This is a genomic window from Candidatus Accumulibacter sp. ACC003 (genome assembly GCF_907163085.1).
Classification (GTDB): Bacteria; Pseudomonadota; Gammaproteobacteria; order Burkholderiales; family Rhodocyclaceae; genus Accumulibacter.
The window spans coordinates 114386-228297 of sequence record NZ_CAJQTX010000006.1 but is presented as its reverse complement, the minus strand read 5'-3'; the positions used below and the strand labels follow the sequence as shown (position 1 = coordinate 228297).

Sequence of the window (113912 nt, the reverse complement as noted above, 5' to 3'; positions counted from 1 at the left end):
GCGCGTCTTTCTCGAAATCGCGCATACCGGCGAGGCGGTCTGTCCGTACTGCAGCGCCCACTACGTCCTCAAGGGCGGACTGCCGAAAGGGCACCACTGAGGGCCGGCGGCTAGCCGCCCCGGCCAGCCCGGGCCAGCCAGCTCGATCGCCGCCGATGAAAGCTCTGATTGTCGCCCCGTCGTGGATCGGCGACACCGTTCTCGCGCAGCCGCTGTTCATGCGCCTGCATCAACGCACACCCGACCTGCAGCTCGACGCCCTGGCACCACGCTGGGTGGCGCCGGTTCTCGAACGGATGCCGGAGATCGCGCAAGTTGTCGACAGCCCGTTCACGCACGGCGAGCTGTCGCTGAAAGCGCGTCACCGGCTCGCCCGTGAGCTCGCGCAGCGCGGCTACCAGCGCGCCTACGTGCTGCCCAATTCGCTCAAGTCGGCGCTGATCCCCTTCTTTGCCGACATTCCCGAACGCATCGGCTTCATCGGCGAGAAGCGCTACGGACTGATCAACCAACGCCATGTACTCGACAAGCTGCTGGTGCCGCAAATGGCCGAGCGCTTCGCGCAGCTCGCTGAAGCGCCCGGCGAGCCGCTGCCGCGACCGCTGCCACTGCCGCGTCTGACTTCGAGCAGCGAGCAAGCGGCGGCGACGCTGGCGGCGATCGGCGGCGATCGGCCTGAAAAACTGGCGATTTTCTGCCCCGGCGCCGAGTACGGCCCGGCCAAGCGCTGGCCGGCGCGACACTTCGTGACGCTGGCCGACGCGCTGGCCGAGCGCGCTTACGCGGTGTGGCTGCTCGGCTCGGCGAAAGACCGGCCGATCGCCGAGCAGATCGTCAGCCAGGCACGCCCGGCGACGGCGCCGCGCAACCTCTGTGGCGAGACCTCGCTGGCGCAGGCGATCGACGTACTGGCCGCCGCGTCGTTCGTGGTCTGCAATGATTCGGGCCTGATGCACGTCGCCGCGGCGCTCGGCAGACCGCTGATCGCCGTCTATGGCTCGTCGTCGCCAGGCTTCACGCCACCGCTGTCGCCGCGGGCGCAGGTGATCAGCCTGCAGCTCTCCTGCAGCCCCTGTTTCAAGCGCGAATGTCCGCTGCAGCATCTCGACTGCCTGAACAAGCTCGAACCGCAGCGCGTGCTTGACGCCTGCCTCTCCGAAAGCCGCGCATGAGCACCGTCTTCGCCAGCCCGCAGGAAGTCGAAGCGGCTTTCTACGACGCCATTGCGCGCGCCGATCTGCTGGCCCTGATGAGCGTCTGGGCCGACGACGAAGAGATCGTCTGCATTCACCCGACCGGCCAGCGCCTGAACGGTCCGGCGGCGATCCGTGACAGCTGGCGCAGCATTTTCGCCAACAACCCGCGCCTCAAGGTTCGCCTGTCGCGCGTCGTGCGCTGGAACAGCATGCTGCTGGCGGTGCACAACGTCGTCGAAACGCTGTACATCGGCGACGAGGAAAAAGCCCACGGACCGATGCTGGCGACCAACGTCTTTCAGCGTGGCAGCAATGGCTGGCGCTTGCTCGCGCACCATTCATCGACCGCCGCCGACCGCGCTCTGGCCGACAAACGGGCCGCCGGCGAACGCGATGAGAATTCCTCACGGACGCTGCATTGACCGGCTACCGTGCGCCGAACTGGCTAGCCGGTGGGCACGCCCAGACCATCTACCCGCTGCTGATCAAACCCGCTCCCCTGCCCTACCGCCGCGAACGCTGGCCGACACCCGACGGTGACTTCATCGATCTCGACTGGGCTGATCCGCCGGCAGCGGCCAGCGGCACCGGCTCGACGCCGCTGCTGGTTCTCTTTCACGGGCTTGAAGGCAGTTCGCACAGCCATTACGCGCGCAGCCTGATGGCCGCCTGCCAGGCCCTCGGCTGGACCGGTGTGGTAGTCCATTTCCGCGGCTGTTCGGGTGAAATCAATCGCCTGCCACGCGCTTACCATTCCGGCGACAGCGCCGAGATCGACTGGATCCTGCGGCGTCTGCAGCAGCGCTGGCCGGCGCGGCCGACCTACGCGGTCGGCGTTTCTCTGGGCGGCAACGCGCTGCTCAAATGGCTGGGTGAACGCGAAGCGGCGGCCGCCACCTGCCTGCGCGCCGCGGCAGCGATCAGTGCGCCGGTCGATCTCCGCGCCTCTGGCGAGCAGCTCGCGCGGGGTTTCAACCGCGTCTATACGCGGCACTTCCTGTACACCCTCAAGCGCAAGGCCGCGGAAAAACTGCGCCGCCACCCCGGCGTGTTCGACGAAGGAACGATGCGTTCGGCGCGCACACTTTACGACTTCGACGACGTCGTGACCGCGCCCCTGCACGGCTTCAGCAGCGCCGCCGACTACTGGCGACGCGCTTCGAGCAAGCCCTGGCTGCGCGGCATCCGGCTGCCGACGCTAGTGCTCAACGCGCTGAACGACCCTTTTCTGCCGGCGTCGGCGCTGCCGACAGCCAGCCAGGTGGCCAGCGCTGTGCAGCTCGACTTCCCCGACGCGGGCGGCCACGTCGGCTTCGTCAGCGGGCCCCTGCCGGGTCGGCTCGACTGGCTGCCACAGCGCATTCTTCATTATTTTCAGAACGAGGTTTGAAATGTCCGAGAACAAGCTCCCCCTCCCCAGCGAAATTTTCAAGGCCTACGATATTCGCGGCATCGTCGGCCAGACGCTGACCGCCGAGATCGTCCGCCGCATCGGCCACGGCCTCGGCTCGCTGGCCGCCGAACGCGGCCAGCGGGCGATTGCCGTCGGTCGCGACGGGCGCCTGTCGGGGCCCGAGCTGGCGGCGGCGTTGATGGAGGGAATCCGCCTGGCCGGCATCGACACCATCGACGTCGGCTGCGTGCCGACGCCGGTGGTCTACTTCGCCGCCCACCACCTCGGCTGCGACAGTTGCGTGGCGGTCACCGGCAGCCACAACCCGCCCGACTACAATGGCCTGAAAATGGTCGTCGGCGGCGAGACGCTCGCCGGCGAGACGATTCAGGGAATTCGCCGGCGCGTCGACGCCGGCGACCTGCGCCACGGCACCGGCCAGGCCAGCAGCGCCGACGTCGGACCGGCGTACCTGGCGCGCATCGTCGCCGACGTCCGCCTGGCGCGGCCGCTGAAACTGGTCATCGACTGCGGCAACGGCGTCGCCGGCGGCATCGCTCCCGAGCTCTTCCGCGCCCTCGGCTGCGAGCTCGTCGAGCTCTTCTGCGAGGTCGACGGCAATTTCCCGAACCATCATCCCGACCCCTCCAAACCCGAGAATCTGCAAGACGTGATGGTCGCGCTGCGCTACAGCGACGCTGAAATCGGGCTGGCTTTCGACGGCGATGGCGACCGCCTCGGCGTCGTCACCAAAGACGGCCAGATCATCTACCCGGACCGCCAGCTGATGCTTTTTGCCGCCGACGTCCTCAGCCGCAATCCCGGCCAGCAGATCATCTACGACGTCAAATGCACGCGTCTGCTGGCGCCCTGGATTCGCCAGCATGGTGGCCAGCCGCTGATGTGGAAGACCGGGCACGCGCTGGTCAAGGCCAAGCTCAAGGAGACCGGCGCGCCGCTGGCCGGCGAGATGAGCGGCCACGTATTCTTCAAGGAACGCTGGTTCGGCTTCGACGACGGCCTCTACGCCGGCGCCCGGCTGCTCGAAATCGTCTCGCGGGCGGTCGACGCCAACGCGCTCCTGGAAGCGCTGCCCGACAGCAGTTCGACGCCCGAGCTGAACATTGCCATGGCCGAAGGCGAGCCGCTGGCGCTGATCGACGAGTTGCGCCGTGACGCCCACTTCGAGGGCGCCCGCGAAATCATCACCATCGACGGCCTGCGCGTCGAGTATGCCGACGGCTTCGGTCTGGCGCGGCCATCGAATACCACGCCAGTCGTCGTGCTGCGCTTCGAGGCCGACAACGACGCCGCGCTCGAACGTATCCAGGACGATTTTCGGCGCGTCTTCAACAGCGCCCGCCCGGGGCTTCTGCTGCCGTTCTGAGACCCGGTGAGCTTGACCCTGTGGCGTCGGATCGAACGCCGGATGGCGGCCAAGCCCAAGCACCTCGGTACGCTGCACGATTACCTGCAGGTGGTCGATGCGACGCCGATGGAACTTGAGAAACTGTGCAAGGACATCCTGATTTCGGTAACGGCGTTCTTTCGCGACAGAGAGGCCTTTGCCCGGCTCGACAAGGTGCTCGCCAACATCCTTGCCGGCAAGCCGCCCGGCGACGATATTCGGGTCTGGATCGCTGGCTATGCAAGCGGCGAAGAGGCTCGCTGGCCGTCGTGTTCGCCGAACGCCTGGGTGCCGCCCTCGACCAGTAGCGCCTGCAGACGGTGCTCGACGAACTCGAGACGTCGAGCGAGGAAATGCAGATCAGGACCGCCGAAACGCAGGAACTCAACGACGGCCTGGAGAGCATCCAGAACAGCGTCGACTAGCGCTTCCGGGCGCTTGTTCAAGCTCGGCACGGGACGAATCGGGCGAGATCTGCGCGACCTGCCGCTGGCGCCGGACGCTTTCTACCACTGGGGCAACAGCCGCTCGGGCGATGCCGGCGCCGCTCCTCAGCTGGTGTGCTGCCCCTGGCGAGCGGCATCGGCCGTGACAGCGGCTTCATCGAGCAAGCGTCGCTCGATACTTTCGATCAGCCCATTGGCCGCATCTTCGACCATGTCGAGAACCAGGTCGAAGCCATGCCCCAGACCATAGTAGGGATCCGGAACTTCGTCGTCGTCAAAGTTCTTGGAATAACTCATGAACAGCGCCAGACGGTCGTGCTTTTCGGGCGGGCAGATGCGTTGCAGGACCGAGAGGTTGCTGTGGTCCATGGCCAGAATCATGTCGAAATAGTCGAGATCCTGCGCCGCCACCTTGCGCGCGCGCATGTCGCTCAGGTCATAGCGCCGACTGGCGGCGGCACGCTGGGTGCGCTGATCGGGCGCCTCGCCGACGTGATAGCCATGCGTCCCCGCCGAATCGACTTCGACCTTGTCGGCCAGACCTTTCTGGCAAAGCATCTGGCGAACGACGCCCTCTGCCGTCGGTGAGCGGCAGATATTGCCCATACAAACAAATAGAACCTTGATCACCTTCCATCTTCCAGATTGGTTTCATTCCCGGGCCAATTCACGCTCGTCGAACTCGGCAAGCAGACAGCAAACAGGCCTCATCATCCGTTGAAACGAGGGTCAGCGCAACCTGAGCGCCGGCATTGTACAGATTCAGCGACAAAATCACACGGCTGCCGTCACCCTGAAGGTGCTGATGGAGGTGCTTCCCGGCAACTCTGCGCCGCGGCGCGCCTGGCCGGCCTGACCGACTGTTCGCGGCGATCCCACGACGCCGATCAGCGAGCGCCAGACGGCCTTCGCGGTTTGCCGGCAGGCTTTGCCGATCCGGGTCTCGCTGGCGCTGCCGCTGCGGGCTTGCCGAAGGCCCGGTGCTCGCGCCGCTTGACCTGCGGCGCCACCTTGTCGGCAAACGGGTTGGTGGAAACGTTGAACTGAATCCGCAACGGCGTTCCCTGCAGCTTGAAGACGTCGCGGAAGAGACGCTCGAGGTAACGGCGATACGATTCCGGGATTTTGTCGAGGGCGTTACCGTGAATCACGATCAGCGGCGGATTGCGGCCGCCCTGGTGCGCGTAGCGCAGCTTCGGCCGAAACAGGCCATTGCGCGGCGGCGCCTGCCTGGCGACGGCATCGATCAGGGTGCGCGTCAATTGTGGCGTCGGCAGATCGGCAGTGGCCGCTTTGTAGGCCGCATCGACCGAGCGGAACAGCGCCTCGAGGCCCTGCCCGCGGAGCGCCGAGACGTAGTGGAAGCGGGCAAAGTCGATGAACGCCAGCTGACCTTCGAGGGCCACCTTGATCTGCTCGCGGACGTAGGAGTCGAGACTGTCCCACTTGTTCACGGCGACCACCAGCGCGCGCCCCGATTCGAGGATAAAGGCGGCGATATGCGCGTCCTGGTCGGAGATGTCTTGGCGCGCGTCGACTACCAGAAGCACTACGTTGGCGTTCTCGATCGCTTGCAGCGTCTTGATCACCGAGAACTTCTCGATGGTCTCGAAAACCTTGCCGCGGCGCCGCAGGCCAGCGGTGTCGATCAGCGTGTACTGCTTGCCGGCACGCTCGAAATCGACCTCGATAGCGTCGCGGGTCGTTCCCGGCTGGTCGAAAGCGATCATCCGCTCTTCGCCGAGCAGCGCGTTGATCATCGTACTCTTGCCGACGTTCGGCCGCCCGACGATGGCCACCTTGACGGTGTCGCCTGCAGGCTCGTCGGCCGCCGGCTCGGGAAAACCCTCGAGCGCCAGATCGATCAGCGCGCGCACGCCTTCGCCGTGCGCCGCCGATATCGGCAGCGGCTGACCCAGCCCGAGTTCGTGGAAATCGGCGGCGACCACCCCGTGACTCATTCCTTCCGCCTTATTGACGGCGACGAGGACCGGGCGCCCGGACTGGCGCAGGCGATTGGCAATTTCCTTGTCCAGCGCGCTGATCCCGGCGCGACCATCGACGACCAGCACGACGACGTCGGCTTCGTCGATCGCCTGTTCGGCCTGGCGCGCCATCTGGTGCATGATGCCGTCCTTGGCAAGCGGCTCGAAGCCGCCGGTGTCGATCACCAGATAGGGCTTGCTGCCGAGCCGGCCGTGACCGAAGTGACGATCACGCGTGAGACCCGGAATATCGGCGACCAGCGCGTCGCGGCTCCTGGTCAGCCGGTTGAACAGCGTCGACTTGCCGACATTCGGACGGCCGACCAGAACGATGCTCGGCTTCATCGTGAACCACCATGCCCGGGGGTCGCCGCGGAACTGCCGTCAGGCCGGCTCATTGCGCGTCGATGGCGAACAAGCCACCGCTGCGAGTCTGCACCAGCAGATTGTTACCGAGGCGCTGCAGCGGCGCGACCACCGCGCTGCCGTCGGTGCTCAGACGAGCCGCGAACGAGCCGTCGTCGCGACTCAGCAGGTGCACCACGCCTTCGGCGTCGGCGACGGCAACCAGCACACCGCTGGCCAGCGGCGCGGTAAGACGTCGCATGAACAGCTTGTCCTGCTTCCAGATGCTCGCCCCGCTGGCTTTGTCGAGGGCATGCACGGCACCGTGATCGTCGGAGACATAGACGTAACGGCTGTCGATCGACAAGCCCGCCGCGCTGGAAATGTCACGCGCCCACATCAGATTGCCGTTGCCGAGGTCGAAACACGCCACGCGGCCCTGGAAGGCGACCGCGCAGATCATTCGCCCGTCGATTACCGGCACGCTGCTGACGTCGGCAATGCGGTCGAGCTCGGTGGCGCCTTTCGGCAAGGCTACGGTTCCTTCCCACATCGGCGCTCCATTATCGAGGTTAACGGCAATCAGCTTGCCGCCCGGAAAGCCGCTAAAGACGTACTTGTCGACCACCACCGGCGCGGCGGTCACGCGCACCGACAGCGCCGGCATCGGCCGCTGGTAGATCCACTTGCGGCTACCGTCGGCCGCGTCATAAGCAGCCAGACGATGATCGCCACTGCGCACAACGACCATTCCGCCGGCCACCGCCGGTGGCGCCAGCACCTCGCTGCTGGCCTTGGCCTCCCACAGCAGTTTGCCGTCGGCGGTGGCGAAGGCCAGCAGATCGCCCTTGCGCGAGCCGACGACGAGCATCCGTTCATCGGCGCCGACGCCGCCCGAGAGCGGCTTCTCGGTCTGCACGCTCCACACCCGACGACCCTCGTCGAAGCGAGCGATGCTGCCGTCGCGGTCCGCCGCGTAGACCGACGAACCAACGACGGCGGGAACGAAGGTGTACGGGTCACCCTTGCCGACGCTCTGCTGCCAGACCAGACGCGCCTGCGCGGTGCTCTGAATCGGCTGCAGCTCAGCCATCTTCGGGCCACTGCTGGAGAACGGATTCAGCGAATCGAGCGACGAACAGCCGGCCAGCAAGGCCGGCAGCAGTGCTACGAGCAGAGCGCGCTTCATCAGCGGCTCTCGCCAAGCGCGTCGAGCTTCAGCTGCAGCAGCTCGCGGTAAGCGGCATCGGTTTGCGACGCCTGCAAGGTGCCCTGCTCGAGCTTGCTCAGCGCCGCCTGGTAAGCACTACGCGCGTCGGCCTTCTTGCCCTGAATACTGAAGACGTCGCCACGGCTGTCAAGAAAGCGAACGGCAAAGCCGGCACCGACGTTGCCATCGAGTTGCTTTAGCGCTTCGTCGTAGGCCTGTTCGTCGAGCAACAAGGCCGCCAGACGCAAACGCGCCAGGTCGCGCAGCTCATCGCGCCCGTTGTCGACCACCCAGCGCAGCTGCAAGCTGGCGGTTTTAGGATCGCCGGCGTCAACCATCAAGCGGGCGGCCGTCAGGGCGGCCAGCGGCGCGTACGTGGTGCCCGCGAATTTCTCGAGCAGTTCGCCAGTCGCCGCCTTGACGCCCTGCGAATTGTTATCGACAACCGCCTTCTGCAGGCTGCCGTACACCATCGCCGCCTTGGCCGTCTGACCGCGCTGGTAGTAGTTCCAGCCTTGCCAGGCGAGAACGCTGAGCGCCGCAGCGGTCACGATGCCGGTGATCAGATTGCCGTGCTGCTTCCACCAGGCCTTGATCTCGGCGATCTGCTCCTGTTCTTCGAGGTCATAGGTAGCCATTACGATTCTTCCCAATCCACTATGGAATTCATGATTTCATCGGCGACGCGATCGACGCTGACGCGCTTCTGCTGGTTCGGCTGTTCGCCGACCGCTCGCAAGTGCTTGAGGGTCACCTCGCCAGCCGTCGCCTCATCGTCGCCGATGATTACGGCAAAGGCCGCTCCGGAAGCGTCGGCTTTCTTCATCTGCGACTTGAAGCTACCTCCACCACAATGAAACAAGACATCGATGCCCTGGTCGCGCAGGCCTTCGGCGACGCGCGCCGCCAGACGCGAAGCGTCCGCGCCCTGATGAACGAGGTACACATCGACCGCCGGCGCGGTGGTCTCGCCGCCGGCCTCGGCAATCAGCGCGATTAGCCGCTCGACTCCCATCGCGAAACCGCAGGCGGGTGCCGGTTTGCCGCCCAACTGCTCGACCAGACCGTCGTAACGACCGCCGGCACAGACCGTTCCCTGCGCGCCAAGGCGGTCGGTCACCCACTCGAAAACGGTCAGGTTATAGTAGTCGAGGCCACGCACCAGGCGCGGATTGATCGTGAACGGCTGGCCGGCGTCGCGCAGCACCTGCTGAACACCATCGAAATGCGCCAGCGACTCGGCGCCCAGGTGATCGATCAGCTGCGGTGCGCCAAGGATCACCTCCTGCAGTTCCGGGTTCTTGCTGTCGAGGATGCGCAGCGGATTGCTGTGCAGCCGCCGCCTGGCGTCGTCATCGAGGCGTTCGCTGTGGCGCTCGAAATAAGCGATCAATTCGGCGCGATGGCCGGCGCGCTCGGCCGACTGTCCGAGGGTGTTGAGCTGCAGGCTGATGCCGCCCAGCCCGAGGTCGCCCCACAGCCGGGCACCCATCAGGATCTGCTCGGCGTCGATGTCCGGACCGTCGAAGCCCAGCGCTTCGACGCCGACCTGGTGAAACTGGCGGTAGCGCCCTTTCTGTGGTCGCTCGTGGCGAAACATCGGCCCCATGTAGTACAGCCGCTGCGCCTGCTGGGCAATCAGACTGTGCTGGATCACCGCGCGCACGCAACCGGCAGTGCCCTCGGGACGCAAGGTCAGCGGCTCGCCGTTGAGGCTATCGACAAACGAGTACATCTCCTTCTCGACGATGTCGGTCACTTCGCCGATGGCGCGCTTGAACAGCGGCGTCGGCTCGACGATCGGCAGACGCAGCGGCCGGTAACCGTAGCTCTTCAGCCACGAGCGGATGGTCTCCTCGAAGAGGTCCCAGAATTCGGCCTGATCGGGCAGGACGTCGTTCATCCCGCGAACGGACTGGATCTTCGGAGTACTCATCAAGCCGTATACTTTCGCTGATAGTGACGCGCCACGTAAGCATCGACGATGGCGGTGAATTCCTCGGCAATATGATCACCGCGCAGGGTGACGGTTTTGGCGCCATCCTCGAACACCGGCGCGGCCGGCGTTTCGCCGGTTCCGGGCAGGCTGATGCCAATATTGGCATGCTTGCTCTCGCCAGGCCCATTGACCACGCAACCCATCACCGCCAGAGTCATGTTCTCGACGCCGTCGTACTCGCCGCGCCATTGCGGCATCCGTTCGCGGACGTGTGCCTGGATCGACTGCGCCAATTCCTGAAAGAAGCTACTGGTCGTCCGGCCGCAACCCGGACACGCGACGACCATCGGCGTAAAGGCTCGCAGACCCATGGTCTGCAACATCTCCTGCGCGACGACAACCTCTTGCGTCCGCTTGCCGCCCGGTTCGGGGGTCAGGGAGACGCGGATGGTATCACCGATACCCTCCTGCAAGACGACGGCCATCGCCGCGGTCGACGCGACGATGCCCTTGGAGCCCATGCCGGCTTCGGTCAGGCCGAGGTGCAAGGGATAATCGCAGCGACGCGACAGCTCGCGATAGATGGCGATCAGATCCTGGACTCCCGACACCTTGCACGACAGGATGATCCGGTCGCCGGGCAGGCCGATTTCCTCGGCGCGCGCCGCCGACTCGAGCGCCGAAGCGACCATCGCTTCGCGCATCACCTCGATCGCGTCTCTGGGCTCGGCGCGGCGGGCGTTTTGATCCATGATGCGCGCCAGCAGCTCCTGATCGAGGCTGCCCCAGTTCACGCCGATGCGTACCGGCTTGTCGTGGCGACACGCCGTTTCGATCATCTGCGAGAACTGCTCGTCACGCTTTCTGCCGTGGCCGACGTTGCCCGGATTGATCCGGTACTTGGCCAGCACGGCGGCGCATTCCGGATGCTCAGCGAGCAGCCGGTGGCCGTTATAGTGGAAATCGCCGATCAGCGGTACATCGACGCCCATGCGGTCGAGCTGCTTGCGAATCGCCGGCACCGCCGCCGCCGCCGCTGGCGTGTTGACCGTGATCCGCACCAGCTCCGAGCCGGCGCCCGCCAGTTCGGCGCACTGGATCGCCGTCCGGACGGCGTCGACGGTATCGGTATTGGTCATCGACTGGACGACCACCGGCGCCTCACCACCGACGGTGACCTGGCCAATTTTGACGGCGCGCGTCGGCCGACGGCGCGCGCCGGGCAGCGAGGGCGTCACGATTTGCTGTCCACCGGTAGCGAGATCCTCATTTGACGGTGAGCCGCGCCACGCCCTTGCTGGTATGCGGCTCGAGGTCGATGGTCTTGCCCTGGTACTCGGCAGTAACGTATCGCGCATTGCCAAGAACCAGCGAGAACGGCGGCTCCCCGGTGATTTCCAGTTGACTGTCTGCCGGTTTGAAACCCGTTGCGACAACCTGCCCACGAGCGTCGATCACCTCGATCCAGGACGGCTGCGCGAAGCGAAGCTTGAGTCCGTTGGCGGCGGCTGCTTCCAGCTTGACTTCAGGCTTGGCTGCCGGCTTGGCCGGACTGGCAGCCGCCGCCGCGACTTCGGTGCGCGCCGACGGAGTCTGCGACGCGGACCCCGCCGGGTTCGCCGCGGCGACTGCCAACGCGCTGGCAGTCGCCGTCGCCGGCGGCGAGTCGACCGCGGCGGCTGTCGGCGCCGTCGCGTCGGCCACGGTTGGCGCAGCTGCTTCGCCGCTAGCTTGCTGGCTGCTACTGCCAGTCAGCGCCGCCAGCTGTTCCTCCCAGAAGCCCGGCGCAATGTACATATACGCCAGCACCGCCAAGGCCAGCAGCAGTAGGCCACCAATGATCGCCAAATAGTCGCGGCGCTCGGCGCGGTTGCCGGTCTGCGGCAAGCTGGCACTGGTGCCGGCCGAGACGTGCAGGTGCAGGGTTCGCTGCATTTGCTCCGCGTCTAGCCCGCGCATCAGGGCATCGGCGTCCAGATTGAGCAGGCGTGCGTAATTGCGGACGAAACCGCGAATCATCGTATTGCCGGGTAATGACGACCAGTCCTCACTCTCCAGGGCGACGACCTGCTTGGGCCCAAGCTTCAAGGACTGCGCGGCATCGGCGACGCTGAGGTTTCGCGCTTCACGGGCCGCGCGCAGTTGCTGACCGACGGTGGCGACCTGCGGCAACGTCGGCGCGGCCGCCGTCGGCTCGCGGGGCTGCTCGGCAGGCGTTGAGAAAAGGGATTGTTCACTCATTCGAAGTTGCCTTTCAGCAGTTCCTGAGCCTCAGGCGAGAGCGGGAAGTTTCGCTTCAACTGGGCGGCATAGCGGGCTTCGGCGAGACGATCGCCGAGCTTTCGTTTGACACGCACCATCAGCCACAGCGCCTCGGCATTTGGCTTGGCCTTGCGGGTCAGGTCTGCGAGCTGCCGACTGGCGCCATCCAGATCACCGCGCCGGTAGTTGATGTCGGCGAGCTGCAGCAGCGCCTGCGGGTTATTTGGGACGATCCGCAGGCTGTGCTCGATCAAGCCCTCGGCGGTTTCAAGATCACCGAGCTTGATGTAGCAGGCACCGGCATTCAGATAGGCGCGCTCGGGCGTCTCGTACAAGCGGTTCTTCATGGCCCGCTGCAACATCGGCAGCGCCTCCTTCTCTCTGCCAATCTGGCAAAGGAACCAGCCGTAGTTGTTCTGCAGCTCGGGGTCGTTGGCGTCCAGACTCGAGGCACGCTGAAAATCGCCGTCGGCGAGTTGCGTTTCGCCGATGTAGAACAGCACCAGACCACGCGTCCCGTACGCTTTTGCATAGTCCGGGTCGACGACGATGGCCATCGTCAGTTCTTCCAGCGCCACCGAGTAATTCTTGTTCTGCAGGTACAGCGAGCCGAGATCGGTATGCAACTTGGCGCGCGTGCGGTTGTCGCGGGGCGGTGTCGGCCGCCGCGAGTCGGTTTCTTCCTCGGCGGGCTTGGTCGTCTGACGGCCTGAAGAGAAGAGTCCGGACGAGCAGGCGCTGACACTCAGCAAGGCGACAAGCGCGCAGGCGGCCTTGTTCATCGGCCGGCCTCGCCGGCTTGCAGGTGGATGGCGAAGCTTCGGCGCGAAGTACGCTGAGTCCGGTCGAGAACCTGCCCGGCGAGCTGCCCACACGCCGCGTCGATGTCGTCGCCACGCGTCTTGCGCGTCGTCGTGACCACCCCGGCGGCCAGTAGAATCTCGGCAAAACGCCGAATACGCAACTGTGGCGAGCGGCGATAAGGCGAGCCCGGAAACGGGTTGAAGGGGATCAGGTTGAACTTGCACGGCACATCGCGGGTCAGCGCCAGCAACTCGTGCGCCTGCGCGTCGGAGTCATTGACCCCGTCGAGCATGACGTATTCGAAAGTGACGAAATCGCGTGGCGCCTTGTCGAGATAGCGGCGGCACGCCGCCAGCAGCTGCGACAGCGGGTATTTCCGATTGATCGGCACCAGTTCGTCGCGCAAGCCGTCGTTGGGCGCGTGCAGCGAAACCGCCAGGGCGACGGGACACTCATCGCGCAGACGGTCCATCGCCGGCACCAGGCCCGAGGTGGAAACGGTGACCCGACGGCGGGAAAGGCCATAAGCGTTGTCGTCAAGCATCAGGCGCAGCGCCATGACCGTGTTGTCGAGGTTGGCCAAGGGTTCGCCCATCCCCATCAGGACGACGTTGCTGATCAGCCGCTCGGGCGTTTGCGTTGTACCGCACTGGTAAGCGCCGAGCGCATGCCCGGCCTGCCACAACTGGCCAATGATTTCGGCGACCGTCAGGTTGCGGTTGAAGCCCTGCTTGCCGGTCGAACAAAATGAGCAATCGAGCGCGCAACCGGCCTGCGTCGAGATGCACAGCGTTCCCCGATCGTCCTCCGGAATGAACACCGACTCGACGGCGTTGCCGCCGCCGACGTCGAACAGGAACTTGCGCGTCCCGTCGTCGGAGAGGCGGTCGGCGACGACCGTCGGTGGCCGCACCAGCGCGATCTCATGAAGCTTCTCGCGCAGACTCCTGGCCAGATCGGTCATCGCGTCGAAATCACTCTGCCCGAAGCGATGCATCCAGCGCAGCAGCTGCCGGGCACGGAAAGGCTTCTGACCGTGCCCGGCAAGAAAAGCTGTCAGGCTGGCGGCGTCGAGGTCGAGCAGGTTGATCGCCATCAAAAGCGGTTCTTCGACCTAGCGACCGGAGTAGACGCTCATCGCCGGGAAGAAGAAAGCGATTTCATTATTCGCCGTCTCCTCGCCGTCGGAACCATGGACGGCATTGGCGTCGATCGACTCGGCGAAGTCGGCACGAATCGTTCCTGCTTCGGCCTTCTTCGGATCGGTAGCGCCCATCAGCTCACGGTTCTTGGCGATCGCGCTCTCGCCTTCGAGCACCTGCACCATCACCGGCCCGGAAATCATGAAGGACACCAGGTCATTGAAAAAGGGGCGTTCCTTGTGCACGGCGTAGAAGGCGCCAGCTTCCTGCGGTGACAACCACGCCAGCTTGGCGGCAATCACCTTCAGGCCGTTGCTCTCGAAACGGGAGTAGATCTTGCCGATCACGTTCTTGGCAACGGCATCGGGTTTGATGATGGAAAGCGTACGTTCAATGGCCATGAGTTATTCTCCAAACGGCAGGTGGTCAAGAAAAACAACGAGAAATCATATCGCTAGAAACACAACCTAACATTATACCAACACTGGGGCGCAAATCGGCTACTGCCGGGCGACGAAAAAAGGCGCGCGCACGGGCTTCCCCGTACGCGCGCCCGACCGCGCGAACCTTGCCGTGGCGGCTACATCATGCCCATCCTGGTCGGCAGCCAGGTCGAAATGATCGGCACGTAGGTGATGAGCACCAGGTAGGCGAGCATCGACAGCAACCAGGGCCAGACGGCCACGGTCAGCTCGGTAATCCCCATCTTGGTAATCCCGGAGGCGACATAGAGGTTGAGGCCGACCGGCGGATGGCACATACCCACTTCCATGTTCACCACCATCAGAATGCCGAAGTGTACCGGATCGATCCCCAGCTTCATCGCTACCGGGAAAAGGATTGGCGCGAAGATCAGAACGATCGACGACGGCTCCATGAAGTTACCGGCGAGCAGCAGGATCACGTTAACCGCCAGCAGGAAGGCGATCAAGCCCAGCCCGTGCCCCAGCATCCAGTCAGCCAATGCTTGCGGGATGTTCTCGTTGGTCATGATGAACGAGAACAGCACGGCGTTGGTGATGATGTACAGCAGCATCGCCGACATGTTTGCCGAGTTGAGCAGCACCCGCGGCACGTCGCTGAGCGACAGGTCCTTGTAGACGAAGACGGCAACGATGAACGCATAGACGGCGCTCATCGCCGCGGCCTCGGTCGGCGTAAATATGCCGCTGTAGATACCGCCCATGACGATCACGATCAACAGCAGGCCCCAGGCCGATTCACGAAAAGCCTTGAAACGCTCGGCTCCCGACGACTTGGCCATGCGCGGGTAGTTGTTCGACCTGGCGCGATACCAGGTCACGCCACCGAGCACCATCGCCAGGCCAATTCCGGGAATGACGCCGGCCATGAACAGTGCGCCGACCGAGGTGTTGGTCGCCACCGAGTACATGACCATCACGATCGACGGCGGAATCAGGATACCGAGAGCTCCCGAGGTGGTGATGACGCCAGCGCCGAAGCGATTCGGGAAGCCGGCCTTGAGCATCGCCGGCATCAGGATCGAGCCAATCGCGACGACCGTCGCCGGTGACGATCCAGAGACGGCGGCAAACAGCGCACAGGCGAGCACCCCGGCCAAGCCGAGGCCACCGTACCAGTGCCCGACCATACTGGTTGCAAACCTGATCATCCGTCTCGCGACACCGCCGTGAGTCAGAAAGTTGCCCGCCAGAATAAAGAACGGAATGGCCATGATCTCGAACTTTTCGATGCCGGTGAACAGTTTGAGGGCTACCGCTTCCAGCGGCACCTGAGTAAACAGAAAGAGGAAGCTGAGCACCGTCAGGCCGAGTGAGATCGAGATCGGCATACCCGTCAGCATCAGGCACAGCAACATCGTGAATATGATCATTGCGTTCATGGCTGCTTATCTCCGTTGCCCGAGCGATCTTCCGGATGACGCTTGTCGTACGTCCGGTCATGGGGATGCAGGTTGTCCTCCATCCTGTAGGGCTCGGCTATATCCGGAACACCTTCCTCGTCGAGTCCATCAACGTGACCGTGATCGTGGTGCGGCAACTCGCCGGTCTTGAGGAAACCCACCGTGACCTGCAGAAAGCGGAAACACATCAACGAGGAACCGAGTGGAATGGCGCTATAGACCACCCAGGTCGGCCACTCGAGGTCGGGTGTCGTTGGCCCCGAGAACATGTCGCTGGTGTCCATGCCGAGAAACTGGAAGATTGCGTAATGGGCGCCGTTATCCCAAACGAATAGCCCGCCCAAGGTACCGACGACGCCGGTAAACAAGGCGCCAGCGAGCATGCCGATAACGACGAACTTGCTACGATTGCGGTCGCTCAAGCTGTTGATCATCACGTCAACGCCGACGTGAATACCGGTTCGCACGCCGTACGCCGCGCCGAACTTCGCCATCCAGACGAACATGATGATGCATAGTTCCTGCGCCCAACCGAAGTTCAGTGACAGCAGCCAATCCTGCACGATCGGGATCGGATAGCCAGCCGCGTAACGATGCGCGACCGAAGCAAAGATGATCGTCGTCGCAGCCCCCATGAGGAAGGTAATCAGCCATTCCTCCAGGTGATCAAGTATTTTCATTCGGAAGTCCCCCGACTGCCTGAAAAAAAACCCGTTGGGCCAGGCGTCCCAACGGGCTGTTCACCAAGTTCCTGCCGCGCTCAGAGCTTGCTCGGATCGAAGCCGGTCTCCTTGTACACCGACTGCAGCAGATCCTTGCCGATGCGCGACGCCATTTCTTCATGCACGGGGATCAGTGCCTTCTTGAAAGCCGTGCGCTGTTCCGGGGTCAGCACATGGATCGCCGTCTTGCCGCTTTTCTTCACACCTTCCAGATCCTTGTCGTTCTGCTCTTTGGCGATCTTGTTGGCGTGCACCGTCGTCTCCTTCATCGCCGTTTCAAGCTGGCCACGAACGTCGGCCGGCAAGCCGTCCCAGAACTTCTTGTTGACGATCACGGCGTAACCCAGATAGCCGTGCTCGGTCAGCGCCAGGTGCTTCTGCACTTCAAAAAACTTCTGGGTGAACAGGTTGGAAATCGGGTTCTCGGTACCGTCGACAACGCCGGTCTGCAACGCCTGGTAGACCTCGGAGAAGGCCATTACCTGCGGAATCGCCTTGAGCGCCCGTATCTGTGCTTCGAGAACCTTGGACGACTGAATGCGCATCTTCTTGCCCTTGAGGTCCTCGGGCACCAGAATCGGGGTGTTCGCCGAGAACGACTTGAAGCCGTTATCCCAGAAGGCCAGACCCGTCACGCCCTTGGGCTCCAGTTTCTTCAGCAGACCGGCTCCGATCGCACCCTGCGTTACCTTGTGCAGATCGGCATAGTTGTCGAAGATGTACGGCAGGTCGAAGACTTCGAACTCCTTGACGCCAAGCGGGCCAAACTTGGCCAGCGACGGCGCGAGCATCTGGACGGCACCGAGCTGCAGCGCTTCCAACTCCTCCTTGTCTTTGTACAGCGTCGAGTTACCGTACACCTCGACCTTGACCTTGCCCTTGGTCAGCTCACCAGCGCGCTTGGCGAAGAACTCGGCAGCCAGGCCCTTGGGCGTGTCGTTGGCCACGACGTGGCTGAACTTGATGACGATCGGCGCTTCCGCCAGGGCCGTCAAGGGCGCTGCGGAGAGCGCGCAAGCAAGCAGTCCGAACAACAAATTTGAAACGTTCATGGCATCTCCTCCAAATGGCAACTGGTTTTGCAAGACAACTATTAGGGACTTGCGGAGGCAGATCATACAGATGCCGACCTCGGCGAATATTGTGGGAAACACGTAATTCTGGACAATTCTGGGCACCTTAAACGAAACATGTAAACCACTGACTCCATACACAATTTACGACAATTATGCGGACAGACTTCGGTCATATTTCAGTAAGCCTTGTGTAAGATAGGACGCCATGAAAAATGCCCCCATCCCTGGCCATAATGGCCATCGCCGACCCCCTTCTCTGAATTGGTCACAGTGGTACCTATCGGTCCTCAAGGTCGCTGTCGGTCTGCTACTGATCCTGCTGATCACACTGCTCTGGCTGCTGCGGCAGAACGAGATTGATGAACAACGCTCAACCTTGATTGCCGATGTGTTGTGGCTGGAGCAGAGCGTGCGCTTTCATCTCGAGGGAAACTCGGAGCAACTGCGGCAACTCGCCATTGACCTCGGCCGGGCCATAGATCGGCCGGCTCTTTTCGCCCTGCGCACGCGCTACATCCTGGCGAACAGTCCAGAACTACAACAGATTCTGTGGCTGGACGAGTCGCACGCCGCGGTGCACGGCATGCCGACGCGAAGCCTGCCGCAACACCTGCTAGACGCTTCGGGCGAAAAATCCGTCCGCCGCTCGATCGAAATGGCCCGCCTCGGCAAGGCGGTCTACAGTGACGCGTATCCGACGGCAGAGGGAATGCAGTTGGACATCTACGTTCCGATATTCGACGACGGACACTATCGGGGCACGCTGCTCGGCGTCTATTCGATTGATGGTCTGCTCAAGAACCAGGTTCCCTGGTGGTTCGCCGAAAAATATCAGGTCCAGATCGCCGACAGCAGCGGCGCTCTGCTGGCCAGAAAGTCGAAGATTGATGCCGCGGCGACCGCCCTGAGCTACCCGGTCATTCTCGATCCGCCAGGCTATGGCATGGTGCTGCAGGTCACCGCTTACCGAGCGGCGGACAATCTGGCGCAGACCCTGATTACCGCCCTGATCATTGTTCTTGCGGCGGCGGTCTTCTGGAGTCTGTGGGCGGTACGTGGACTGATCCAGAGACGCCTCGACGCCGAGCAGGCTCTGCGCTCGGAGTACGCGTTCCGCAAGGCCATGGAGGACTCGCTGATGGTCGGGATGCGCGCCCGCGACCTCGACGGTCGGGTCAGCTACGTCAACCCCGCTTTCCTGCAGATGGTCGGCTTCAGCGCCGAAGAACTGATTGGCCGCGAACCACCGATGCCCTACTGGGCGCCGGAAGAAATGGAGAGAACACTGCAACTGCACGACGACGTACTGGAGGGCAAAGCGCCGCAAGAAGGCTTCGAGATTCGCCTGATGCGCAAGGACGGCAGCCGTTTCGACGCACTCGTCTATGAGGCGCCACTGATTGATGCCGATGGTCGGCAAACCGGCTGGATGGCATCGATCATCGACGTTACGGCGCGCAAGCACGCCGAGGAACTCGCCCAGCAGCAGCAGGAAAAACTGCAGGTCACCGCGCGCCTGGTGACCATGGGCGAGATGGCGTCAACACTGGCGCACGAGCTCAACCAGCCGCTGGCGGCAATCACCAGCTACAACACCGGCTGCCTCAACAAGCTCGAGTCGGGTAACTTCAGCACCGAGCAGTTGAAAGACGCACTCGGCAAGCTGGCGATCCAGGCGCAGCGTGCCGGACACATCATCCGCCGCGTACACGACTTCGTGCGCAAGAGCGAACCCAAGCGCGTCTCGTGCGATCTCGCCGAGGTCATTGACGACAGTGTCGGCTTCATCGAGGGCGCGGCCAAAGCCCGCGGCGTCCGTATCGTTCGCGAGATCCAGGGCATGCGCCCCGAACTGCTGGCCGATCCGGTGATGCTCGAACAGGTGCTGCTGAACCTGATGCGCAACGGTATCGAGGCGATGCGCCACACCCCATCCGAGTACCGGCGCTTGACGATCAAGCTCAGCCAGCTCGACAACAATCAGATGGAGATCCGGGTGATCGATCGTGGCCCGGGAATCCCGCCCGAGGTTGAAGAGAAGCTGTTCACGCCTCTGTTTTCGACCAAGGCCGAAGGCATGGGCATGGGACTGAACATCTGCCGCTCGATCATCGAATTCCACCACGGCCGGCTGTGGGTCGAGGCCAACCCGCAAGGCGGTTCGGTCTTTATCATCACGCTGCCGATTGCCCTGCCATGAGCGCGCACGTCTATCTGGTCGACGACGACGACGCCATCCGCGACTCGCTCGGCTGGCTGCTCGAGTCACGCGGTGTCGTCTGCCTGAGCTACCCCTCGGCGGAAGACTTCCTGGCCACCTGGAACCTCTCGCTGAGCGGCTGCATCGTCCTCGATATTCGCATGGACGGGATGAGCGGCCCCGAGCTTTTTGACATCCTGCGCGGGCGCGGCTGCAAACTGCCGGTGATCTTTCTGACCGGTCACGGCGACGTGCCGATGGCCGTCTCTGCCTTGAAGCAAGGGGCTTTCGATTTCGTCGAAAAACCTTGTAACGACAACGAGCTCGTCAATCGGGTCATCGAAGCACTGCAGCTCGACGAAAACCGGCGCCTGGCGGCGTCAGACGCCGACACCGTACATGCCCTGAGCACCCGGCTGACGACGCGCGAGCGGCAGGTCATGGAACGGGTGCTGGCCGGCACGCTGAACAAGGTGATCGCCGACGAACTGCAGATCAGCATGCGCACGGTGGAAGTGCATCGCGCCAATGTCTTCGAAAAAATGGGCGTCAGGACGGCCGTCGAACTGGCGCAACTGCTGGCCGGAAAACGCTGACCAAGGTCGAGCGTCGCGACGCCTCCGACCGCCGCCTACTCAAGTGGCGGTCGGAGGAGGACCGACAGCCGACCGAGCATCGCTCTTCTGCCACACCGGCAATAGCCCTTCCTCACCCGGCGGACACGCGAAGGCGACGTCGACGCCAAGGCCGCCAACCCACGCCAAGCGCTCACCGCACCACAGCAAGGGCAGGCGAGCTCGTTCCCACGGCGGCACCGCAGCCTCCTGCAGCAAGTTCCGCAAACTTCGTCCCGGACGACGCGGATCGGGCTGCAAACGCTCACCGCCCTGCCTGGCCCTGAGACAGACGCCGGCGCCGGCGAGCAGGCGGCTGCTGATGCCGGCCCCGCTGCGGCGCAGCATCAGCAGCCGATCAGCGCCCCACGGCAGGACCGCCTCGTCATGCCAGGGCACGGCAAGTTGTGGCACCGGCAGACGCCGCACGACAAGGTGTAATTCGCCGCGGTAAGCATGCAGCTCGCCATCCGGTGTCGCGACGCACATCAGCGAATGGGCACCGACAGTCGCCAACTGCCGCAGCGCCTCGTCGAGCCAGCGCGCGTCGGGGGCGCGGAAACCGGCAGCGCGCAGCTCGAAGCGCAACAGATTGCGCGCTCGCGGTGGGCTCAGTGCATTGAAACACGTCAGTTCGAGGCGTCCCGACGCGCCGGCAACGGCTGCCCTGTCGGCTCGCGCCAGATCTTCGAGCAATTCCGCCGCCTCGGAAAAATGGCGCGCCGCGCGCGCCAACGCCTGCGTGGCGTCGGGAAAGTGCTCGGCGATTCGCGGCAGCACGTGGCGTCGCAAGTGGTTGCGACGGTAACGGCAATCGGCGTTGCTTTCATCTTCAATCCACGCCAGCGAATGCGCTTCGGCGTAGCGCGCAATCTGCCAACGCGCGACCTCGAGCAGCGGACGGATCAGACGCGGGCCGGCAAGCTGCGAGCGTTCGGCGGGCATCCCCGCTGCCCCGGCGACGCCGGCGCCACGGAGCAGCCTGAACAGGACGGTTTCGGCCTGATCGTCGCGGTGATGCGCCAATGCCAGCCAGTCCGCTGCGCAGCCGGCAAACACCGCGTGTCGCAAGTGCCGTGCCGCGGCCTCCAGGCCCTCACCGCCAGCACGCGGCACCTCGACGCGAAGCACCGTCAACGGCACGCCGAGGCGCTCGCAAAAGTCGGCACAAAAAACCGCCCAGGCGTCGGCGTTGGCGCTCAGACCATGGTGCACGTGCACCGCCGCGAGATCGAATGTGTAACCCGCGTGGCCCGCTCGCCGCAGTCCAGCGAGCGCGTGCAGCAGCACGACCGAGTCCAGACCACCAGAAAGGCCGACGCACAAACGCGCGCCGGGCAACAGCCGCGCCTCGAGAAAAGCCGCCAGCGTCTGCGGAATCAGCTCGGCCGACCGCGCCTCATTGAAGTCAGCGCCGTGCCGGTTCTTTGACCCGGCCATAGGCCATCAAGCGCTCAAGGCGCCTCTTGAGGAGCTCGCGGGTCGGCATCTGGGCAAGCTTGTGCAAGGATTCCTGCAGCGCCTGTTCGAGGCTTTTGGCCATCGCCGGATAATCGCGATGGGCGCCGCCGGTCGGCTCGTTGACGAGCTTGTCGATCAAACCCAGCGACAGCAGGCGCGGCGCGGTAATGCCCATGATCTCGGCGGCTTCGCTGGCCTTTTCGGCGCTTTTCCAGAGGATAGTCGCGCAACCCTCGGGGGAAATCACCGAATAAGTTGAGTATTGCAGCATTTGCACGACGTCGCCGACGCCGATCGCCAGCGCGCCACCCGAACCGCCCTCGCCGATGACGGTGACGATGATCGGCACCTTCAATTCGGCCATCACGTAGAGATTGCGACCAATCGCTTCTGATTGACCGCGCTCCTCGGCGTCGATACCGGGATAGGCCCCGGGCGTGTCGATGAAGGTCAACACCGGGATCGCGAACTTCTCGGCCAGGCGCATCAGGCGCAAGGCCTTGCGATAACCCTCGGGGCGAGGCATGCCGAAGTTCCGGAAAATCTTGTCCTTGGTGTCACGCCCCTTCTGGTGGCCGATCACCATCACTGCCTGACCGTTGAAGCGAGCCAGGCCGCCGACGATGGCATGATCGTCGGCAAAACCGCGGTCGCCGTGCAGTTCTTCGAAGTCGCGAAAGATCAATGACAGGTAGTCGAGCGTATAGGGCCGTTGCGGATGGCGCGCGACCTGTGAAACCTGCCACGCCGTCAGCCGCGCGTAGGTCTCCCTGGTCAAGCTCTGGCCTTTCTGCTCAAGACGGCCAATCTCTTCGGAAATATCGACCGCAGAGTCGTCTTGCGCAAAACGCAAGGCTTCAATCTTGCCTTCCAGATCGGCGATCGGTTGTTCGAAATCGAGGAAACTGGTTTTCATCTCGCCCAAGCCTGTTTGAAAGCACGCTGATTTTTGGAAACCCGCCATTCTAACCCGAAAGAACGGGCACCGGCTGTGCCGACCGCGACCTGCAGTGGCTCTCAGTATTCGACGGGAAGCGGGTCAAGGCTGCGCCACAGATACCAGGTCGCCACCGAACGCCACGGACGCCAGCGTTCACCGTGCGCCGCCAGCAGCGCACGTAGCGGACGCTCTCCCTGACAGTAGTGCCGGGCCACGGCCTTCTGCAGACCAATGTCGTCGAGCGGAAAAACATCGGGGCGCAACTGGTTGAAAATCAGAAACATCTCGGCGGTCCACACGCCGACCCCGTAAGTATTCGGCCAACCCGTAGCGCGCCAGCGCCATTGCCGAGGCGGGTTAGCGGCAGAGGACTGATCGGAAGGATCGGTGAAGGGGATAGAGCCAGATATCCTTGATCGGGAGGATCGACTTGCGGGTGGGGCACTTCTTGCCTCGGCCGGCGGTTTGGCCGACCTTGATCCAGTTGGCGGCCTGGTAGCAGGTGCCGCGATGGCGGGGCGTCTCGACGAAGGTTTCGAGTAGTACGGGGCGGTAGCCGTAGCGCGCCAGCCAGTCCTTGGGCAATTGCCGCTGCATAAGCGAGAGGATCTTGGAGGCCAGGCCCTTGCACTGGATCCAGGGCAGGATCAGAAAGCGGGCATTGTTCACCACCAGTTGCAGGTTCCTTTGTCGCTGCTCATCGTGCCAACCGATGAATTGCTCGCGCGCGGCGAGTTTCCAGGCGCTGGCGCCGAAGCTGAGCAAGGCGACCAGGGTCTCGCCGGCGAAGACGAAGTAGCGGCTCTGACTGCCCGCCATGGGCGTGTGGCCGAGATAGTGGTAGCGGGCGATGTACTCGTTCCACAGACGCGAGTTCGCCGAACCGACGACCTGATGCAGACGCAGCGGCGGCAGTTCATGCACCGGCTGGGTGAGCAACGGTTGTGGATCGGTGGCGTGAGTAGGCAGATACTCGGGTTGGCGAGGAGCGGCCCGTCGTGCCGCCGGCAGGGTGAGCAGGCCGTCGGCCTGCATACGCAGCATGGCCACCCGGCAGGTCATATCCTTCAGCTCGCCATTGGGCTTACGCCAGTCGAAGAGCTCACACACCTGGCGCGACAGTTGCGCGCGGCTGCTGCCAGGATGGGCTTCGATCAGGCGGCAGAGGGCCTGCAGTTCGTCGTCGGTAAAGTGACGCCCGCAATAAGGCTTCACGAGCTATCGATGGGACGGCTCTGATCGACCGGGATGCCACGCATCTGAGCCAGTCGATCGGTCGCCATCGCCCAGGGCAGAAAGGCACTCAAGTCCGTCGGCGGCAGGTTGCCGTTGGCGGCGCAGGCCTCCAGATACGCCGTCAGCCAGGTGCGCGGGTTGATTCCCCACAAGCGCAGCGTCAGCAGCAAGCTGAACATCGTCGCGGCGAGTGCGCCGGACCAGAGACTGCCCGACCCATAGAAGTTCTTGCGTGCGACCACCGGCGTGCGCTGTGCGCGCTCGGCGGCATTATTGTCCATCGCCACCTCGGGGCGGTCGACAAAGACGGTCAGGCCGGACCAATGTTTGCGCATGCTTCGCAGCACCTTGCTCGCCGGCATTTTGAGCGCCGGGTTCGCCAGTTCGCTTTCCCGTTGACTGGCCATTTGCGTGATCGCCTGCCGCAAGGCGCGGTCGCGTTCGGCCCACTGTACTGGGTCGCTACGGACTTCCAGGCGCCGTCCATTCAAGTGGTAGAGCTGAGCGATCTGCTCGACCCAGGCCAGTGCCCAGTCCGCGAGCTCCGGATGGGCGTTGGCCAGTTCCAGGAAATCACGCCGCTGATGTGCCCAGCAGAAAGCCAGAATGAAGTGGTCAAGAACTCGCGCGAGCTTCTTGTAGGCCGAATAGCGATCACAGATGATGACTCCTCCGGCGCTACCGGAGAGCTCCCGGATCGGCACCGCCGCCGAGCGGCTCGGGTCGAGCACGAAGTGGATGACCGATGGGCCGTGGAACACCCAGAAATACCAGCGATGTCCGACCTTCCCTTCGGTCTCGGCAAAGACCCGCCAGCGGGTCTCGTCTGCGTGCCACTGTTTCTCGCTGCGTAGTTGGCCAAGCAGTGCTTCTTCAAGCGGCTCGAACAGCGGTGCCAAGGCACGCAGTCCGCCGGCCACCGTTCCTGCCGAGAGCGTCAGTCCGTGGTCGGACAAGTCTCGCAGAAGCCGATGCGTCGGCTGGCCGTACAAGAACTTCGACAGCAGCAGGTGCACCCAGATCGACACGCCGTACTTTCCACGCGGGATCAATCGTGCCGGCGGTGGCGCGGTCAGAATACCCCGCGCGCCCGAACACTGACAGGTCCGCCGGTAGCGCCGCCGGCAGATCTTCCGGCGGTAGGCCTTGACCTCGATCTCGAGGACTTCACTGTCTTCCGTGCCGGGAAAGTCGACGTAGCCCAGACCACAGTCCGGGCAATGCGGGCAGTCGATGTCGATGACCTCGATCTGCGTCGGCAAGTGACTTTCCGGGTTCCGCCCGTGACCCGCTGCTCCCGGTTGCTGACCTCGAGCTCGCGACGATTTTTGGTCCGCCGCCGGGTTCTTCTCGGCTCCCGAAGAGCGTTCTGACTTGCGACCAAACAGGCGTTTTTGCAGATCGCGGATCTTGCCCTTGGCCTGCTCCAGTTCGCTGCGCAAGGCCGCCTCGCGCGCCGCCGCTTGCGCCATTTCCACCCGATGAGCGGCCTCCGATTGCGCCAACCGAACCAGCGCTTGTCGATGTTGGCTCCGCCAGAAGCTGGCCTCCCAGCGGAGCTTGATTTCCTGCTCCTTGGTCAACGTCACCAACACCTCGGCGAACGGCGCCACTTGGCGGTGACTTGCCGCCGATCCTCCGCCAATGATGTCCGCACCCGTGTCCATGCGCCGCATGGTGCCGGATTTCCGCTGCTGTGTCCAGTCCAGATTTCCGGTCTACCCGCCAATCGCTGACTGAACCACGCCGACCAAAAAAGCGGGGGCTACGGGTTCACCGAATACTTACCCGACCCCGCGCACGGCGGTCAACTCGTCGACAATTTCCTGGTCGCTCATCGCCGCCCAGTGATCGACGTCGATCTGCCCCTGGTCGAAGCGCCGGGCCAGATCCTGAACGTATTCGACCTTGCGCAGCGACAAGCCGCAGGCACGCAAAGTCGCCGCGTCACGCGCCAGCACGGCGGCTGGCGTGAGCACCGGCAGCGCCTCCATAAAGCGCGCCCAGACCGCGTCGGCGGCCTTCACCGAGATCTGCTGCCCGACGATCGAACGTAGCAGCGTTACGAAGGGCTCGCCGCGCGAGACCAGGGCGCTGCCGGCAAAGCGCTCGACCAGCGTCGCCAGCACGGCATCGCCAAGCGCCAGTTCTGCGGAAGCTTGTTGCCAATAGAAAGGAGTCATGCGCCGATTGTAGCGCTCGCCACGACAGCCATGCGAAACGAGGTGGCAGGCGATCAGCGATCGCTGCCCAGCACGGCCGGGAAACAGCAGCCAGCCCAGGCAGCTTGCCGAAAAAAAAACCGCCGCCGACCTTGGTGGTGGTCGGCGGCGGCAGACAACTCGATGCAGGCGGTGCGAAACCGCCTGAATACCTACTTGATTACCAGTTCTGGTCCCATGAGGGCGTACGGCAAAGCCGTAGAAAGCCAGGGCATATAGGTAACCATGACCAGGAAGATCATCAAGACACCGACAAACGGCATCGCCGCCTTGACCACCGTCGCCAGGCTCATATTGGTAATTCCCGAGGTGACGAACAGATTCAGCCCGATCGGCGGCGTAATCATGCCGATCTCCATGTTAACCACCATGATGATGCCCAGATGGATTGGGTCGACGCCGAGTTCCATGGCGATCGGAAAGACCACCGGCGCAACGATCACCAGCAAACCCGATGGCTCCATGAACTGGCCACCGATCAGCAACAGGATGTTCACCGCAATCAGGAAGGTGAACCAGGTGAAGCCGGCTTGCAACATCCACGCGGTGATGTCCTGTGGAATTTGTTCGGCCGACAGGGTATGCGCAAACAGCATGGCGTTGGCGATGATGAACATCAACATCACCGTCGTGCGCGTCGCGTGCAGGATGGTCGCCCGTGACTCGGCGCCAACCAGCGCCGGGAAAAAGCTCTTGGCCAGCAAGACCAGGTTTCGACGCCAAACAGCCATGCCACCCATGAAGCACTTCATGACCGATCCATGCGCACCACCAACCTTGAGCAGATAGCCGACGAAGATCGCCGAGGACATCCCCAAGCCCCAATAAGCGCGGATCGTGCCGGTTGCCTCCATGCCGTCGGTGGCGAAGAAAGACAGGATCATCCAGACCATGAAGAACGATACGGCGTAGACACCGGCGTTGAAACCGACGCGAGCGGCCTGGCTATCCGTAGACGCTACCCAGGGCGTTTCCTTCAGAGGACCCATGTCGCGGTAAACAAAGAGCGCGACCAGAATCGAGTAAACGGCGGCGACAACGGCGGCTTCGGTCGGCGTAAACACGCCGCCGTAAATACCCCCCATGATGATCACCACCAGAAACAGACCCCAGCCAGCTTCCTTGGCGCCGTCCAAAATGGCGCCGAAACCCCGCCACTCTTCTTTCGGCAAGCCCTTGACCCGGGCCACCACGTAGATCGCCAGCATCAGCATCATACCGGCGACCAGACCCGGGATGACGCCGGCCAGGAACATCCGGCCAACGGAAACGTCGGTTGCTGCGGCGTAAACCACCATCACGATCGACGGAGGAATCAGGATACCGAGCGTACCCGCGTTACAGATGATGCCGGCGGCGAACTCCTTCGAATAACCCACCTGCCGCATGCCGGCGATGGCGATGGTGCCGATCGCCACGACCGTCGCTGGCGATGAACCCGACAAGGCCGCAAACATCATGCACGCCAGCACCGACGCCATCGCCAGACCACCCTGGAAATGCCCGACGGCGGCGATCGCGAAGTTGATCAGTCGCTTCGCCACGCCACCCGTTGACATGAAAGCCGAGGCCAGGATGAAGAACGGAATAGCCAGCAGAGTATAGTTCTGCCCTGCCCCGAAGAGCTGAATGGCCACCGAAGAGAGCGAGTCGTGCGAGAAGAAGGTGACAAAAAGAATCGACGACAAGCCCAGCGAGACGCCGACCGGAACACCGATAAACAGCAGCCCAAGAACCATTGCAAAAAGAAAAAGAGAGTCCATCTTTGGTTCCTTAGTCGTTTAATCTTTCAAGATGTGCTTGTTCTCTTCGACCATGTCTTCCGCTTCATGGCCACTGATGAGAAGCTTACGGCGGCCGGTCGCTATATCGACAAAAGCCTGCAAGGAGCGAAAGGACATCAGCGCCAGACCAAGTGGCAAAATAAGCAGGAGCAGCCAGCGGTGAATACGCTCCTGAATACCAAAGGTATTTTGAACAAATTCCGGGTAGTGCAACTCCTCCGAGCCAATGCCGATCTTGTACATTTTCAGCCAATATTCGATGGCCCCCCCCTTGGTATCGACTCCGAGCAGGGCAACCCACGTTGAATCGAGCAGGACCAGGCCGTAGAGCGCGCAACACGCAGCGCCGAACAGTGATAGCGCCTTGGTCATTGGCGGTGGCACCGCTTTGATGATGATGTCAACACCCAGGTGCAGGCTGGTCCGCAGGCCATAACCCATGCCCAGAATGATCAGCCAGGAAAAGGCTGTGGTATTGAATTCGAGTGCCGCCGACCAGCCGGTATTGAAGCCGTAGCGGGCGATCACCTGAAAAAAAGACACGAGCATGATCGAGGTAATTACTGCGACGAGAAGCCCCTCCTCGGCGCTGGACATCGCCTTCGGAAATTTCTTTTCCAGCGCCCAGAGGACAGCCAAGAAAATTATTATGACGCCGTGAAACCAGTAAGCTCCCATGGCAAACACCCCAGGGCCTCCGCACTCGGCTGTCATAGCGGTGTGAGGCCCAGCATCGTCATCCGGACATCGTCATCCCAAGCAGCTCCTTTGCGCTTCAAGCGTAAGCTGGCTTTAGTCTTGTCGGTCGTATCCAGACGAATCAGGTTGAGAACGATTTTCTTCAAGAGGGAGAGGTTCTGTGGGGCGTTGTCCTTGCGTACAGTGCTGGCATCTTCACGAAAGCTGACGTCGAGCACCCAGTGAAGGCGGTTTTCTACGCCCCAATGGCCTCGCACCGCGGCCGCCAGCTCTTCGGCGGTCAAGGCACGAGAACTGATGTAGTAGCGTCGCTCGAAGTTCGATTCCTTGTCGCCAACCTTGCGCAGGGAGTCGACCAGGCCGATCGTCTGGCACTTCGGCCAATCGGCCAGATCAACGAGTCCTTGCGCAGGCAAGACCGAGGCGATCTGTCCGACGATTCGACCATGGGACTTGCGGGCCTGACGGTGGCGATCAACGGCCTCGGATTGATACTGGTCGATGAACTCGGTCTCGATGGCTTCCAGCAACGTCGGCTGGTTGCCTTTGACCGCCAGCAGGTAGTCACCGCCTTGATCCGTGATCTGCCGAGCAATAGTTTTCTGGCAGCCCATGGCGTCGATGGTGACCAGCAACCCATTGATATACAGTGCCTTGAGGAGTTCCGGGATGGCGGTGATCTCATTACTCTTGCTGGCGACCTTTTCCTGGCCGAGGACAATACCCAATTCCGTAGCGAAGGCGCTGACCATGTGAATCGCGGTTTCGCCACCACTGCCGGAACCTCGCACCGTCTTGCCATCGAACGCGACGCTGCCTCGCAAGGCGCCGACCACCCCGGCCACCCAGCGGCGAAACGCGACCTCAAATTGCTTCGGGTCAAGCGCTCGGAACACCCGCAGAAACGTCTCCGTGGAGGGAACCCCGTTCTTGAGCACCAGGAATTCACGCAGCCATTTTTCTTTCCGGCGCCCCCAGTAGGCGATGTCTTCGATGGTGTCACAATCCGAGAGTACCCCTGCCATGGCAATCACCAAAATCTCCTGGAAGTCATGCAGCGTCCCGTTGCTGGGTCTGCGCGGGTCGTCCACTTCCCTCAAGCAGCACATCAGGCTCACTCCCGTCGTCACAGTCATTTCGTTCGTCCAAAAGACGAGAGTAGACCTGATTTCAACAGGGTTTACAAGTGGTTGTCATAAGCCCATGAATGTTAACGATTTTCCGCTGATCGAGTATGACAACAAGCACTATGCTATCCGAGTGCGGAGGCCCTGGCAAACACCCCCAGTCCTATTCAAAAAAAACATCAATCGACACCAGGCGCGCCTGTTGTGCCGCGCACTGCCAATAGAAAAATCGGCGACCCGGCTCAATCAATCGATGATGATCGCTTCGCCGGGTCGATAAAAAGGGCCAGCAGCTGGCCCTTTTTAATCTGGCGACTTATGAGCCAGCCGCAGCCTTGATGGTATCAGGGCCAATCTCTTTCTCGAATTGCTTCCACACCGGCGTCATGGCGTCGACCCACTTCTTGCGTTGCTCGGGTGTCAGCTTGTTGATTTTCCCGCCAGCCTTGAGAATATTTTCGCGATTGTGGGCTTCTTCCTTCTTGACGTTTTCGTTGGTTTCGTCGGACACCTCGTCAACGATCTTCAGGAACTGATCACGGACGGCGGGTTTCAGGCTGTTGAGCCAGTCGGCCGAGGTGAGCAACATATAGGCCAGCAACTGATGGTTGGTCTCCGTCGTGCTGTTCTGGACCTCGAAGAACTTTTGGGTATAGATGTTCGACCAGGTGTTCTCCTGACCATCGACAACGCCAGTCTGCAGCGCGCCATAGACTTCGGCAAAGGCCATCGGCTGCGGTGACGCACCCATCGCGGCAATCATCGCCTTGGCCACGTCGGAGGTCTGCACGCGGAACTTCATCCCCTTCGCATCGGTGGGCAGGATCAAGGGCTTGTTGGCCGAGAAGTACTTCATGCCCGACATCCAGTAACCGAGGCCGACAAAACCGACGCCTTCCATCGATTTGAGCAGCTTCTTGCCCTCGGGCGAGTGGGTGAAGCGGATCGCCTGGTCAATATCAACAAAGATGAAGGGCAGATCGAAGACGCCCAGTTTAGGGGTGTAGGAACCGAACTTGGACAGCGAGGGCGCCAGCAACTGCACATCGCCGACCAGCAGCGCCTCCAGCTCCTTGCTATCGCCGTACAGCGTGCTGTTCGGATAAACCTCGATGCACAACTTGCCCTTCATCTCCTTGTTGACCCGTTCTGCCAGGCGATTGGAACCGACCACCTTGGGATGCGTGGAGCCACCGGTCACGTGACTGAGCTTGGCGATAACTTCGCCCTTCTCACATTTTGCCGAGGCGGATGTGGCGGCAAAGGCCAGAGCCAGAGCGGTCAGGGCAACGCTGATCTTGTTCATGTGCTTCATGGAATCTCCTATCCAGAATAAATACCACATATGAATATATCGTCTTATTGGTACTACAAGGCGGCTGCCTTGTGCCGTGAAAAATAACAATTTCGCACCCAAGAGCGCAAGCAACGGCGAGCTTTTTCCCCCTTGATACGGTCGTTCGCGCTGGCAAGGCAGCAAGCGCCAAAAAAAACGCCGTACCGCGACAGCTGGCGCTGATGGCCTGCGACCTCCAGTTCGACCGAGATTCTGACCGATCGCCTGGCGACGGACCATTGTGGTTTTCCGCAGGAAAGCGGACGGCGGGGGGCCGCGCAGCGCGCATCTTCGACAGCCGCAAACAGCCGAAAAGCGCTTCTGTGTCAGCTGCCTGGCTAGCGGAGCGCAGGGGCCTCGGGGCAACAGACGGCGCCGCGTGACGACCATCTGGCAGCAATTTGGAAGCGCCAGGCAGGCGCCCTCAGGCGGCTTCTTTTCGAACACTTTTGCGGAGCTGTCATAGCCGAAGCGGGGCCCGCGCTGACGATCTGCTGGCGACCGACGGCGACCTTATATCAGCACCTTGACCGACGACCAGACGTGCCACCGGCAAGCGGATGAGGGCTTGCACGCCGACCGCCTCAAGCGCTGCAAATGACGGACGATGGCGCCGCGCAAGCGCCTGCCTTCGTCGTCGCCGCAGACCGTCCAGGCAACCACTAGCGGCGGCGGCCCGCTCGGCCAAAGCCGGACGGGGTCTCTTTGAAAACTAGTCCTGCATGGCCATCAGTTCCTTGTCCGAGTAGCGCAAGCGCAGCGCCAGCACCTTGGCAACGGCCTCGACCAGCTCGCACGCCAAGCGCTTGTGCTCCTCCCTGAGTTTCGCGAACTGGTCGCGCTGCAGGACAAAGAGCTCGGTGTCTTCAAGCGCGATGGCGTCATTGAAGCGCGACATCTCCGACAGAAACGCCATCCCCCCGAAAAAGTCGCCGCGGCCGTAGGTCAACGCGTGATGGCCCGGGAGCTCGCCAGGAGCCGGCAGCGTGATGCGCACCGCACCCTTGCGAATCAGGAACAACTCGTTACCGGGGTCACCGAAGGAGTACACCTTGCAGTTCTTGACGACCGAACGTCGCGTGAAACACGCTTCGAGGTCAACCAGGGTCTCGTCCTTGTGGTCGCTGAAGATCTCGATATCGGTAAGCTCCAGCGGCGGCACCTCGACCTCGTTCTCGGGATCCGTGTCGAGGATCAGGTCTTCAATCCACTCCAGCGCGTCGTCAAGCTGGCCAAAGACCTTGACGTGCTCGGTCATCTTGGTCAGTCCCATCTGCTCGAAGAGTTCGCCGATATTCCGACCATTGGGCAGCGTGTGCGAGACGTCGCTGAAGATCAGAAAAGCCTTGCGTTCGATCAAGGAGTCCCTGATCTGCTCGAGCAGATGTACCGCCGTGACGTCGACCGACTGGACGCGGCGCATGTCGAGAACGAGGTACTTGCGCGTGCTGATTTCCCGTTCGAGTGCTTGATACAACTGATCTTTGGTGCCGAAGAACAAGCTACCCTGCAATTCCAGGATCGCCGTCTGTCCCCCCTCTTTTTCGAGTACTTCCATGTCCTGCTGCAAGCGTACCCGGTTTGAAAAACGGTTGCTGCCGTCGAGCTTGCGCCGGATCACGGTACTGCCCAGTTGTTCGCGGATGAACAGGAACATGGCCAGGACAATGCCGACTCCCGACGCGGCGATCAGGCTGTAGGTGAGTGCCACGGCCACCACCGTGGCGACGACGAAGAAGTCGAAGCGCGTCCATGGCGACTCCAGCAGATGCAGACTATGCCGGTCGATCATCCGAATGCCGACGATGATCAGGATCCCCGCCAGAGAAGCGACCGGAATCCAGGCGATGAACGTTCCCAGCGCGAGAAAGGTGATCAGCGACAACACGCCTTCGATGACCCCGGAAACACGCGTCTGGCCGCCGCTGGTCAGGTTGACCAGCGTCGCGCCCATCTGTCCGGCTCCCGGCATGCCACCGACGCACGCTGAAGCGATGTTTCCGGAACCTTGCGCGATCAATTCGCGGTTCGAATCGTGCCGGCTGCGCGTCAAGGTATCGAGAACGACACAGGTCTTCAGCGTGTCGATCGACAGCAGCACGCCCAGCGTCAGCGCCGTTCCGAGCAAGGCGCCGATCTGGCTGAGCTTGAGCTCGCCGATTTCCTGCCAGCGACCGGTGATCGCCTGCAGCAGGCTCGAAGCCGTGCCACCAAGCGGGCCAATGATCAGCCGGTTACCCTCCATCACCAGCAAGGAGTCATCGACGGTATAGGCGATCGCGAAATAGGTGATCACGCCGCCCAGCAAAGCGAGAATCGCCGCCGGTACCAGCCGCGTGACGCGCTGCGCGCCGAGCATCACGACGATCGTCACGATGCCGATCAGCGCACTCTGCCATTGCCACAGATCGGGCGCGGCCAACACCCGCCACCACGACAGGCCGTCCATCACGCCCATGAATTTCGGGATCTGACTGCCGATGATGATCAGCCCAACGCCGCTGAGGTAACCGCTGACGACCGGGAAGGGGATGTACTTGATCAGGCCGCCGACGCCCAGGAAGCCCAGGAGCAGCTGCACGATCCCGCAGACCAGGCCGAGGGCGGTCAACATCAGGACAATGAATGCCGCCGGCACTCCGTGCTGCACGAGTTCGATGGCAAAGGCCGAGCACACTGCCGCCGCTGGCGCACACGGCGCGGTGATCAGCCGATTGGTGCCACCGAGAGTCGGTGCAACCAGGCCCAGCGCGGTTGTCCCGAGAATCCCGGCGAGTGCACCGAGGCCCGCGTACTCGGGACCAATCGCGGCGTAGATGGTGACGCCGAAGGCGATTGCCGAGGGCAGCGCGACGAGCATCGACGCCAGACCGCCCCAGAAATCGCCGATCAGCTTGTCGTTCTTGATATTCAATGTCAGATCCACGGCCACAGACCTCCCGTCCGGCAAGTAAAAAATGGCCGTGCTGCAGATCAATGATCCGCGGCACGGCCAGGAAGACGCAGTCTAAGGCAATTGCCTCAGCGGCGTCGGGTGCTCGTACACACTGTCGGTCGTCAGCGCCCGGCCAATGTAGCCGGAGGCCTTACTTCCGAAAGAAGAAACTTGAGCGCAGCGGCTTACCCTGGACAAGGGCCGGCTTTCGACAATTAGCGACAATCGCTGCGCCTGCAACGTGTTGACCAAGCCGGGCGGCTACCCCCGGAGATCCCACTCTACGACTTCTGCGCATCGTCCGCGACGCCGCCGAATTCTCCGACCCGTCGCGCGACGCGCAATTGTACTGCCCGTTCTAGTGCATCGCTCTTGAAGATCTGTTTGCGCATTCTCATCGATCGCCGCTCGTCCTGGCGCGCGGCCAGCTGGCGTCGGTCAGTCGCTCAATCATGTCGGGGAAACACTTCGCCTGGATCATCGCTGGCAGGCATCACCATTGCCATACGGAACGTGCTCGTGGCCGCCGCGCGGGTGCGCCGCGCGACGCCAGGGCCCTGGCCAGCATTTCCGCCAGCTCACGCAAGGACGCGCCAGGCTGGGCGTTGGTCATGCAGAAACTGAGCGTCTGGCCGTCCATATCTCGGCGCAGCAGCAGCTGCCAGTAGTCAGCCGACGCCGACTTGCCATCCCAGACCCATACCCGCTGTGTCAGGTAGTCGGCCCGCCGCTTGCGTTTGCCGCCATCGCTGATCGACAGTCGGCACCATTGCCCTGACGGGCAAGCCGACATCCAGGCGATCGCCGACGTGGCTGTGGGTCGGCTACGCAACCTGAGCGACGCTCGAACCAGCGTCGAGCGGCCAGCCGCTTCCTCGGCCACTTGCGGCAGCGGGTCGTCGAGATAGATGGCGTGATCGGCATGCATCTCGGCGACGAAGGTTGCCCCCGCGCCGTCGAGTTCCTGGAGGAGCAGATGCCCGTAGCCACCATCGCACGCTACAAAAGCGAACGGCAAGCCGTCGTGCCGCGAGCGCCGCAGCAACGCCAGCGCGAGCTCGCGCTGCCGAGAGATCGCTGCAGGTGCCTCCCGAGCAACCCCGGCAAGGTCACCGCGCTCACTCTCCTCGGCGCCACCAGGCCACTGCCAAACGACCGCAGTGGACGGCTCAGTCGTTCTGGCAATACCCCGGTCGTCAAGGGACAGCTCGCCTGCGTAGCTCAAATGGCAATTGGCAAGCGCGACTGCTGGCCGCGGCAGCGCCTGCTGACCCCGCTCGGCTTCGCTCAGCATGCAACGCCACTTTCGCCAAACGCTAGCCGCCGAGCGATTGCCGCCAGGCACGCCGGCAGGCGGCTGGCGGACACGCCCTTGGCGGTCCGCCAAAGCCGACAGCCGCTGGCAGGAGCAGCGGCGCGGGGCGAGCCCCACGCCTGCCTTGTTACGGCCAGCCGCTCACCCCGCCCGGGCATCCGAGCCGACGCCAGCCGACGCCCATTGCCGCTTCGCGTGGCGACGACTTGCTTCATTTCATCTTGGCGACGTAGGCGTCCATCACCAGATCGAGGTCTTTCTGGATCTCCTTGTTGTACGGCTTGTTGAGGGCAGTCTTGGCCTTCAGTTTCCAGTCGGGCGAGGCGTCGGCAAGCGCCTGAATCAGTTCCCAACGGTAAGTGAAGGTCCTGCCACTCAGCGTACGCAAGGCCGCCAGGCGCTCGGCTTGGATCACATTCAGTTTTTCCAGAGCCTTGAATTGGGCTGGATCGACCGTGATTTTCTCCACCAGAGAGTCGTCGACGAGCTTCAGCACGGACTTCGAATCAAGGTCCGGCAGCGCCTTGTCGATGGCGCTCTTGAGCTTGCCCGAGGTGGGAAAGCTCTCGCCAATTACCGCGGAAAGCGCCTTGGCGTCGCCGACATCGCCACGGTGCGCCAGCACCTGTTCCGAGAGACGGTATTCGGAAGGGTTGTACACCGTCTGCCCGAAGACGTTTTGCAGAAAGAACAGGAAGACATAGCACACCAGCGCCGCCACCAGAGGCGTCTGAACCCAGGCCACGACAATGCGCCCGACGACGCTCCACTTGATGTTCCGAGCGTTCTTGATCAAGCCGATGCCGATCACCCCGCCGACTACCGCCTGCGAGCTCGATACAGGTACCAGAGGGATCGTCGGTAGGCCTATCGAAGCCAGCGCGTACTCCAGGCCTTCCGAGGCGAAGAGGAACAGCACCAGCGAGGTGGCGATGATCACCACGAAGGCACCGACCGGTGTCAGCGGAGCGATCGACGTTCCGACGGTCAACATCACTCTTTTGGCATAGCTGAAGACACCGACGGCAATCGCCAGGCCACCGAGCAGGAACAACTGCTGCAGACCGGAGAACTCGAACACGCCGGCATGGAAGTCCTTGAACGGATTGGCTCCGATGAACACTCCCATGACGTTGGCGATGTTGTTGGCGCCCAGAGAGTAGGAGCCCAGGGCGCCGGCAATGACCAGACCGACGCGGGTCAAGGCATCCAGGCGAATGATGTGAATCTTCGATTTCTCAAGCAGCTTCATCACCCCCTTGTAGATGAAGTAACTGAAGAAGCCGGTGAGCAGCGGACTCGCGATCCAGGTGGCACAAATGGTCTTGAAGACGCTGTAGTCGGTGACCGAACCGGTGAACAGGTTCCAGCCCATGATCGCTCCGACGACGGCCTGCGTAGTAGACACCGGCAGACCGACGATGGTCATCCAGGCAACCACGGCGGCGGCCGAAAAGGCGACCATGAAAGCGCCGCCGAGCGCGTTGATCGAGCCGAGCTTGGAGAGGGTGTGAGCCGCGCCGGCGCCACTGACTATCGCCCCGAGAATCACGCCCAGCGTCAGAATGATCGCCGCCGTCCGGAATTTGACCATTCGCGAGGCGACGGCCGTACCGAAGACGTTGGCGGCGTCGTTGGCCCCCAGCGACCACCCCAGGAACAAGCCGCTGGACAGGTAGAGGAATATCGTAGGATCCATAGTTCGGGTTTCTCCCTGGCCTTAGTCCAAACGCTTGATGGTGTAGATCGCCAGCCAGTCGGCGACGTCCTCGGATTCGTCCGCGATATGGTCGATCGCGTCAATGAAGCGGCGCAGGTGCAACTTCTCGACCAGCGGCAGCGAAGAAGCGAAGACGGCACGCTTGAGCTTGTCCGACTGACGGTCGGCCTCCTTCTCGTAGAACATCACCTTGTGCAGGTGATCGCGGACCGACTGAATGTCGCGCAAGAAGGCGCGCGAGGCGAGCACGGCGCTCTCGACGGCCGACGACACGTTTTGCGCCAGTAGCCTGAGGTCGGCGTGCAATTCCTGGGGAAAAGCGGGCCGTTCGATGTCGAACGACACCATCGTCTCTTCCATGACATTGAGCAGGCAGTCGAGGTCTTCCAGCAAACTCAATACGTCGCCACGAAAATCGGGGATCAGCGCCAGGGTATAGAGTTCGTGTTCGACCTGGCGACGCAAGTCGTCGCCTTTGTGCTCCAGTTCATTGAGTTGATGCAGCTTGGCCGCCAGGTCGCCATTTCCCCCCGAGTCCACGTACGTCCCGACAGCGGCGCAAAACGCCATGCCGCCTTGGGAAAGGGTGTCCAGAAATGAATCAAAGTGCATTTCCACTTCCTTGGTGGTGTGGAATAAACGCAGCTTGCTTTTGTCCATCTGACTCTCCTTGTAGGCGGTGGAATGCTCATGTAATTAATAGTGCCGCCACAGCCGCCTTCTTCGCGCCATTCTCGTTGATGACGTCACCGACATCGGCATTGCCGGCAAACGAAGAATCGCTTGCCGCCTGATTGCCTCGACGCCGTTCCTGCCGGTGGAGCTTCGGGCCGCTCAAGCGAAACGGCTATCCTGACTTTTCCCTTGCCGGTGGTCAGCTGCAGAACGACTGGCAAGGCCTCTGGCCGGGCCCGATCAAGCGTGGCAAACGGTTTCGCCCAAGGGGGTAAAGCAGATATCGTGCCATCGATCGATGTTTCGGCAGTTCTTGCTCCAGATCAGTCACATGGCCGCAAGATTCCGGGTCGGCCGAGACCTCTGCAGGGGTGTAACACAACGAAGCGCCGCCGCCAGAATAAGCCGGCCACTTATATAAATAAGTCATTGAATACAGGGCCATGAGCCAGCATCAGCGGCATTCGCCAAAAACACGAAGCGTTACACCCTGGCGCCAGCGCGCCGCAACGCACGCCACAAGCACCGCCCAGCAACTCGCTGCCTGGCAGCCAGGCACTCTTCATTGTTGACTCCGCCACGGCGCCGGGTAGCGGCGAAAGTCATTCAGCCAACCGCGAAGCTCCGGCAGCAAGGCTTCGCCCTGCGCCTTCAGCCAACTCCGGATGGCGCTACCCGGCTCGCCGGGGAGTACCTCTTCGCTGAGTTGAGCGGCAACCGCCAGGTCGTTCAGCCGCCCGAGGACGTCCTGCAGACCACTGACCGAGAGGTGGTAGTTGCGTAGCAATTCACCCGGGAAGAGTGCGGCAAAGAACTCCAGCGCGTAGCGCAGCCGCTTGTAGGCAATCCGCAATCGATGGCGCGCCGCGGCGGCGCCAAGCAGCGCCTCGCCAGCCAGCTGGCTGACCTGCTTCGCCGCCTTGTCCAGGCAAGTGAGCGCGAAAGCGTCCAGCCGCCGCTCGTCGGTTTCGCCAAGCGCCAGCACGCCGGCCGTGAACTCGAGCAGCAAGCGCGAGTAGTCGTCGGACTGCAGCGCGCTCCGCGCCGCCTCGCGATTGAGTGCGCAGCGCCGTTGGGCGTAGTTCGACAGACGGCCGTTTTCGCCGCCAGCCGGCAGCGCCAGGGCGATCCTCGGCAAGGTCTCGACCCGGAATACATCCCAGTTACGCGCCTCTCCGAGCTGCTCGTCGAGCGCCTGCCACTGCGCATCGAAACGGTTCACGAACGCCACCGGCAGCAGCGGCCGCCAGATGCGCAGCGCCGCCCGCAGACGGTGTATCGCGATGCGCGCCTGATGGATGAACTCGGGGTCGTCGCTCTCGCGAACACCCTGCTCATTGCCCTGCAACTGACCCAGACACGCCAGCGCAATGCGGCGAAATGCGCTGCTGGCGCTCATCTCGGCGTCGGTACGGACGGCAATCGCCTTGACCGCTGGCGGCACCTCCTCGGCCAGCAAGCGGTAGCCGCGTTGCTGTTTGCCAAGCGCTAGCGGGTGCAAGGAGAAGTCGCGCTGCAAGACGCTGGCGGCGGCGAACAGATCGCCTGCAGACCCCGCAAGAACTTCGAGCCGCAGCTCGCAAATCGCCTGCTGCCGGCCGCCGCCAAGGATCCGGCCACGGTCGAGCGCCAGTTCGATACGCACCCCGGGGCGTGGCTCCAGCAAGCACGCGCTACGGGTGAAGCGGCAGGTGAACGCCGCTTGCAAGTCGTCACGCAATGCTTCCAGCCACTCGCGCAAGGCGCTATCGCTGACGTCCGAAAAGTCGAAGTCGCCGGGCTCGCCGGCGACTTGCCAGCGGGCGCCTGGCGAATCCTCGTTTGCGCTCAATTCTCCGCTGCTGATGCTCACCCAGCCCTGTCCGCTGGCGCCATCGTGGCGCTGGCGCACCACAAGCTGCGCACGCTGCAGGCGCAGATCCGCCGTGTCGAAACAGGTATCGATGATGACGCGCTCGCGAATGGCGCCGGCCTCGCTCAACAGCGGATGCTTGAGCAGTCGACCGGCCGCCCCAGGCGTCAGGGAAAGAGCGAGTTCGCGTCCGATATCCATCTGACGAGCTCCCGGGAGTTAAAGTACACCATCTGGAAACATGGCGAAGAAGTCTGCAGGTGCGACACGACGACCAGGGGCAGCACGAGAAACCCGGCGAGCGAGCTCCGCAAACCAGGCGATGCGCGGCTGTAAGCGCCGGCAGACGAGCTGGCGGCGACGGTCCCCGGGCTCCCAGACGAACGATGCTCAGCAGAGCTTGACGACGATGGCGTGGCAGCCGTTAATGACTTCATCGAGATCAATGATCGCTTGGGGCACGATCCAGCGCGTGCATGAGGGTACAGCGATGCTAGCGGCCAGCATGATTGGTCTTTACCGATCAAGAGCGAGCCGACGGGCGCCGACCTGCTTGACTTAAGCATTGTTCGTGCCAGCGCCGTGCAGCGTCCGGAAAAACGCGAAATGGCGCACCTCGGCGGCGCTCACGCCCGCTGCGCCGCACGCACCACGGGGTGCAACAAAACAGCATCGCCGACTACCTCACCGTCATCACAAATGCCCTGCAAAGCGCCTGCAAAGGCGATCGAAAGTGCTCGATTGCCGTGCCTGTCATTAACGAAACGCGACACCGGGGGCAGAGCTCCCCGGGGCCGTGCTCAGCTGCCAGGGGCGGACGGCAAACAAGGGCCTCGGCGGCGGGCGCGGCGAAGCACAGCCGTGGCCACGACGACGGCGTCGCCGGTTCAGGAGGATTCTTGCGTCACTCGCCGCGCCAGGCGTCTGTTGAGCGCCGGACGCGAGAGTCCGAGCAGCGTCGCGGCAACGCCCTGATTGCCCTTGGCCCGCCGCAGTGCCTCCTTGACCATCGCCTCCTCGACCTCGTCAAGCGTCGGGAAGCGCGCCGGGATGACGACCGGCAGCCCGTCGGTCGGCTCGGCGAGCGGGTAGTCGGCATTGGCTTTCTGCTGCTTCTGAATGGCCTGCCGGAAGCTGTCCATGGCCAGCACCGAACCGCCGCGATGCAGCGCCATGGCGTTGAAGACCATCGCCCGCAGCTCGCGGACGTTGCCCGGAAAATGGTAGTTGGCGAGCAGCGTCAACAGTTCGTTCGACGGCTCGGGGGCAGACTTGTTAATCGCCGCAGCGGCCTCGTCGAGAAAGTGCTGCAGCAGTAGCGGGATGTCCTCCTTGTGCTCGCGCAGTGGCGGCACCTCGACCTGATGCACCGACAAACGAAAGAACAGGTCGGAACGAAACTGGTTCTGACGCATCATCTGCGCCAGTTTGCAGTTGGTCGCACAGACGACGCGGGCGTCGCTCGGCCGCGCCACGTCGGATCCCAGCGGGAAGTACATGTGTTCCTGCAGCAAACGCAGCAGCTTGACCTGCGAGGCCATCGACAGGTCGCCGATCTCGTCGAGGAACAGCGTGCCGCCGCCCGCCTGCGCGATCAAGCCGGGGCGATTCTGGTCGGCACCGGTAAAAGCCCCCTTGCGATGGCCGAACAGGGTGTCCGAAAACAGCGTGTCGTCGAGGCCGGCAACATTGACCTGGACGAATTGCCCACTCAGACCGCTGAGCTTGTGCAGGGCATGCGCGAACATCTCCTTGCCGGCACCGGTCTCGCCCGAGATCAGCACCGGCTCGGCCGAAACGGCCACCGCCTCGAGGTACTGAAAGAGAGCCCGCATCTTGCGGCTGTTGGTGATCATGCCGGCAAAGGCCTCGCCGTGTTGCAGGACAACCGAAGAAGATAGTGTTTGAGAACGCCCATCTGCCGGCGCAACGATTGCACCTCGAGCGCGTGCCGGACGCTCGCCAGCAGGCGGCTTTCCTCGACCGGCTTGACGAGGTAGTCGAAGGCGCCTTCTTTCATGCTCAGCACCGCGGTCTCGACGTCCTGCGCGGCGGTCATGACGATCACCGGCAGCTCCGGATAGAGCTGCACGATCTCCGGCAACAACTCCTCGCCGGTGCGATGCGGCATGAAGAGATCGAGCAACAGCACGCTGGCCGGCTGCCGCTCGAGCGCCGGCAGCAGCTCGCGACTGTCGTTGAACATCTGGACGTTGGCCACCCCGGCGCTCTGCAGCAGCGCCGCGGTGGCATGCAGGACCGACTCGTCGTCATCAACCAGCAGCACCGCAGGGCGACCAGGGATTGCTCTTTCATTCCACTCCTCCGTGCTGATCGGCAGGTCGATGCTGACCGTCGTGCCGAATTTCTTGTTCGACGCGAAGCGCAGGACGCCGCCGTGTTTTTCGACGATCGACGACGAGATCGACAGGCCCAGCCCGGTGCCACCGCTGTCTGCCTTGGTGGTGAAGAAGGGCTCGCCGATCTGCGCCAGGACATCCTCGCTGATCCCCTGGCCGCGATCCTTGACGCGCACGACGATGCGGCTGTTGGCGCTGTCGAGGCGGACGGAAACCTTGACCGAGCGGCTCCGGTCGGGCAGAGACTCGAGGGCGTTGATGATCACGTTGATGAATACCTGCTCGAGCTGCTGGACGTTCCCGCGCACCGCCGGCAGGGCCTCCGGCAGCTCCAGCGTCAGGACGTCGGTGTGCTTGCGAATACGGGCGTCGAGCAGCGCCACGACGGCGCTGAGGATCCTCCCGACGTCGGCCAGTTCATCCATATGGCCACCATCCTGTTTGCCCAGATGCTTCAGATTGGCGATGATCGTCTGGATACGCTTGGCATTCTCGCCGATGTCGCGCATGCCGCGGGCAATCGTTTCGCGCGCTTGCGCCGCGTTCAAGCCGGCCAGCAGGAAATCGCCCTGCTCGTCCTCATACTCCTTGAGGATCGGCAGGGCGTCGTGCCAGATGCGGCCCAGCAAGGCGGCATTGGCCATGATGGCATGATTCGGGTTGCTGATTTCGTGCGCAATGCCCGCCGACAGCACGCCGAGCGACGCCAGCCGCGCGCTGCGAATCGCCTGCCGTTGCAGCTGCCGGTTCTCGGTGATGTCGGTGATCACCACCATCGCCGCGATCACCACGTTTGCCGCATTCGCCGAACTGATCGGCACCATCCGGACTTCCCACCAGGTGGCGTCGCTGGCGGCGTACTGGCAATGCTCGATCTGGCCGCTGGCGAATACCCGCCACAGTTTTTCAAGGTAAGCCTGGCGAACGTCGGGCGGCAGAATCAGCTCCGATCGCGTCTCGCCGGCACCGCCCAGCGGGTACGACAAGGCGCGGTTGGTAAACAGGATTTTGGCCTGACGATCGACCGTAAAAATAAGGTCCGGGGAGTTCTTGAACAGCGTCCGCAATTTCGCTTCCGAGTCGCGCAGCGCGTCCTCGGCCACCTTGTGCTCGGTAATGTCCTCGCAAAAACCGACGATGCGGCTCAGCTCGCCACCCGCTTCGCGCACCGGAAAGCCGCAGACGCGCAACCACCGGCTATCGTTGTCGGCGCGCGGACCAGCGACCACCGGCAGCACCACCGTGAAACGGCCACCGTCGCTCTGCAGCTGAGCGATCGCGGCGCTCAGGGTATGCCGGTCGTCGGGCGCGAAGACCTCGAGCAGCAGCGACGGCGAGCTGCTGTCGAGCGGCGCCTGTGCACTGGCCATCCGGCGGAATGCCGGGCCGATATACTCCAGCCGCGTAGCGTCGGCGTTGGTCGCCCAGAAAACGACGTCGACCGTTTCGGCCAGCTGCCGAAACAATTCTTCGCGCTCGCGGATGGTCTGCGCCAGGCGGATTCGATAATCCAGTTCGCGGCGGCTGTGCACCAGGTAGAAAACGAGCAGCGCCGTAAACACGAAGCCACCGGCCATTACCAACCAATGCGCCTCGTTGAATGCCTCGGCGCTGCGAAAGGTATGCGTCGCCACACAGGTGACCGACCAGCTTCGGTCGCCGACGTCAATCGTCGCCACCATCCGTGGCTGATCCTGGTCGTGCTCGGGGAGCAGTCCGGCCGCGGTGGCGACGCTGCCGGGCTCCAGCCGACTGGCGTAAAAGTGCACGAACTCGGCTTCGCCAGCGGCCGAATCGTCACGCACCAGGACCTCGACACCGCGCGGCTCAAGCAGGCTGATCGCGACATGCACCAGTTCCTCGACGTTGTAGACGCCGACCACGAAACCGAGCGGCTTGCCAGAACTGGCCGGCGTCGGGCGGGCGGCGCCGGCGCGCGCCCTGGCCGGCGCGTAGACCGGCAACACGGCATAGATTACCGACAAGTTTTCCTGACCCGGCCGCGCCAGCGCCAGGCGCCCGCTGACGGCAATCTTGCCGCTCTCGGTGGCGCGCGCGAAGAGCATCGCCAATTCGCTGCTGGCGTTCAGGTCGACGCCTTGCGCTGGCCCGAAGCCGCCGCGCGACGCGGCCAGGAGGACTGGCAAATGCGCTGGCAAATGCACTGGCAAATGCGCTGACCCCTGCGCAGCCCCCCGCGCCAGCGGTGGGCTGCCGGCGGCCAGCTCCGATGGCGCTTGCAGCGGCGCCCAGAGCAGGCTCTCGATGTACGGCCGACGCTGCAGGATCGAGTCGGTAAAGACGTTGAATTCGGTATCGTCGATTCCCTGCGCGGCGTAGAACAGGCCGCGAATCTCGAGCAGCGCGTCCAGCCCCTGCCCGACAACAGCGCGCAGCGACTCGACGCGGTCACTGGCCGCCCACTGGAATTCCTTGAGGTGGCTGCTCTGCAGCTCCTCGCGCACGTTCCACGACGACAGGCAGGTCAGCAGCAGGCCGCCGATTGCCACCGCGTAGGCGGCGGCATATTTTCGCAGGTTGTCGAACATGGGCAACATCGCAGTATTAAAGGGCGGCGCGGGCGCAAGCACCCGCATCGTGGTGGAGCGCCGCGGCGCGTCGGGCGTCGTCGTCAGGAAGCGGCGGCGCGCAGCTGCGCGGCCAGCGCGACTGCGTCGCTGACCGGCAACTGGCAAGCACCGTGACGGCAAACGTAGGCCGTCGGTCGCCCGGCCAGCACCACCTTGTCGCGGACAAACGGCAGTTTCCTGGCGAGCTCCGCGAGCGCCGACTGCGAACCCGCGGCGAGCGCCCGCGACGGCAGATAGCTGCGGCGCAGCGCCGCCAGCAGCGCTGCCGCCGCCGAGCCGTCGGGCCAGACGATGACCACTTCGCACGGCGTGCCAGCGAGGAAATCGAGCGCCAGCAGCGCCTCGCTCATCGCCAGCGGCCGCTCGCCGAGCACCCGGGCGTGCGCGGCAAAGCCGCGCTCGGCGATTTGCCGCCAGCGCGGGTCGTCGGTATAAAGGCCCAGGCGAAGCGCGTTCATCAGCGCCACCGACGTCCCCGACGGTTCGGCACCGTCATAAGCCGGTTTCTCACGAGCGATCAGCGTCTCGTGCTGCTGCCCGGCCATGAACCAGGCGCCGCTCGGGTCGGCAAACAAACGCTCGCTGGCCTCGCCAAGAGCCAGCGCTTCGTCGAGCCAGCGGCCGTCGAAACTCGCCTCGTAGAGATCGATCAGGCCGGCTGTCAGGAAGGCGTGATCGTCGAGAAACGCCGCCTGCCGCGCCTGCCCGTCCTTGAAGCTGCGCTGCAGCTCGCCGTCGGCCGCGCGCAAGTGCGAGAGGACGAAGTCGGCCGCGCGCGCGGCGGCAGCGACGTAGCGCGGCTCGTCGAGAATCGCTCCGGCGACCGCCAGTGCCGAAATCATCAGGCCGTTCCAGGCGGTGAGAATCTTGTCGTCGCGTAGCGGCGGTACGCGCCGGGCGCGCACCGCGTAGAGCCTGGCGCGCGCGCCAGCCAGACGCGCCCACACGCCTTCGTCGGGTCGCGGTACGTTGAGGATCGTCCGCCCCTCCCAGTTGCCGCCGGCGCGCACGTCGTAGTGCTCGAGGAACAGTCGCGTCGTCTCGCCATCGTCGACACCAGCCAGCTCGCGGCGAAGCTCGTCTTCGGTCCACACAAAGAAGCGCCCTTCGTCGCCTTCCGAATCGGCGTCGGTGGCCGAGTAGAAAGCGCCGCCGGCGTCGCACATCTCGCGCAGGACGTAGTCGCAGGTTTCGCGCGCGACGCGGGCAAAATCGGCGCGGCCGCTGACCTGAAAGGCCTCACTGTAGGCGACGACCAGCAAGGCGTTGTCGTAGAGCATCTTCTCGAAATGCGGCAGCAGCCATTGCCCGTCGGTCGAGTAGCGATGGAAGCCGCCGGCGAGCTGATCGTAGAGACCACCGGCGGCCATTTTCTCCAGCGTCAAACACGCCATCTGCAGCACCTCGGTGTCGCCGCTGCGCTGGTAATGCCGCAAAAGCAGGCGCACCGGAACGTGCGACGGAAACTTCGGTGCCCGCTGCAAACCGCCGTGCACGTGGTCGAACGAGCGCTTGTAGTGGTCGACGGCGGCGTCGATCAAGGTACGTGCCGGCAGATCAAGCGGCGCGGCCGCCTCGCCCTGGCCGCCCTCGATGTCCTGGCGAATGGCCTGCAGCAGCGCCTCGCTGGCCTTGCCAATCTGCTCGGGGTCACGATGAAAGGTCTCGGACAAGGCGCCGAGCAGCGACAGAAAACCGCGCCGGGAACCGCGGATGCCATCGCGCGGCGGGAAATACGTGCCACCGTAGAAAGGTTCGCGCGCGGCGGTCAGCCAGACACTCATCGGCCAGCCACCGCCACCCGTCAGTTGTTGGACGGCGCTCATATAGACCGCGTCAAGGTCGGGGCGCTCCTCGCGGTCGACCTTGATCGCCACGTAGTGCCTATTGAGGAAGGTGGCAATCTCCTGATCCTCGAAGGACTCTTCCTCCATCACGTGGCACCAGTGACACGTCGAATAGCCGATCGACAGGAACACCGGCCGCCCGAGGCGCCGCGCTTCGGCGAAGGCCTCGTCGCCCCAGGGAAACCAGTTGACCGGATTGTGCGCGTGCTGCAGCAGGTAGGGGCTCGTTTCCAGCGCCAGGCGATTGCTGAAAAGCGGCCGTCCGTGCGCGTCGAGGTGATGCGTGCGCGCGACGTAAGCCGCACCACGCCGGCTAATGGCGGCGTCAATCCGGGTCTTCAGGTCGGCAGGAAAGCGCTCTGCTCCAGGCGGTGTGCGGTCGCTCATTTTCTACTCCAGGTGTCGTGCCAGGCAGCGGCCAGCGGGCGCCCGCTGCCGCTTGGCAATCGCGCAGGTGCGTACTCTATCCCGGACGCGGGTCAGCGTGGCGCATCTTTGGCCAGGCGCAGCCCGGCAAACTGCCAGCGCGCGGCCGGCGGGAAGAAGTTGCGGTAGGTCGCCCGGCCATGGCCGGCGGGTGTCGCGCTGCTGCTCCCGCGCAGCACCTGCTGCCCGACCATGAACTTGCCGTTGTACTCGCTGACGGCGCCGCACAGCGGCCGGAAGCCCGGGTAAGGGTCGTACGATGAACGCGTCCATTGCCAGACCTCGCCGTACATCTCGCTGATCGCCGGGACACCGCAGGCGGCCTCCCATTCGAACTCGGTCGGCAGGCGCGCGCCGGCCCACTCGGCGTAGGCCGCCGCTTCGTAGAAACTGATGTGCGCGACCGGCGCCGCGGCGTCCAGCGGCTGCACGCCGTGCACGCCGAACACCTGCCAGTGCGCCGCCGGCGCGCGCGCATCACCGGGCGCCAACCAGTACGCCGGCGCCCGCCAGCCGTTCGCCTGCACCGCCGCCCAGCCGTCGGACAACCACAGTTCGGGGCGCTGGTAGCCGCTGTCGGCGATGAACTGCGCGTAGTCACCGCCAGCGACCAGGCGATCGGCGATCAGGAACGCCGGCAAGAGCACCGCGTGACGAGGCCGCTCGTTGTCGAAGGCGAAACCCTCGCCGTCGTGCCCGACGTTCCTTACGCCGCCCGTCATGGCCAGCCAGTGCAGCGCCAGCGGCGTGCGGGTCGACCGCGGCAGCGGCGTCGCCAGGGGCCGATAAGCCGGCAGCAGCGGATTGCACGACAGCGCGTGCACAATGTCGGTGACGATCAGCTCCTGGTGCTGCTGCTCGTGGTTCAGACCGAGCTCGAGCAAGGGCGCGGCGACGTCCCAGGTGAGCGCGTCGGCGCCGGCGATCAGCGCCAGCACGGCGGCATCAACGTGCTCGCGAAAAGCCTGCACTTCGCCGAGCGACGGCCGCGTCAGCAGACCGCGCTGCGGCCGCGGGTGACGCGGGCCCAGCGCCTCGTAATACGAATTGAAGAGCCGCGCGAAACGCTCGTCGAAAGCCGCATACGAGGCGACATGCGGCTGCAGAACGACGGCTTCGAAGAACCAGCTACTGTGCGCCAGGTGCCACTTGGTCGGGCTGGCGTCGGCCATCGACTGGATGCACTGGTCCTCGGCCGACAGCGGTGCGGCGAGCGCCAGGCTGTGCGCGCGCACACGGCGATAGCGCTCTGCCAGGCGCGCGCGCAGAGACGCGTCGAGGGTTGATAGTACTTCGCGGGACGAGGTGATCTCGGGCATCTGGACGGCTCCCTGGAATGGCGGCGCCACGCGGGTGCAAGCGGCGCCGTGGCGGACGACGGCGCCAACCCGGCGTGACCGTATCGCTGATTGTCGTCAGGGTTTCAATTACAGCACAGAAGCAGCGAGATGGGCCTGGCCTCGCGTGCCGCTAGCCGGCGTCGCCAAAAGCAGGCAGCTACCCATTGCGATTGACAATGTAGGCAGCGGTGCAACAAAGGCCAATAAACGAGACCAGCGAAAAGATTGTCTGGCGTGCCGCCGCTGATCGGCCGCCAAAGCTGCGGGCGGCCAAAAGCGCGACAAAAGCTGAGAGCAACATAAGGCCCACGAATGTGTAGACCGTTGACGTGAGCTGGGACAGAGCTTGAGTGACGGGAGGAGAAAGCATGTGTTGGCAAGATCTGTATGAGTAAGCCTCAAAGCCATCGCAGCAATGCGAAAGCGTGAAAATTCGGCGCTGGCGAGACGGCGCCGCCGGAGCAAGGAAAAGAAAATGCGACGAACATGACTAATGAGATCTCGGCGCCAAACTTTGAATTCAGGGGACCCGGAACGTGTCAATGACTTTGAGACACCGATGCTCACTGATTGCACCACTGCTGCTCACACGGAACACCATCATGATTGCCGTCCATTTTCACGCCGGGGCAGTTCTTCAAGAAGAACGTGGCTTCGGCACAGGAAGTCATTTGTGAGCAATGAGTTCTGCCATCACATTGAAAAGCCGACGACACTGTATTTTCATTGGAGTGGCTAGCGACGGCGTCCTGTGGCGCCGAAACATTCTCTTGCGCGGCCAGCCGGTGAGCGTATTTTCCGTAACCGTAGAAAGCCAAGGCGACGACAACGGCAAATGAAACGATGCGCCCAAGAGAACTCGGTTTCTCGCTCCGACCGCTCGGCTCGCACTGCCTGGGAGTGAGACGAACTGCACGATTTGGAAACAACAGATTCGTCGCTCTCGTCTTGCCGTCCTTGTCGGCCTCTATCTCAAACGTGAGTAACTCACCGACGGACGGGCGCTGACCATCTCGTGGAAAGGCTGAGACGTGAACAAAAACTTCAGGGGCTCCGCCTTTGGTCGGTGAGATAAAACCGAAGCCGCGTTCATCGTTCCATTTTGCGAGAGTGCCTTCGATGCGCATAGATTTAAAAAGCCTACGATTAGCGTTTATCTACCACCCAAAAATCCCGACTCAAGCGCTGGCGGCTCGCGGCAGATAAACCTTGTCGGACTGAACCGCCACGATGGCCATCAATGTGCGGATTGTAAGGTAGGTCGGCCGGAAGTCAATTGATTGACATGAAGCCGGCGGCAAGCTGCTCATCGACGGGTAGCAAAGCTGGCGGAAGGCCGACAAGCCGGGGCGCAGCCGGTAAGCGCGCCAGTCCTTGCACCAATGGGCTGCCATTCAGACGAAGCACTCTCCGGACGGCGCCACCGTCCGATTGCTGCGGAAGACAGAAATCGACGGCGATCATCACGGCGGCGCACGCGGATTCTCGAGATCACGTTGCGGCAAGGGGGTGGCGACGACACGAAACTGGCCAATCCCGCAATGTGGGCAGCGCGCGGGCGAGAGCAAGCCGTAGTGCCGGATACGCTTCAAAGCAGCCGGCAGGACGTATTGCAGCAAGCAGTCGATGAACCCGGTACCGGGCACGCGTCCGTTCGCTTTTTGCCGCTGGCAGTATAGGCGCCGCCGTTAACACGCGGAAGAGCACGTCCGCGCGGTCGATCCGCTCGTTGAAAATGGCCACCCCGTGCGTTTGGTCGACAGCGATTTCGGTGCCTGGCCCGGGGTTCCCAGGTCCAACCGGGAGATGGAACGTTCCATCGTCGACATGGAAGCGTCTATCGCTAGCATGGATCGTTCCATGTTTTTCATGGATCATTCTATCGCCGGGATGGATCGCTCCATGTTTTTCATGGATCGTTCTATCGCCGGGATGGATCGTTCCATGTTTTTCATGGATCGTTCTATCGCCGGGATGGATCGTTCCATGTTTTTCATGGATCGTTCTATCGCCGGCATGGAATGATCGATCGTCAGCATGGACCATTGTATCTCCCGCATCGATCGATCCGCTCACGCTCTGCGCCGAGCGCCGGCAACGACCGGGGTGGTCGCTGTCGCCAGCGGGCCATATTGCCCTTGGCAGCGTGGCTGGCGGCCGCCGTCTACGAAACTGGCCGACGCCGAGCTGAGCAACGCGTCGGATCGGCCCCTTTGCGCGGCCAGTCGGCCGCGCCACCGCTGGCAGCGCGTATCGCGGATGCTGTCACGATCGCGGACGGCGTCAACTGTCAAAGCGCTGCCGACAAATCGAGACCGTATCTGCCGCCACTCGTCGGCGCTACGCCGCGCCCAGCAGCCCGCAATCGGGTCGTGGCCCGGTATCTGTGGGCCATGCTGCCAGTACGCATCGCCCAAGCACGTGGGCCGACGCTGTGCGAGGCGGCCGCCGCGCCGGAACAGGCACGCAACGATCCTCAGTGGACTTCGTCAGCCCAGCCCGCAGCTGCAATCGAGTTCGCGCAGCGCATCGCCTGGCAGGTGGGCGGCGAGGCTCGTGTTTGGGGTGCCATTCGGCGAGATTTTCTGCAAATCGCAACGCATGCTGGCCAAAAATCGCCGATTGACGGCTTTACCCGGCGTCGGCCATCTTTCCCGAAAGCCCATTGGATTTCCTATATTTCTCCCGTATAACGATGTCTTTCCCTGCGTGGCGCGCACAAGCAACGCCGCTACCCAAGGAACCAGCAAACAGATGGGGGAAATGATGGCTCGCCACGCAAACCGTATCGTTCGCTCGATCGTCGCCGCGTATGCGTTTGTTTCCTTACCCATGGTGGCCGCTCTCATCATTCTTGTTGCCATGACCGCCGCGTTTTCAAGCAAGGCTGAAGCAATCTGCCTCAACCCTGGATGCAGTATTTGCAAAGACGTGTGCAATAGCGCCCGACAAAACCATAGCGAGGTCATGAGAGAAATCAAGATCAAGGGAAAGGACCACTACGATGCGTCGGCGGACCTGAGCAAATTCTACGAGGAGCGTGCGCCGGAATGCACCAAACGGACATTCGATCAGCAACTCGACCTGCAGAGGCTACTTGTCGGCGCCATGCAGCCGACAAGATGGTCTTGTCACCAGGGTCGCTCTTGTTCGATATGATGAAAAAAGTGTACGCCATGGAAAACAGCAAAGACTGGCAGTTTTCCGACACAAAACAAATGGGGTTTGGCTTGCTGCACAAATGGTGCCCGCTCGCCCAGGATCTGCCGATCAAAATTTGTGACGCGCCGACGTTCAAGGAAGTTGAAGAGTTTCATCATCAGTGTGTCGATAACTGCGAGAGCTATTGCCGAAAGCCGCAAGTATAAACGCTGTCTGCCGTCCGATAAATCGAGCGATAGTGGACCTGGCCTATGGTGAGGAATCGATCGGATTCCTCTTCCATGTGAAGTTTGCCGAGCCAGATCGACCGCCGAGAACGAGAATACGCCTCCTCCCGGCAGCCACCGCTACATCCGGCCCGCTCGTGCTGGCCTTTACAGCCCCGGGCTTCCCTGCATGATGCCGCCATCGGCGAAAATGGTCGTCGCCGTGATATAGCTGGCTCCTTCGCTGGCGAGGAAGGCTACGACGGTGCCGATCTCGGCGGGTTGCGCCATACGCCCCATGGGAATTGCATCGTCGAGTTTCTTGAGCAGTGCCGGGTCGTTCATCGTGGCGGTATTGATCGGCGTGGCGATGGCGCCGGGGCCAACACCGACGACCCGAATGTTGTGCGGCGCGAGTTCGACCGCCGCGGTGCGCGTGAGCATGCGCATGCCGCCCTTGGAAACGCAGTAGGGCGTGTTATTGGGCATCGGCCAGTCTTCGTGCACGGACGTGATGTTGATGATGCTGCCGCCGCCGCCCTGTTTGATCATCTGCCGCGCGGCGAGTTGTGTGCCGAAGAAGGCGCTCTTCAGATTGATCGAAAGCACCTTTTCATACTGCTCTTCGGTCGTTTCGAGTATGGAAGTGCGCGTCTCGATTCCGGCATTATTGACCATGATATCCACCCGACCGAAGGCCTCGACGGTGGCGGCAATCAGCGTTTCCAGTTCGGCGACCTGACTGACGTCGGCGTGTACGCCGATGGCCTGGTCACCGAGGGCGCGGACCTGCTGTTCCAGCGCTTCGGCAGTCTCTGGATGGACGACGTAATCGATGACGATGTTGGCGCCCTGGCGCGCCAGTTCGAGGACGATGGCCATGCCGATGCCGCTGTTACCGCCGGTAACTATGGCGACTTTTCCTTTGAGGTTCATGCTCGTCTTCCTTTTCTGAGGATGGTCATGGTTTGAACGAAGTGTCGAAATCCTGAATTCCGTGGCTAGCGCGGCCGCCGTTGCACGGCCCGCTCGGCGAGCGTTGCGGGCCCCGGACGACAAAAATAGCCAGCACCGCCATGCTCAGCGCAACCACCGTCGTCGCGCCATAGATGACGTTCAGGTCGAGGCCGGCGCGGCTTTGCAGCGGTCCGACGCCGAATGCCGCGATCCCGTAGCCGATCTGGTAGAAAGCGATCAGCCCGCCGGCCACCGAACTGCCGATGCTCGGCAGTTGCTGCTGACCGAAGCTGATCGCCAGCGGCAACAGCGCCGAACAGCCGAGGCCGGCCAGCGCGAAAATCGCCATGCCAAACAGCGGCTCGCCCTTCGGCAGCAAGGCGGTAGCGGCCAGTGCGCCAGCGACCAGCCAGGGCAGGAGTTGGCACGTTCGCTGCGGCGACAGGTACTTCTCGATGGCCGCGATAATCATCCGCCCGAGCGTTACCGAGCCCCAGAAGAGCGTCAGCGCGAGCGACGCCATGGTCGCGCTGGCGCCAAGCTCGCGGGTCATATACACCGTCGCCCAGTTGGCGTTGATCGTTTCGCAGATGCCGTACACGAGCGCGAAGGCAGCAAACAGCCAGAAGCGCGCCGGTAAGCTGCTGCGCGCCTGGTGCCCGCCTTCGGCGAGCGCCGCTGCGCCCTCGCTCAAGGGCAAACGCCGACTGAAAAGCAACAGCCCGACGATCAAGGCCACGACCAGTACCGGCAGGCCCCACCAGATTCCCAGGCCGACGAATAGCGCGACAAACAGGGGCGCCAGCGCGGTCCCCAGGCCAAGCAGCGCGTTCAGCCCGAGCACGGCGCGGTCGACCCCTTGCGGGAAAAAGGCCGCGGCAAAGGTGTTCAGCGTTGGCACCGTAAACCCGAAGCCGACACCCAGAGACGCCGTCGCGGCCAAGAGCAGGCCGTAGGCCAGGGCGTGCTGGTGCATGACCAGGCTGCTGACGATCAGCAGCGACATCGCCAGCAAGTTGGCGACCAGGCCCAGCAGGTAGATGCGCTTGGCGCCGAGTCGGCGCGCCAGGCCGGCGCCGAGCAGCGAAGCGCCAATGGCGGTGATCGCCTGCGGCACGAACATGCCGCCGTACTCGGTACTCGACAGCCCGTAGGCACCGGCGCCGGCGCCGGTGAACACCGCGCTGGCCGCCGGGAAGGTCACCAGCGCGACGCCCTGCACGACGCCGGCCAGATAGACGGCGACGATTTCGCGGCGTTGTGCCATCGCCGTCGGCCCTCAGCGCCAGCTTTCGAGGAGATGCTCGCCGACGCGCAAGGCGTTGGCGATCACCGTCAGCGACGGGTTGACGGCGCCGATGCTCGGAAAGAAGCTGCTGTCCACGACGTAGAGGTTATCGACTTCGTGCGCCTTGCAGTTCACGTCGAGCACCGAGGCGGCGGGGTCGGCGCCGAAGCGGCAGGTACCCGCCTGATGGGCAACGCCGGCGATCGGGATGTGCTTCCCGAGGTAGAGATTGTTCGGGATCAGGTGCGGGTGCATGTCCATGTGCTCGAGCATGGACTGCAGCTTGTGGCGCAGACGCTCGAGTGGCTCGAGGTTGCTGAACTCGTAATGCAGCTTGATCTCGCCCTGTGCAGTCAGCGTCACGCGATTCTGCGGCAGGCCCAGGTCTTCGCTGGTCAGCCAGAAGTCCACCGCGTGTTTGGCCATCTGATCGAGCGTGAAACCCGGTGCAAAACTCGGTGCGTCTTCCCTGAACATCGGCCCCTTGGACTTGCCGAGCATCTGGATGTTGCCGAGCGGAAACTCGTAGTCGGTGGCGCCGAGATAGAAATCGTTGACGGCCAGCGTTTTCTGGAACTCGGTGGGGTTCTCGCGCCGGGAAAGCGCGACCAGGGCAATGGCGTTGTGAAACATGTAGTGACGGCCGACCATGTCCGAGCCGTTGGCCAGGCCGCGCGGATGTTTGCTGTCTGCCGACATCAACAGCAAGCGCGCCGAGTTGGCCGCGCCGCAGGAAACGACGACGACCACGGCGGTGAATTCCTCGCGCCGGCCGTCGCGGTCGACGATCACCTTGCTGACCTCGCGGCCGCTGGCGCTGGTCTCCAGTCGGTGAACGTGTGCGTTGGTCAGTAACGTTACGTTCGGATACTTCAGCGCCGGACGAACGGCGATGACCTCGGCGTCGGCCTTGGCGTGCACCAGGCAGGGGTAGCCATCGCAGGAATCACAACGAATACAGCGGCTGTTCGGCCGGTCGGCCTCGTCGAGCATGATCGCGCTCGGCGCATACGACGGGTGATAACCCGCGCGGCGCAAGCCATCGGCGATTTCCGCGATGCGCGGCTCGTGGCTGACCGGCGGGAACGGGTAAGGCGCGCTGGCCGGCGGATCGGTCGGATCGTCGCCACGTTGGCCGTGCACCTGATACAGCTGCTCGGCCTGCGTGTAATACGGCTCAAACTCCCGGTAGCCGATCGGCCAACCGGCAGACATGCCGTCGGCCGTGCGGTGCGCAGTGAAATCGTGGGCGCGCAAGCGGAACAGCGCCGCGCCATACATCTTGGTCGCGCCACCGACGAAATAATGGACTCCCGGCTGGAACGGCCGGTCGTCGCGGTCATGCCAGGTGTCGCTGGAAACGTAACGATTCCGAACGAAGACCTCGTTCACATCCCAGTTCTGTTTTTCGCGCGGCAGATAGTCGCCGCGTTCCAGGATGAGGATGCGTTTGCCCGATGGCGCGAGCTTGAGTGCCAGCGTGCCGCCGCCCGCGCCACTGCCGATGATGATGATGTCGTAGTCCTTGCTCATGGCTTGTCCTCGCTCGGCAGCGCCGGCTTTGCTGTTGGTTTGGCGGCCGGCAGTGGCTCTGCCGGCCCGCTTCCGGGTTGCAGAAGTTTCGCCACCAGGCCGGTCCAGCCGGTCTGATGCGCGGCACCCAGGCCGCGGCCATCGTCGCCGTGAAAATACTCGTGAAACAGGATGTAGTCGCGAAAATGCGGGTCGGTCGCCAGCTTGGGATGCGATTTGAGCACCGGCCGCTGACCGTCTTCGCCCTTGAGGAACAGGCCGGTCAGGCGACGACTCAACTCATCCGCCACCGCCTTGAGCGTCAGAAACTTCCCGGAGCCGGTTGGACACTCGACCGTGAAATCGTCGCCGTAGTAGTGGTGAAATTGCTCCAGCGACTCGATGATCAGATAGTTGATCGGCATCCAGACCGGCCCGCGCCAGTTCGAGTTGCCTCCGAACAAGCCGCTGTGCGATTCGCCTGGCCAGTAGTCGACCTCGTAGCTCGTGCCGCCGACGTCGACGCGGAAGGGTTCGCGCTGGTGACGCTTCGACAGCGCGCGCACGCCGTACGGAGACAGGAAGCCGCTCTCGTCGAGCAGCCGCCGCAGCAAGGCCTTGGTGCGGTGGCCGCGCAGCAGCGAAAGCAGAACGCGATTGGCGCAGCCGGGGACATGCCAGTTCGAGATCAGCGCCGCAAGCTGCGGACGATGCTCCAGGTACCAGGCCATGCGCGCGGTGAATTCGGGCAATTGCGCGACCAGTTCGAGGTCTGCCGGCTGCACGGCAAAGAGCGGAATCAGGCCGACGATGGAATGCACGCGCAAGGGAATATTGCGCCCGTCGGGAAGGCGCAGGTGGTCGTAGTAAAACTGGTCGGTCTCGTCCCAGAGACCAGGCGAATCGTCTCCGACGCCGTTGATGGCGCCGGCGATCGCCAGGAAGTGCTCGAAGAACTTGCTCGCCAGGTCTTCATAAACATCGTTATGGACCGCCAGCTCGACGGCAATGCGCAACATATTGAGGCAGAACATCGCCATCCAGCTGGTCCCGTCGGCCTGGTTGATGAAACCGCCGGTCGGCAAGGGCTTGCTGCGGTCGAAGCAACCAATGTTGTCGAGTCCGAGGAAGCCGCCCTGGAAAATATTGCGTCCCTGCTCGTCCTTGCGGTTGACCCACCAGGTGAAGTTGAGCAGCAGCTTCTGAAAGACGCGTTCGAGAAACACCAGGTCGCCGGCATAGGACGGGTCACCATCGTCCGCGTCGCGGCGCTGCCGGCGATCGATCTGGAAGACGCGAAATGCCGCCCAGGCGTGCACCGGCGGATTGACGTCGCTGAACTCCCACTCGTACGCGGGTAGCTGACCGTTGGGATGCATGTACCACTCGCGGGTCAACAGAATCAGCTGCGACTTGGCGAACTCGGCGTCGATCACCGCCAGCGGCAGGCAGTGGAAGGCAAGATCCCAGGCGGCGAACCACGGGTACTCCCACTTGTCCGGCATCGACAAGACCTCGGCGGCGGCGAAGTTCTGCCAGTCGCGATTGCGGCCGCTTTTTCGCGCCGCCGGCGGCAGCGGCTCGCCGGTGTCGCCGTCGAGCCACTTGTGGACGTCGTAGTGAAAGAACTGCTTGCTCCAGATCATTCCGGCGAAGGCCTGGCGCTGTACCAGGCGCTCGTCGGCGTCGGCGATCTCGCGCTGCAAGTCGCCGTAGAACTGGTCTGCTTCGCTGTGGCGGCGAGCGAATATCGCGTCGAAGTCGGCAAAAGGCGGCGCGGATTTGCCGCCTGTTGCGGTACGCGCCAGGCGCAGCCGCACACGCACGCTGCCACCCGCTGGCACGCTCAGTGAGTAAAGCGCACCGGCCTTGCTGCCGGTTTGCGCAGGATTGACCGCCGACGCCTTGCCCTCGACGACGTACTCGTGGAAGGCGTCCTTGAAAAACCCCGTCGCCGCGGGCTGCTCGAAGTGGCGCCTGGCATTGGTTTCGTTTTCACAAAAAAGCAGCGTCGGCACGCCAAGGCCATCACTGTCGCAGTCCAGGCGGTATCGGCCCAGCTGCGCGTGGTCGATATTGACGCCGCCGGCAGCCGCCGAAAGCGTCGGCTTCTCGGGCTTCTCGGCCGGCGCGCGCCATGACCAGATATTGCGACAGCACAGTTGCGGCAGCAGCGACAGCGGCGCCGTCTCGGCGCCGCGATTGTGCACGCTCACCTGTATCAGGATGTCGTCGGCGGCGGCCTTCGCGTACTCGACGAAGACGTCGAAGTACGCGTCGTCGTCGAACAAGCCGGTGTCGAGCAACTCGAACTCGGCCTGCTCCGCGCCGCGCCGCTGGTTCTCCTGCAGCAGTCGGGCGTACGGGAATTCCGCCTGCGGATACTTGTACAGCATCTTCAGGTAGGAATGCGTCGGCGTCGCGTCGAGGTAGTAGTAGAGCTCCTTGACGTCCTCGCCGTGATTGCCCTCGCTGTTGGTCAGGCCGAACAGTCGTTCCTTGAGCAGCGGGTCGCGGCCGTTCCACAGCGCCAGCGAGAAGCAGAGATATTGTCGGTCGTCGCTGAAGCCGGCTATGCCATCCTCGCCCCAGCGATAGGCACGGCTGCGTGCGTGCTCGTGCGGCAGGTAGCTCCAGGCGTCGCCGTCCGGACTGTAGTCTTCGCGGACGGTCCCCCATTGCCGCTCGGAAACGTAGGGGCCCCAGTGACGCCAGTCGCTGCGGCCGGCCTTGTCGTCGGCAAGGCGTTGTTTTTCAGCGGCCATTGCTGTCTCTCCTGGCGGTGCATCAGTCGGCATCATGGCCTTTTTTCCCGATCAACCGTAGCCACCGTGCACCTTGCCGCGAAACACCCAGTACACGCCGATGGTATAGATGGCGACCACCGGCAGCACCACGACGCCACCATAGAACAGGAAGCGCAGCGAAACGTCCGGTGCGGCGGCGTTGGCCACGGTCAGGGCATAGGGCACCATGTACGGCCAGAACATCACCCCCAGGGTGAGGAACGCGGCGACGAAGAACAGCGCGGTGCAGGCAAACGGCAAGGCGTCGCGCCGCGCCCGCGCGCCCCATACCGCGGCCATCAATGCGGCCACGCCGAGCAGCGGAAAAACCCAGCCCCAGGCGCGATCGGCGAGGTGGCCCTGTGCGACTGCGCCGGCATCGACACGCAGCACGGTGGCGAAGGCCGCGGCGATGATCACGAAGACGATGGCCACCAGCCAGCCGATGCGCGCATACGCCCAGTCGCGCAGCGCGCCGTCGCTCTTGAGGACCAGCCAAGCAGCACCGAGCAGCGCATAGCCAAAAACCAGGCCGACGCCGGTGAGCACCGCGAACGGGTGCAGCCAGTCGAACGAGCCGCCGACGTATTGACCGTCGACGACGCGGATACCGCGCATCATCGCGCCGACGGCGGCGCCCTGCACGAAGGCGACAAGGACCGAGCCGATGAAGAAACCCCGGTCCCACAGCCAGCGCATGCGCTGGCTACGGTAACGGAACTCGAAGGCGACGCCGCGGAAGATCAGGCCGAACAGCAGCAGCAGCACCGGGATGTAGAAGGCGCTCAGGAAGACCGCATAGACCGTCGGGAAGGTGGCGAAAAGGCCGGCACCGACGATCACCAGCCAGGTCTCGTTGCCGTCCCAGAACGGCGCGATGGTGTTCATCATCGATACCCGCTTGGCCTCGTCGGCGGTCGTACCAAAGAGAATGCCGACGCCGAGATCGAAGCCGTCGAGGATCACGTAGACCATGATCGCCAGGGCGATCACGCCGGCCCAGAACAGCGCCAGGTTGCTGGGCTGAAGGCCGCTCATGGCTGTTGTCTCGCGCTGCGCCCGGTGGCGGTGTCGGGATTACCGGCAAAGGCCAGCGGCCGGCTGCCGGTGGCGCCGGTGAGGCCAGCGCCTGCTTTCGCGTCCGCGCCGGGGCCGTCACGCAGCAAGCAGTAGATGTAGTGCAGCCCGAAGCTGTACACCACCGCATAGACCAGCACATAACCGGCCAGCGAGAACGCCACGTCACCGGTGGTCAGCGACGGCGTGACCGCGTCCCTGGTGCGCAGCAGGCCATAGACCACCCAGGGCTGGCGGCCGACTTCGGCGGTGAACCAGCCGGTGAGAACGGCGACGAAGCCGCTCGGGAACGACAGGAAGGTGCCCCACAGGAACCAGCGCTTCGTTTCGAGCGTGCCGCGCCAGCGCAGAAAGTTGCCGAACCACGACACGGCGAGCATCACCAGGCCCATGCCGACCATGATGCGAAAGGCGAAGAACGGGATGACGACGGGCGGACGATCTTCCTTGACGAAGGATTCCAGCCCGACCTCGGCCGCAGTCCAGTTGCCCGAGGCGATCATGCTGCCGAGCCTGGGCACGGTGATGGCGAACAGGTTGCGCTCCTCGGCCTCGTCGGGCCAGCCGAGCAGCACCTCGCTGGCCGGCTGCTCGTTCTTCCAGCGCGCTTCGATGGCGGCAAACTTGGCCGGTTGGTGCTTCAGAACATAGAGACCCGTCAGGTGCCCGAAATACAGTTGCACCGGAATGATCAGCGCCACCAACGCCAGACCCCAATGCAGCATCACCCGGCCTTCGTCGCGATGCACCTGGCGCAGCGTGTACCAGGCGCCGGTGGCCGCCACGCACATGCCGGTGGTCAGGAAGGCAGCGAACAGCATGTGCGGCCAGCGCACCATCTGTACCGGGCCGAGAACGATCTGCATCCAGTCGGCCGGGATGATCTTGCCGTCGACGATGGCGTGGCCCAGCGGCACCTGCATCCAGCTGTTGTTGGCCAGGATCCAGAACGACGAGAACATGGTGCCCAGCGAGACCATGCAGCAGGCGAAGAAGTAGAAGCGCGGCGAGACACGCTCGCGGCCGAGCAGCATCACGCCGAAAAAGGTGGCTTCGAGCAGGAAGGCGGTGAAGCCTTCGTAGCCGAGCAGCGGCCCCTGGATCGCGCCGGTCTTCGCCGCCAGCACGCTCCAGTTGGTGCCGAACTGGAAAGCCATGACGATGCCGGTGACCACGCCCATGCCGAAGGACACCGCGAAGACTCTCAGCCAGAAGTCGAAGACGCGCCGGTACAGGGTGTTGCCGGTAAACAGCCGCGCGCCTTCGATGGTCGCCAACCACGCCGCCAGCCCGATGGTGAAGGCCGGGAAGATGATGTGGAAGCTGATGACAAACGCGAACTGAATTCGCGACAGGATGACGGGGTCAAGTGCCATGGCCAATTCCATCTAACTGAAGTTCAGACACCCCCGAGCATGGGCGGATGTCATCGCTATTTCGAATGCACGAAAGATTCTTCCGGAAACACATAACTGCTCGGCATGTCATGTGAACCATGAGGCCGGCGGTAAGCACGTTTGTTTGGGCAGGCAAACGGGTTTGCCAAGAGCAGCCTTGCCGCTTGTGATTGCCTGACCGCTGTTGCGACTGGTTTTGACCTGCCGGCATTTTATACAACATGACTGGAGCTCGGTGGAGCTTGTGGGCGAAGGGCCGCGCGCTCGTCAAGCCGCCAGACTTTTTGCAAGGCAAGCGGCCCGGTGCGCTGATCGCGCCGGCTATCTCGTCTTCACCCTCCCGGAGAGCGCCATTGCTTAGGCAAAACGGGTCATTCGCGGTGCCTTCGTGAGCGGCGCCGGCGGCCAAGCGATACTCCTGACAGCGGCATCCGGGAGGGCGTCGGCAGCACTGGAAAGCGCAAGGGATTGCCGGCTGCGGGCACCCGGCCCCGCAAACGAATGTCATCGTCGACCGAGCGCAAGCTGATTCCTGGAGGTGATCTCATGTCGGCGACGGAAAAGCCCAAGAAATAGCCATTCGCAAGACAGTCGCTCAGTGGTGCAGGATCTTGGCCAGGAACTGTTGCGCGCGCTCCGAGCGGGCGGCCTCGAAGAAGGCATCCTTGCTATCGTCTTCGACGATCCGCCCCTGATCCATGAAGATCACGCGTGTCGCGACACGTTTGGCAAAGCCCATTTCGTGCGTGACGCACATCATCGTCATCCCCTCCTGCGCCAGTTCGGTCATCACGTCGAGGACCTCGTTGACCATCTCCGGGTCGAGCGCCGAGGTGGGCTCGTCGAAGAGCATGCAGATCGGGTCCATGGCGAGTGCTCGGGCAATCGCCACGCGCTGCTGCTGGCCGCCGGAAAGCTGCCCCGGGTATTTGCCGGCCTGCTCGCTCAGGCCGACGCGCTCGAGCAGGCTGCTGGCCTTGGCGCGAGCTTCGTCCGGACTGCGTCCGAGCACCTTGACCTGGGCAATGCACAGGTTTTCGACGATGCGCATGTGCGGAAACAGTTCGAAGTTCTGGAAAACCATGCCGACCGTCGACCGCAGCTTGGCGAGGTCTGTTTTCGGATCACCGACGGAAACGCCATTGACGATGATTTCACCACTCTGAAAGGGCTCCAGACCATTGACGCACTTGATCAAGGTCGACTTGCCCGAGCCCGAGGGACCGCAGACAACGATCACTTCGCCCTTCTCGACCTGCGTCGAGCAATCGCTGAGCACCTGGAACGAACCGTAATGCTTGCTGACCTTGTTCATCGAGATCATCGGAAAACTCCTCAAGCCACTTTCATCTTGTTCTGGTAATGGCGGACGATTCGCGACGCGCTAAAGCAGATCACGAAATATACGGCGCCGGCAAAGAGCAGCAATTCGACCAGGCGACCGTCGCGATCGCCGACCTTGTAGGCCGCGCCAAAGAAGTCGGCGAGCGCCGAGACATAAACCAGCGAGGTGTCCTGAAAGAGGATGATCCCCTGCGTTAGGAGCAAGGGAATCATGTTCCGGAAAGCCTGCGGCAGGACCACCAGGCGCATCGACTGACCGTAAGTCATCCCGAGCGCACTGGCTGCGGCCATCTGCCCTTTCGACACCGACTGGATGCCGGCGCGGATGATCTCCGAGTAGTACGCCGCCTCGAACAAGGCGAAACCGGTGATCGCCGACGCCAGGCGAACGTCGGAACCGCGCGGCAGGCCGAGCAGGCTTTCCAGCAGCGTCGGCACGATCAGGAAGAACCACAGCAAGACCATCACCAGCGGCACCGCCCGGAAGAGGTTCACGTAAGCCGCGGCAAACCACGCCAGCGGCTTGATCGACGACAAGCGCATCAGCGCCAGCAGCGTCCCCCAGACGATCCCTACAAGGATAGCGGTGATCGTGATCTGCAGGGAAATGACCATGCCATCCCAGAGAAAGGGCCAGGCGCCGGGGATCGAAGACCAGTCAAACTCATGCATGTCATTTGCCTCCGATGTAGCCGGGGACGCGTACGCGCTCTTCAAGCCAGCGCATGCCGAACATGACGACGACGTTGATCAGCAGATAGGCGAGCGTGACGGCGATGAACGACTCGTAGGGCTGCGCCGTGTAGTCCACCAGTTGCCGCCCCTGCGCCGCCAGTTCGAGCAGGCCGATCGTCGAACACACCGCCGAGTTCTTGAAGATATTGAGGAACTCGGAAGTCAGCGGCGGCACGATCAAGCGCACCGCCATCGGCAGCAGCACGAAACGGTAGGTTTGCGGCAAGGTAAAACCCATCGCCAGGCCGGCGTTCTTCTGTCCGGGCGGCAGCGAGTTGATCCCCGAGCGGACCTGTTCGGCGACCCGCGCGCTGGTAAACAAGGCCAGGCAGAGCATCGCCGCGAAAAACTGCTGCAGGATCGGGTTGGTCTGCTTGAGCGCGTCACCCCAGGCCAGCGGCAGCAACTCGGGCATCACGAAATACCAGAGGAAGAGTTGCACCAGCAGCGGGATATTGCGAAAGACCTCGACGTAGGCGGTGGCCAAGCCCGACAAGCCGCGGTTCGGTACCGTCCGCAAGACCCCGACCACCGCCCCCACCGCCAGCGCGATCAACCACGACGACAGCGACAGGGCGATGGTCATCTTGAAACCATAGAACATCCAGCCGAGGTAGGTGTCGTCGCCGGTCGCCGTCGGCTGCAGAAAAACGTCCCAGTTCCAGTTGTAAGCCATCGATGCTTCTCCTTGGCGCACGGCAGGCGTGCTTTGGGCACCGTGCCGCAGGACTCCAGGCGTCTACGCCAGGAACAACGCGGCCGAGAAATCAGCCGCCGCTGGCGGCGGCGCGATCAACGCCGCGGCCTCTCGGCAGCGTTGGCGCCCGCGGGCCAGCACGCCCCGGGCGCCGTACGCTCAGTCGTACGCTTTGTCGTTGGGCGCCTTGTAGAGCGCCTTCATGGCGTCGGAGAGCGGGAATTCGAGGTTCAGGCCCTTTGGCGGAATCGGCTGCAGGAACCATTTGGCGTAGATCTTCTCGGCTTCGCCAGACTTCATCGCCTTGGCCAGAGCGTCATCAACGACGCTCTTGAACGCCGGATCGCCCTTCGGCAGCATGCAGCCGTAGGCCTCGAACGATTGCGGCGTGCCGACCACGGTCCAATCACTGGCGCGCCTGGCTTTGGCCATTTCTCCGAAAAGCAGGGCGTCGTCCATCATGAAAGCCACCGCGCGACCCGTTTCCAGCGTCAGGAATGCCTCGCCGTGATCCTTGGCGCTGATGACGTTCATGCCCATCTGCTTGTCTTCGTTCATCTTGCGCAACAGACGTTCCGACGTCGTTCCCGCGGTCGTCACGACGTTCTTCCCGGCCAGGTCAGGAAAATCCTTGATCCCCGACGTCTTCTTGGTCAGCAGACGCGTCTCGATGATGAAGATCGTCGTCGAAAAACTGACCTGCTTCTGGCGCTCGGTGTTGTTGGTCGTCGAACCGCATTCGATGTCCAGTGAACCGTTTTGCAGCAGCGTAATGCGGTTCGACGGCGTCACCGGCAGCAGTTTGATGTCGAGCTTGGCCAATTTCAGGTCAGCCTTGACCGCTTCGACGACGATCAGCATCATCGCCTGCGAGTAGCCGATCACCTGTTGCTTGTCGTCGTAATACGAGAACGGAATCGACGACTCCCGATGCCCCAGTGTGATGACGCCGGTATCCTTGATCTTTTTCAGCGTACCGGTCAACTCCTTGGCCATCGCGGGTACCGACAGCAACACCGCGGCGACGCCTGCCGCCAGCATCCAGCGCTGTGATTTTTTAATCAGCTTCATGTCTCATTCCTCCTTGTCGAATTGACGATTTGGGCTCGAGTCTGCGCTCGATCGGAGCATTGTGGCACGACTGCAGCCGCGATCCTAGCCGCCGATCGGCTTTCCCCGCGCGCTGGGCGATAATGGCATCCGTTCGAGCCAGCCGACGACCCTGAGCACTCGAGACGACGCAGACCACCGAGGCCCTGCCTGCTCTCCCGTAAGCTGCAGTGGACGTTCCGGCTGGCGCGCCGGAATCGTTCCAGCGGCGGCGAGCAAGCTCAGTCGATGCCGCCGTCTTCGCCGGCCCTTATCCCGCAGGGGGAAGAAGGGCGATTCGCGAGTCGCCAAGGCGACTGAGCACCACCTGCCTCTTGAACGGAGCCGCACATGGCCGATCGCCTTGGCGTCAAAGCTGTCGCCCGAATACCCATCCTCGCCTACGAGCACGCTCGCCAGCAACTGCGGACCGGCGACATCGTCTTTTGCTCGGGAAGCTACTTCTTCTCGAGGACCATCCAGTGGGTCACCCGGTCGGTCTGGAGCCACGTCGGCATGATTTATCGCGACGATAATCTGCAGCGCATCTTCGTTCTCGAGAGCGAAACCGCCATTGGCGTTCGCCTCGTTCCCTTGTCCAAATATGTTCGCGATTACCACGGCCGCAACAAGCCGTACAAAGGACGCATCGTGATCGGCCGCGTCACGCCCGAACCCGATACCGAAAAGCTCAAGACGGCGATCAGCTTCGGCATGGATGAACTCACCAGGCCCTACGACAACTGGGAGATTCTCCGCATCGCGATGCGGATTCTTTTCCGCCGAGGCCGCAAGAACCGCGACCGCAAGTACATCTGCTCGGAACTCGTCTACGAGGCCTTTCGCAAGGCCGACATCTCGTTCAAGTTCAACCGCAACTCGATCAGCCCCGACGACATCTGGAACGACGCGCGCGTGCTGATGCAGTTCCGCATCATGTGACGGTTGTCGCCCGCGCGGCGAATGAACGGCGCGCAGCAGCCGCGCCAGGCAAGGCACGCACGGACCCAAACGACTCAATGACGAGGTGCTCGGACGCTTTCCAGAACACTGCACACTGTTCGTCCAGCATGGAGAGGTTAATGATCCCGCTCCATGCGAGATACCCCACGTCAAACTCTCCGGGGACGCGAGCGGCTGGCACGTCGCCGACCGCCAGGGGAAACGATTCAGCAGCTAGACGCTCGCCTTGATGGGATTATTGAAAGGCGGACGCAACCAAACTGTACGGAACCTGACCAGTGGCGCTCTTCAGAATTGCGTCGGCCACGGTCGCGGGAATCGGAGCCCAGTAGGCGGGCATCGACGCCGCGATCTCTGGCTTCAGCGTGTAGAGCAGGGCAAAGTTGGTCAGCCAGAGAGCAGGTGCCATTGACATCCCCACCTGCGTGCGCACGCCCCCTTTGGTGTTGGTCACAAGTTGCGGGACGCCCGACCGCTCTTGCGCCTTGTTGCCATAGATGGCCTCCACCGTGTACGCCGACCGGTAGAGTTGGACCAGGGAAGACGTCGCACAATTGGCCATAAACCACGTATTGATGTAGCCGCCAGGCGCCAACAAAACGTTCGCTATTCTCGTTGGGGCGTCGCGATTGGCCAGGCTCATTAGCCATCCCTGCTCGTTCACAAAGAGCCCGTAACTGGCGAGAACCGATTCCACCGGGTCGCCGCATTGGTCAAGATACACCAGCGGGCGCCCAGTCGTGTTGGTGAAAATTCGGACGCTCTGATCCGCCAACTTCGCGTCATCCGCGTTACCGTCTACACCTCCGCCAGAGATGAACAGGAGATACTGCTCCTCGGTAAGAACGTTCTTCTTTTTCAGTCCCAACTTCCGCGCAATCCGATTCGCCGTCCGTTTCCCGATCGGCTGATTGATCTGACGAGGGCGCGTGACTTGCGTGGGTGCCAGGTACTCATAGCAGTCTGGACCTGAAAACGGTATCCAAAACCCAGTTTCTGGGGCGGATGAGCGTGCTGATTGGCGCGGCGCAGGAGACTTCACAGTAGGACCTCTCGGGAAACAGGACAACGGTAGAATACATCTGGAGGCTTGGCTACCAACTGATAACGAATAGCGACTTTGATCGGCATCGCTATGCCTCAAGAAATACCAGAAATGGCTAGGCCTGTCCACCGTTCGAACGGCAGCAATGCGGCGAGGTGCGGTCGCCTATGCAGCAAGGCCTGGATGACCATTCAAGCCGATGAGCGGGCCGACCTTACCGCAGCGCCGAGCGGCCGCTTTCTGATGACTTTGCTGCCGTTCGGGCCACTCGATTTTTCGGGGCTGCAAGGGCCAGTTCTAGCCGAAAAAACAGTTTGGCTACCCTACTACAAAGCGGCCGTCGCCGGGCAATCGAGCTTGACGGGCGATGGCCAGAAGCCGGCATTGCGACGGGCTTTTGCGAAGCGGCGCCAGCGGCGTTTGTGCGGCGCTTGTCTTTGCCGATTCCACGAAGCGAAGAACGAGTCTCGCCGGCCGCAGGCTGCCGAAATCGCTTGACCACTACAGCTCGGAGCTGTCTTGACAAGTCACGGCCGCGGCCTGCTGTGCCGCTCCGCTCAAGCCGGCAGCAGCGGCCAGAAAAGCGGGATCAGCACGCTGGCGCTGACCCACACCACCAGATTGAGCGGAATGCCGAGGCGCGCGAAGTCGGTAAAGCGGTAATTGCCGGCGGTGTATACCAGCGTGTTGGTCTGGTAGCCGATCGGCGTCGCGAAGCTCGCGCTGGCGGCAAACATCACCGCGACGACGAAGGGGCGCGGATCGACGCCGAGGTGTTCGGCGACCCCGATGACGATCGGTGTGAACAGCACCGCCACGGCGTTGTTGCTGATGAACTCGGTGGCGATCGACGTGATCAGGATGACCAGTGACAGCATTAGCCACGGCGACAAGCCTCCACCGACAGCGACCAGCGCGCTGGCCAGCAAGCGGTCGAGCCCGGAATCGTGCATCGCGATGCTCAACGCCAGCATGCCGAAGATGAGCAGCAGAATCGGCCACTCGATCGATTTGTAGGCTTCGTCGGCGCGCAGACAACCCGTCGCGACGACCAGCACCGCGCCGATGATCGCCAGTCCTTCGATCGGCATCACATTGAAGGCCGCCAGAATCATCACGCTGACGATGGTCGCCAGGGCGATCGGCGCCTTGCCGTGGTTGTTCACCGGCGAGTGGCCGTCGGTGATGGCGAACAGGTCGCCGTTTTCGCAAAAGCGCTTGATCTGCGCCGGCGTTCCTTCGACCAGCAAGACATCGCCGAACTGCAGCTGAAAATCGTCGCCAATGTCGGCAATCGACGCATTCTTGCGATGTACCGCAACCAGGTGGATGCCGTAACGCGCGGCGAGGTCGAGATCGCGAATCGGGCGCAAGACATAACGCGAGGTCTGACCGACGATCGCCTCGACCAGCACGACGCCGCGACGGCGCAGCGTTTCCAGGTCGTGGGAATCGGCAGCCGGCCGCTGCACACCCATCAGATCGGTGCTGCCGCGCAGGTCGACCATCGCACTGCTGCGGCTGTGCACGACCAGGCGGTCGCCGGCCATCAGCGTCGTCTCGGCGATTGGCGCCGAAGTTTCCTGGTCGCCGCGAAACAGTTTCAATACCTGGATCGTACCGTTTGCCAGGCGCGCCTCCTTGAGCGTATGGCCGGCCAGGTGCGAGCCTTCGGGCACGAACAGCTCGGTCATGAACAAACGATCACCGCTACCGGTGAACTGCTGCGTCAAGGTCTCGCGTACCGGCAGCAGGCGAGGTGCCAGCCAGAAGATGACGGCGCTGGCGATCAGCGCGATGGCGATGGCCGGCAAGCTGATTTCGAACATCCGGAACGGCTCCATGCCGTGATTGCGCGCCACGCCGTCAACCAGGATATTGGTCGACGTGCCGACCATGGTGATCATGCCGCCGAGAATCGTCGCGTAGGAAAGCGGGATCAGGAGCCGCGACGGCGCCACGCCATAACGACCAGCCATCGCGATCACCGCTGGAATCATCACCATCACCACCGGCGTGTTGTTGATGAACGGCGACACCAACAAGCCGACCGCGAGCATCGCCAACAGCAGACGGCGCTCGCTATGGCCAGCCATCGCCCCCAGCCAATCGCCCAGACGATCGACGCAGCCGGTCTTGCTCAGCGCGCCGCTGATGATGAACAGACACGCGATGGTGATCGGCGCGCTGTTGCTGAACACGCTCAACACCTGTTTTGGAGCCAGCAGCCCGACGGCCATCAGCAAGGCCACCGCGCTCATCACGGCCACGTCGGGCTTGAGCCATTCCCGGACGAAGCAGGCGAACAGGCAGATCAGCGTCAGGCCGACGATCAGTGCATGGAGGGACTCGGGGATGGCCATTCGCGGGTTGTTCGAAGAGGTGGGCGGCAAGCTGCGGGCGCCAAGATAGCGCAGCGCCGAAAGACCTCAAAAGAATAAGAAGTTTTGTTCTTATGCTTATTAGGCCTATTGCCCCGAGCAGAAACAACGGCCGACGGCGGCGATGGCGTCGCGGTTCCGGCGCGACGAAGCCTGTCTTGACCCTAGCCGATCAGCTCTTGAGGGTGGATTTCGGAGGGGAAGGTGACGGCAATCAGTTCGCTGACAGCGCGCAGTTCGGGTTCGGGGATCTGCCGTCCGAGGGCATCGCGGCAGAGCATCTGGATCGTTCCGGGTCCGCGCGTGCCGACGCCACCCGCAAGATCATGGCCAGCCTCGATGAACGCCGCGCGCCGCTCGGCAACGGGGATGAAGGACGCCAGAGCGGCCAGCAGATCGGCACGAGTGCGCGTGGTGTTGATCGTTTCGCGCACCAGTCTTTCCGCGATGGGACCGACCTCGGCGGCCAGCAGGCCGGCGATCGTGCGCACCGCCGCACTGGTCGACAGCTGCTCTACCGGCATCGCCGGCAGGTGTTCGTCGGCCTCCCGGCCATGGCCGACGATGTTCAGGTAGTGGCCGCTCCGGGTACTGGCACGGCCTTCGAGGATCAGTACGGCCCAGCCGGCGTCGATATCGGGAAAGCGCAGCATTTCCAGCGGCGCGAAGCGATAGGTCCGGCCCTGACGCAGCACGGCCTCCCGACGCTCGGGGGTGAAATCGGGGCAGGCGGCAGCAAGGGCCGCGGCCAGGGTCGGTCCCTGCCAGGGGGGAGTTTCGTAGAATTTGTTCTTCGGCTGACCGATCGCGGCCCGGTTCAGGACATACCAGGCCCGGCGCAGAACTTCGCCGCTCAGGCGGTCGGCGTCTTCCTGATCGCGCGCGAAGAGTCGGATGCGGTATTTGATCGAGCCGAGATCGGGGCGCGTCTCGATCGGGGCGACCTCGACCGGACACGTGGTATCGAGATGTTCGATATCGACGAAGGCGTCGGCCAGAAGGTCGGTGATCCGTTGCGGGGGGACATCGGGAGGAAGGTGAAGGAAGACGTCGAAACGCGTCGGCCCGTCTTCGGGAAACATGACGATCATGGCGCCCACGAGGACAGAATTCGGCACCAGCAGCCGCACGTTGTCGGAGCGACGTCCGATGATGCTGGACATCGTCCGTTTCTCGATGGTCATCCGTTCGCCGTTGAATTCAATGGTGGCGCCAATGCCAAAACGCGGCAGCGACGACAGGGAAATGCCCGCCATCACGCCGCCGAACGAGGAGCGCATGGCCACGGCGGCAATCGCGCCGAGAATTGCCGAGGTGGTCAGAATCGACAGGACGTCCACGCCGAAGAAGGCGAGCAGCAGGGTCGTGGCGATGACGGCCAGTAGGGCGATGACGACCGCGCGCACGAGATCGTTGGGGGCGACCTGAAAGGTGGCAGTGAGAAGCACGTCGAGAATGAAATTGGCGACCAGCATCACCAGCGCCACAGCGGCGACGACCAGGCCGGCATCGGCCACGATCTGTTTGACCAGGGGCAGGGACTGGAAGAGACCGAAGGCCCCGACCACCCAGTAGAGCGCGAGGCCGAGCCCTGCGACGAGAATGAGAAGCGGCGCCGAGCGCCTCATTTCGGGTCGCTTGGGTTTCTCATGGCGAGGCTGAGGCTGGTGCGCAGTCGCGAGATCGCCTGCGACAGGCGCTGGATTTCCCGCGCGCCGGTCTGCGGCAGCGGCTCGTCTTCCTCGCGCAGGCTCGATCGTTCGGCGACGTCGGAAAGCTGTTGCAGCGGCCGGATGACGTGGCGTTGGAGCGGCACGGTGACCATCACCGAGACGAAGAGGAAGAGCACCACCAGCATGGCGAGGAACACGGCGACGAGTTCGTAGATCGACCGGCGCTCCTGCTCGATCGGCACGGTCAGCAACTGGACGCCGATGGTCTCGCCCTCGGTCCAGCCAAAGCCATTGGTGTCGCCGTAGATCTGGACCATTGCCCTTGGCGCCTTATCGGGCGTGGAATGGCAGACGAGGCAGGCCGGGTCGCGGATCACGATGGGCCGCGCGATGTAGAAGAGCGGGTCGCCCTCGTGATCTCTGATCCCCGTGACTTCCTTCAGGGCCGGGTCCTTGCGAAAGCCGGTGATCAGTTCGCTCTCGAAAGTGTTGGCCCGGTCGACCGGGTTTGTCGGGTTGAGCGCCACTTCGCGGTAGCTGTAATCGCCGGTATTACCGACGAATCGTTTGAAAATCGCCTGCGCGGCGAACGAGGGCACCTGTTCACGGTGAAATTCGCCGTCCGGGTTTTTCTCGAGCAAGGGGGTGATCTGTTCGACGGTGTAGGCCCGCGCCGCCAGGGCGATGCCGAGCAGGGTGCGTGCCTCATCCTCGACGTGGCGCATTGTCGCCGCGTTGTAGACCAGGAAAAACGTCCCGGAGCCGATGACGACGGCGCAGAGGAAGACCAGCAGGGTTGATCTGCGGACAATGCCCGCGATGGTCGTCACAGAGGCGTTCATGTGCGCTTTCAACGGGCTTGTCGGCCTTTTCATGTTCTGGATCAAGAGTCCAGAGCAGGAATAGTACAGGACACCTGCCAAGTCGCTAACTTTCTTCGACCGGAGCGCATGTGGACTGGAGCGCCTGGCGGAAGCGCTCGGCAGTTCTATAGATCGGCAAACCGGATGCTTTTGCCCATCGAAACCGCGGCACTGGCGGCTCGGATCCTGATCTCGCCTGGCATCTAGATGCGCAAAATGGCGCAGTTCTGTCGCGGCCGTTGTGAAACGCGATCTTCTTTGCTTGGAAAAAATGGCAATGATCCATCTCACTTCGCCGTTTGGCGCTTCTTTGCTGCCCTTGTCGACGCCGCCGAACATCCGCTGGAACTATCGAGCACGGCCCACTGACGAGGCCGATCCGCAGAGGTAACGGACTGACTTATAGGTTTTTCATACCGCGCCGGGGGCAAGAGCAGGAAGCCAATTGGCAACTCCAGGTTGGCAAGCATTACCGCGCCGGCGCGAAAACAGCTGCAAATTCGCGCCGCCAGGCCAGTGTTGACGGAGCGCCTCCGACGGCGCAGCATCAAGAACATGACGACAGCCCCCGCCCTTCCTGCACTGCTGCTCGCTCTCGGAGCGCTGGCGGTGTCCGGGGTGGCCGCGTGTCCGGCGACGCCCGGGCCTCTCGCCGTCTACGTCGGGACCTACACCGACGGCACCAGTCGGGGCATCTACCGACTCACCTTCGACGCCGCTACCGGCACGCTGACGCGCCCGGTCCTCGTTGCCGAGACGAAGAACCCGTCGTTTCTGGCGCGCCACCCGAGCGGGCGTTTCCTCTACGCGGTCGGCGAGGTGTCGACTTTCAAGGGTGCGAAGACGGGCGTCGTGAGCGCGTTCGCGATCGATCCGAAGACTGGTGACCTCACGCTCCTGAACCAGCAACCGTCGGAGGGCAGCGGTCCCTGCCACCTGCTCGTCGACCACGACGGACGCAAGGTCCTGGTCGCCAACTACGGTGGAGGAAGCGTGGCCGTCCTGCCTATCGACGCCGACGGTCGGCTGCGGCGCGCAACGGCCGTACGGGTCCACGAGGGCTCGGGTCCGAACAAAGGCCGGCAGGACAAGCCGTACGCCCACGGCATCTACCTCGACGCTGCGGAGCGATTCGCCTTCGCCCCCGACCTCGGTGCCGACCGGATTTTCATCTACCGCTTCGACGCCGCCAAGGGCACCCTCGAGCCCCACGGTGCGGCACCGCTCGACGCGGGTGCCGGCCCGCGCCACCTGAGCTTCCACCCAACCGGGAAGTACCTGTACGCAATCAACGAGCTCCGCTCGACAGTCGCCGTGTTCGCCTACGACGCCGAGAAGGGAAGCCTCTCGCGGCTCCAAACGCTGAGCACCCTCCCCGAGGGCTTCGCCGGGAAAAGCTGGACGGCCGAGGTCGCCGTGTCGCCCGACGGTCGATTCGTCTACGGGTCGAACCGCGGCGACGACAGCCTTGCCGCCTTCCGCGTGGACGACGGCACGGGCCGCTTGACCCGCGTCGGCCACGCGCCGGTCGGCGGCAAGGACCCCCGGCACTTCGTCATCGACCCAAGCGGCCACTACATACTCGCCGCCGACCAGGGGTCGGGCCGCATCACCGTTCTGCGCCTCGACCCCGCGACTGGTTTGCCCGTATTGACGGGCGCTGCGGTCGAACTCGACAAGCCTGTGGTCCTCCTGCCCGTGCCGGCGTGCTGACGGCACACGATGCCCACTTCGCTCGATCCAAAACTCGTTTGCGGCCTCGCCCTGGCCCTCATCATCGGCTCTCGCGTCGGGATGGCGCCTGCGACAGGCAAGGCGCTGTCGGCAAACGTCGGCATCGGCAGCGTCGGCACCCAAATTATCTTATCGCTGATCGGCGCCGGTTTTTTAAAGCACGCGTTAGTAAATCGCGTCAACAAGCACAGTAAACGGCTTGACTTGAACATCCCGTTTGGCGTCCTGAGCCTGGTGGCAATTCGGAGTCATCGAAGCATAGTCCAGAGAGGGCGCAACAAATGAAGCCATCAACACTGTCTGCAGATCCGCTTCACAGGCCAAACCCGTTTCGCTTTGGCCTGCTCTTGATCGTTGGAATTTCCCAAATCCTGATCTCGACTGCGGCTTATGGCCACGGTTACATGACCTACCCCAAGTCACGTGCCATGGAACAAATGCGGGACCAGGAAAAAGCATGGCCGATCGCGGGTATCAAGGCAAAACTCAGGCGAGAATCTTGTCTCGGACTGAAGTTCAACAAGAAATTCACCGAGGTCACACCCGGCCCCTTACAGCTCAAACTCCTATTCCCTGACGGAGCAAATCACGTCGGACATTGCTACGTCTATTTGCTTGACCCCTTTAATCCTGGCCAGAAGGTTCAGATTGGCGAAATGAATGATTGCGCTCGCTCAGATCACCCTGCCTCGGGAAAGAAAGGGCACGACATCATTGGCCATATGCCGGTGACGATCCCACGGAAACTCCCTTGTGACCCGTCACACTGCGTGCTGCAATGGGTTTGGATTGCCAGCCAAAATGGCGCCACGCATCCGGAGCATTTTGAGCACTATGATAACTGTGCCGACCTGCGAATCACCGGAGCCGAAAAGGACGCCGCAAAGCCTGCGTCGGCGCCGCTGACTTCACCCGCTTCTGAAGCACTTCCTCTGCCAAGGCCGCGTTCGGCATCCTGAGCCTGGTGGCACCCCGGAGTAATCGAACAATAGTCCAGAGAGGGCGCAACAAATGAAGCAATCAAGACGGTCTGCTGGTCCGCTCCGTAGCCGAATAGCGATTCGGTTTGGCCTACTCGTGATGTTGGGAATTTTCCAAAGCCTGCTGGCGACTGCAGCGCATGCGCACGGGTACATGACCTACCCCAAGTCACGTGCCATGGAACAAATGCCGGGCCAGCAAAAATCCTGGCCTATTGCTGGTGTAAAGGAAGAACTCCGAAGAGAACCTTGTCTCGGACTCAAGTTCAACAAGAAATTCACCGAGGTCACACCCGGCCCGCTACAACTCAAGCTCCTGTTCCCTGACGGAGAAAATCACGCGGGATATTGCTACGCCTATTTGTTCGACCCCTTGACGCCTGGCAAGAAGGTTCAGATTGGGGAAATGGTGAACTGCGCTGGCTCGGCCCACCCCGAGCCAGGAAAGAAGGGGGAAGATATCGCTGGCCATATGACGGTCACGATCCCCCGAGAACTCCCTTGTGACCCGTCACACTGCGTGTTGCAATGGGTGTGGATTGCTACCCATATGGACGCTACGAATCCGGAGCATTATGAGCACTATGATAGCTGTGCTGACCTGCGGATTTCCGGATCGGAAAAGGAGACTGCAAAGCCTGCGCCGGACGCGGCTGCCGCACTGCCCGTGCCACCACCGCCCGCGGCTGCCGCTGCCCCACCCCCTAAATCGCCCGCCGCTGCCGCGCGGCCAGTGCCAGCAGCATTGCCCACTGTTGCTCCGTCACCGCCATCGCCGCCCACTGCCGCCGCTGCCCCGCCCCCTAAATCGCCCGCCGCTGCTACACCGCCCTCTGCCGCTACCCCGCCTCGGATATCACCGTCAGTTGCTCGACACCCAGATATCGCTGTCGGCGAGACATATGTTCGACAGATGATCGCCGACGCCAGGGTCGACGGCGGCGCCGGCAAGGAGACGGCCATTCTTGCGACAAAGCGTCGTATTGAACAGCTCAACCTGGCAAAGTCCTCGCCGGCTGGCGCGCAAGGGCGCGCACGCGCGGAAAACAAACGAGGCGTCGAATATCTCCGCAATGGACAACTCGCCGAGGCCATCCAGGCTTTTGAAGCCGCCTACCAACTCAATTCCACCAATGCGGAAATCGCCGCGAATTTGGGCTATGCGCATTTCCGCAATAACGATCCCCTTGCGGCAGAACCGTTGCTTCTTCTGTCGCTGGTTTTCGAGCCGGGGCGAGCAATGTCTTGGGCCAATCTGGGCCAGAGCCAGGCAAAACAGGGGAAGCTCGACGAAGCGATCGCCTCTTGGGCGCTTTTCTATCGATTTTCTCAAAACCGCGATAGCAGCATCCAGTTCTTGAAGAAAATGACTCTGGACGAGGATTCAAAGATGCGCGAGGCTGCCAAACAGGCACTGCAGGCGACCACCAAAATCGCGGCGTCTGGGCCTGTCAAAAATCAGGCCAAGCCGTGACAGCGATGCAGATGGAGCGGCCGCTCGCTGAGGGAAGGGCTGCGTCCCTTGACAAGTTTCGACACGCAGCAGACCTGGCGGAGTAAGCGGGCTCAGACGCCGGTTGTCGATGCCATGCGTACAATCGGCCGCAAGCGGCCGGTTGCGGCAGGACTACAATGCCGCCGTTCAGACGCCCTCGGCATATGCGGGAGTGCCAAATTCAAGTCAAACACTCTCTTTCTCGGCTACCGCAACCTGAGGCACTATTGCGGCCAGCACAGCGACACTCGCTGGCAAAGTAACTGGCGACCAGGCAAGAACCGAAGGGGCGATTCATTGATGGATGCGCCTGCCCCCTTTTTATTGGGCTCCGTATCGCGCAATCTACCCGTCACGTTACGGAGTTAACGGCACCGGATCAGTTTGACCTTTTGGTTCTTTTCAAGCCGGTAGCTACGTACGATGGCCTCGTCGTCGATCCGCACGCGAAGCTCGAGTACGGTTCCAAACACGCGACCATCATAGGTGGCGGCACGCGTCGTTGCGGTCCCAGCGGCCATTTCGGGTCCGGCATGATGCGCTGTGTGGGCACCACGAGCGGTGAACTGGCCCTGCGAATCAATCCGCAGCGGCTCGTTGATCGAACCTGAGCCGCAGTCATAGTCGAGTTTACCGCCCTGCACGTCGAGGATGAGGTTTAGGCGATCGCCACCCCAGGCGCCGACCACGGGGCCTGGGACTTCTGCTGCCTCACTAGCGGTTGCGACCAGCGATCCTCCGATAATCGCGACCGCCAGCACATGGCGAATGAAAGAGTAGAACTCAGGTGTCCTCACGGCAAGAAGCATGAAAGACAGAAAGCGAGTTTCACGCCGCGCCTCTTTTTTCGTCGTTGGCAGGAGATGTCAGCAATATCCTATGTGGAAACACCCGTCGTCGGCTGGCCGCGCCGCGTCGAAACCGTCGCCAGCGCCAGGCCAAGGAGCACCAGAAGGTAGGTCTCGGGTTCGGGAACGGCGGTAGACTGGGTAAAAGCGATCTTGGCGATGTAGGTGTTCCAGATCGCTCGCTCGGTGGTCGTGAAGTTCGGGATGACCGCCCATTCACTCGCATATTCACCGATCGCAAAGAAATCGTGGTGGTTCGTCGGATCGAAGGTGACCGCGCTGTAATCGCCCCATCGCTCCCGGCAGTCAGCCGGGTTGGTGCGAGTACCGCAGTGGTAGTCGCTGATTCCACTGACGCGCAGCAGCATGTCGGAACCCTGCTGGTCGAGCCCGCCAATGCCGTCGACCAGGAAGGCTCGTGCGAGGAAGCTGATGTTGCCGTCGGCCAGGCCGTCGCCGTTGCTGTCGTCCGTCTGGAAGCCTGACCGGTTGTAGCCGATCACCGCTTCGCCGAATTCGTTAACCGCGATGGAGCCTTCATAGTAGTCGTACCCGCCGCCACCGATGAAGCCCTGCCCGATCAGCGATCCGCTGAGGGCGTCGACCACCGACCAGCGAACGCCCGAATGACCTAAGTCATTCGGATTTTCAACGGTGATCGCCGAGTACAACTTGCCGTTGAGTTGCGCCACATTGGCGCTGATCCGCGGACTCAACAGGTCGACCACCTGGCTGCCGTCGGGCTGACGTCCTCCGTCGCCGTAGTAAGCGTAGTGGGAGCCGGTGATGGTCGCCGACGCGGACTGCGTGGCAGCGGCACCGTTCACGCCGCTCAGCCGATAGAAAACCTGAGCGTCGGAAACCTTGCTGTCAGCCATGACTGCTGCGGTATTGGTCGGATTGCCCTGCCAGTTGAGCGCCGCCTGGATCGCGAAGCCGTTGTTCGGACCGGCCGCCGGCGTGGTGAGGGTCGTCATGTCGGTCAAGGTCGGCGCACCGCCGAACAGGCCGGTTTTCGGGATCACGAACACGCTGGTGCCGGTGAAGGTGTCGCTGGAGTTGAAGTTGTTGGTGCCGATGTAGACACCCTTGTTATCCAGGGACAGGGTCGGGTAGTCCAGCGTGGTGCCGACCACACCCGTGATCCGGGTGGATTGCCACGGCCCCAACGCGTTCGCATTGCTGGATACCGCGATATTGACCGTGTTGCCCGTTGGGCCGAAGCCACTGACGATCCAGCGATTGGTGTAATGGTCGAACAACACGCGCTGGTCACCCCCGGCGCCGCCAGGCTGTCCGGCGGCCGCCCAGAATGCCGCCATATTCACGCTCGATTGCACGGCACCGGTGTTCTTGTCATAGATCCGGATGCTGCCGTTGCTGGTTTCAAGAAACTGCGTGGTTCCCACGGCGCCCATCGTATCGGGCGGACGGAAGCACTGGCCCAACGCGCAATTGATGAGCTGCGACCCACCTTCAAAACCGCTCGACACGATGACCGATGCCTCGGCCGCGCCCGCAGTCAGAAGCGGTAACACGGAAACGAAGGCGACTGCGAGTTTGGTTCGACGCCGTATCGGGGCGCGCTTGGGCGCAAATGACATCATGGCTATCCCTCCGTTTGGTGGTATTGACGAACTCCAGGGGCTATCGGGAAACTGCCGATCACCTGGGGCGCAGCAACGATCACACGTCACTGCGCCGAAATGTCTACGAGGTTACGTTTTCCAAAAAAAGGCGATCAACAACGACGCTGTCCGTGCAAACCTATCTCGTCCGATCCCGGTTGAGAGCCGAAGCAAGAAATAGACCATTGCTACTTGCTGTTATTAATTCAAGGCGCTGCAGTTGTTTGCCGATCAAACCGATGGTGGACTGTAAAATTCTTCGACACGGATGCGAGGCCGGCAATGTGCTTGGCGCGACATGCTTGGCGCGAGCAGCGCCAGAACTGAGCACCGCCAAGTGCCAGTGGCTCCGCGTCACGCCGAGCTCTTGCCGCTCCATTTGCACCATCTGATCGCGGCTAGACCCTGCGCCGGGAAGTGATACGCGACCGGTCGGGCCCGAGGCAACAGGCGCTATCGCACGTCGACGTACCGGCGAAAGACGAAAGCGCCGATCGTCCCGGTGGCGCGCACGCTCAGGGGTGAATCGACACCCGAAGCGGTACCCCAAGTCGACGCTCCCGCCGACCACCTCCTGCAGGAGCATGACCTTAGCGGCGGCTGACGGCCGGCCGCTTCTCGAGAATCACCAGCGCTATGCCGCCGAGAATGGCGACCGACGACAAGGTCAGGCGCAGCGTCAGCGGTTCGCCAAGAAAAGCGATTCCGCCCAGCGCGGCAATCACCGGGACGCTGAGTTGCACCGTCGCGGCGTTGGTCGCGGGCAAAGCCGGCAAGGCCGTGTACCAAATCGCGTAGCCGACCCCCGAGGCGAGCGCGCCGGACGCGAGCGCGTAGCAGACACCGGCGCTGTCCAGCGACGCGGCGTTCAGCGTCAAGGCGCTGAATGCGCTCAAGGCGACGGCGATCGGCACCGCGCGCAGGAAGTTGCCGGCCGTGACCCGCGTCGGGTCGCCGCCCGACTTGCCGCGCAGGGAATAGACGCCCCAGGCGACACCGGCACCAAGCATCAACAAGGCGCCACTCAGCGGCGGCGCCGAGAGCCCCGGCAGCAGGAGACCGAGGAGGCCGGCGAGCGCCAGCAGCAGGCCGACGACTTGCCAGCGCAGCAGACGTTCGCCGCGCAGCAGACCGTGACCGATCATCGTCGCCTGCACCGCGCCAAAGAGCAGCAGCGCACCGGCGCCGGCCGGCAGGCTCCGATAGGCGAAGGAGAAACCCGCGGCGTAGGCGAACAGCGCCAGCGCCGACAGCCAGTTGCCGCCGCCGACCCGGCTGCCGGCACGCAGGCGCACCACCAGCACCAGCATCAGCGCGCCGGCAATCAGACGGATCGTCGTGAAGCTGGCGGCGTCGATGCTGGTATGCTGGAGAGCGGCCCGGCAAAGCAGTGAATTGCCGGCAAAGGCGATCATCGCCAGCACCGTCAGGGCCATTACGCGTGGGCTGGGCATCGTGGGTCCTCGCTCGATCGATTCCAGCAGGTGGCCGTGCCGCACTCATTCGGCTGCGCGCGACGCCGACGGCGAGGCCGTGCCGCGTCGTGTGCGAGCGGCGCATCAGGCGCCAGCATTTTGCAGATGCTCTTCGTTGAGCCAATCGGCGCGTCGCGCTGCCGGCCGCTCGTGCAGCCGTTCGACGTAGGCGGCAAAGCAGGGCCGTTTTTCGATGGTACCGAACTGCAAGCCCCAGCCAAGCTGCGAGCCGAGGTACACGTCGGCGGCAGTAAATTGCTCGCCGCAGACGTAGGGTCCTGGCTGCAGCGCGTGTTCGAGGACGTCTAGCGTTTGGCCGTAACTGCCGAAGCCGACAAAGCCGCTCTTGCCATCAGGAACTTGCCAGTCAAGCGCCCTGGCAGTCACGGCCAGCTCAAGCGGGCCGGCGGCAAAGAACAGCCAGCGGAAGTAGGCCGCACGGGCGGGATCGTTGGCTGCCGGCAGCAAGCCCCGCTCTGGAAAACGGTCGGCAAGGTAGGCGCAGATGGCGGCCGTTTCGGTGAGCAGCGCGCCACCGTGCCTGAGCGCTGGGACCTTGCCCATCGGATTCACCGCCAGATAGTCGGCGCTCTTCATCGCCGGCCCGAACTCCAGCCAGACCGTTTTATAAGGCGCGCCGACCTCTTCAAGCATCCAGTGGGCAACACGCCCACGTGACTGCGGGTTGGTGTAGAAAACGATATCGCTCATCGTGGCACTCCTCCTGGGATGGATTGTGACGGCTATGGCAGCGGCGCAGAATGGCGAACAGGCGCCGCCGACGACGGCACGTCGGAAGCGATTTACGCGATCGCCGTGGCGGGCGTCATCTTGCCGTACACGCGGCGGTCTGCATACCTGCACGCGACGTGGCCAGGCTGACCAGCCAGAGCGGCGCGATCGCGCCGCACCGACAAGGTGCCAGCGGCCGATTGCCTGGCTCACAACGATAGGCGTAGACTCCCGTTCCGGCACCTTCGCCGGCCCGGCGCCCGGCGCTCGACTGGCCGCCGCCAGGAACCTTCAGAAGCGTCCGTTTCAACATCGAGGCTCATCAGCATGCGACAACTTTCCCCCAGCGGCCAGCAGGCCATCGACGATATCGCTCAGCGCCATGGCTTCAGTGCCAACGCCGTGCTGAGCATGCTCGAGTCGGTGATCAACGGCAACGGCAGCATGGCGCAATTCTCGCATCCCGAATTCTCCGGCTCGGGGCAATGGATGCGTGGCGGCATGATCATGGTCTCGAACCTGTTCGACAACCATCTCAAGGGGCGCATCGACGCGCTGTGCAACGAACTCGCGACACTCGTCGCCCAGCAGCCCGATCTGATCCGCAGTGGTAGCTTCCAGTCGCAAAGCCAGGGCGGCCAGGGCGCCTGGAACACCGGCCAGGAGCAGGCCAGTTTCGGCGGTGCTCAGCAACACGGATCGGCGTCGGTCGGGCCGGTCAGCCTGTTCGTGCCGCCGGCGCCGGGTACCTCGGGCGACTGGTGGCCCGGCGACCTGCGCCATCCGAACAGCACCGGTGCGCAGAACGGCGTTCGCTATGCCCACTTCGCGCAAGCGCGACGCCTGGCGATCGACGTCGGCGGCACGGTCACCGTCTATGACACGCTCGACCACCAGATCGGCGGCTTCTCGCAGCAGCAATCGATCGGCGGCACGCTGAGCTTCTCGAGCCAGCATGGCTTGATCGACGTCGCCAGCCTGCCGGTGCTTTCGTCGACCGGGCAGGCAGCCAAAGCCCCTTCGCCGTCGCTACCCGCGACAGCCGCGACACCATCGACAGCGCCCGAGGCGCCTCGCTATCAGAGCGTGCCGCAGGACACGACGCCACCGCCGGCTCGCGACCAGGACATCTTCGCGGTAATCGAAAGACTGGCCGACCTCAGAGCCAAGGGCATCGTCAGTGACGAGGAATTCTCGGCCAAGAAGACGGAATTGCTGAGCCGCCTCTGAGCGATTTTTGCAGCTGCGGTGGGCGACGCCATGGTGAGTGCGCATCAGCAGGCGTTGGTGGTCGGCCAGCGCCGTGCTCGCCAGCGGGTCGACGGCGGTCATCGCCACGCCACCTCGGCGCCTGCTGCGGCTTTGCGGAACAAGGACTGCGCGCGTACTATCGGCGACAAGCCGAGCTTGGCGACGTCCAGTAGGCAAGCAGCACCGCGCAATAAGCGGCGATGAGGCGGCCGGCACGGCAGCGCTTCTTCCTCGCATCACCCGAGCAAGAACTGGCCCTGACCTCGGGTCAAAGCAAGGCGCCGACCAGGCGAAACCGAGGTCGGTGCCAAGACACCCAGCGGAGTAAACCTCATGCTCGACTACGCGACATTCATGCAAAGCTTCGCCGTCCTTTGGGCGGTGATCGATCCCATCGGCAGCGTACCGGTCTTCATCTCGGTCACGCAGGGAATGGCAGCGGCCAGGCGAAAGCAGATCGCCGGCCGCGCGATCCTCGTCGCACTGGGCGTGCTGGTGTTCTTCGTCGTCGCCGGCGAACTGCTGTTGAACGCCATCAGTGTGCCGCTGAGCGCCTTTCAGATCTCCGGAGGGATCATCCTGTTCCTCTTCGCACTGACGATGATTTTCGGCGAAAGCAAGCCCGACGAAGAAAAGAAAATGGTCAGCGGCAGCAGCGATCCGTCGGTCTTCCCGCTGGCCATCCCGTCGATCGCCTCGCCCGGAGCGATGATGGCAATTGTCCTGCTGACCGACAACACGAGAAATTCGATTGCCGAGCAGGCGCAAACGACGGCGATCATGGTCAGCGTATTGATCGTCACCTACGTGCTGCTGCGCCTGGCCGAGCCGATTCAGCGCGTCATCGGCGACGCCGGCGCGAGCATCGTCAGCCGCGTGATGGGATTGATCCTGGCGTCGGTGGCGGCGAACAACGTCCTTGAGGGAATCACCCAGTACTTCAGTCTGGCGACCCATTAGGGTGCTCAAGTGCCGCGGCCAGCGCGGCGCGGCGTGAAAATCGCGGCTGCGACTTACGACTCGCTTCGGCTGAACCCGCGCTCGCTGTTAGGCAGGCGCCTGCAGAGGGCCCGGATAGTCAAAGCGCTTTCCGCTCAGCACCCCGCCAGCACACGACCTCTCGGCTTGGGGAAAAGTGCAAAGACTCTCGGCCGCGCACGGCGGCCAGCCTGACCGCAAGCAATCCAGCTCTTGGCGCGCCGTGGGCGCTGGGTTACGCTTCCGCTATCGCTATCGTCACCCCGCATCGAAAGGCTGCGTCATGTCTCACTCAACACATCCATCCCCGGCCCTCACCCGCCGGCTCGCGTGCCTGGCCGGTGCGCTGCTGCTTTCGGCCTGCGGCAAGGAAGCCGAAGTCGCTACTCCGCCAGCGGCGGCGGCGGCCAAAGCCGGCGTCAGCAGCGATGCCGACAAAGTGCTCAATGTCTATAACTGGTCGGATTACATCGATCCGGAGACGGTCAAGAACTTCGAGGCCAAGTACGGTATCAAGGTCAATTATGACGTCTTCGATTCCAACGAGGTCGTCGAGACCAAGCTGCTGGCGGGCAATACGGGTTACGACCTGGTGCTGCCATCGGCTCAGTTCATGGAACGTCAGATCAAGGCCGGCGTTTTCCAGAAACTGGACAAGTCGCTGCTGAAGAACCTCGGCAACATGGATCCGGCAATCATGCAGCGCGTCGCGCTACACGACGCCGACAACGACTATGCCGTCCCGTATATGTGGGGAACCGACGGCATCGGCTACAACGTTGGCAAGATCAAGGAGATCATGCCCGGCGCGCCAGTCGATAGCTGGGCGCTGGTGCTCGATCCAAAATACGCGGCCAAATTCAAGGATTGCGGGATCTCGATCCTCGACGCCGCGTCCGATATTCGCAGCATTGTCCTGATCTATCTCGGCAAGGACCCCAACAGCCAGGACGCCGGCGATCTGAAGCTTGTCGAAGAGCAACTGCTGAAGATTCGTCCGTACGTGCGCAAGGTCAATTCCTCGCAGTACATCGAGGACCTGGCCAACGGCGACCTGTGTATCGCCGTCGGCTATAGCGGCGACGTCCTGCAAGCGCGCGATCGCGCCCGGGAGGCCGGCAAGGGCGTGCAGATCGCTTACTCGCTGCCCAAAGAAGGCAGCATCATCTGGTTCGACATGATGGTCATTCCGGCCGACGCCAAGCATCCCCGGAACGCGCATCTGTTCATCGACTATCTGATGCAGCCCGAAGTGGCGGCGGCCAACGCCAACGCGGTTCATTACCCGAACGGCAACCTGGCCTCGGAGCCGTTCATCAAGGCCGAGGTGAAGAACGACCCAAGCGTCTTTCCCAGCGCCGAGGTGAAGGCCAAGCTGTCGCCCGAACTGGCGGTCGGCGACGACTACAATCGCCAGCTGACGCGTACCTGGACTCGCTTCCAGACCGGTCATTAGTTCACGCTGGAATTGACATGGCGTCGTCTGCAGCAGCGGCGGCCGGCGGTCGGCCGGCGTGGAACGACCCGACGGCGCAACCGTATATCCGCATCGAAGGTGTCACGAAGCGCTTCGGTGACTTCGTCGCGGTAGACGACGTCTCGCTGAACATTTTCAGGAGCGAGCTGTTCTGCCTGCTCGGCGGCTCGGGCTGCGGCAAGACCACGCTGCTGCGCATGCTCGCCGGCTTCGAGCAACCGAGCCGCGGCAAAATTTTCATCGATGGCCTCGACATGAGCGGTATCCCGCCCTACGAACGCCCGGTGAACATGATGTTTCAGTCGTATGCACTGTTCCCGCACATGAGCGTCGAACAGAACATCGGCTTCGGCCTCAAGATGGAGCACCGCCCACGCTCGGAGATCGCCGAACGCGTGGCCCAGATGCTCGCACTGGTGCGCCTCGAGGGCTTCGGCAAACGCCGGCCCGAGCAGTTGTCGGGCGGCCAGCGTCAGCGCGTCGCGCTGGCGCGCGCGCTGATCAAGCAACCCAAACTCAGATTTCCTGATCTCGGAGGAAACCGGGTTGGCACTTCAGACAAGAGTGAAGGTCATTCTTGCCCCGGTTTCCGGATGCGGAAAATCTTGCAGGGTGAGTTCCTCGAGGAGCGCGGCGATAGCGCGATCATGAGCTGGGCTGGCCATCCGGTGAATTTTGATGGTCAGGGTGTTGGCTAGCGCGTTCGGTTCGATGTCAGCGGAAGAAACGAACAATTCGCGAATGAGCGCACGTGCGTCGTCCTCCTTCTTCAAGTGGCGGCGCAATAGCGCCACCATGGCGGTCTCGGCCCGGTAGGCGACCATTTTCACGGTATCGCAGAGCATCTTGTTCAGCGGCGGCAGTTGGGTCGGTCGCTCGGCCTCGGGCAGACTGTCGATCGTCACCTTTCGGGGGCTTGCCTTGCGCGCCGCGCAAAGTCGCTTGAGCTCCTCCTGAACGGCCTGCAGTGCTTCGACAGACTCGGCGTTTTTCTGGATTTCGCCGCCGTCGTTCAAGGCCGTCCTGGCGATTGCGGCCTGCAGTTTTCTTTCGCTCTGGCGGGTTTGCCTGACGGCCTTGTCGAGTTCCCGCCAGCGGGGGTTAACGACCTGGTGAGTGCCGGGAAGAGAGTCGTCTCCGTACTCGATAAGCCCATCAATATCATAATGTTCCATCATGTACGCGAAGTAGTTTTCCTGGCACCAACGGGCGAACATCCGCCCAGCGATGGTGGTGTTTCCGAGTTGCCGGGCGGTCGTGATCACGGCTGTTTGATGTCCCGTCTGGGTCAGCCGACGAACTTCGCTCACGGCCAGGCTGCCATCGCCTGTGCCGAGTCGGGTTTCGCGCATGGCGAGTTTCATCCCGGTGCTGCCGCCTGCCGGCAGATGGACTTCCTGTTCCTGAAACACCTCTTCGGACCAGAGGTCCTTGACGTTCTTGCGGTAGGTCAGTGCGCCGATGCGCTGTTTCCAGAGTCTGCCGAGGAGACTCTGGGTGGCCCCTTCCCGATCGAAGACCATGACAAACCGGTGCAGGGTCGGGTCGGCGTCCAGTTCGGCCGGCGTCGGCTGTCCCGGGACAATCTCCAGCAGTTGGGGGACGATGTCCTTGAGCAGGGTCTCGGCGAGTCCGTCATTGAGCGGCTGCGAAACCACAAAGAACGGGCGACCCAGGGCATCGTTAACCCAGTAGTCGGTGGTGCCCCGCAGGCACAGGCGTTCGCGCGAGACGTAGCGCTTCGACAGCCTGGCCTGCTCGCCGTGATACACCCGAACATGACCATCGACATACAGGTAACCCGCTTCTTCTGGCTCGCTTTCCATCCAGAGCTTCGCGAGATCCCGCATCCAGGCTGCCGGGTCACCCGTCTTGGCCAGCAGATGGACCTTTTCCCGCAGGGTGCGGACTTCCGGTACCCGGTCCAGGCCGATGACTTTGCCGAGTTCTCCGGGCGAGGTTTGTCGCAGATGTTCCGGCCGCTTGATTCGCCCCAGGGCCATGAAGCCGAGGACGAGAAGGATGTGCAAGGCGCTGTAGAATCCCCGGGGCAGCTTGAGATGGCGATCCAGGCCGGTCAGTAGCCCGTTCGCGCACAAGGCCGGCAAGCCGGCCAACAGCCCCCCCATCGCCACATCGTGGCTCGCTTCGAAGCGCGTCGTCGCACCGGTCGCCAATCCCAGCGCCGTTTGGATCCGCTCGTCGGCGCGCGTGCAGGCGGTGCCCATCCCCGCGGCGGCTTCCGCATCCGCCCGGCTGCGCTCACTCTTGGTGCTCGCCGCTTCCAACTCCCCTGCCTCTTGCGGCAAGGCGGCCAACTGCGGCACGCCCTGGCGCCGGATCGCCTTGCGCAGCGTCGACTCCTGGACGCCCACCTGCCGTGCCACTTCGGCAGGACGCTTTCCCTCGCTCAACAGCCGCGCGCATTCGGCACTCTTGTCCGGCGTCATGATCCGCGGCCGGCTCGCCGCCGCCGGTCGAAAGAAAGACGATGGCCCGGCTTTGCGGCTTTGTCCCACCCAGTTCATCAGCGTGCGGTGCGGGATGCACAGCGGTGGCCTTTCCAGTTCGACCGCCTTGACGTGCCCGTTCTCCATCAGGCTGGTCAGAGCGAACCTGCGGCCAGCGTCGTCTCCTACGGGGTGCGAGAAGTAATTGTCTCCCCCAACAAAGTAGATCGCTTGGCCATCCTTCTCCAGAATCGCCAACCCTTCTCCCACTTTCTGCGCACCATCCGGAAACCCTGGAAGCCACGATTGCCTCAACGTCTGCTCCTCCTTGCACTCCTAGCGAAGCTTGGTTTATGCCATAAGAAAATCATGGCCGTCAAAATAAAGTGCCACGTGCAATTCCGGAATTCTATCTACATTCCCGGCCGGGATCAGGAAATCTGAAACTACTGCTGCTCGACGAACCGCTGGCGGCGCTCGACAAGAAGCTGCGCGAGCACACCCAGTTCGAACTCGTAAATCTGCAGGAGCAACTGGGAATCAGCTTCGTCGTCGTCACCCACGACCAGGAAGAGGCAATGACCCTGTCGTCGCGGATCGGCGTCATGGAGCACGGCCGGATCGTGCAGGTCGGCACGCCCAGGGAGATCTACGAGTTTCCCGGCAACCGCTTCGTCGCCGAGTTCATCGGTTCGGTCAACCTCTTTGCAGGTCGGCCGAGCGCCGATCAACCCGGGCAAACGACGATCACCTGCCACGAACTCGAGCGACCGGTACTCGTCGCCCGCGGCGACGACCCGCCGCCGCAAGGCCAGGTTTGGGTGGCGATCCGCCCGGAGAAGATGCAGGTATCGCTGGCACCGCCGCAAACGGCCGCCAACTGGACGCAGGGCGTGGTCAAGGAGATCGCCTATCTGGGCGACCTGTCGGTCTTCCTGATCCGTCTCCGGTCGGGCAAGACGGTGCGCGTGACGCGTCCCAACGTCAGCCGCTTCGACGACCAGGGAATCACCTGGGAACAGGAAGTGTACGTGCATTGGCGCAACACCAGCCCGCTGGTGATCAGCGCATGAAGGCCGACGCGACGCCAGGCGAGCGCCTGGCCGGCGCCGTCCGGACGCAGCTCGGCGCACTCGTGGGGCTGCCACCGTGCCGCTGGGCACGAACGCAACTCGCGCGCCGCGGGCTGAGCGGTCGCACGGCGGTGATCGCGGTGCCCTACCTGTGGCTGCTGCTGTTCTTCCTGGTGCCCTTCGCGATCGTCCTGAAGATCTCGTTTTCGGAAGCGCAGATCGCCATGCCGCCGTACCAGCCGCTGCTGCAATGGGCCGGCGACCGGCTCGCCGACATCCGGCTGAACGTCAATCCCGGCAACTACCTGTACCTCGTCGAAGACAGCCTGTACCTGCGCGCCTTCGCCAACTCGGTGCAGGTGGCCGCCATCTCGACGCTGGCCGCGCTGTTGATCGGCTATCCGCTGGCGTATGCCATCGCCCGCAGCGACACGCGCTGGCGCGGCATCCTGCTGATGCTGGTCATCCTGCCCTTCTGGACGTCGTTCCTGCTGCGCGTCTACGCCTGGATCGGCATCCTCAAGAACAATGGCCTGCTCAACAACCTGCTGCTCTGGCTGGGCGTCATCGACCGCCCCATCGTCATGCTGCAGACCGATTTCGCGACCTACCTGGGAATCGTCTACGCCTACCTGCCGTTCATGGTCATGCCGCTGTATGCAAATCTGGAGAAGATGGACCTGACGCTGCTCGAAGCCGCCGCCGACCTCGGTTGCCGACCGCTGCGCGCCTTCATCGGCATCACCCTGCCCTTGTCGCTGCCGGGCATCGTTGCCGGCTGCATGCTGGTCTTCATCCCGGCGGTCGGCGAGTACGTGATCCCGGCGCTACTCGGGCCAGCGGACTCGCTGATGATCGGCAAGATCCTGTGGACCGAATTCTTCAACAACCGCGACTGGCCGGTCGCCAGTGCCGTCGCCATCGCCCTGTTGCTGCTCCTCGTCGCACCGATCGTGTACTTCCAGCGCGTGCAGGGACGGCAGGCCGGAGAGCGGGCGTGAACTCGAAGACCTCGCTGGCGAGACTGTCGTTCCTGCTCTTCGGTTTCGCCTTCCTGTACATCCCGATCGTCTCGTTGGTCGTCTACTCGTTCAACGAGTCGCGACTGGTGACCGTCTGGAGCGGCTTCTCGACCGAGTGGTACAGCCGGCTGTTCGACAACGAGCAGATTCTCGAAGCCGCCTGGCTGTCGCTGCGCATCGCGGCGGTCAATGCCACCGGCGCAACGATCCTCGGCACGCTGGCCGGCCTGGCGCTGGCGCGCTTCGGTCGCTTTCGCGGCCGCACGCTGTTGTCCGGAATGAGCACCGCGCCGCTGGTGATGCCCGAAGTGATTACCGGCCTGTCGCTACTGCTACTGTTCGTCGCCACCGAACAGGCCTTCGGCTGGCCCGCTGGCCGCGGCGTCAGCACCATCACCATCGCGCACATCACGCTGACGCTGTCGTACGTGACAGTGATCGTGCAATCGCGCCTGGCGTCGCTCGACGTCTCGCTCGAAGAAGCGGCGATGGACCTCGGCGCGCGACCGGCCAGCGTCTTCATGCGGGTGACGCTGCCGATCATCTCGCCGGCGCTGATTTCCGGCTGGCTGCTGGCGTTCACCATTTCGCTCGACGACCTGGTGATCGCCAGTTTCGTCTCGGGCCCGGGCGCGAGCACGCTGCCGATGGTGATCTTCTCGAAAGTGCGGCTGGGCGTCAGTCCGGACATCAACGCGCTGGCGACGATCATGGTCGCGCTGGTGACCCTCGGTGTCCTGATCGCCGGCCTGGTGATGCTGCGCCGGGACCGCGCCCGTCAACGCGACATGCAGATGGCGCTGAGATCGGATGCTTCGTGAGCCGGCGGATCGCTGCCGAAAGGGCTTCCATCGGCGCGCAGACGCCTATTCAAGGGCTCGGCCAAGCGTGATTCATTGGACGAACGCTCGCTGCTCAGGCGTTCGCCGGCGCTCTCCGTACCCTCGTCTCCGCGAGTTGGCCGAGCGCGCCGTTGACTGAGTTGCCGAGAAGAACCATGATGGTTCCATTTCGGTTGGAGAGACGCATGCCGACGACCCTTACCCTGAAGAACATCCCGGACACGGTGTATGAGCGTTTGAAGCATTCCGCAGAAACGCACCGCCGCAGTCTGAACAGCGAGGCGATTGTCTGCCTGGAGGCCGTGCTACTGCCTGCCAGGCAGACACCCGACGAGAGACTGGCGCAAGCGCGTGCGCTACGAGGCGCATTGCTGCACGACAAGTTCCGAGCGCCAGATATCGACGTGGAAAAGCGCCAGGGCCGCCCATGATTGTGGCTGACACCAACATCATTGCTTATCTCTACCTGCCGAGCGAGTTCACTGCCGCCGCCGAAGCATTATTCGAGCGCGACCATGAATGGGCGGCGCCGATCTTGTGGCGGAGCGAATTCAGAAACATCCTGGCCGGCTACATGAGGCGAAAAGCGCTCACCTTTGAGCAGGCCATGAGCATACAGCAGGCCGCCGAAGACCTGCTTGATGGTCTGGAGTTCGAGGTTGTCTCGACCGATGTCCTTGAACTCGTGAAGACCAGTGATTGCTCCGCATACGACTGCGAATTTGTTGCGCTGGCAAAGAAGCTCGATACCAGGGTCGTGACCATGGACGGCAAGCTTCTCCGTGCGTTTCCTGGGCGTACCACCCCACTAATTGCTGGCTAGAAGGAAAGGAAAAGGGGTAGTGCTCACGTTGCGGCATTCCACTGCGACGCTTCGCAGATTTGCCGCGAAATGGCAGCCGATCTCGGCCATCGTGTGGACCCCGGACAGACAGGCTTCCACCATCCCTGAATTTCACGCAGGGCTGCGCTATTGATAGTCGTCCGGTAGGCAGGCGGCTATAGCCCCGTGTTACGCATCGGCAATCGCCAGACCACCGACACTGCACGCGATGCCGAGTTCGGCGAAGTCCCACCCATCTTCGCCGCTATACCTTCAACTCGATTGGCGCGAGGTCATCGCCAGGAGGCAGAACCCGCCCGATGCACGCCGCCTTTTCGTAACCCAGCGACCGCAGCGCCTCTACGCAGTCGCTGGCTCGCTCGGCCGGCACGCTGGCCAGCAGGCCGCCGGCGGTTTGCGGGTCGAAGAGCAGCAGGTAGTTGGCGTGCGCGCGGCCTTCCTCCTGGTTGCGCAGGGCGCGGCGCAGGCGCACGTTCGCCGGCTGCAGCGAACTGAGGATACCCGCGGCGCTGGTGTCGACGGCGCCATCGAGAACCGGCAGGGCGGCCAGGTCGAGCTCGGCATCGACGCCGGACGCGCGCGTCATCTCGAGCAGATGGCCAAGCAGGCCGAAACCGGTGAGGTCGGTGCACGCCGTCGCACCGTGCTCGCGCAGGCAATTGGCGGCGCGGCGGCTGGACAGGTCCATCGACGCCAGCGCATCGTCGATCCAGCGCCCCCTGGCCTGCAGCCGGGCGTGCGCGGCGAACAGCGTGCCGGTGCCGATCGGCTTGCTGAGGATCAGGTTGTCGCCGGGGCGCATGCCGCCCTTGCACATCACGCCTGCCAGCTTTTCGTCGATCAGACCGTTGATGGCGAAGCCGAGCGCCAGTTCGACGCCCTCGCCGCTGTGGCCACCGACCAGCGCACAGCCGGCCTCATTGAGCACTTCGACGGCGCCGGACATCATCTGCAACAGCGTTTCCTCGACCTTTCTTTCGAGTCCGGGCGGCAGCGTGGCGATGGCCGTCGCCGTCTGCGCCTCGGCGCCCATGGCAAAGATGTCGCCGAGCGCGTGGTTGGCGGCGATGCGGCCGAACAACCAGGGATCGTCGATGAACGCGCGAAAGAAATCGACGGTCTGGACGATGGCCTTGCCCGATGGCACGCGCACGATAGCCGCGTCGTCGGGCGCGTGCAGGCCGATCAGCACGTCTTCGTGCTCTATCGGGTGCACCGCCGCCAGCGCCCGCGACAACACACTGGCGCCGACCTTGGCGCCGCAGCCACCGCAGCGCATGGCGACCGCCGAGATCGCCTGCGCCGCTTCGGCCTGATCGAGTGGCAGCTTGGCCACTACGCCTGACGGCCTGGCGAGCATTGACGGCAGATCATTGAAACGCGCCATGAAGCGTCGGTCGACCCAGTCCTTCCAGCGCCACACCCAGCCGCCCTTGAAATGGAGAAAGCCGCGCGAGGCAATGGCGTAACGGTCGCCGGTACTGATCAGCGCCAGCCAGCGCGCCTGCGGCCGGTACGAGCGCAGCGGCTGCCCGAGCAGCGAGCGACGCAGGTTGTCGGCCAGCGGCCGGCCCTGGCGAACGGCGAAGACACCCGCTTTCTCGAGCGGCGCGTCGACCATCGCCGCGCAGTCGCCAGCGGCAAAGACCTGCGCATCATCGACGCTCTGCAGGCTGGCGCGGACCTGCACGAAGCCGCTGTCGTCGAGCGCCAGGCCGGTAGTGCGCAGCCAGGCAGCAGCGCCGGCCTGCGTCACCCAGACGATCTCGTCGGCGGACAGCGTCTCGCCCGATCGGGTGCGTAATTGACCGTGGCTGACCTCGCTGACCTCGGCGGCGCGATGAACGACGACGCCACGCGCGGCCAGCACGCGCTCGAAGCTCTGCCGCACGCGCGCGTTGTGGGTGGGCAGGATGTCGCGTTCGGCGGAAAAAAGGTGGAAGTGCAGCTCGTCGGGATTACGTCCCAGGGCGCGTAGCTCGTTGCGCAGGCGATACTGCATGGCCAACGTCAGTTCGACACCACCGGCGCCGGCGCCGACCAGCGCAATGGTCGTCTCGCCGGCGTGTCGGCGAACGCGCTCGAGCAAAGCCAGCCAGCGATCGTTGAAGCGGCGGATCGGCTTGACGGGAAGCGCGTGTTCGGCGGCGCCGGCGACGCGATCGACCGCCGGCATCGAGCCGACGTTGATCGAGACACGGTCGTAGGCGACCGGTGGCCGCCGCGCACAGAGCACCTTGCGCTGCGTCCGCTCGAGACCGACAACCTCGTCCTGGTAGTAGCGCGCACCGGCAAACTCGGCCAGTCGGCGGAGGTCGATATGCACCTCATCGTAGCTGTAGTGGCCGGCGATATAGCCGGGCAGCATTCCCGAATACGGGGTGTGCGTATCGCTGCAGATCAGCGTCAGGCGAACGCCGGGCTCCGGGCGCATGGCGAAGCGCCCGAGGACGACGACGTGGCTGTGGCCGCCGCCGACCAGGACGATATCGCGAAGCACCGGTTGTTCGCTGCCGCGCATCTAGCGTCCGCCGATCGCTGCGCTGCCGAGCAGGTCGGCGAGCAGTTGCCGCACGGCGGCTTGTTCGCTGGCCGGCGCGAAACGCTCGGCGCGCCGCTGGCACTGCGCGGCAAGCTCCGCCAGAACGCCGTCGGTCTGGCCCTGGCTGGCGCGGCAGCGGACGAGCAAGGCTGCCAGTCCCGGCGCGTCGCCGCAGGCGAAGTAGCCCGCGTAGTCCTTGCCGAGCATGCCGATATTGCCGTCGATCGCCGAGGCGATCACCGGCGTGCCGCTGCACACCGCTTCCATCAGCACGTGCGCGCCGCCTTCTAGGCGGCTGGCGTGAACCAGCAGGTGCGCGTGCTGGATGCGGCGACGCGTCGCCGCGTGCGGCTGCCCACCCAGCCAGCGGTAGTTGGCACAGGCGGCCATCGTCGCCACAGCGGCGGCCGCGAGCCGCGGATCGAGGGCGTCGCCAATGTGCTCGAGGCGGATATCGTCGTGCGCGGCAAGCGCGCGAGCGGCGGCAAAGAGCGTCTCGGGTGACTTTTCGTCGCGCAGGTGACCGACCATCAGCGCGCACAGGTAGCGGCCTGTTTTCGGCACGCTGCGGCGGCGGCTGGTCGACTGGAAGATGATTCGCGCCCTGGCCCGCAGGTCGGCAGGCAAGGCCAACGGCCCAAGTTCCTGCAGGACCACCAGTGCGTCGGCCAGGTGCAGCGCCGCTTGCGCCGCGGCGTCGTGGTGAATGTCGTGGTAGAGGTCGGTGCCGGTCAGGATCAGCGCCAGCCCACCCACGCGATGCGCGGCTCGCCAGGCGGCGACCGATGGTGCAGAGCGGCGGGCGTGCAGGGCCAACATCGCCTGGTCGTCGGCAGCGAACGCCTCCGGCCATTGGCTGACGACGCGCGTCGAGGCCTCTGGCGCAAGGAATCGTTGCCAGCGACGCGCCGTCCGCCAGTTGCCGTTGTTGGCAGCGGCGAGCGCCGGGCTCACAATGACCAGCTGCGGAAGCGGCGGCGACCTGCTCACGGGTGCTGCACACTTTCAGCGAGGAGGCCCGGGATGACGAATCGATGAGTGCAGACAGTCGATGGGCAGCGGCCGACGCCGCTCGCGAGGGCGACGTGCAGGTCCTGGATGCGGCACTGACGGGCGCGCGCCAACGCACGCTGGCCTTGCTGACCGCCTACGAGCAGGCTCTCGGAGCGGCGCTGCGCGTTCCTTTTTCGCCGCAACTGAATCCACCCTTGTGGGAAATAGGCCATATTGGCTGGTTTCAGGATTACTGGATCGCGCGCAACCTGCAGCGCTCGCGGGGAATTTCCTGCGACCCCGAGCACGCGCGGCCGGCCGGGCGCCTGGCTGGCGCCGACGCGCTTTACGACTCCAGCATCGTCGCGCACGCGGCGCGCTGGCGCCTGCGCTTGCCCGACCTCGAAGCTAGCCGCGAATATCTGGCCGCGGCGCTCGCCGAAACACTCGATCTGCTCGCGCGGAGCGCCACCACGCCGGCCGACCTCTACTTTTTCCGCCTGGTGCTGTTGCACGAGCAGATGCACGCCGAAGCAGCGACGTACATGGCGCAGGCGCTCGAGCTGCCGCTGCCCGAAGCGCTGCTGGCGGCGTCGCGACAAGGGCTGCCGCGCCCGCCGACAGCTAGCCTGCGCGTGCCGGCTGGCGAGTGGCTGCTCGGTTACCAGCGGCCGGGTTTCGCCTTCGACAACGAACTCGCGCGACATCGTGTGCGCCTGCCGGCCTTCGCGATCGACGCCGAGCCGGTGAGCTGGCAACGCTACCTGCCCTTCGTTGTCGCCGGCGGTTATCACAACGCGCGCTACTGGTCGCCTGCCGGCTGGCAGTGGCGCGAGGCCAGCGCACTGGCCGCACCGCGCTATCTGCGCTGCGTCGACGGTCAATGGCAACGGCGCTGCTTCGGACAATGGCAGCCACTGCCGATGGCTGCACCGGCGGCCCACCTCAGCCGCTTCGAGGCCCAGGCCTGGTGCCATTGGGCACAACGCCGGCTGCCCAGCGAAGGCGAGTGGGAATGCGCTGCACTCAGCGCACGCAGTGCGCAGAATTTCCACTGGGGCGAGGTCTGGGAATGGACTGCCAGCCGCTTCCGGCCCTACCCGGGCTTTGTCGCACATCCCTACCGCGACTATTCGGCACCCTGGTTCGACAGCCGCTACGTCCCGCGCGGCGGCAGCTGGGCGACGGCAGCCGAACTGGCACACCCGCGCTACCGTAACTTCTTCACGGCCGAACGCAACGACATCGTCAGCGGCTTCCGCAGCTGCGCGGTCGAAGTGTGACGAGCCGCCGGCCACCCCGCTCAGGCCCCGGCCAGGAATACGGCGAACCAGCCGCGCTCGTCGGTCCAGCGCCGGATCACCGTAAAACCGGCATCGACCAACAGCGTGGCGAAATCGTCGGCGCGCCATTTGTACGAGTTCTCGGTATGAATCCGCTCGGCCGCGGCAAAGGCGCGTTCGCCGCCAGGCCAGCGAACGGTCACGCCGCGCCGCGCTTCCAGATGCATTTCGATGCGCGACTGCGCGGCGTTGAAGAACGCCCGGTGCCGCCAGTCGGCGAGGGCGAAATCGCAGCCGACGAGATCGTTGACGTGCCGCAGCAGATTGCGGTTGAAGGCGGCGGTGACTTGCAGCGGATCGTCGTAGGCGCGTTCGAGCACCTCGACCGGCTTGAGCAGGTCGACGCCGATCAACAGCGCACCGCCTTGCGCCGCGGCATGTAATTGACGCAGGAAGTCCAAGGCCTGCGCCGGCATAAAGTTACCAATGCTCGAACCCGGATAGAACAGCAGGCGCGATCCCTCACCAAGCACCGCAGGTAGCCGCAGACGACTCGAAAAGTCGCTGCCGATGCCCAGCATGGTGACGTCGGGATGGTGTTGCTGCAGACGTTCAAGCGCCTCGCGCAGGAATTCCAGCGAGATATCGACGGCGACGTAGGTGCTCACCCGCAGCGGCCTCAACAAGCGCGCCGCCTTTTCACAGTTGCCCGCGCCGACGTCGACCAGCGTCAGTCCGCGCGGCAACTCGGCGGCGATGGCGTCGCGATGAGCCGCCAGGATTGCCGCCTCGGTGCGCGTCGGATAGTACTCGGGCAGCTCGGTGATCGCCGCGAACAGACGCGACCCGAGAGCGTCGTAGAGATACTTGGGCGCGATCACCGCCGGGCACGCCAGCAGACCACGCAGCAACTCGCCACGAACCGCTGCTGCTTGCGGAACGTCGAGTTCGACAAGATTCGGCACGCGCACCATTAACGGCACCCCGGCCGCCAGCCAGCTCGCAGACAACGACACGCCGAGCGCGATGGACCGAGCGTCATTGCCCGCGGCGCGTCGCGCCGCCATGGATGTTGAAACGCATGACGATTTTGCTCAACAGCGACTCGTCTCGCGCCAGAAAGGGCGGTTGCTGAGTCGCCAACGCGACTGTCACGCGAATCATGCCGCACTCAACGTTTCTGGCTGGCATTTTGCCCTCCGCTGCTTGGTCAAGCATCAATTGCCGAACGAAGCCGGCGCCGACGCTGCCATGATACCCGCCTCGTCGCGAGAATTTCGAAGACTCGCGGCGTCAGCGGCTTTGCTGGCGATCAGCAGCCATCGCGCCTTCGCCGGCCAGCCGCCCGGCACGCGACGCGACCGCAGCCGACAAATCCGCCGTAGCCGGCGTCGGCAATTGCCGCCAAATCGTGACGTAGTGCGCAGGTCGTGACCGAAAGCTGTGCAACTCTAGCTCGTCAGCGTCTTGGCGCTGCCGATCATGACCGCCAGCTACGGTCTTCATGAATCTCGTTCCGGGGGTTTTGTCATGACTACACTTCGCGCTCTCACCCGCCGCCGGCTGAACGCCTGGGGCACGCTCGATCGACTGATGGGCAGCAAGGAGAAAGAGCCGGGATGCCAACGTCGATATGCCGACGTGCCGCGTCTAAGGCTGCTGTTTGCCGGACTCCAGGCAACTTGCCGGCAATCGGCAGCAGCGACCAGCGATCGAGCGCCTGCCGCAGCGCAACAGCAAGCGGACGAATCGTGGTGGCATTCGGGGTTTCCCGACTGGCGGATGCTCTGAAATCCGGGGCGGACGTACTCGGAGTACGCCCCGGATCGTCAACACCTGGCCTTGCCGACGCCATGCGGAGTCGAGCAAGCTGGTCGATCGGAACAAGCAGCGGCGCTTACCGTGAAAGTCGGCAACGCGACTCGCACGCGAAAAAAAGCCAGGCTGAGCCTGGCTTTCTTCCTGACGCCCACACCGGGGCGCAGGTTCCCTGCATTCGGCGAGCTGTGCTTACGCTTCGCTGACCACGCCGGCGGGCGTATCGGGTCTATCCATCAACTCGACCAAGGCCATCGGCGCATTGTCGCCGACGCGAAAACCACACTTCAGAATCCGCAGATAGCCGCCATTTCGCGTCGCGTAACGCGGCCCAAGCTCGTCAAAAACCTTGACCACCATGTCGCGGTCACGCAGACGATCGAAGGCCAGTCGCCGATTGGCGAGATTGGGCTTTTTGCCAAGCGTGATGATCGGCTCGATCACTCGGCGCAGCTCCTTGGCCTTCGGCAGCGTCGTCTTGATGACTTCTTCGCGCAGCAGTGAAACGGTCATGTTGCGCAACATCGCCAGACGATGGGCGCTGGTACGATTCAGTTTGCGGAGACCCAAACGGTGACGCATATCTATTCCTTCCTGTTCTTTTCAGGCAGCTTATTTCTCGAGCCCGGCCGGCGGCCAGTTCTCAAGCTTCATGCCCAGAGTCAAGCCGCGCGCGGCCAACACTTCCTTGATTTCATTAAGCGACTTGCGTCCGAGGTTCGGCGTCTTGAGCAGTTCGTTCTCGGTACGCTGAATCAGATCCCCGATGTAGTAGATGTTCTCGGCCTTCAGGCAGTTGGCGGAGCGAACCGTCAGCTCGAGATCGTCTACCGGACGCAGCAGCAACGGATCGACCTGCACCGTCTTCTGGTACTCGACGGGCATTGCCGTCCCGGCGAGATCGGCAAAAACCGAAAGCTGCTCCATCAGAATGCGCGCCGCGGTGCGGATCGCCTCCTCAGGCTCGATCGCGCCGTTGGTCTCGATTTCCATGATCAGCTTGTCGAGGTCGGTGCGCTGTTCGACACGCGCGCTCTCAACGGTGTAGCTGACCCGGCGAACCGGGCTGAACGACGCGTCGAGGACCAGTTTGCCAATGCTCTTGCCACCCTCGCCCAGGTCGCGAAGATTGCCCGCGACGTAGCCCAGCGACTTCTCGACCTTCATCTCCATCGCCAGCTTGCCACCGGCCGACAGGTGAGCAATCACGTGCTCGGGATTGATGATCTCGACGTCATGAGAGACCTCGATATCGCCCGCCCGAACGACGCCCTTGCCTTCCTTGGCCAGGCGCAGGACGACCTCCTCCCGATTGTGCAGCTTGAAGACCACACCTTTCAGGTTAAGCAGAATGTCGACGACATCCTCCTGCACGCCGTCGATTGTCGAGTACTCATGGAGCACACCATCGATGCTGACCTCGGTCAGTGCGTAGCCCGGCATCGACGACAACAGAATCCGCCGCAGCGCGTTGCCGAGAGTGTGTCCGTAGCCGCGTTCAAACGGCTCCATGATCACCCGCGCATGCACCGACGACAAGCTCAGCACATCGATGATGCGCGGTTTAAATAGTCCACTGCTTTGCATGTACTGTCCTTTGCCTGATGCCGTCAAGCCTCGCGACTACTACTTCGAGTAGAGTTCGATGACGAGACTCTCGTTGATCGTCGGCGGCAGTTCGCTGCGCTCCGGGTGCGCCTTGTAAGTGCCCTTCGCAGCCTTGGTGTCCACTTCGACCCACTCCGGAAAACCGCGGGCTTCGGCAGCAACGAGTGCCGCCTTGATGCGAAGCTGCGCTTTCGCCTTCTCGCACACTTCAACGACGTCACCAGGACGGACCTGATACGAAGGAATATTGACGCGGCGCCCGTTCACCAGCACGCCATTGTGCCTGACCACCTGCCGCGACTCGGACCGCGACGCGGCGAAGCCCATGCGATAGGCAACGGAGTCCAGACGCGCTTCAAGCAGCTGCAGAAGCACCTCGCCGGTAACCCCCTTGCGGCGATCAGCCTCTTTGTAAACCTTGCGGAACTGGCCTTCAAGAACGCCATAAATACGGCGAATCTTCTGCTTCTCACGCAAATGAACGCCATAGTCCGACAAGCGCTGGCCGGACTTCTGGCCATGCTGCCCCGGCGCATACGAGCGGCGCTCGATTGCGCACTTGTCTGTAAAGCACTTCTCGCCCTTCAGGAACAGCTTTTCGCCTTCACGGCGGCACTGACGGCACTTCGGATCTAGGTTGCGAGCCACTATTTCTTCTCCTTAAATCCGACGCTTCTTGGGCGGACGGCAGCCATTGTGCGGGATCGGTGTGACGTCGGTGATCGCCGTTATCTTCATACCCAAAGCGTTGAGGGCGCGTACTGACGACTCCCGACCGGGGCCGGGGCCCTTGATCCGGACTTCGAGGTTCTTGACGCCGCACTCGACAGCGACCTTGCCAGCCGCTTCTGCCGCAACCTGCGCCGCAAACGGCGTGCTCTTGCGCGAGCCCTTGAAGCCTGCGCCACCCGAAGTAGCCCACGACAACGCGTTGCCCTGGCGGTCGGTGATGGTGATGATCGTGTTGTTGAAGGAAGCGTGGATGTGGGCGACGCCCTCGGCCACGTTCTTTCTTACCTTGACTTTCTTGCGAACTTTTGTAGCGCTCTTGGCCATAGTCAGATCCTAATCCCTAATCATTTCTTGCCGGCGATCGGCTTGCGCGGCCCCTTGCGGGTGCGCGCATTGGTCTTGGTACGCTGACCACGCGAGGGAAGGCCCTTGCGGTGACGAAGACCACGGTAGCAACCGAGGTCCATCAAACGCTTGATGCTCATCGTCACTTCGCGGCGCAAGTCGCCTTCGACAGAGAACCTACCGATCTGGTCGCGTAAACGCTCCAGCTCGGCTTCGGTCATGTCTTTCATTTTTGTTGAACGTAAAACGCCAGCCGCATCACAAATTTTCTGTGCGCGTGGGCGGCCAATACCGTAGATCGCGGTGAGCGCGATTTCGGCATGCTGGTGGTTTGGTAGGTTAACGCCTGCGATGCGGGCCATTGATTCACCCCAACTATTCGAAACTTACAGTTATACCTTCAACCGACTGACAATCCACAAGAGTGGATCGCAGCGATCAACCCTGACGCTGTTTGTGACGTGGATCGGCGCAAATAACCCGCACGACACCGTGACGCCGTATGATCTTGCACTTACGGCAGATGCGCTTCACAGAGGCCAGCACTTTCATCTTTAACTCCTGATTCTCCGGTAGCAGGCGCAGCCAGCCCGCCACCGAATTGTTGCGTAGAGATTCTTCACTTGGCGCGGAAGACGATTCGCGCACGACTCAGGTCGTAGGGTGTCAGTTGCACGGTCACCTTGTCCCCGGGCAGGATGCGAATATAGTGCATGCGCATCTTTCCGGAAATGAAGCCGAGAACGACATGGCCATTCTCAAGCTTTACCCTGAAGGTCGCGTTCGGGAGGTTTTCAACGACCTCCCCCTGCATTTCAATTAGATCTTCCTTTGCCATCCTATTTCGCCGGTAACCCGGAGCCTTTGAAGTTAGCCTTCTTCAGCAGGCTTTCGTACTGGTGCGACATGGTATACGCCTGCACCTGGGTCATGAAGTCCATGGTCACCACGACAATGATCAGCAGCGAAGTACCACCAAAATAGAATGGCACGTTCCATTTCAGGATCATGAACTCCGGCAGCAAACAGACGATGGTGATATAGCAAGCGCCAACCAGCGTCAGCCGCATCAAGATCTTGTCGATATAGCGCGCCGTCTGGTCACCCGGGCGGATGCCAGGGACGAAGGCGCCGCTTTTCTTCAAGTTATCAGCTGTTTCGCGAGAGTTGAACACCAGTGCCGTGTAGAAGAAACAGAAAAATATAATTGCCGTTGCGTAAAGCATCACGTAAATAGGTTGCCCTGGCGAGAGTGCTCCAGCCAGATCCTTGAGCCAACGTCCCGACTCGCCGGCGCCGAACCAGCCGGCAATAGTCGCCGGGAAGAGAATGATCGACGACGCAAAGATCGGCGGAATAACTCCGGCCATGTTCAACTTGAGTGGCAGGTGCGAACTCTGACCACCGTAAACCTTGTTGCCAACCTGCCGCTTGGCATAGTTGACCAGTATCTTGCGCTGCCCGCGTTCGACAAAGACGACGAAGGCCGTGACCAGGACCACCAGCACGCTGATCACAATGGCGGCCAGCGGATGCATCGCACCAGTGCGCACCAGCTCCAGCAGGCCACCAACGGCCCTCGGCAAGCCAGCAGCAATACCGGCAAAGATGATGATCGAAATACCATTGCCCAGACCGCGCTCGGTAACCTGCTCGCCAAGCCACATCAGGAACATCGTGCCGGTAACCAGCGTGATTACCGTGACAAAACGGAACATCATCCCCGGATCGAGAACCAAACCCGGCTGCTGCTCGACCGCGATGGCAATGCCGATTCCCTGGAACAAGGCCAGGCCGACCGTGCCGTAGCGGGTGTACTGGGTGATCTTGCGTCGTCCGGCTTCGCCCTCTTTCTTCAGCGCCTCGAGCTGAGGGCTGGCGTGCGTCATCAATTGCATGATGATCGACGCCGAAATGTACGGCATGATCCCCAGCGCAAAAATCGTGAACCGTGACAGCGCGCCCCCCGAGAACATGTTGAACATGCCCAGAATACCACCCTGCTGGCGCCCGAACAGTTCGGCGAGAACCTGCGAGTCGATCCCCGGGACCGGAATGTGCGAGCCAATCCGGTACACGACCAGGGCACCAAGGAGGAACCACAGTCGACGCTTGAGGTCGCCGAACTTCCCGCCTTTGCTGACCGTGCTGGGACTAGTTGCCAAGAAAGATCACCTCTACCAACTCGTTATTGAGTGACGCTGCCGCCGACGGCTTCGATCGCCGCCCTGGCACCTGCGGTCGCGCCAACGCCCTTTAGGACGACCTTGCGCGTGATCGCACCCGAAAGCACAACCTTGGCCGAAAGAACCTGCTGCGGCACCAGATTGGCCTGGCGAAGCGTCGCCAAATCGATCTCATCGACCGGCAGACGTTCGATTTCAGACAAGCGCACCTCGACGTTGCGGGCGCCGGTCATCGACTTGAAACCGCGCTTCGGCAAGCGGCGTTGCAGTGGCATCTGGCCACCTTCGAAGCCGACTTTATGGAAGCCACCGGCACGCGACTTCTGGCCTTTGTGGCCACGTCCGCAAGTCTTGCCAAAACCGGACCCGACACCGCGGCCGACGCGCTTTTTGTCTGGACGCGAACCGTCGGCGCTTTGGATAGTATTGAGATCCATCTTAGCCCTCGCACTTCAGGAGATAGGAGACCTTGTTGATCATCCCGCGAACGGCCGGGGTGTCTTCAAGGATCGAACTGCTATGCATGCGACGAAGACCCAGGCCCCGCACCGTCGCGCGGTGCGACTCCTTGGTACCGATCAGGCTTCTGACCAGCGTCACTTTAACTTTCTTGTCGGTCATTTCTTACCCCTGAATCTCGGCCACGGTCTTGCCCCGCTTGGCAGCGATTTCGGCAGGCGTGGTCATCGAACGCAGCCCGTTGATCGTCGCCCGGACAATGTTGTACGGATTGGTAGAACCGTGCGCCTTGGCGACGACGTTGGTCATCCCGATGACGTCGAACACCGCTCGCATGGCGCCGCCAGCAATGATGCCGGTTCCCTCGGGCGCTGGCTGCATCATGACCCGCGAAGCGCCATGGTGGCCGAACACCGTATGCTGCAAGGTTCCGTCCTTGAGGCTGACCTTGATCAGGTTGCGCCGCGCCTCTTCCATGGCCTTCTGGACCGCCACCGGAACTTCCCGCGACTTACCCTTACCCATGCCGACACGCCCATCGCCGTCGCCGACGACGGTCAGCGCGGCGAAGCCGAGAATCCGACCACCCTTGACCACCTTGGTTACGCGGTTGATCGAAATCATCTTCTCGCGCATGCCGTCATCGGGCTTCTCAGCCTGCTGAGGTTTTCTGCTTTGCGGTTTAGCCATTATTGATTACTCCAATTCTTTGCGGACCGGTCAGAACTTGAGGCCGGCTTCACGAGCGGCCTCCGCCAGCGCCTTGATCCGTCCGTGATACTGAAAGCCGGAACGATCGAATGCGACTTGCTCGATACCGGCCTTGATGGCGCGCTCGGCGACCAGCTGACCGATCGTTTTTGCCGCCGCAATATCGCCGCCGCCCTTGACCAGGCTCTTGCGCACCTCCGGCTCCAGGGTCGACGCGGCAGCTAGAACCGTCGAGCCGCAGGCTGAAATAACCTGTGCGTAGATGTGGCAATTGCTACGATGCGCCAACAGACGCACCGACTTCAGTTCGGCAATTTTGGCCCGGGTTTTGCGAGCCCTGCGCAAACGCGCCTGTTTCTTGTCAATCATCTAAGCACCCTTACTTTTTCTTCTTCGTTTCCTTGATGACGACGACTTCGTCGACATAGCGCACACCCTTGCCCTTGTACGGCTCTGGTGGACGGTAGGCGCGAACTTCGGCAGCCACCTGGCCGACCAGCTGGCGGTCGACCCCCTTGATAACGATTTCGGTCTGCGTGGCAGTCGTCGCCGTAATGCCCTTCGGCAACTTGTAGGCAATCGGATGCGAAAACCCGAGGGTCAGGTTGAGCGTGTCACCCTGAGCCTGGGCGCGATATCCGACGCCGATGAGATTGAGCTTGCGCTCAAAACCCGTGCTCACCCCGGTTACCATATTCGCCACTACAGCCCGCAGGGTTCCCGACAGGGCACCCGCTTGAGCGACACCCGGCACCGCCTTGCAGAACACGGAACCGCCCTCCACTTCGATTGCGACAGCCGGATTAACAGCAAACTGCAGCGCCCCGAGCGGCCCCTTGACGGAAATCAATTCGGCCGTGACATCTACCGCAACACCCTGCGGCAAAACGATTGGTTTTTTTGCAACGCGCGACATGGCTACCCCTTACGCGACGACGCACAGCACTTCGCCGCCAACATGGCTGGCGCGTGCCTTGCGGTCAGTCATCACTCCCTTGGGCGTCGAGACAATCGCCACACCAAGGCCGTTCATGACGATTGGAATGTTGTCGGCGCCCCGATAGATTCTAAGACCTGGCCTGGACACACGGTCTATCCGCTCGATGACCGGCCGACCTGCGTAGTACTTCAGGCCAATATCGAGAATCGGTTTGCCGTTGTTCGGCGAAACACCGAAATGGTCCACATAGCCTTCGTCCTTAAGCACCTGGGCGATAGCAATCTTCACTTTTGAAGACGGCATGGCGACCGAGGCCTTCCTTGCCATCTGGGCATTTCGGATGCGTGTCAGCATGTCGCTGATCGGATCGCTCATACTCATTTCGTTCTCTCCTGCCTACCAGCTAGCCTTGATCATTCCGGGGACTTCGCCTTGCATTACGAATTCGCGCAGCTTGCTACGACCCAGACCGAACTTGCGAAAAACACCACGCGGACGCCCGGTCAACGAGCAGCGGTTGCGCAGCCTGACCGGACTCGAGTTGGCGGGAAGCGCCTGAATCTTTAGGCGGGCCTCAAAACGATCCTCGATCGATAGGCTTTGGTCATTCACCGTCGCCACCAGATCGGCCCGTTTCTTGGCATACTTTGCAACTAACTTGCGCCGCTTTTCACCGCGGTTGATCACAGCGAGTTTTGCCATTTCGTATCAGTTCCTGAAGGGAAATTTGAACGCGCCAAGCAAGGCACGGGCCTCGTCATCGGTCTTGGCAGTGGTCGTGACACTGACATTCATGCCGCGCAGCGCGTCGATCTTGTCGTACTCGACCTCGGGAAAGATGATCTGTTCCTTGAGGCCCATGTTGTAGTTCCCACGGCCGTCGAAGCCCTTCCCCGAAATCCCGCGGAAGTCACGAACGCGAGGCAGCGCAACGGTCACCAGACGATCGATGAACTCAAACATGCGCGGACCGCGCAAGGTCACCATGCAGCCAATCGGATAGCCAGTGCGAATCTTGAAGCCAGCGATTGACTTGCGAGCCTTGGTTGTGACCGGCTTCTGGCCGGCGATCTTGGTCATATCCGCGATCGCATTTTCCAGAACTTTCTTGTCCGCGACAGCCTCACCGACGCCCATATTCAGAGTCACCTTGGTGATACGCGGCACCTCCATCCTCGACTTGTAACCAAATTTCTCGGTCAAATCCGCCACCACGGTGGTCTTGTAGTATTCCAGTAAGCGCGCCATGACTATCCCTTAGCCTCCCAACACTTCGCCGTTCGACTTGAAAAAGCGGACCTTGACGCCGTCTTCAAGCGTCTTGAAGCCGACTCGATCGCCTTTTTTTGTCGCCGGATTGTAGAGCGCGACGTTCGAAACGTGCAGCGGCATTTCTTTTTCGATGATGCCGCTGACGATACCTTTCACCGGATTCGGCTTGACGTGCTTCTTGACGCGATTCACACCGTCGACGATGACGTGCTCAGCATCGCTACGCGACGCTACGACACCGCGCTTACCCTTGTCTTTTCCGGCGATAACGACGACGTCGTCACCTTTACGAATCTTTTCCATGGTCGTCCTTACAGCACTTCCGGCGCCAGCGACACGATCTTCATGAAGCGGTCGCCACGCAGCTCGCGCGTCACCGGCCCAAAGATGCGCGTGCCAATCGGCTCCATCTTGTTATTCAGCAGCACCGCGGCATTGTGGTCGAACTTGACCAGCGATCCGTCCATGCGACGAACGCCCTTGGCCGTGCGCACCACGACCGCGCTGTAAACATCACCCTTCTTGACGCGCCCACGCGGCGCTGAATCCTTGATGGTGACCTTGATAATGTCACCGACACCAGCGTAGCGTCGCTTTGATCCGCCCAGGACTTTGATACACATCACCGAGCGCGCGCCAGTATTGTCGGCAACGTCGAGAACCGTCTGTACTTGAATCATCTGTCACTCCAACTTGGCCCGCAACAGCGGTCAGTCTTGGAACCCGTAGGGGTTGAAACGCTCAACGTGGAGAGTCTGTTGGGCGCGGGGAAACGCGGCATTATAGCCGCTCGCCAAAATAAAGCAAGCTTTAGATGGCGACAGCGCGTTCGAGCAGCCTGGTGACGACCCAGGCCTTGGTCTTCGACAGCGGCCGTGACTCCTGGATTTCCACCAGATCGCCCGTTTTTGCTTCGTTGCTGTCGTCGTGCGCGTGATACTTGCTCGAGCGCACCATGATCTTGTCGTAGATTGCGTGCTTGACACGCCGCTCGACCACGACCGTCACGGTCTTTTCCATCCGGTCACTGACGACGCGCCCGACCAGGGTACGCTTGCTGCTTGTGGTCTCGCTCATTGTTGAACTGCCTTTTCACGAAGAAGCGTGCGCACGCGTGCGATCTGACGGCGCACTTTGCCGATCTGACTATTGTTGGTCAACTGTTGCGTCGCGAGCTGCATCCGCAGACCAAACTGCGCCTTCAGCAGGTCCACCAATTCCTTGTTCAGCTCGTCGACGGTCTTTGCTCTGAGTTCACTGACTTTCATGATCAACCCACCATACGCGTAACGAAAACCGTCGGAATTGGCAGCTTGGCGGCAGCCAGCGCAAAAGCTTCGCGCGCCAGGCCTTCGTTGACACCATCCATCTCGTAGAGAACCTTGCCGGGCTTGATCTCCGCAACATAGTATTCCGGGTTACCCTTACCGCTTCCCATGCGCACCTCGGCTGGCTTCTTGGAGATAGGCTTGTCCGGGAAAATCCGGATCCATATCCGGCCACCGCGCTTGATATGCCGCGTCATGGCCCGCCGTGCGGCTTCGATCTGGCGGGCAGTCAAACGCCCGCGACCTATCGCCTTGAGTCCATACTCACCGAAACTCACTCGCGCACCGCGGGTCGCCAGACCGGTATTCCGGCCTTTCTGTTCCTTGCGGTACTTTCTTCTAGCTGGCTGCAGCATCTGTCGTTCCTGCCTTTCTTACACGTTTCACAGCCGGAGCTGCCCCGTCGACCTTGCTCGCGTCCTCCTTCGCGGCGCGAGGCCGGTCGGTCGCTTCCGCAGTGCGGGTAACGCGGCGCGTCTTGCGCTGTTGCTCGTCAGCTGCCGCTTCCGGAGAAACGACCGCCTGATCATGGCGATTGACAATTTCGCCCTTGAAAACCCAAACCTTGACGCCGATCAGACCATAGGTCGTCAAAGCCTTGGAGGTCGCGTAGTCGATGTCGGCACGCAAGGTGTGCAAGGGCACACGGCCCTCGCGATACCACTCGCGACGGGCGATCTCGGCACCGTTTAGGCGACCCGAGCTCATGATCTTGATACCCTGCGCACCAAGGCGCATGGCATTCTGCATGGCTCGCTTCATCGCCCGCCGGAACATGATCCGCTTTTCGAGTTGTTGGGTGATCGAGTCGGCAATCAGCTGCGCGTCAATTTCCGGCTTGCGGATTTCTTCGATACTGACATGCACCGGTACGCCCATGATCTTTTGTAGAGCGGCTCGCAGTTGATCGATCTCTTCGCCTTTTTTGCCAATAACCACGCCAGGGCGAGCCGAAAAAATCGTGACGCGCGCGTTCTTGGCGGGGCGTTCGATGAGAACGCGGCCGACGGAAGCGTGCTTCAGCTTCTTCTTCAGGTACTCGCGAACCGCGAGGTCTTCGTTGAGCATGCCGGCGAAGTTCTTCTTGTTGGCATACCAACGCGAAGACCAATCACGCGTGACCGCCAGCCGAAACCCAGTAGGATGAATCTTTTGTCCCATTCTTGTTCCTCAGTTGCCGACGGTCAGAAAAACGTGACACGTAGGCTTGACGATCCGGTTGCCGCGCCCCTTCGCTCTCGCCGTAAAGCGTTTGAGCACCGTACCCTTATCGACGCAGATGGACGTCACTTTCAGCTCGTCGATATCGGCACCATCGTTGTGCTCGGCGTTAGCGATCGCCGACTCGAGCACTTTCTTGATTATCGCGGCGCCTTTCTTGGGGCTGAACGTCAGAATGCTGAGCGCCTTGTCCACCGGCAGGCCGCGGATCTGGTCAGCCACCAGCCGACCTTTCTGGCTCGACAGGCGCACGCCGCGCAAAACAGCACGAGTTTCCATATTCATTCCTTTACCTCTTCGCCTTTTTACCGGCGGTATGGCCCTTGAAGGTGCGGGTCAGCGAAAACTCGCCGAGCTTGTGGCCAACCATGTTCTCGGTGACATACACCGGAACGTGTTGCTTGCCGTTATGGACGGCAATCGTCAGACCAACAAAGTCCGGCAAAACAGTTGAGCGGCGCGACCAGGTCTTGATCGGGCGCTTGTCGCCCGTGGCGCGCACCGCGTCCACCTTCTTAATCAGGTGGGCATCGGCAAACGGGCCCTTTTTAACGGAACGTCCCATGGTTCTCTATCCCTTAGCGTTTGTTGCTGCGGCGCTGCACGATCATCGAAGTCGTGCGCTTGTTGCGACGCGTACGATAGCCTTTGGTCTTGGTGCCCCACGGACTCACCGGGTGCATACCCGCGGCCGTCTTGCCTTCGCCACCACCGTGCGGGTGGTCGACCGGGTTCATGGCCACGCCACGGACGGTCGGGCGAATGCCGCGCCAACGATTGGCGCCGGCCTTGCCGATCGAACGCAGGCTATGCTCTTCGTTGCCAACTTCGCCAATCGTCGCCCGGCACTCGACATGCACCCGCCGGATCTCACCGGAACGCAGTCGCAGCTGCGCGTGCACACCTTCGCGAGCCAGCAGCTGTACCGAAGTACCTGCGGAGCGCGCCAATTGTGCGCCCTTGCCGGGTACCATCTCGACGCAATGGATCGTCGTCCCGACGGGGATATTGCGGATGGGCAAGGTATTGCCGACCTTGATCGGCGCCTCGGAGCCACTCGTTACCTGCTGGCCAACGACGATACCCTTGGGCGCGACAATGTAGCGGCGCTCGCCGTCGGCGTAGCACAGCAAGGCTATATTCGCCGTTCGGTTCGGGTCGTACTCAAGGCGCTCGACGTTGGCCGGAATTCCGTCCTTGTTGCGCTTGAAGTCAATCAGGCGATAGTGTTGCTTGTGACCGCCGCCCTGGTGCCGAGTCGTAATGTGGCCGTTATTGTTGCGTCCGGCATTCTTTGACTGGGGCTCGAGCAGAGCAGCGACCGGCGCCCCTTTGTGCAGCGTTGCATTGACGACCTTGACAACGGCGCGACGGCCAGGTGACGTAGGCTTGACTTTGACGAGTGCCATCAGACGCCCCCCCCATCAACGAAGTTAATTTCCTGGCCGGCGTTAAGGCAGACGTAGGCTTTCTTCCAGCCCTTTCGCCGACCCATGGAGCGGCCAAATTTCTTGTGCTTACCCTTGACGTTGGCGATCTGAACCGACTTCACCGTGACCTTGAACAATAGCTCGACAGCGCCCTTAACCTCGGGCTTGGTGGCGTCCGAGACAACCCGGAAGATCACCTGCTCGTACTTATCGGCGACAAAAGTGGCCTTTTCGGAGATCTGCGGGGCGAGTAACACTTGCAGCAAACGCTCTTGATTCATCCCAGGACCTCTTCAAGTTTGGCCAGCGCGCCCTTGGTAATTAGCACCTTCGGGAAGCTCACCAGCGACACGGGATCGGCCTGTCGAACTTCCACAACCAGCACATTCGGCAGGTTGCGCGAAGCCAGAAAGACGTTTTCCTCGAGTCCGTCGGTGATCACCAGCACCGACTCGAAGCCCATGTTCTTGATCTTGGCCAGGAAAAGCTTGGTCTTCGGTGCGGCTATCGAAAAATCATCAACCACCGCCAGGCGATCCTCGCGAACCAGCTGCGAGAGAATCGACGCCATGCCGGCACGGTACATCTTGCGGTTCAGCTTCTGGCTGAAGTTTTCGTCCGGAGAGTTCGGAAATACCCGACCGCCGCCACGCCAGATCGGCGACGACGACATGCCCGCACGCGCCCGCCCGGTGCCTTTTTGGCGCCAGGGCTTGGCGGTCGTATGACGGACTTCCGAGCGATCCTTCTGGGCACGATTACCGCTGCGCGCATTCGCCTGATAAGCGACGAGCACCTGGTGTACCAGAGTTTCGTTGTAGGCACGGTCGAAGAGGAGGTCGGCGGCCTGCAAACGGCTCGTCTCCTGACCCTGCTCGTTGATAAGCTTGAGTTCCATTTATGCCCCCGCCTTGACTGCAGGACGCACAATCACGTCCGACCCCTTGGAGCCGGGAACTGCACCCTTGAGCAAAAGCAACTGACGCTCGACGTCGACGCGGATGACCTCGAGATTCTGTTGAGTACGCTTGGCAGCACCGAGGTGCCCAGCCATCTTCTTACCCGGAAATACGCGCCCCGGATCCTGCGCCATACCCGTCGATCCAAGAGCCTGGTGCGACACCGAGTTACCGTGCGAGGCACATTGCGACGAGAAGTGGTGCCGCTTGACGGCGCCGGAAAAGCCCTTGCCGATGCTCTGACCGGTGACGTCGACCTTTTGGCCAACAGAAAAAATAGTCACACTGATCTGATCACCGGCCTTGAGGGTAGCCAGCTCGTCGGCAGAAACCGGGAACTCTTTCAGGACGTAGCCGGCTTCAACGCCCGCCTTGGCCAGATGACCGGCCAGCGGCTTGTTCACGCGGGACGGACGCCGCTTGCCAAAAGCCAGCTGCACGACGGAGTAGCCATCGTTTTGCTCCGTCTTGATTTGAGCGACACGGTTATTCGACACATCGAGCACAGTTACCGGGACGCTTGCACCTGCGTCGGTAAAAATGCGTGTCATGCCGACCTTTCGCCCTACAAGGCCTAGACTCATGTTTTTTCTCCTCTGACCGGCTACGATTGGCCGGCGAGCATTTCTAAACAAAAACGGGCAGCGTCAACACACACCTGCCCGACCAAAGCCGGCAATTATAGCCGTAATGATGGTTTTACTGCAACTTAATTTCGACGTCTACGCCGGCAGGCAAGTCCAGTTTCATCAGCGCATCGACCGTCTTGTCGGTTGGGTCAATGATGTCCATCAGGCGCAGGTGCGTGCGCATCTCGAACTGATCGCGCGAGGTCTTGTCGACGTGCGGCGAACGCAGGACGTCGAAGCGCTGGATACGCGTCGGCAGCGGCACCGGTCCACGCACCACGGCGCCGGTACGCTTGGCGGTTTCAACGATCTCCTGGGCGGACTGATCGATCAGACGATAGTCGAAAGCTTTCAGGCGGATGCGAATTTTCTGGCTTTGCATGTCATATTCCAAAGAGCGATGGGTGACGACAATGCGCCACCCGGGAGTTTTAACTACTCGATGATCTTGGCGACGACACCAGCGCCGACGGTACGACCGCCTTCGCGAATGGCGAAACGCAGACCTTCTTCCATGGCGATCGGTGCAATCAGCTTGACCGTCATCTGGATGTTGTCACCAGGCATCACCATCTCGACACCTTCAGGCATGGAGATCGCGCCGGTCACATCGGTCGTGCGGAAATAAAACTGCGGACGATAGTTGTTGAAGAACGGCGTGTGACGACCACCCTCCTCCTTCGACAGCACGTACACTTCACCCGAGAAGTGGGTGTGCGGCTTGATCGAACCCGGCTTCGCCAGCACCTGTCCGCGCTCGACGTCTTCGCGCTTGACGCCACGCAGCAGAACACCGACGTTATCGCCTGCCTGACCCTGGTCGAGCAGTTTGCGGAACATCTCGACGCCGGTACAGATGGTCTTCAGAGTCGGCCGGATGCCGACGATCTCGACTTCCTCACCAACCTTGACGATGCCGCGCTCGACACGACCGGTGACCACCGTGCCACGACCGGAGATCGAGAAAACGTCTTCGATCGGCAACAGGAAGGGCTTGTCGATGGCCCGCTCGGGTGTCGGAATGTAGCTGTCAAGAGCGTCCGCCAGCGCCATTACCGATTCTTCGCCCAGCTCACCGGTGTCGCCTTCGAGCGCTTTCAGCGCCGAACCCGGGATGATCGGTACGTCGTCGCCCGGAAAGTCGTACTTCGACAGCAGCTCGCGCACTTCCATGTCGACCAGCTCGAGCAGCTCGGCATCGTCGACCATGTCGCACTTGTTCAGATAGACAATGATGTACGGCACACCGACCTGACGCGCCAGCAGAATGTGTTCGCGGGTCTGCGGCATCGGGCCGTCGGCCGCCGACACGACCAGGATCGCGCCGTCCATCTGTGCAGCACCGGTGATCATGTTCTTGACGTAGTCGGCGTGACCCGGACAATCGACGTGCGCGTAGTGCCGCTTGGCGGTCTCGTACTCGACGTGCGCGGTGTTGATCGTGATGCCGCGCGCCTTCTCTTCCGGCGCTGCGTCGATCTGGTCGTAAGCCTTGGCGGTACCGCCATATTTCTTCGACAGAATGGTCGTGATCGCCGCCGTCAGCGTCGTCTTGCCGTGGTCGACGTGCCCAATCGTGCCGACGTTAACGTGCGGCTTGTTACGTTCAAATTTTCCCTTGGCCATTTCCCGTATCCTTCAATAACAGAGTCAGTTACAGAGCTATTTCTTGTTGATGATCGCTTCGGCGACGTTCTTCGGCGCTTCGGCGTAGTGCTTGAATTCCATCGAGTAGGTAGCGCGACCCTGTGACAGCGAGCGCAAGGTCGTCGAATAGCCAAACATCTCCGCCAGCGGCACCTCGGCCCGGATCAGCTTGATGTTGCCCGGCGCGTCTTCCATTCCCTGAACCATGCCGCGACGACTCGAGAGGTCGCCCATGACGTTGCCCATATAGTCCTCGGGCGTTTCGACTTCGACCGCCATCATCGGCTCGAGCAGCGTCGGCTGAGCGCGGCGCATACCTTCCTTGAAGGCAAAAGCGGCGGCCATTCGGAACGCGTTCTCGTTCGAGTCGACGTCGTGGTATGAGCCCTCGAACAGGGTGAACTTGATGTCGACCACCGGGAATCCGGCCAACACGCCGCTGGTAATGGCGTCCTGCAGCCCCTTGTCGACCGCCGGAATGTATTCCCGCGGCACCGAGCCGCCTTTGATGGCATCGACGAACTCGTAACCCTTGCCGGTCTCGTTGGGCTCGATCTTCAGCCACACGTGCCCGTATTGACCGCGACCACCCGACTGCTTGACGAACTTGCCTTCCTGCTCGACCGACTTCTTGATGCATTCGCGGTAAGCCACCTGCGGCGCACCGACGTTGGCTTCCACACCGAACTCGCGGCGCAAGCGGTCGACAATAATCTCCAGATGCAGCTCGCCCATGCCGGAAATGATCGTTTGCCCAGACTCTTCGTCGGTCCGTACGCGGAAAGATGGATCCTCCTGCGCCAGACGGCCAAGAGCGATACCCATTTTTTCCTGATCGGGCTTGGTTTTCGGCTCGACGGCGACGTGGATGACCGGCTCCGGAAAGACCATCCGCACCAGGGTAATGACCGCCGTCGGATCGCAGAGCGTTTCGCCGGTGGTGACCTCCTTGAGACCGACACAAGCCGCAATGTCGCCGGCAAACACTTCCTTGATTTCCTCGCGGTTGTTGGCGTGCATCTGCAGCACGCGGCCAATGCGCTCGCGACGGTGCTTGATCGGGTTATAGATGGTGTCGCCGGTTTTCAGAACGCCGGAGTACACCCGAATGAAGGTCAGCTGGCCAACGTAGGGATCGGTCATCAGCTTGAAGGCCAGCGCGGAAAACTTTTCGCTGTCCGTTGGCGCACGGCTATCGGGCTCGCCATTTTCCTTCTCGCCGACCACCGGTGGAATATCGACCGGCGATGGCAGCAGATCGATCACCGCGTCGAGCATGCGCTGCACACCCTTGTTCTTGAACGCCGTGCCG

Annotated in this window: 112 protein-coding genes and 3 pseudogenes (2 of these 115 running past the window's edge); 27 read left to right on the top strand and 88 right to left on the bottom strand. The window is 62.7% G+C overall.

What is annotated here, in order from left to right; translation table 11 throughout:
* The 5 genes in view from QZ656_RS14300 to QZ656_RS14280 are tightly spaced (at most 55 nt apart) and all read left to right on the top strand, a layout consistent with a single transcriptional unit that may run on beyond the window.
* On the top strand, nt 1-100 hold the 3' portion of the coding sequence (locus QZ656_RS14300) for a zinc-finger domain-containing protein (protein WP_291994036.1). It extends 98 nt beyond the left edge of the window; only the last 100 of its 198 coding nucleotides appear in the window; its start codon lies beyond the left edge, outside the window; the stop codon is at nt 98-100.
* Nucleotides 101-155: 55 nt separating this feature from the next.
* A complete protein-coding gene (gene waaF / locus QZ656_RS14295; protein ID WP_291994035.1) occupies nt 156-1172 on the top strand; it encodes a lipopolysaccharide heptosyltransferase II in 1017 nt (338 codons plus the stop codon).
* Nucleotides 1169-1618, top strand: coding sequence for a nuclear transport factor 2 family protein (locus QZ656_RS14290; protein ID WP_291994034.1), 450 nt, complete (start codon nt 1169-1171; stop codon nt 1616-1618). Before waaF ends, QZ656_RS14290 begins: the two co-directional genes overlap by 4 nt.
* A complete protein-coding gene (locus QZ656_RS14285) occupies nt 1615-2586 on the top strand; it encodes a hydrolase (protein ID WP_291994033.1) in 972 nt (323 codons plus the stop codon). The genes QZ656_RS14290 and QZ656_RS14285 overlap by 4 nt, the downstream gene beginning before the upstream one ends.
* 1 nt (nt 2587) lies before the next feature.
* Nucleotides 2588-3976: a phosphomannomutase/phosphoglucomutase gene (locus QZ656_RS14280; protein WP_291994032.1), complete on the top strand. Its 1389-nt coding sequence runs from the start codon at nt 2588-2590 to the stop codon at nt 3974-3976.
* Between the two features lie 572 nt (nt 3977-4548).
* Here QZ656_RS14280 and QZ656_RS14275 read toward each other — a convergent pair.
* The 13 genes from QZ656_RS14275 to QZ656_RS14215 all read right to left on the bottom strand — a co-directional run bounded on the left by QZ656_RS14275 (nt 4549) and on the right by QZ656_RS14215 (nt 17789).
* Nucleotides 4549-5073 carry a low molecular weight protein-tyrosine-phosphatase gene (locus tag QZ656_RS14275; protein ID WP_291994031.1) on the bottom strand — a complete coding sequence of 175 codons (525 nt, stop codon included), beginning with the start codon at nt 5071-5073 and terminating at the stop codon, nt 4549-4551.
* A 257-nt stretch (nt 5074-5330) separates the two neighbouring features.
* Nucleotides 5331-6773: a ribosome biogenesis GTPase Der gene (gene der / locus QZ656_RS14270; RefSeq protein ID WP_291994030.1), complete on the bottom strand. Its 1443-nt coding sequence runs from the start codon at nt 6771-6773 to the stop codon at nt 5331-5333.
* Nucleotides 6774-6822: 49 nt separating this feature from the next.
* Nucleotides 6823-7962, bottom strand: a complete 1140-nt coding sequence (bamB, locus tag QZ656_RS14265) for an outer membrane protein assembly factor BamB (protein ID WP_291994029.1) — start codon at nt 7960-7962, stop codon at nt 6823-6825.
* On the bottom strand, nt 7962-8621 hold the full coding sequence (locus tag QZ656_RS14260) for a tetratricopeptide repeat protein (RefSeq protein ID WP_291994028.1): 660 nt from the start codon (nt 8619-8621) through the stop codon (nt 7962-7964). Before QZ656_RS14260 ends, bamB begins: the two co-directional genes overlap by 1 nt.
* Entirely contained in the window at nt 8621-9919 is a 1299-nt protein-coding gene (hisS, locus tag QZ656_RS14255; protein ID WP_291994027.1) for a histidine--tRNA ligase, read from the bottom strand. The genes QZ656_RS14260 and hisS overlap by 1 nt, the downstream gene beginning before the upstream one ends.
* Nucleotides 9919-11163, bottom strand: coding sequence for a flavodoxin-dependent (E)-4-hydroxy-3-methylbut-2-enyl-diphosphate synthase (gene ispG / locus QZ656_RS14250; protein WP_291994218.1), 1245 nt, complete (start codon nt 11161-11163; stop codon nt 9919-9921). Before ispG ends, hisS begins: the two co-directional genes overlap by 1 nt.
* Before the next feature lie 25 nt (nt 11164-11188).
* Nucleotides 11189-12163, bottom strand: coding sequence for a RodZ domain-containing protein (locus QZ656_RS14245; protein WP_291994026.1), 975 nt, complete (start codon nt 12161-12163; stop codon nt 11189-11191).
* On the bottom strand, nt 12160-12966 hold the full coding sequence (pilW, locus tag QZ656_RS14240; protein WP_291994025.1) for a type IV pilus biogenesis/stability protein PilW: 807 nt from the start codon (nt 12964-12966) through the stop codon (nt 12160-12162). The genes QZ656_RS14245 and pilW overlap by 4 nt, the downstream gene beginning before the upstream one ends.
* Complete coding sequence (gene rlmN / locus QZ656_RS14235; protein WP_291994024.1) at nt 12963-14084, bottom strand: 23S rRNA (adenine(2503)-C(2))-methyltransferase RlmN; 1122 nt, start codon at nt 14082-14084, stop codon at nt 12963-12965. The genes pilW and rlmN overlap by 4 nt, the downstream gene beginning before the upstream one ends.
* An 18-nt stretch (nt 14085-14102) precedes the next feature.
* Complete coding sequence (gene ndk / locus QZ656_RS14230; protein ID WP_291994023.1) at nt 14103-14531, bottom strand: nucleoside-diphosphate kinase; 429 nt, start codon at nt 14529-14531, stop codon at nt 14103-14105.
* Nucleotides 14532-14710: 179 nt separating this feature from the next.
* Complete coding sequence (locus QZ656_RS14225) at nt 14711-15994, bottom strand: TRAP transporter large permease subunit (protein WP_291994022.1); 1284 nt, start codon at nt 15992-15994, stop codon at nt 14711-14713.
* A complete protein-coding gene (locus QZ656_RS14220) occupies nt 15991-16695 on the bottom strand; it encodes a TRAP transporter small permease (RefSeq protein ID WP_291994021.1) in 705 nt (234 codons plus the stop codon). Before QZ656_RS14220 ends, QZ656_RS14225 begins: the two co-directional genes overlap by 4 nt.
* Nucleotides 16696-16775: 80 nt before the next feature.
* Entirely contained in the window at nt 16776-17789 is a 1014-nt protein-coding gene (locus QZ656_RS14215; RefSeq protein WP_291994020.1) for a TRAP transporter substrate-binding protein, read from the bottom strand.
* Between the two features lie 229 nt (nt 17790-18018).
* Between QZ656_RS14215 and QZ656_RS14210 the strand changes: the two genes are divergently transcribed.
* The gene (locus QZ656_RS14210; RefSeq protein ID WP_291994019.1) at nt 18019-20013 is read left to right on the top strand and encodes an ATP-binding protein; all 1995 of its coding nucleotides are present in this window, start codon (nt 18019-18021) and stop codon (nt 20011-20013) included.
* The gene (locus tag QZ656_RS14205) at nt 20010-20609 is read left to right on the top strand and encodes a response regulator (protein WP_291994018.1); all 600 of its coding nucleotides are present in this window, start codon (nt 20010-20012) and stop codon (nt 20607-20609) included. Before QZ656_RS14210 ends, QZ656_RS14205 begins: the two co-directional genes overlap by 4 nt.
* A gap of 39 nt (nt 20610-20648) precedes the next feature.
* Here the strand turns inward: QZ656_RS14205 and tilS are convergent, their stop codons facing one another.
* The 22 genes and pseudogenes from tilS to QZ656_RS24140 all read right to left on the bottom strand — a co-directional run.
* Nucleotides 20649-22067, bottom strand: coding sequence for a tRNA lysidine(34) synthetase TilS (gene tilS / locus QZ656_RS14200; RefSeq protein ID WP_291994017.1), 1419 nt, complete (start codon nt 22065-22067; stop codon nt 20649-20651).
* Nucleotides 22036-23004, bottom strand: coding sequence for an acetyl-CoA carboxylase carboxyltransferase subunit alpha (locus QZ656_RS14195; RefSeq protein ID WP_291994016.1), 969 nt, complete (start codon nt 23002-23004; stop codon nt 22036-22038). Before QZ656_RS14195 ends, tilS begins: the two co-directional genes overlap by 32 nt.
* A 101-nt stretch (nt 23005-23105) precedes the next feature.
* Nucleotides 23106-23336: pseudogene (locus QZ656_RS14190) on the bottom strand (DNA-3-methyladenine glycosylase 2 family protein); the annotation flags it as partial.
* 49 nt (nt 23337-23385) lie between these two features.
* Nucleotides 23386-24243: a DUF4338 domain-containing protein gene (locus tag QZ656_RS14185; RefSeq protein WP_291991654.1), complete on the bottom strand. Its 858-nt coding sequence runs from the start codon at nt 24241-24243 to the stop codon at nt 23386-23388.
* Complete coding sequence (locus QZ656_RS14180) at nt 24240-25940, bottom strand: IS66 family transposase (protein ID WP_291991655.1); 1701 nt, start codon at nt 25938-25940, stop codon at nt 24240-24242. The genes QZ656_RS14185 and QZ656_RS14180 overlap by 4 nt, the downstream gene beginning before the upstream one ends.
* 108 nt (nt 25941-26048) lie before the next feature.
* A complete protein-coding gene (locus QZ656_RS14175) occupies nt 26049-26447 on the bottom strand; it encodes a hypothetical protein (protein WP_291994015.1) in 399 nt (132 codons plus the stop codon).
* 191 nt (nt 26448-26638) lie between these two features.
* Nucleotides 26639-28249: a TRAP transporter large permease gene (locus tag QZ656_RS14170; RefSeq protein ID WP_291994014.1), complete on the bottom strand. Its 1611-nt coding sequence runs from the start codon at nt 28247-28249 to the stop codon at nt 26639-26641.
* 18 nt (nt 28250-28267) lie between these two features.
* A complete protein-coding gene (locus tag QZ656_RS14165) occupies nt 28268-28948 on the bottom strand; it encodes a TRAP transporter small permease (protein ID WP_291994217.1) in 681 nt (226 codons plus the stop codon).
* 32 nt (nt 28949-28980) lie between these two features.
* Nucleotides 28981-30078: an ISAs1 family transposase gene (locus tag QZ656_RS14160; RefSeq protein ID WP_291991628.1), complete on the bottom strand. Its 1098-nt coding sequence runs from the start codon at nt 30076-30078 to the stop codon at nt 28981-28983.
* Between the two features lie 334 nt (nt 30079-30412).
* Entirely contained in the window at nt 30413-31402 is a 990-nt protein-coding gene (locus QZ656_RS14155) for a DctP family TRAP transporter solute-binding subunit (RefSeq protein ID WP_291994216.1), read from the bottom strand.
* Nucleotides 31403-32144: 742 nt separating this feature from the next.
* Nucleotides 32145-34358 (bottom strand): SulP family inorganic anion transporter, encoded by a 2214-nt coding sequence (locus QZ656_RS14150; RefSeq protein ID WP_291994013.1) that lies wholly within the window; start codon nt 34356-34358, stop codon nt 32145-32147.
* 502 nt (nt 34359-34860) lie between these two features.
* A complete protein-coding gene (locus QZ656_RS14145; RefSeq protein WP_291994012.1) occupies nt 34861-35661 on the bottom strand; it encodes a transposase in 801 nt (266 codons plus the stop codon).
* Nucleotides 35662-35893: 232 nt separating this feature from the next.
* A complete protein-coding gene (locus QZ656_RS14140) occupies nt 35894-37381 on the bottom strand; it encodes an inorganic phosphate transporter (RefSeq protein ID WP_291994011.1) in 1488 nt (495 codons plus the stop codon).
* A gap of 21 nt (nt 37382-37402) precedes the next feature.
* Nucleotides 37403-38062 carry a DUF47 family protein gene (locus QZ656_RS14135; RefSeq protein WP_291994010.1) on the bottom strand — a complete coding sequence of 220 codons (660 nt, stop codon included), beginning with the start codon at nt 38060-38062 and terminating at the stop codon, nt 37403-37405.
* A gap of 28 nt (nt 38063-38090) precedes the next feature.
* The gene (locus tag QZ656_RS14130; RefSeq protein ID WP_291994009.1) at nt 38091-38240 is read right to left on the bottom strand and encodes a hypothetical protein; all 150 of its coding nucleotides are present in this window, start codon (nt 38238-38240) and stop codon (nt 38091-38093) included.
* A 399-nt stretch (nt 38241-38639) separates the two neighbouring features.
* A complete protein-coding gene (locus tag QZ656_RS14125; protein WP_291994008.1) occupies nt 38640-40130 on the bottom strand; it encodes a CHAD domain-containing protein in 1491 nt (496 codons plus the stop codon).
* A 686-nt stretch (nt 40131-40816) separates the two neighbouring features.
* Nucleotides 40817-41785 carry a sigma-54 dependent transcriptional regulator gene (locus QZ656_RS14120; RefSeq protein ID WP_366522167.1) on the bottom strand — a complete coding sequence of 323 codons (969 nt, stop codon included), beginning with the start codon at nt 41783-41785 and terminating at the stop codon, nt 40817-40819.
* Nucleotides 41782-44847, bottom strand: a complete 3066-nt coding sequence (locus tag QZ656_RS14115) for a response regulator (RefSeq protein WP_366522166.1) — start codon at nt 44845-44847, stop codon at nt 41782-41784. The genes QZ656_RS14120 and QZ656_RS14115 overlap by 4 nt, the downstream gene beginning before the upstream one ends.
* A 74-nt stretch (nt 44848-44921) precedes the next feature.
* On the bottom strand, nt 44922-47114 hold the full coding sequence (locus QZ656_RS14110) for a thioredoxin domain-containing protein (RefSeq protein ID WP_291994007.1): 2193 nt from the start codon (nt 47112-47114) through the stop codon (nt 44922-44924).
* A gap of 92 nt (nt 47115-47206) precedes the next feature.
* A complete protein-coding gene (egtB, locus tag QZ656_RS14105) occupies nt 47207-48472 on the bottom strand; it encodes an ergothioneine biosynthesis protein EgtB (protein WP_291994006.1) in 1266 nt (421 codons plus the stop codon).
* Between the two features lie 584 nt (nt 48473-49056).
* The gene (locus QZ656_RS14100) at nt 49057-49620 is read right to left on the bottom strand and encodes a cold shock domain-containing protein (RefSeq protein WP_291994005.1); all 564 of its coding nucleotides are present in this window, start codon (nt 49618-49620) and stop codon (nt 49057-49059) included.
* Between the two features lie 336 nt (nt 49621-49956).
* A pseudogene (locus QZ656_RS24140) lies at nt 49957-50151 on the bottom strand (transposase); the annotation flags it as partial.
* Nucleotides 50152-50299: 148 nt separating this feature from the next.
* Here QZ656_RS24140 and QZ656_RS14095 point away from each other — a divergent pair.
* From QZ656_RS14095 to QZ656_RS14085, 3 genes are all read left to right on the top strand, one after another.
* Complete coding sequence (locus QZ656_RS14095) at nt 50300-50518, top strand: hypothetical protein (protein ID WP_291994004.1); 219 nt, start codon at nt 50300-50302, stop codon at nt 50516-50518.
* 576 nt (nt 50519-51094) lie between these two features.
* Nucleotides 51095-51652, top strand: a complete 558-nt coding sequence (locus QZ656_RS14090; RefSeq protein WP_291994003.1) for a hypothetical protein — start codon at nt 51095-51097, stop codon at nt 51650-51652.
* A 17-nt stretch (nt 51653-51669) separates the two neighbouring features.
* A complete protein-coding gene (locus QZ656_RS14085; protein WP_291994002.1) occupies nt 51670-51861 on the top strand; it encodes a hypothetical protein in 192 nt (63 codons plus the stop codon).
* A gap of 168 nt (nt 51862-52029) precedes the next feature.
* Here the strand turns inward: QZ656_RS14085 and QZ656_RS14080 are convergent, their stop codons facing one another.
* The 10 genes from QZ656_RS14080 to QZ656_RS14035 all read right to left on the bottom strand — a co-directional run bounded on the left by QZ656_RS14080 (nt 52030) and on the right by QZ656_RS14035 (nt 64725).
* Nucleotides 52030-52797, bottom strand: coding sequence for a glucose 1-dehydrogenase (locus tag QZ656_RS14080; protein WP_291994001.1), 768 nt, complete (start codon nt 52795-52797; stop codon nt 52030-52032).
* A gap of 25 nt (nt 52798-52822) precedes the next feature.
* Complete coding sequence (locus QZ656_RS14075; protein ID WP_291994000.1) at nt 52823-54085, bottom strand: MFS transporter; 1263 nt, start codon at nt 54083-54085, stop codon at nt 52823-52825.
* 12 nt (nt 54086-54097) lie between these two features.
* Nucleotides 54098-55639, bottom strand: coding sequence for a GMC family oxidoreductase (locus QZ656_RS14070; protein ID WP_291993999.1), 1542 nt, complete (start codon nt 55637-55639; stop codon nt 54098-54100).
* Complete coding sequence (locus QZ656_RS14065; RefSeq protein WP_291993998.1) at nt 55636-58383, bottom strand: glucosidase; 2748 nt, start codon at nt 58381-58383, stop codon at nt 55636-55638. Before QZ656_RS14065 ends, QZ656_RS14070 begins: the two co-directional genes overlap by 4 nt.
* A gap of 51 nt (nt 58384-58434) precedes the next feature.
* Nucleotides 58435-59442, bottom strand: coding sequence for a cytochrome d ubiquinol oxidase subunit II (gene cydB, locus QZ656_RS14060; protein ID WP_291993997.1), 1008 nt, complete (start codon nt 59440-59442; stop codon nt 58435-58437).
* Nucleotides 59439-60857: a cytochrome ubiquinol oxidase subunit I gene (locus QZ656_RS14055; RefSeq protein ID WP_291993996.1), complete on the bottom strand. Its 1419-nt coding sequence runs from the start codon at nt 60855-60857 to the stop codon at nt 59439-59441. Before QZ656_RS14055 ends, cydB begins: the two co-directional genes overlap by 4 nt.
* A gap of 616 nt (nt 60858-61473) precedes the next feature.
* Nucleotides 61474-62202, bottom strand: a complete 729-nt coding sequence (locus QZ656_RS14050) for an amino acid ABC transporter ATP-binding protein (RefSeq protein WP_291993995.1) — start codon at nt 62200-62202, stop codon at nt 61474-61476.
* 11 nt (nt 62203-62213) lie between these two features.
* Nucleotides 62214-62894 carry a glutamate/aspartate ABC transporter permease GltK gene (gltK, locus tag QZ656_RS14045; RefSeq protein ID WP_291993994.1) on the bottom strand — a complete coding sequence of 227 codons (681 nt, stop codon included), beginning with the start codon at nt 62892-62894 and terminating at the stop codon, nt 62214-62216.
* Nucleotide 62895: 1 nt separating this feature from the next.
* A complete protein-coding gene (locus QZ656_RS14040; RefSeq protein WP_291993993.1) occupies nt 62896-63633 on the bottom strand; it encodes an amino acid ABC transporter permease in 738 nt (245 codons plus the stop codon).
* Between the two features lie 180 nt (nt 63634-63813).
* Nucleotides 63814-64725 (bottom strand): glutamate/aspartate ABC transporter substrate-binding protein, encoded by a 912-nt coding sequence (locus tag QZ656_RS14035; protein ID WP_291993992.1) that lies wholly within the window; start codon nt 64723-64725, stop codon nt 63814-63816.
* Nucleotides 64726-65094: 369 nt separating this feature from the next.
* On the opposite strand from QZ656_RS14035, the gene QZ656_RS14030 reads away from it, so the two are divergent.
* Nucleotides 65095-65685: a YiiX/YebB-like N1pC/P60 family cysteine hydrolase gene (locus QZ656_RS14030; RefSeq protein ID WP_291993991.1), complete on the top strand. Its 591-nt coding sequence runs from the start codon at nt 65095-65097 to the stop codon at nt 65683-65685.
* A 256-nt stretch (nt 65686-65941) separates the two neighbouring features.
* Here the strand turns inward: QZ656_RS14030 and QZ656_RS14025 are convergent, their stop codons facing one another.
* The 4 genes from QZ656_RS14025 to QZ656_RS14010 all read right to left on the bottom strand — a co-directional run bounded on the left by QZ656_RS14025 (nt 65942) and on the right by QZ656_RS14010 (nt 71647).
* Complete coding sequence (locus QZ656_RS14025; RefSeq protein WP_291993990.1) at nt 65942-66574, bottom strand: hypothetical protein; 633 nt, start codon at nt 66572-66574, stop codon at nt 65942-65944.
* Nucleotides 66575-67308: 734 nt separating this feature from the next.
* Nucleotides 67309-69114: an SLC13 family permease gene (locus QZ656_RS14020; RefSeq protein WP_291994215.1), complete on the bottom strand. Its 1806-nt coding sequence runs from the start codon at nt 69112-69114 to the stop codon at nt 67309-67311.
* Nucleotides 69115-69296: 182 nt separating this feature from the next.
* Nucleotides 69297-70760: a mechanosensitive ion channel domain-containing protein gene (locus QZ656_RS14015; protein WP_291993989.1), complete on the bottom strand. Its 1464-nt coding sequence runs from the start codon at nt 70758-70760 to the stop codon at nt 69297-69299.
* Nucleotides 70757-71647: a DUF3365 domain-containing protein gene (locus tag QZ656_RS14010; protein WP_291993988.1), complete on the bottom strand. Its 891-nt coding sequence runs from the start codon at nt 71645-71647 to the stop codon at nt 70757-70759. The genes QZ656_RS14015 and QZ656_RS14010 overlap by 4 nt, the downstream gene beginning before the upstream one ends.
* A 228-nt stretch (nt 71648-71875) precedes the next feature.
* Here QZ656_RS14010 and QZ656_RS14005 point away from each other — a divergent pair, with 228 nt between their 5' ends.
* The 5 genes from QZ656_RS14005 to QZ656_RS13985 all read left to right on the top strand — a co-directional run bounded on the left by QZ656_RS14005 (nt 71876) and on the right by QZ656_RS13985 (nt 75856).
* Nucleotides 71876-72037, top strand: a complete 162-nt coding sequence (locus QZ656_RS14005) for a hypothetical protein (protein ID WP_291993987.1) — start codon at nt 71876-71878, stop codon at nt 72035-72037.
* 90 nt (nt 72038-72127) lie between these two features.
* On the top strand, nt 72128-73381 hold the full coding sequence (locus QZ656_RS14000) for a lactonase family protein (RefSeq protein ID WP_291993986.1): 1254 nt from the start codon (nt 72128-72130) through the stop codon (nt 73379-73381).
* A 9-nt stretch (nt 73382-73390) separates the two neighbouring features.
* Nucleotides 73391-73687, top strand: coding sequence for a hypothetical protein (locus QZ656_RS13995; protein ID WP_291993985.1), 297 nt, complete (start codon nt 73391-73393; stop codon nt 73685-73687).
* Nucleotides 73684-74361: a hypothetical protein gene (locus QZ656_RS13990; protein WP_291993984.1), complete on the top strand. Its 678-nt coding sequence runs from the start codon at nt 73684-73686 to the stop codon at nt 74359-74361. The genes QZ656_RS13995 and QZ656_RS13990 overlap by 4 nt, the downstream gene beginning before the upstream one ends.
* 175 nt (nt 74362-74536) lie before the next feature.
* Entirely contained in the window at nt 74537-75856 is a 1320-nt protein-coding gene (locus QZ656_RS13985) for a tetratricopeptide repeat protein (RefSeq protein ID WP_291993983.1), read from the top strand.
* Between the two features lie 386 nt (nt 75857-76242).
* Here QZ656_RS13985 and QZ656_RS13980 read toward each other — a convergent pair whose 3' ends face one another.
* From QZ656_RS13980 to QZ656_RS13965, 4 genes are all read right to left on the bottom strand, one after another.
* Complete coding sequence (locus QZ656_RS13980) at nt 76243-76686, bottom strand: hypothetical protein (RefSeq protein ID WP_291993982.1); 444 nt, start codon at nt 76684-76686, stop codon at nt 76243-76245.
* 68 nt (nt 76687-76754) lie between these two features.
* Nucleotides 76755-78332 (bottom strand): PEP-CTERM sorting domain-containing protein, encoded by a 1578-nt coding sequence (locus QZ656_RS13975; RefSeq protein WP_291993981.1) that lies wholly within the window; start codon nt 78330-78332, stop codon nt 76755-76757.
* A 611-nt stretch (nt 78333-78943) separates the two neighbouring features.
* Entirely contained in the window at nt 78944-79807 is an 864-nt protein-coding gene (locus QZ656_RS13970) for a DMT family transporter (protein WP_291993980.1), read from the bottom strand.
* A gap of 105 nt (nt 79808-79912) precedes the next feature.
* Nucleotides 79913-80539 (bottom strand): glutathione S-transferase family protein, encoded by a 627-nt coding sequence (locus tag QZ656_RS13965; RefSeq protein WP_291993979.1) that lies wholly within the window; start codon nt 80537-80539, stop codon nt 79913-79915.
* 348 nt (nt 80540-80887) lie between these two features.
* On the opposite strand from QZ656_RS13965, the gene QZ656_RS13960 reads away from it, so the two are divergent.
* From QZ656_RS13960 to QZ656_RS13945, 4 genes and pseudogenes are all read left to right on the top strand, one after another.
* On the top strand, nt 80888-81790 hold the full coding sequence (locus QZ656_RS13960; RefSeq protein WP_291993978.1) for an SHOCT domain-containing protein: 903 nt from the start codon (nt 80888-80890) through the stop codon (nt 81788-81790).
* A gap of 354 nt (nt 81791-82144) precedes the next feature.
* Nucleotides 82145-82771 (top strand): MarC family protein, encoded by a 627-nt coding sequence (locus tag QZ656_RS13955; protein WP_291993977.1) that lies wholly within the window; start codon nt 82145-82147, stop codon nt 82769-82771.
* 301 nt (nt 82772-83072) lie between these two features.
* Nucleotides 83073-84245 carry a polyamine ABC transporter substrate-binding protein gene (locus QZ656_RS13950; RefSeq protein ID WP_291993976.1) on the top strand — a complete coding sequence of 391 codons (1173 nt, stop codon included), beginning with the start codon at nt 83073-83075 and terminating at the stop codon, nt 84243-84245.
* 17 nt (nt 84246-84262) lie between these two features.
* Nucleotides 84263-84784: pseudogene (locus QZ656_RS13945) on the top strand (ABC transporter ATP-binding protein); the annotation flags it as partial.
* 36 nt (nt 84785-84820) lie between these two features.
* Here QZ656_RS13945 and QZ656_RS13940 read toward each other — a convergent pair.
* Nucleotides 84821-86974: a helix-turn-helix domain-containing protein gene (locus QZ656_RS13940; RefSeq protein ID WP_291992871.1), complete on the bottom strand. Its 2154-nt coding sequence runs from the start codon at nt 86972-86974 to the stop codon at nt 84821-84823.
* A 128-nt stretch (nt 86975-87102) separates the two neighbouring features.
* On the opposite strand from QZ656_RS13940, the gene QZ656_RS13935 reads away from it, so the two are divergent.
* The 5 genes from QZ656_RS13935 (at nt 87103) to QZ656_RS13915 (ending at nt 90476) form a co-directional block, all read left to right on the top strand.
* A complete protein-coding gene (locus tag QZ656_RS13935; protein ID WP_291993975.1) occupies nt 87103-87789 on the top strand; it encodes an ABC transporter ATP-binding protein in 687 nt (228 codons plus the stop codon).
* Nucleotides 87786-88790 (top strand): ABC transporter permease subunit, encoded by a 1005-nt coding sequence (locus QZ656_RS13930; protein WP_291993974.1) that lies wholly within the window; start codon nt 87786-87788, stop codon nt 88788-88790. The genes QZ656_RS13935 and QZ656_RS13930 overlap by 4 nt, the downstream gene beginning before the upstream one ends.
* Nucleotides 88787-89632: an ABC transporter permease subunit gene (locus QZ656_RS13925; RefSeq protein WP_291993973.1), complete on the top strand. Its 846-nt coding sequence runs from the start codon at nt 88787-88789 to the stop codon at nt 89630-89632. The genes QZ656_RS13930 and QZ656_RS13925 overlap by 4 nt, the downstream gene beginning before the upstream one ends.
* Before the next feature lie 206 nt (nt 89633-89838).
* Complete coding sequence (locus tag QZ656_RS13920) at nt 89839-90084, top strand: Arc family DNA-binding protein (protein WP_291993972.1); 246 nt, start codon at nt 89839-89841, stop codon at nt 90082-90084.
* Nucleotides 90081-90476: a type II toxin-antitoxin system VapC family toxin gene (locus QZ656_RS13915; RefSeq protein ID WP_291993971.1), complete on the top strand. Its 396-nt coding sequence runs from the start codon at nt 90081-90083 to the stop codon at nt 90474-90476. Before QZ656_RS13920 ends, QZ656_RS13915 begins: the two co-directional genes overlap by 4 nt.
* A gap of 265 nt (nt 90477-90741) precedes the next feature.
* Here the strand turns inward: QZ656_RS13915 and selD are convergent, their stop codons facing one another.
* Complete coding sequence (gene selD, locus QZ656_RS13910; protein ID WP_291993970.1) at nt 90742-93018, bottom strand: selenide, water dikinase SelD; 2277 nt, start codon at nt 93016-93018, stop codon at nt 90742-90744.
* Nucleotides 93019-94029, bottom strand: coding sequence for a selenoneine biosynthesis selenosugar synthase SenB (gene senB / locus QZ656_RS13905; protein WP_291993969.1), 1011 nt, complete (start codon nt 94027-94029; stop codon nt 93019-93021).
* 44 nt (nt 94030-94073) lie between these two features.
* Between senB and senA the strand changes: the two genes are divergently transcribed.
* Nucleotides 94074-95315 (top strand): selenoneine synthase SenA, encoded by a 1242-nt coding sequence (senA, locus tag QZ656_RS13900; protein WP_291993968.1) that lies wholly within the window; start codon nt 94074-94076, stop codon nt 95313-95315.
* A 20-nt stretch (nt 95316-95335) separates the two neighbouring features.
* Here senA and egtD read toward each other — a convergent pair whose 3' ends face one another.
* On the bottom strand, nt 95336-96289 hold the full coding sequence (gene egtD / locus QZ656_RS13895) for an L-histidine N(alpha)-methyltransferase (RefSeq protein ID WP_291994214.1): 954 nt from the start codon (nt 96287-96289) through the stop codon (nt 95336-95338).
* A gap of 508 nt (nt 96290-96797) precedes the next feature.
* On the opposite strand from egtD, the gene QZ656_RS13890 reads away from it, so the two are divergent.
* Nucleotides 96798-97106 carry a hypothetical protein gene (locus QZ656_RS13890; protein WP_291993967.1) on the top strand — a complete coding sequence of 103 codons (309 nt, stop codon included), beginning with the start codon at nt 96798-96800 and terminating at the stop codon, nt 97104-97106.
* A gap of 219 nt (nt 97107-97325) precedes the next feature.
* On the opposite strand, the gene rplQ is transcribed toward QZ656_RS13890, so the two are convergent.
* The 31 genes from rplQ to fusA all read right to left on the bottom strand — a co-directional run.
* A complete protein-coding gene (gene rplQ, locus QZ656_RS13885; RefSeq protein WP_291993966.1) occupies nt 97326-97715 on the bottom strand; it encodes a 50S ribosomal protein L17 in 390 nt (129 codons plus the stop codon).
* A 30-nt stretch (nt 97716-97745) separates the two neighbouring features.
* Nucleotides 97746-98720, bottom strand: a complete 975-nt coding sequence (rpoA, locus tag QZ656_RS13880; protein ID WP_291993965.1) for a DNA-directed RNA polymerase subunit alpha — start codon at nt 98718-98720, stop codon at nt 97746-97748.
* 39 nt (nt 98721-98759) lie between these two features.
* Entirely contained in the window at nt 98760-99389 is a 630-nt protein-coding gene (rpsD, locus tag QZ656_RS13875; RefSeq protein ID WP_291993964.1) for a 30S ribosomal protein S4, read from the bottom strand.
* Between the two features lie 12 nt (nt 99390-99401).
* On the bottom strand, nt 99402-99797 hold the full coding sequence (gene rpsK, locus QZ656_RS13870; RefSeq protein ID WP_291993963.1) for a 30S ribosomal protein S11: 396 nt from the start codon (nt 99795-99797) through the stop codon (nt 99402-99404).
* 20 nt (nt 99798-99817) lie between these two features.
* Nucleotides 99818-100180: a 30S ribosomal protein S13 gene (rpsM, locus tag QZ656_RS13865; protein ID WP_291993962.1), complete on the bottom strand. Its 363-nt coding sequence runs from the start codon at nt 100178-100180 to the stop codon at nt 99818-99820.
* A gap of 76 nt (nt 100181-100256) precedes the next feature.
* Nucleotides 100257-100370 carry a 50S ribosomal protein L36 gene (gene rpmJ / locus QZ656_RS13860; protein WP_291993961.1) on the bottom strand — a complete coding sequence of 38 codons (114 nt, stop codon included), beginning with the start codon at nt 100368-100370 and terminating at the stop codon, nt 100257-100259.
* Nucleotides 100371-100437: 67 nt separating this feature from the next.
* Nucleotides 100438-100656 (bottom strand): translation initiation factor IF-1, encoded by a 219-nt coding sequence (infA, locus tag QZ656_RS13855; protein WP_018055416.1) that lies wholly within the window; start codon nt 100654-100656, stop codon nt 100438-100440.
* Between the two features lies 1 nt (nt 100657).
* On the bottom strand, nt 100658-101983 hold the full coding sequence (gene secY / locus QZ656_RS13850) for a preprotein translocase subunit SecY (RefSeq protein WP_291993960.1): 1326 nt from the start codon (nt 101981-101983) through the stop codon (nt 100658-100660).
* 23 nt (nt 101984-102006) lie between these two features.
* Complete coding sequence (rplO, locus tag QZ656_RS13845) at nt 102007-102441, bottom strand: 50S ribosomal protein L15 (protein WP_291993959.1); 435 nt, start codon at nt 102439-102441, stop codon at nt 102007-102009.
* Between the two features lies 1 nt (nt 102442).
* Entirely contained in the window at nt 102443-102625 is a 183-nt protein-coding gene (rpmD, locus tag QZ656_RS13840; RefSeq protein WP_291993958.1) for a 50S ribosomal protein L30, read from the bottom strand.
* A 3-nt stretch (nt 102626-102628) separates the two neighbouring features.
* Nucleotides 102629-103153, bottom strand: coding sequence for a 30S ribosomal protein S5 (rpsE, locus tag QZ656_RS13835; protein WP_291993957.1), 525 nt, complete (start codon nt 103151-103153; stop codon nt 102629-102631).
* A gap of 30 nt (nt 103154-103183) precedes the next feature.
* Nucleotides 103184-103540 (bottom strand): 50S ribosomal protein L18, encoded by a 357-nt coding sequence (gene rplR, locus QZ656_RS13830; RefSeq protein WP_291994213.1) that lies wholly within the window; start codon nt 103538-103540, stop codon nt 103184-103186.
* A gap of 13 nt (nt 103541-103553) precedes the next feature.
* On the bottom strand, nt 103554-104090 hold the full coding sequence (gene rplF / locus QZ656_RS13825) for a 50S ribosomal protein L6 (RefSeq protein WP_291993956.1): 537 nt from the start codon (nt 104088-104090) through the stop codon (nt 103554-103556).
* A 9-nt stretch (nt 104091-104099) separates the two neighbouring features.
* Nucleotides 104100-104495, bottom strand: a complete 396-nt coding sequence (gene rpsH, locus QZ656_RS13820; RefSeq protein ID WP_291993955.1) for a 30S ribosomal protein S8 — start codon at nt 104493-104495, stop codon at nt 104100-104102.
* A 15-nt stretch (nt 104496-104510) separates the two neighbouring features.
* Complete coding sequence (rpsN, locus tag QZ656_RS13815; protein ID WP_291993954.1) at nt 104511-104816, bottom strand: 30S ribosomal protein S14; 306 nt, start codon at nt 104814-104816, stop codon at nt 104511-104513.
* Between the two features lie 6 nt (nt 104817-104822).
* The gene (rplE, locus tag QZ656_RS13810) at nt 104823-105362 is read right to left on the bottom strand and encodes a 50S ribosomal protein L5 (protein ID WP_291993953.1); all 540 of its coding nucleotides are present in this window, start codon (nt 105360-105362) and stop codon (nt 104823-104825) included.
* A gap of 9 nt (nt 105363-105371) precedes the next feature.
* Entirely contained in the window at nt 105372-105689 is a 318-nt protein-coding gene (gene rplX, locus QZ656_RS13805; RefSeq protein ID WP_291993952.1) for a 50S ribosomal protein L24, read from the bottom strand.
* 8 nt (nt 105690-105697) lie between these two features.
* Complete coding sequence (gene rplN / locus QZ656_RS13800) at nt 105698-106066, bottom strand: 50S ribosomal protein L14 (RefSeq protein WP_291993951.1); 369 nt, start codon at nt 106064-106066, stop codon at nt 105698-105700.
* A 130-nt stretch (nt 106067-106196) separates the two neighbouring features.
* Nucleotides 106197-106463 carry a 30S ribosomal protein S17 gene (rpsQ, locus tag QZ656_RS13795; RefSeq protein ID WP_291993950.1) on the bottom strand — a complete coding sequence of 89 codons (267 nt, stop codon included), beginning with the start codon at nt 106461-106463 and terminating at the stop codon, nt 106197-106199.
* Complete coding sequence (gene rpmC, locus QZ656_RS13790; RefSeq protein WP_291993949.1) at nt 106460-106654, bottom strand: 50S ribosomal protein L29; 195 nt, start codon at nt 106652-106654, stop codon at nt 106460-106462. Before rpmC ends, rpsQ begins: the two co-directional genes overlap by 4 nt.
* A gap of 2 nt (nt 106655-106656) precedes the next feature.
* Nucleotides 106657-107070: a 50S ribosomal protein L16 gene (gene rplP, locus QZ656_RS13785; RefSeq protein ID WP_291993948.1), complete on the bottom strand. Its 414-nt coding sequence runs from the start codon at nt 107068-107070 to the stop codon at nt 106657-106659.
* Nucleotides 107054-107875: a 30S ribosomal protein S3 gene (rpsC, locus tag QZ656_RS13780; protein WP_291993947.1), complete on the bottom strand. Its 822-nt coding sequence runs from the start codon at nt 107873-107875 to the stop codon at nt 107054-107056. Before rpsC ends, rplP begins: the two co-directional genes overlap by 17 nt.
* A gap of 9 nt (nt 107876-107884) precedes the next feature.
* Complete coding sequence (gene rplV, locus QZ656_RS13775) at nt 107885-108214, bottom strand: 50S ribosomal protein L22 (protein ID WP_291993946.1); 330 nt, start codon at nt 108212-108214, stop codon at nt 107885-107887.
* A gap of 10 nt (nt 108215-108224) precedes the next feature.
* Nucleotides 108225-108500: a 30S ribosomal protein S19 gene (rpsS, locus tag QZ656_RS13770; protein WP_042333105.1), complete on the bottom strand. Its 276-nt coding sequence runs from the start codon at nt 108498-108500 to the stop codon at nt 108225-108227.
* Between the two features lie 13 nt (nt 108501-108513).
* Nucleotides 108514-109344, bottom strand: coding sequence for a 50S ribosomal protein L2 (rplB, locus tag QZ656_RS13765; RefSeq protein ID WP_291993945.1), 831 nt, complete (start codon nt 109342-109344; stop codon nt 108514-108516).
* Nucleotides 109344-109646, bottom strand: coding sequence for a 50S ribosomal protein L23 (gene rplW, locus QZ656_RS13760; RefSeq protein ID WP_291993944.1), 303 nt, complete (start codon nt 109644-109646; stop codon nt 109344-109346). Before rplW ends, rplB begins: the two co-directional genes overlap by 1 nt.
* A complete protein-coding gene (gene rplD / locus QZ656_RS13755; RefSeq protein ID WP_291993943.1) occupies nt 109643-110263 on the bottom strand; it encodes a 50S ribosomal protein L4 in 621 nt (206 codons plus the stop codon). The genes rplW and rplD overlap by 4 nt, the downstream gene beginning before the upstream one ends.
* Nucleotides 110264-110908, bottom strand: coding sequence for a 50S ribosomal protein L3 (rplC, locus tag QZ656_RS13750; RefSeq protein ID WP_291993942.1), 645 nt, complete (start codon nt 110906-110908; stop codon nt 110264-110266). It abuts the gene before it with no gap.
* A 115-nt stretch (nt 110909-111023) separates the two neighbouring features.
* On the bottom strand, nt 111024-111335 hold the full coding sequence (gene rpsJ, locus QZ656_RS13745) for a 30S ribosomal protein S10 (RefSeq protein WP_042333101.1): 312 nt from the start codon (nt 111333-111335) through the stop codon (nt 111024-111026).
* A gap of 53 nt (nt 111336-111388) precedes the next feature.
* Complete coding sequence (tuf, locus tag QZ656_RS13740) at nt 111389-112579, bottom strand: elongation factor Tu (RefSeq protein ID WP_291993941.1); 1191 nt, start codon at nt 112577-112579, stop codon at nt 111389-111391.
* A gap of 36 nt (nt 112580-112615) precedes the next feature.
* Nucleotides 112616-113912: the 3' portion of an elongation factor G gene (gene fusA / locus QZ656_RS13735; protein WP_291993940.1), read on the bottom strand. The gene runs 797 nt beyond the window's last position; the window shows 1297 of its 2094 coding nt (coding positions 798-2094); its start codon lies off the right edge, out of view — the gene reads right to left on this strand; the stop codon is at nt 112616-112618.

Bases quoted from the DNA above. Each gene is read 5' to 3' on its own strand.
- QZ656_RS13995 (WP_291993985.1), top strand. From the start codon at position 73,391: ATGCCCACTTCGCTCGATCCAAAACTCGTTTGCGGCCTCGCCCTGGCC.
- QZ656_RS14210 (WP_291994019.1), top strand. From the start codon at position 18,019: ATGAAAAATGCCCCCATCCCTGGCCATAATGGCCATCGCCGACCCCCT.
- rpmC (WP_291993949.1), bottom strand. From the start codon at position 106,654: ATGAAAGTCAGTGAACTCAGAGCAAAGACCGTCGACGAGCTGAACAAG.
- rpsQ (WP_291993950.1), bottom strand. From the start codon at position 106,463: ATGAGCGAGACCACAAGCAGCAAGCGTACCCTGGTCGGGCGCGTCGTC.
- cydB (WP_291993997.1), bottom strand. From the start codon at position 59,442: ATGAGCGGCCTTCAGCCCAGCAACCTGGCGCTGTTCTGGGCCGGCGTG.
- rpsH (WP_291993955.1), bottom strand. From the start codon at position 104,495: ATGAGTATGAGCGATCCGATCAGCGACATGCTGACACGCATCCGAAAT.
- QZ656_RS14160 (WP_291991628.1), bottom strand. From the start codon at position 30,078: ATGTGCTGCTTGAGGGAAGTGGACGACCCGCGCAGACCCAGCAACGGG.
- waaF (WP_291994035.1), top strand. From the start codon at position 156: ATGAAAGCTCTGATTGTCGCCCCGTCGTGGATCGGCGACACCGTTCTC.
- QZ656_RS14020 (WP_291994215.1), bottom strand. From the start codon at position 69,114: ATGGCCATCCCCGAGTCCCTCCATGCACTGATCGTCGGCCTGACGCTG.
- QZ656_RS14170 (WP_291994014.1), bottom strand. From the start codon at position 28,249: ATGGACTCTCTTTTTCTTTTTGCAATGGTTCTTGGGCTGCTGTTTATC.
- QZ656_RS13970 (WP_291993980.1), bottom strand. From the start codon at position 79,807: ATGCCCAGCCCACGCGTAATGGCCCTGACGGTGCTGGCGATGATCGCC.
- rplC (WP_291993942.1), bottom strand. From the start codon at position 110,908: ATGAGTCTAGGCCTTGTAGGGCGAAAGGTCGGCATGACACGCATTTTT.
- QZ656_RS14065 (WP_291993998.1), bottom strand. From the start codon at position 58,383: ATGGCCGCTGAAAAACAACGCCTTGCCGACGACAAGGCCGGCCGCAGC.
- rpsK (WP_291993963.1), bottom strand. From the start codon at position 99,797: ATGGCCAAGAGCGCTACAAAAGTTCGCAAGAAAGTCAAGGTAAGAAAG.
- rplB (WP_291993945.1), bottom strand. From the start codon at position 109,344: ATGGCACTCGTCAAAGTCAAGCCTACGTCACCTGGCCGTCGCGCCGTT.
- QZ656_RS14145 (WP_291994012.1), bottom strand. From the start codon at position 35,661: ATGCTGAGCGAAGCCGAGCGGGGTCAGCAGGCGCTGCCGCGGCCAGCA.
- QZ656_RS14135 (WP_291994010.1), bottom strand. From the start codon at position 38,062: ATGGACAAAAGCAAGCTGCGTTTATTCCACACCACCAAGGAAGTGGAA.
- rplP (WP_291993948.1), bottom strand. From the start codon at position 107,070: ATGCTGCAGCCAGCTAGAAGAAAGTACCGCAAGGAACAGAAAGGCCGG.
- rpoA (WP_291993965.1), bottom strand. From the start codon at position 98,720: ATGCAAAGCAGTGGACTATTTAAACCGCGCATCATCGATGTGCTGAGC.
- rplV (WP_291993946.1), bottom strand. From the start codon at position 108,214: ATGGAAACTCGTGCTGTTTTGCGCGGCGTGCGCCTGTCGAGCCAGAAA.
- QZ656_RS14140 (WP_291994011.1), bottom strand. From the start codon at position 37,381: ATGGATCCTACGATATTCCTCTACCTGTCCAGCGGCTTGTTCCTGGGG.
- QZ656_RS14120 (WP_366522167.1), bottom strand. From the start codon at position 41,785: ATGATCACCAACAGCCGCAAGATGCGGGCTCTCTTTCAGTACCTCGAG.
- QZ656_RS14290 (WP_291994034.1), top strand. From the start codon at position 1,169: ATGAGCACCGTCTTCGCCAGCCCGCAGGAAGTCGAAGCGGCTTTCTAC.
- QZ656_RS14125 (WP_291994008.1), bottom strand. From the start codon at position 40,130: ATGGATATCGGACGCGAACTCGCTCTTTCCCTGACGCCTGGGGCGGCC.
- QZ656_RS14280 (WP_291994032.1), top strand. From the start codon at position 2,588: ATGTCCGAGAACAAGCTCCCCCTCCCCAGCGAAATTTTCAAGGCCTAC.
- QZ656_RS14165 (WP_291994217.1), bottom strand. From the start codon at position 28,948: ATGGGAGCTTACTGGTTTCACGGCGTCATAATAATTTTCTTGGCTGTC.
- rplD (WP_291993943.1), bottom strand. From the start codon at position 110,263: ATGGAACTCAAGCTTATCAACGAGCAGGGTCAGGAGACGAGCCGTTTG.
- rplQ (WP_291993966.1), bottom strand. From the start codon at position 97,715: ATGCGTCACCGTTTGGGTCTCCGCAAACTGAATCGTACCAGCGCCCAT.
- QZ656_RS13985 (WP_291993983.1), top strand. From the start codon at position 74,537: ATGACCTACCCCAAGTCACGTGCCATGGAACAAATGCCGGGCCAGCAA.
- QZ656_RS14040 (WP_291993993.1), bottom strand. From the start codon at position 63,633: ATGGCTTACAACTGGAACTGGGACGTTTTTCTGCAGCCGACGGCGACC.
- bamB (WP_291994029.1), bottom strand. From the start codon at position 7,962: ATGAAGCGCGCTCTGCTCGTAGCACTGCTGCCGGCCTTGCTGGCCGGC.
- rplW (WP_291993944.1), bottom strand. From the start codon at position 109,646: ATGAATCAAGAGCGTTTGCTGCAAGTGTTACTCGCCCCGCAGATCTCC.
- QZ656_RS14005 (WP_291993987.1), top strand. From the start codon at position 71,876: ATGCGCAAAATGGCGCAGTTCTGTCGCGGCCGTTGTGAAACGCGATCT.
- rplX (WP_291993952.1), bottom strand. From the start codon at position 105,689: ATGGAAAAGATTCGTAAAGGTGACGACGTCGTCGTTATCGCCGGAAAA.
- rpsM (WP_291993962.1), bottom strand. From the start codon at position 100,180: ATGGCCCGCATCGCAGGCGTTAACCTACCAAACCACCAGCATGCCGAA.
- rpmJ (WP_291993961.1), bottom strand. From the start codon at position 100,370: ATGAAAGTGCTGGCCTCTGTGAAGCGCATCTGCCGTAAGTGCAAGATC.
- QZ656_RS13955 (WP_291993977.1), top strand. From the start codon at position 82,145: ATGCTCGACTACGCGACATTCATGCAAAGCTTCGCCGTCCTTTGGGCG.
- selD (WP_291993970.1), bottom strand. From the start codon at position 93,018: ATGCGCGGCAGCGAACAACCGGTGCTTCGCGATATCGTCCTGGTCGGC.
- QZ656_RS14225 (WP_291994022.1), bottom strand. From the start codon at position 15,994: ATGAACGCAATGATCATATTCACGATGTTGCTGTGCCTGATGCTGACG.
- hisS (WP_291994027.1), bottom strand. From the start codon at position 9,919: ATGAGTACTCCGAAGATCCAGTCCGTTCGCGGGATGAACGACGTCCTG.
- QZ656_RS14215 (WP_291994020.1), bottom strand. From the start codon at position 17,789: ATGAACGTTTCAAATTTGTTGTTCGGACTGCTTGCTTGCGCGCTCTCC.
- QZ656_RS14055 (WP_291993996.1), bottom strand. From the start codon at position 60,857: ATGGCACTTGACCCCGTCATCCTGTCGCGAATTCAGTTCGCGTTTGTC.
- QZ656_RS14220 (WP_291994021.1), bottom strand. From the start codon at position 16,695: ATGAAAATACTTGATCACCTGGAGGAATGGCTGATTACCTTCCTCATG.
- QZ656_RS13990 (WP_291993984.1), top strand. From the start codon at position 73,684: ATGAAGCCATCAACACTGTCTGCAGATCCGCTTCACAGGCCAAACCCG.
- rplN (WP_291993951.1), bottom strand. From the start codon at position 106,066: ATGATTCAAGTACAGACGGTTCTCGACGTTGCCGACAATACTGGCGCG.
- QZ656_RS13960 (WP_291993978.1), top strand. From the start codon at position 80,888: ATGCGACAACTTTCCCCCAGCGGCCAGCAGGCCATCGACGATATCGCT.
- pilW (WP_291994025.1), bottom strand. From the start codon at position 12,966: ATGAACAAGGCCGCCTGCGCGCTTGTCGCCTTGCTGAGTGTCAGCGCC.
- tuf (WP_291993941.1), bottom strand. From the start codon at position 112,579: ATGGCCAAGGGAAAATTTGAACGTAACAAGCCGCACGTTAACGTCGGC.
- ndk (WP_291994023.1), bottom strand. From the start codon at position 14,531: ATGGCCATTGAACGTACGCTTTCCATCATCAAACCCGATGCCGTTGCC.
- infA (WP_018055416.1), bottom strand. From the start codon at position 100,656: ATGGCAAAGGAAGATCTAATTGAAATGCAGGGGGAGGTCGTTGAAAAC.
- QZ656_RS13930 (WP_291993974.1), top strand. From the start codon at position 87,786: ATGAAGGCCGACGCGACGCCAGGCGAGCGCCTGGCCGGCGCCGTCCGG.
- QZ656_RS13965 (WP_291993979.1), bottom strand. From the start codon at position 80,539: ATGAGCGATATCGTTTTCTACACCAACCCGCAGTCACGTGGGCGTGTT.
- QZ656_RS14075 (WP_291994000.1), bottom strand. From the start codon at position 54,085: ATGGCACAACGCCGCGAAATCGTCGCCGTCTATCTGGCCGGCGTCGTG.
- der (WP_291994030.1), bottom strand. From the start codon at position 6,773: ATGAAGCCGAGCATCGTTCTGGTCGGCCGTCCGAATGTCGGCAAGTCG.
- QZ656_RS13890 (WP_291993967.1), top strand. From the start codon at position 96,798: ATGACCGCCAGCTACGGTCTTCATGAATCTCGTTCCGGGGGTTTTGTC.
- QZ656_RS14015 (WP_291993989.1), bottom strand. From the start codon at position 70,760: ATGAGGCGCTCGGCGCCGCTTCTCATTCTCGTCGCAGGGCTCGGCCTC.
- rplF (WP_291993956.1), bottom strand. From the start codon at position 104,090: ATGTCGCGCGTTGCAAAAAAACCAATCGTTTTGCCGCAGGGTGTTGCG.
- QZ656_RS14010 (WP_291993988.1), bottom strand. From the start codon at position 71,647: ATGAACGCCTCTGTGACGACCATCGCGGGCATTGTCCGCAGATCAACC.
- egtD (WP_291994214.1), bottom strand. From the start codon at position 96,289: ATGGTGCGCGTGCCGAATCTTGTCGAACTCGACGTTCCGCAAGCAGCA.
- gltK (WP_291993994.1), bottom strand. From the start codon at position 62,894: ATGCATGAGTTTGACTGGTCTTCGATCCCCGGCGCCTGGCCCTTTCTC.
- QZ656_RS14030 (WP_291993991.1), top strand. From the start codon at position 65,095: ATGGCCGATCGCCTTGGCGTCAAAGCTGTCGCCCGAATACCCATCCTC.
- rpsJ (WP_042333101.1), bottom strand. From the start codon at position 111,335: ATGCAAAGCCAGAAAATTCGCATCCGCCTGAAAGCTTTCGACTATCGT.
- rlmN (WP_291994024.1), bottom strand. From the start codon at position 14,084: ATGGCGATCAACCTGCTCGACCTCGACGCCGCCAGCCTGACAGCTTTT.
- egtB (WP_291994006.1), bottom strand. From the start codon at position 48,472: ATGCCCGAGATCACCTCGTCCCGCGAAGTACTATCAACCCTCGACGCG.
- QZ656_RS14260 (WP_291994028.1), bottom strand. From the start codon at position 8,621: ATGGCTACCTATGACCTCGAAGAACAGGAGCAGATCGCCGAGATCAAG.
- QZ656_RS13975 (WP_291993981.1), bottom strand. From the start codon at position 78,332: ATGATGTCATTTGCGCCCAAGCGCGCCCCGATACGGCGTCGAACCAAA.
- QZ656_RS14245 (WP_291994026.1), bottom strand. From the start codon at position 12,163: ATGAGTGAACAATCCCTTTTCTCAACGCCTGCCGAGCAGCCCCGCGAG.
- QZ656_RS14090 (WP_291994003.1), top strand. From the start codon at position 51,095: ATGCTGGCCAAAAATCGCCGATTGACGGCTTTACCCGGCGTCGGCCAT.
- senA (WP_291993968.1), top strand. From the start codon at position 94,074: ATGAGTGCAGACAGTCGATGGGCAGCGGCCGACGCCGCTCGCGAGGGC.
- QZ656_RS14085 (WP_291994002.1), top strand. From the start codon at position 51,670: ATGGAAAACAGCAAAGACTGGCAGTTTTCCGACACAAAACAAATGGGG.
- QZ656_RS14180 (WP_291991655.1), bottom strand. From the start codon at position 25,940: ATGCGGCGCATGGACACGGGTGCGGACATCATTGGCGGAGGATCGGCG.
- rpsE (WP_291993957.1), bottom strand. From the start codon at position 103,153: ATGGCTAAACCGCAAAGCAGAAAACCTCAGCAGGCTGAGAAGCCCGAT.
- QZ656_RS14195 (WP_291994016.1), bottom strand. From the start codon at position 23,004: ATGAAAACCAGTTTCCTCGATTTCGAACAACCGATCGCCGATCTGGAA.
- QZ656_RS13920 (WP_291993972.1), top strand. From the start codon at position 89,839: ATGCCGACGACCCTTACCCTGAAGAACATCCCGGACACGGTGTATGAG.
- QZ656_RS14050 (WP_291993995.1), bottom strand. From the start codon at position 62,202: ATGATCTCGATGAACAAGGTCAGCAAGCATTACGGTTCGTTCCAGGTG.
- rpsN (WP_291993954.1), bottom strand. From the start codon at position 104,816: ATGGCAAAACTCGCTGTGATCAACCGCGGTGAAAAGCGGCGCAAGTTA.
- rplE (WP_291993953.1), bottom strand. From the start codon at position 105,362: ATGGCGCGCTTACTGGAATACTACAAGACCACCGTGGTGGCGGATTTG.
- QZ656_RS13980 (WP_291993982.1), bottom strand. From the start codon at position 76,686: ATGCTTCTTGCCGTGAGGACACCTGAGTTCTACTCTTTCATTCGCCAT.
- QZ656_RS13915 (WP_291993971.1), top strand. From the start codon at position 90,081: ATGATTGTGGCTGACACCAACATCATTGCTTATCTCTACCTGCCGAGC.
- QZ656_RS14155 (WP_291994216.1), bottom strand. From the start codon at position 31,402: ATGAACAAGATCAGCGTTGCCCTGACCGCTCTGGCTCTGGCCTTTGCC.
- QZ656_RS14095 (WP_291994004.1), top strand. From the start codon at position 50,300: ATGGAACGTTCCATCGTCGACATGGAAGCGTCTATCGCTAGCATGGAT.
- QZ656_RS14175 (WP_291994015.1), bottom strand. From the start codon at position 26,447: ATGACTCCTTTCTATTGGCAACAAGCTTCCGCAGAACTGGCGCTTGGC.
- QZ656_RS14080 (WP_291994001.1), bottom strand. From the start codon at position 52,797: ATGAACCTCAAAGGAAAAGTCGCCATAGTTACCGGCGGTAACAGCGGC.
- QZ656_RS14205 (WP_291994018.1), top strand. From the start codon at position 20,010: ATGAGCGCGCACGTCTATCTGGTCGACGACGACGACGCCATCCGCGAC.
- QZ656_RS13950 (WP_291993976.1), top strand. From the start codon at position 83,073: ATGTCTCACTCAACACATCCATCCCCGGCCCTCACCCGCCGGCTCGCG.
- QZ656_RS14100 (WP_291994005.1), bottom strand. From the start codon at position 49,620: ATGCGCATCGAAGGCACTCTCGCAAAATGGAACGATGAACGCGGCTTC.
- tilS (WP_291994017.1), bottom strand. From the start codon at position 22,067: ATGGCCGGGTCAAAGAACCGGCACGGCGCTGACTTCAATGAGGCGCGG.
- rpmD (WP_291993958.1), bottom strand. From the start codon at position 102,625: ATGACCGACAAGAAAGTTAAAGTGACGCTGGTCAGAAGCCTGATCGGT.
- rpsC (WP_291993947.1), bottom strand. From the start codon at position 107,875: ATGGGACAAAAGATTCATCCTACTGGGTTTCGGCTGGCGGTCACGCGT.
- QZ656_RS14110 (WP_291994007.1), bottom strand. From the start codon at position 47,114: ATGAGCGACCGCACACCGCCTGGAGCAGAGCGCTTTCCTGCCGACCTG.
- QZ656_RS14115 (WP_366522166.1), bottom strand. From the start codon at position 44,847: ATGTTGCCCATGTTCGACAACCTGCGAAAATATGCCGCCGCCTACGCG.
- rplO (WP_291993959.1), bottom strand. From the start codon at position 102,441: ATGGATCTCAATACTATCCAAAGCGCCGACGGTTCGCGTCCAGACAAA.
- rpsS (WP_042333105.1), bottom strand. From the start codon at position 108,500: ATGGGACGTTCCGTTAAAAAGGGCCCGTTTGCCGATGCCCACCTGATT.
- QZ656_RS14035 (WP_291993992.1), bottom strand. From the start codon at position 64,725: ATGAAGCTGATTAAAAAATCACAGCGCTGGATGCTGGCGGCAGGCGTC.
- QZ656_RS14070 (WP_291993999.1), bottom strand. From the start codon at position 55,639: ATGAGCAAGGACTACGACATCATCATCATCGGCAGTGGCGCGGGCGGC.